General features: G+C 53.2%; 98 protein-coding genes and 3 pseudogenes (2 of these 101 only partly in view). 48 read left to right on the top strand and 53 right to left on the bottom strand.

What is annotated here, in order from left to right; all coding sequences use genetic code 11:
* Positions 1-112: pseudogene (gene mpaA, locus HP572_RS09940) on the bottom strand (murein tripeptide amidase MpaA) (it extends 609 nt beyond the left edge of the window).
* A 165-nt stretch (positions 113-277) separates the two neighbouring features.
* Between mpaA and HP572_RS09935 the strand changes: the two are divergent.
* The 3 genes from HP572_RS09935 (at position 278) to HP572_RS09925 (ending at position 3671) form a co-directional block, all read left to right on the top strand.
* Positions 278-1894, top strand: a complete 1617-nt coding sequence (locus HP572_RS09935) for an ABC transporter substrate-binding protein (RefSeq protein ID WP_305852625.1) — start codon at positions 278-280, stop codon at positions 1892-1894.
* Between the two features lie 123 nt (positions 1895-2017).
* Positions 2018-3001, top strand: coding sequence for a zinc transporter ZntB (gene zntB / locus HP572_RS09930; RefSeq protein WP_240585511.1), 984 nt, complete (start codon positions 2018-2020; stop codon positions 2999-3001).
* 493 nt (positions 3002-3494) lie between these two features.
* Positions 3495-3671 (top strand): hypothetical protein, encoded by a 177-nt coding sequence (locus HP572_RS09925; RefSeq protein ID WP_205555096.1) that lies wholly within the window; start codon positions 3495-3497, stop codon positions 3669-3671.
* 71 nt (positions 3672-3742) lie between these two features.
* Here the strand turns inward: HP572_RS09925 and HP572_RS09920 are convergent, their stop codons facing one another.
* The 4 genes and pseudogenes from HP572_RS09920 to ttcA form a co-directional block, all read right to left on the bottom strand.
* Positions 3743-4087 carry an antibiotic biosynthesis monooxygenase gene (locus tag HP572_RS09920; RefSeq protein ID WP_240585510.1) on the bottom strand — a complete coding sequence of 115 codons (345 nt, stop codon included), beginning with the start codon at positions 4085-4087 and terminating at the stop codon, positions 3743-3745.
* Positions 4084-4674: a GNAT family N-acetyltransferase gene (locus HP572_RS09915; protein WP_240585509.1), complete on the bottom strand. Its 591-nt coding sequence runs from the start codon at positions 4672-4674 to the stop codon at positions 4084-4086. The genes HP572_RS09920 and HP572_RS09915 overlap by 4 nt, the downstream gene beginning before the upstream one ends.
* Positions 4675-4798: 124 nt before the next feature.
* A pseudogene (locus tag HP572_RS09910) lies at positions 4799-4953 on the bottom strand (integrase); the annotation flags it as partial.
* Positions 4954-5222: 269 nt separating this feature from the next.
* Complete coding sequence (ttcA, locus tag HP572_RS09905; RefSeq protein ID WP_240585508.1) at positions 5223-6158, bottom strand: tRNA 2-thiocytidine(32) synthetase TtcA; 936 nt, start codon at positions 6156-6158, stop codon at positions 5223-5225.
* Positions 6159-6531: 373 nt separating this feature from the next.
* Between ttcA and HP572_RS09895 the strand changes: the two genes are divergently transcribed.
* Both HP572_RS09895 and HP572_RS09890 read left to right on the top strand, forming a co-directional pair.
* Positions 6532-6801, top strand: coding sequence for a hypothetical protein (locus HP572_RS09895; protein WP_205555092.1), 270 nt, complete (start codon positions 6532-6534; stop codon positions 6799-6801).
* Between the two features lie 410 nt (positions 6802-7211).
* Positions 7212-7502, top strand: coding sequence for a DUF333 domain-containing protein (locus HP572_RS09890; RefSeq protein WP_240585507.1), 291 nt, complete (start codon positions 7212-7214; stop codon positions 7500-7502).
* 159 nt (positions 7503-7661) lie between these two features.
* On the opposite strand, the gene HP572_RS09885 is transcribed toward HP572_RS09890, so the two are convergent.
* The 3 genes from HP572_RS09885 to HP572_RS09875 all read right to left on the bottom strand — a co-directional run bounded on the left by HP572_RS09885 (position 7662) and on the right by HP572_RS09875 (position 12245).
* Positions 7662-8654: a 2-hydroxyacid dehydrogenase gene (locus tag HP572_RS09885; protein ID WP_205555090.1), complete on the bottom strand. Its 993-nt coding sequence runs from the start codon at positions 8652-8654 to the stop codon at positions 7662-7664.
* Positions 8655-8773: 119 nt separating this feature from the next.
* Positions 8774-10327 carry a PAS domain-containing methyl-accepting chemotaxis protein gene (locus tag HP572_RS09880; protein WP_240585506.1) on the bottom strand — a complete coding sequence of 518 codons (1554 nt, stop codon included), beginning with the start codon at positions 10325-10327 and terminating at the stop codon, positions 8774-8776.
* A 364-nt stretch (positions 10328-10691) separates the two neighbouring features.
* Entirely contained in the window at positions 10692-12245 is a 1554-nt protein-coding gene (locus tag HP572_RS09875) for a PAS domain-containing methyl-accepting chemotaxis protein (RefSeq protein ID WP_240585505.1), read from the bottom strand.
* Positions 12246-12617: 372 nt separating this feature from the next.
* Between HP572_RS09875 and HP572_RS09870 the strand changes: the two genes are divergently transcribed.
* Together HP572_RS09870 and HP572_RS09865 are read left to right on the top strand one after the other, a co-directional pair.
* Positions 12618-15209, top strand: a complete 2592-nt coding sequence (locus tag HP572_RS09870) for a YdbH family protein (protein ID WP_240585504.1) — start codon at positions 12618-12620, stop codon at positions 15207-15209.
* A gap of 15 nt (positions 15210-15224) precedes the next feature.
* The gene (locus HP572_RS09865) at positions 15225-15458 is read left to right on the top strand and encodes a YnbE family lipoprotein (protein ID WP_240585503.1); all 234 of its coding nucleotides are present in this window, start codon (positions 15225-15227) and stop codon (positions 15456-15458) included.
* Positions 15459-15517: 59 nt separating this feature from the next.
* On the opposite strand, the gene HP572_RS09860 is transcribed toward HP572_RS09865, so the two are convergent.
* Positions 15518-16123 carry an FMN-dependent NADH-azoreductase gene (locus HP572_RS09860; RefSeq protein WP_039480832.1) on the bottom strand — a complete coding sequence of 202 codons (606 nt, stop codon included), beginning with the start codon at positions 16121-16123 and terminating at the stop codon, positions 15518-15520.
* Positions 16124-16412: 289 nt separating this feature from the next.
* On the opposite strand from HP572_RS09860, the gene hrpA reads away from it, so the two are divergent.
* Positions 16413-20300 (top strand): ATP-dependent RNA helicase HrpA, encoded by a 3888-nt coding sequence (hrpA, locus tag HP572_RS09855; protein ID WP_240585502.1) that lies wholly within the window; start codon positions 16413-16415, stop codon positions 20298-20300.
* Between the two features lie 16 nt (positions 20301-20316).
* Here the strand turns inward: hrpA and HP572_RS09850 are convergent, their stop codons facing one another.
* The 4 genes and pseudogenes from HP572_RS09850 to HP572_RS09830 form a co-directional block, all read right to left on the bottom strand.
* Positions 20317-21156, bottom strand: coding sequence for an EcsC family protein (locus tag HP572_RS09850; protein WP_240585501.1), 840 nt, complete (start codon positions 21154-21156; stop codon positions 20317-20319).
* 45 nt (positions 21157-21201) lie between these two features.
* Positions 21202-22981 (bottom strand): annotated as a pseudogene (locus HP572_RS09845) (EAL domain-containing protein).
* 472 nt (positions 22982-23453) lie between these two features.
* On the bottom strand, positions 23454-24299 hold the full coding sequence (locus HP572_RS09835) for a serine protease (RefSeq protein WP_240585498.1): 846 nt from the start codon (positions 24297-24299) through the stop codon (positions 23454-23456).
* Positions 24300-24611: 312 nt separating this feature from the next.
* Entirely contained in the window at positions 24612-24914 is a 303-nt protein-coding gene (locus HP572_RS09830; protein ID WP_205555081.1) for a type 1 fimbrial protein, read from the bottom strand.
* A gap of 734 nt (positions 24915-25648) precedes the next feature.
* Between HP572_RS09830 and fimA the strand changes: the two genes are divergently transcribed.
* The 5 genes from fimA (at position 25649) to HP572_RS09805 (ending at position 31355) form a co-directional block, all read left to right on the top strand.
* Complete coding sequence (gene fimA / locus HP572_RS09825) at positions 25649-26200, top strand: type 1 fimbrial major subunit FimA (RefSeq protein WP_205555080.1); 552 nt, start codon at positions 25649-25651, stop codon at positions 26198-26200.
* Positions 26201-26288: 88 nt separating this feature from the next.
* On the top strand, positions 26289-26993 hold the full coding sequence (locus tag HP572_RS09820) for a fimbria/pilus periplasmic chaperone (RefSeq protein ID WP_371745311.1): 705 nt from the start codon (positions 26289-26291) through the stop codon (positions 26991-26993).
* An 80-nt stretch (positions 26994-27073) separates the two neighbouring features.
* The gene (locus HP572_RS09815) at positions 27074-29704 is read left to right on the top strand and encodes a fimbrial biogenesis usher protein (RefSeq protein ID WP_240585497.1); all 2631 of its coding nucleotides are present in this window, start codon (positions 27074-27076) and stop codon (positions 29702-29704) included.
* Between the two features lie 8 nt (positions 29705-29712).
* Complete coding sequence (locus tag HP572_RS09810) at positions 29713-30750, top strand: fimbrial protein (protein WP_240585496.1); 1038 nt, start codon at positions 29713-29715, stop codon at positions 30748-30750.
* A gap of 26 nt (positions 30751-30776) precedes the next feature.
* Entirely contained in the window at positions 30777-31355 is a 579-nt protein-coding gene (locus HP572_RS09805) for a fimbrial protein (RefSeq protein WP_240585495.1), read from the top strand.
* A 60-nt stretch (positions 31356-31415) separates the two neighbouring features.
* On the opposite strand, the gene HP572_RS09800 is transcribed toward HP572_RS09805, so the two are convergent.
* The 4 genes from HP572_RS09800 to rstA all read right to left on the bottom strand — a co-directional run bounded on the left by HP572_RS09800 (position 31416) and on the right by rstA (position 35486).
* Positions 31416-32027 (bottom strand): helix-turn-helix domain-containing protein, encoded by a 612-nt coding sequence (locus HP572_RS09800; RefSeq protein WP_205555075.1) that lies wholly within the window; start codon positions 32025-32027, stop codon positions 31416-31418.
* An 822-nt stretch (positions 32028-32849) separates the two neighbouring features.
* On the bottom strand, positions 32850-33260 hold the full coding sequence (gene asr / locus HP572_RS09795) for an acid resistance repetitive basic protein Asr (protein ID WP_205555074.1): 411 nt from the start codon (positions 33258-33260) through the stop codon (positions 32850-32852).
* Between the two features lie 178 nt (positions 33261-33438).
* Positions 33439-34752: a two-component system sensor histidine kinase RstB gene (rstB, locus tag HP572_RS09790; RefSeq protein ID WP_226300707.1), complete on the bottom strand. Its 1314-nt coding sequence runs from the start codon at positions 34750-34752 to the stop codon at positions 33439-33441.
* Entirely contained in the window at positions 34749-35486 is a 738-nt protein-coding gene (gene rstA / locus HP572_RS09785) for a two-component system response regulator RstA (protein ID WP_010276861.1), read from the bottom strand. Before rstA ends, rstB begins: the two co-directional genes overlap by 4 nt.
* A 221-nt stretch (positions 35487-35707) precedes the next feature.
* Between rstA and HP572_RS09780 the strand changes: the two genes are divergently transcribed.
* The 3 genes from HP572_RS09780 to HP572_RS09770 all read left to right on the top strand — a co-directional run bounded on the left by HP572_RS09780 (position 35708) and on the right by HP572_RS09770 (position 39603).
* Positions 35708-36910 (top strand): immunity 26/phosphotriesterase HocA family protein, encoded by a 1203-nt coding sequence (locus tag HP572_RS09780; RefSeq protein ID WP_240585494.1) that lies wholly within the window; start codon positions 35708-35710, stop codon positions 36908-36910.
* Between the two features lie 326 nt (positions 36911-37236).
* Positions 37237-38793 carry an EAL domain-containing protein gene (locus HP572_RS09775; RefSeq protein ID WP_240585493.1) on the top strand — a complete coding sequence of 519 codons (1557 nt, stop codon included), beginning with the start codon at positions 37237-37239 and terminating at the stop codon, positions 38791-38793.
* Positions 38794-39027: 234 nt separating this feature from the next.
* On the top strand, positions 39028-39603 hold the full coding sequence (locus tag HP572_RS09770; RefSeq protein ID WP_240585492.1) for a YceI family protein: 576 nt from the start codon (positions 39028-39030) through the stop codon (positions 39601-39603).
* A 49-nt stretch (positions 39604-39652) separates the two neighbouring features.
* On the opposite strand, the gene HP572_RS09765 is transcribed toward HP572_RS09770, so the two are convergent.
* From HP572_RS09765 to folM, 3 genes are all read right to left on the bottom strand, one after another.
* Positions 39653-40456, bottom strand: a complete 804-nt coding sequence (locus HP572_RS09765) for an anti-sigma factor (protein WP_240585491.1) — start codon at positions 40454-40456, stop codon at positions 39653-39655.
* Positions 40453-40929, bottom strand: coding sequence for a sigma-70 family RNA polymerase sigma factor (locus HP572_RS09760; RefSeq protein ID WP_240585490.1), 477 nt, complete (start codon positions 40927-40929; stop codon positions 40453-40455). The genes HP572_RS09765 and HP572_RS09760 overlap by 4 nt, the downstream gene beginning before the upstream one ends.
* Positions 40930-40998: 69 nt before the next feature.
* Entirely contained in the window at positions 40999-41721 is a 723-nt protein-coding gene (folM, locus tag HP572_RS09755; RefSeq protein ID WP_240585489.1) for a dihydromonapterin reductase, read from the bottom strand.
* Positions 41722-41859: 138 nt separating this feature from the next.
* Between folM and HP572_RS09750 the strand changes: the two genes are divergently transcribed.
* Positions 41860-42276 carry a hypothetical protein gene (locus HP572_RS09750; RefSeq protein WP_240585488.1) on the top strand — a complete coding sequence of 139 codons (417 nt, stop codon included), beginning with the start codon at positions 41860-41862 and terminating at the stop codon, positions 42274-42276.
* A gap of 38 nt (positions 42277-42314) precedes the next feature.
* Here HP572_RS09750 and dauA read toward each other — a convergent pair whose 3' ends face one another.
* The 3 genes from dauA to HP572_RS09735 form a co-directional block, all read right to left on the bottom strand.
* Positions 42315-44018 (bottom strand): C4-dicarboxylic acid transporter DauA, encoded by a 1704-nt coding sequence (gene dauA, locus HP572_RS09745; protein WP_205555066.1) that lies wholly within the window; start codon positions 44016-44018, stop codon positions 42315-42317.
* A 163-nt stretch (positions 44019-44181) separates the two neighbouring features.
* Positions 44182-45282, bottom strand: coding sequence for a sodium-potassium/proton antiporter ChaA (gene chaA, locus HP572_RS09740; protein WP_014915604.1), 1101 nt, complete (start codon positions 45280-45282; stop codon positions 44182-44184).
* A gap of 349 nt (positions 45283-45631) precedes the next feature.
* Positions 45632-46435, bottom strand: coding sequence for a siderophore-interacting protein (locus tag HP572_RS09735; RefSeq protein WP_240585487.1), 804 nt, complete (start codon positions 46433-46435; stop codon positions 45632-45634).
* A gap of 422 nt (positions 46436-46857) precedes the next feature.
* Here HP572_RS09735 and HP572_RS09730 point away from each other — a divergent pair, with 422 nt between their 5' ends.
* A complete protein-coding gene (locus HP572_RS09730) occupies positions 46858-47541 on the top strand; it encodes a gamma-glutamylcyclotransferase (protein ID WP_205555063.1) in 684 nt (227 codons plus the stop codon).
* An 80-nt stretch (positions 47542-47621) separates the two neighbouring features.
* Here HP572_RS09730 and HP572_RS09725 read toward each other — a convergent pair whose 3' ends face one another.
* From HP572_RS09725 to narX, 4 genes are all read right to left on the bottom strand, one after another.
* Positions 47622-48662 (bottom strand): DUF481 domain-containing protein, encoded by a 1041-nt coding sequence (locus tag HP572_RS09725; protein WP_205555062.1) that lies wholly within the window; start codon positions 48660-48662, stop codon positions 47622-47624.
* Positions 48663-48964: 302 nt separating this feature from the next.
* On the bottom strand, positions 48965-50242 hold the full coding sequence (locus HP572_RS09720; protein ID WP_205555061.1) for an acyltransferase: 1278 nt from the start codon (positions 50240-50242) through the stop codon (positions 48965-48967).
* Between the two features lie 304 nt (positions 50243-50546).
* A complete protein-coding gene (gene narL / locus HP572_RS09715) occupies positions 50547-51197 on the bottom strand; it encodes a two-component system response regulator NarL (protein WP_010276892.1) in 651 nt (216 codons plus the stop codon).
* Positions 51190-52998, bottom strand: coding sequence for a nitrate/nitrite two-component system sensor histidine kinase NarX (gene narX, locus HP572_RS09710; protein WP_240585732.1), 1809 nt, complete (start codon positions 52996-52998; stop codon positions 51190-51192). Before narX ends, narL begins: the two co-directional genes overlap by 8 nt.
* Positions 52999-53334: 336 nt before the next feature.
* On the opposite strand from narX, the gene HP572_RS09705 reads away from it, so the two are divergent.
* From HP572_RS09705 to narI, 5 genes are all read left to right on the top strand, one after another.
* Entirely contained in the window at positions 53335-54723 is a 1389-nt protein-coding gene (locus HP572_RS09705) for a NarK family nitrate/nitrite MFS transporter (protein WP_240585486.1), read from the top strand.
* A 463-nt stretch (positions 54724-55186) separates the two neighbouring features.
* Entirely contained in the window at positions 55187-58948 is a 3762-nt protein-coding gene (locus HP572_RS09700) for a nitrate reductase subunit alpha (protein WP_240585485.1), read from the top strand.
* Positions 58948-60513 (top strand): nitrate reductase subunit beta, encoded by a 1566-nt coding sequence (gene narH / locus HP572_RS09695; RefSeq protein ID WP_240585484.1) that lies wholly within the window; start codon positions 58948-58950, stop codon positions 60511-60513. Before HP572_RS09700 ends, narH begins: the two co-directional genes overlap by 1 nt.
* A complete protein-coding gene (narJ, locus tag HP572_RS09690; RefSeq protein WP_205542613.1) occupies positions 60506-61225 on the top strand; it encodes a nitrate reductase molybdenum cofactor assembly chaperone in 720 nt (239 codons plus the stop codon). The genes narH and narJ overlap by 8 nt, the downstream gene beginning before the upstream one ends.
* Positions 61225-61914: a respiratory nitrate reductase subunit gamma gene (narI, locus tag HP572_RS09685; protein ID WP_010276906.1), complete on the top strand. Its 690-nt coding sequence runs from the start codon at positions 61225-61227 to the stop codon at positions 61912-61914. The genes narJ and narI overlap by 1 nt, the downstream gene beginning before the upstream one ends.
* A 101-nt stretch (positions 61915-62015) precedes the next feature.
* Here narI and HP572_RS09680 read toward each other — a convergent pair whose 3' ends face one another.
* Positions 62016-62888: an EamA family transporter gene (locus HP572_RS09680; RefSeq protein WP_240585483.1), complete on the bottom strand. Its 873-nt coding sequence runs from the start codon at positions 62886-62888 to the stop codon at positions 62016-62018.
* A 62-nt stretch (positions 62889-62950) separates the two neighbouring features.
* Between HP572_RS09680 and HP572_RS09675 the strand changes: the two genes are divergently transcribed.
* Both HP572_RS09675 and HP572_RS09670 read left to right on the top strand, forming a co-directional pair.
* Positions 62951-63511: a MarR family winged helix-turn-helix transcriptional regulator gene (locus HP572_RS09675; protein ID WP_240585482.1), complete on the top strand. Its 561-nt coding sequence runs from the start codon at positions 62951-62953 to the stop codon at positions 63509-63511.
* 45 nt (positions 63512-63556) lie between these two features.
* Positions 63557-64033: an OsmC family protein gene (locus tag HP572_RS09670; RefSeq protein WP_240585481.1), complete on the top strand. Its 477-nt coding sequence runs from the start codon at positions 63557-63559 to the stop codon at positions 64031-64033.
* A 103-nt stretch (positions 64034-64136) separates the two neighbouring features.
* Here the strand turns inward: HP572_RS09670 and HP572_RS09665 are convergent, their stop codons facing one another.
* From HP572_RS09665 to HP572_RS09655, 3 genes are read right to left on the bottom strand one after another with little or no spacing between them, the layout of a single operon-like run.
* A complete protein-coding gene (locus HP572_RS09665; RefSeq protein WP_240585480.1) occupies positions 64137-65279 on the bottom strand; it encodes a DSD1 family PLP-dependent enzyme in 1143 nt (380 codons plus the stop codon).
* The gene (locus HP572_RS09660) at positions 65276-66217 is read right to left on the bottom strand and encodes an ornithine cyclodeaminase family protein (RefSeq protein ID WP_240585479.1); all 942 of its coding nucleotides are present in this window, start codon (positions 66215-66217) and stop codon (positions 65276-65278) included. The genes HP572_RS09665 and HP572_RS09660 overlap by 4 nt, the downstream gene beginning before the upstream one ends.
* Positions 66218-66226: 9 nt before the next feature.
* Positions 66227-67201, bottom strand: coding sequence for a threo-3-hydroxy-L-aspartate ammonia-lyase (locus HP572_RS09655; protein WP_240585478.1), 975 nt, complete (start codon positions 67199-67201; stop codon positions 66227-66229).
* 300 nt (positions 67202-67501) lie between these two features.
* Here HP572_RS09655 and HP572_RS09650 point away from each other — a divergent pair, with 300 nt between their 5' ends.
* The 5 genes from HP572_RS09650 to HP572_RS09630 all read left to right on the top strand — a co-directional run bounded on the left by HP572_RS09650 (position 67502) and on the right by HP572_RS09630 (position 71209).
* On the top strand, positions 67502-68125 hold the full coding sequence (locus HP572_RS09650) for a transcriptional regulator (RefSeq protein WP_240585477.1): 624 nt from the start codon (positions 67502-67504) through the stop codon (positions 68123-68125).
* 172 nt (positions 68126-68297) lie between these two features.
* Positions 68298-68717 (top strand): translesion error-prone DNA polymerase V autoproteolytic subunit, encoded by a 420-nt coding sequence (gene umuD / locus HP572_RS09645; protein ID WP_240585476.1) that lies wholly within the window; start codon positions 68298-68300, stop codon positions 68715-68717.
* Positions 68717-69982, top strand: coding sequence for a translesion error-prone DNA polymerase V subunit UmuC (gene umuC / locus HP572_RS09640; protein ID WP_240585475.1), 1266 nt, complete (start codon positions 68717-68719; stop codon positions 69980-69982). The genes umuD and umuC overlap by 1 nt, the downstream gene beginning before the upstream one ends.
* On the top strand, positions 69979-70824 hold the full coding sequence (gene cho, locus HP572_RS09635; RefSeq protein WP_240585474.1) for an excinuclease Cho: 846 nt from the start codon (positions 69979-69981) through the stop codon (positions 70822-70824). Before umuC ends, cho begins: the two co-directional genes overlap by 4 nt.
* 136 nt (positions 70825-70960) lie before the next feature.
* Entirely contained in the window at positions 70961-71209 is a 249-nt protein-coding gene (locus HP572_RS09630) for a GlsB/YeaQ/YmgE family stress response membrane protein (protein ID WP_005972245.1), read from the top strand.
* Between the two features lie 47 nt (positions 71210-71256).
* On the opposite strand, the gene HP572_RS09625 is transcribed toward HP572_RS09630, so the two are convergent.
* The 8 genes from HP572_RS09625 to HP572_RS09590 all read right to left on the bottom strand — a co-directional run bounded on the left by HP572_RS09625 (position 71257) and on the right by HP572_RS09590 (position 79862).
* Positions 71257-71799, bottom strand: a complete 543-nt coding sequence (locus tag HP572_RS09625; protein ID WP_240585473.1) for an AAA family ATPase — start codon at positions 71797-71799, stop codon at positions 71257-71259.
* Complete coding sequence (locus HP572_RS09620) at positions 71796-72449, bottom strand: 2OG-Fe(II) oxygenase (RefSeq protein ID WP_240585472.1); 654 nt, start codon at positions 72447-72449, stop codon at positions 71796-71798. The genes HP572_RS09625 and HP572_RS09620 overlap by 4 nt, the downstream gene beginning before the upstream one ends.
* A gap of 95 nt (positions 72450-72544) precedes the next feature.
* The gene (locus HP572_RS09615; RefSeq protein ID WP_240585471.1) at positions 72545-73789 is read right to left on the bottom strand and encodes an aspartate aminotransferase family protein; all 1245 of its coding nucleotides are present in this window, start codon (positions 73787-73789) and stop codon (positions 72545-72547) included.
* Positions 73773-74822 carry a sulfotransferase gene (locus HP572_RS09610; RefSeq protein WP_240585470.1) on the bottom strand — a complete coding sequence of 350 codons (1050 nt, stop codon included), beginning with the start codon at positions 74820-74822 and terminating at the stop codon, positions 73773-73775. Before HP572_RS09610 ends, HP572_RS09615 begins: the two co-directional genes overlap by 17 nt.
* 13 nt (positions 74823-74835) lie before the next feature.
* On the bottom strand, positions 74836-75651 hold the full coding sequence (locus HP572_RS09605; protein WP_205555044.1) for a TauD/TfdA family dioxygenase: 816 nt from the start codon (positions 75649-75651) through the stop codon (positions 74836-74838).
* A 154-nt stretch (positions 75652-75805) separates the two neighbouring features.
* Positions 75806-76585, bottom strand: a complete 780-nt coding sequence (locus HP572_RS09600; protein WP_240585469.1) for an SDR family oxidoreductase — start codon at positions 76583-76585, stop codon at positions 75806-75808.
* 498 nt (positions 76586-77083) lie between these two features.
* Positions 77084-78178 carry an ABC transporter ATP-binding protein gene (locus tag HP572_RS09595; RefSeq protein ID WP_010276935.1) on the bottom strand — a complete coding sequence of 365 codons (1095 nt, stop codon included), beginning with the start codon at positions 78176-78178 and terminating at the stop codon, positions 77084-77086.
* A gap of 190 nt (positions 78179-78368) precedes the next feature.
* On the bottom strand, positions 78369-79862 hold the full coding sequence (locus HP572_RS09590; protein ID WP_240585468.1) for a PLP-dependent aminotransferase family protein: 1494 nt from the start codon (positions 79860-79862) through the stop codon (positions 78369-78371).
* A gap of 153 nt (positions 79863-80015) precedes the next feature.
* On the opposite strand from HP572_RS09590, the gene HP572_RS09585 reads away from it, so the two are divergent.
* From HP572_RS09585 to HP572_RS09550, 8 genes are all read left to right on the top strand, one after another.
* Positions 80016-81281, top strand: coding sequence for a 4-aminobutyrate--2-oxoglutarate transaminase (locus tag HP572_RS09585; RefSeq protein WP_240585467.1), 1266 nt, complete (start codon positions 80016-80018; stop codon positions 81279-81281).
* Between the two features lie 10 nt (positions 81282-81291).
* Complete coding sequence (locus HP572_RS09580) at positions 81292-82758, top strand: NAD-dependent succinate-semialdehyde dehydrogenase (RefSeq protein WP_240585466.1); 1467 nt, start codon at positions 81292-81294, stop codon at positions 82756-82758.
* 341 nt (positions 82759-83099) lie between these two features.
* Positions 83100-84179 carry an ABC transporter substrate-binding protein gene (locus HP572_RS09575; protein ID WP_240585465.1) on the top strand — a complete coding sequence of 360 codons (1080 nt, stop codon included), beginning with the start codon at positions 83100-83102 and terminating at the stop codon, positions 84177-84179.
* Between the two features lie 42 nt (positions 84180-84221).
* On the top strand, positions 84222-85490 hold the full coding sequence (locus HP572_RS09570) for an ABC transporter permease (protein ID WP_240585464.1): 1269 nt from the start codon (positions 84222-84224) through the stop codon (positions 85488-85490).
* Positions 85491-85515: 25 nt separating this feature from the next.
* Positions 85516-86334 (top strand): ABC transporter permease, encoded by an 819-nt coding sequence (locus tag HP572_RS09565; protein WP_039509570.1) that lies wholly within the window; start codon positions 85516-85518, stop codon positions 86332-86334.
* Between the two features lie 506 nt (positions 86335-86840).
* Entirely contained in the window at positions 86841-87575 is a 735-nt protein-coding gene (locus tag HP572_RS09560; protein ID WP_205555035.1) for an SDR family NAD(P)-dependent oxidoreductase, read from the top strand.
* On the top strand, positions 87568-88692 hold the full coding sequence (locus tag HP572_RS09555) for a phosphotransferase (protein WP_240585463.1): 1125 nt from the start codon (positions 87568-87570) through the stop codon (positions 88690-88692). Before HP572_RS09560 ends, HP572_RS09555 begins: the two co-directional genes overlap by 8 nt.
* Positions 88689-89984 (top strand): aspartate aminotransferase family protein, encoded by a 1296-nt coding sequence (locus HP572_RS09550; RefSeq protein ID WP_240585462.1) that lies wholly within the window; start codon positions 88689-88691, stop codon positions 89982-89984. The genes HP572_RS09555 and HP572_RS09550 overlap by 4 nt, the downstream gene beginning before the upstream one ends.
* Before the next feature lie 36 nt (positions 89985-90020).
* On the opposite strand, the gene HP572_RS09545 is transcribed toward HP572_RS09550, so the two are convergent.
* Together HP572_RS09545 and HP572_RS09540 are read right to left on the bottom strand one after the other, a co-directional pair.
* On the bottom strand, positions 90021-91508 hold the full coding sequence (locus HP572_RS09545) for a methyl-accepting chemotaxis protein (RefSeq protein WP_240585461.1): 1488 nt from the start codon (positions 91506-91508) through the stop codon (positions 90021-90023).
* A 478-nt stretch (positions 91509-91986) separates the two neighbouring features.
* Positions 91987-93366, bottom strand: coding sequence for a phosphatase PAP2 family protein (locus HP572_RS09540; RefSeq protein WP_240585460.1), 1380 nt, complete (start codon positions 93364-93366; stop codon positions 91987-91989).
* A gap of 630 nt (positions 93367-93996) precedes the next feature.
* Here HP572_RS09540 and HP572_RS09535 point away from each other — a divergent pair.
* The 5 genes from HP572_RS09535 to HP572_RS09515 all read left to right on the top strand — a co-directional run bounded on the left by HP572_RS09535 (position 93997) and on the right by HP572_RS09515 (position 98423).
* Positions 93997-95019, top strand: a complete 1023-nt coding sequence (locus tag HP572_RS09535; RefSeq protein WP_240585459.1) for a methionine ABC transporter ATP-binding protein — start codon at positions 93997-93999, stop codon at positions 95017-95019.
* Entirely contained in the window at positions 95012-95671 is a 660-nt protein-coding gene (locus HP572_RS09530) for a methionine ABC transporter permease (protein WP_039288793.1), read from the top strand. The genes HP572_RS09535 and HP572_RS09530 overlap by 8 nt, the downstream gene beginning before the upstream one ends.
* 41 nt (positions 95672-95712) lie before the next feature.
* Positions 95713-96825: an o-succinylbenzoate synthase gene (gene menC, locus HP572_RS09525; RefSeq protein WP_240585458.1), complete on the top strand. Its 1113-nt coding sequence runs from the start codon at positions 95713-95715 to the stop codon at positions 96823-96825.
* Between the two features lie 302 nt (positions 96826-97127).
* Entirely contained in the window at positions 97128-97937 is an 810-nt protein-coding gene (locus HP572_RS09520; RefSeq protein WP_010681677.1) for a MetQ/NlpA family ABC transporter substrate-binding protein, read from the top strand.
* Between the two features lie 195 nt (positions 97938-98132).
* Complete coding sequence (locus HP572_RS09515; protein WP_095994688.1) at positions 98133-98423, top strand: Bor/Iss family lipoprotein; 291 nt, start codon at positions 98133-98135, stop codon at positions 98421-98423.
* 218 nt (positions 98424-98641) lie between these two features.
* Here HP572_RS09515 and HP572_RS09510 read toward each other — a convergent pair whose 3' ends face one another.
* Entirely contained in the window at positions 98642-100042 is a 1401-nt protein-coding gene (locus HP572_RS09510; protein WP_240585457.1) for a M20 family metallopeptidase, read from the bottom strand.
* 143 nt (positions 100043-100185) lie between these two features.
* Between HP572_RS09510 and HP572_RS09505 the strand changes: the two genes are divergently transcribed.
* Positions 100186-101112: a LysR family transcriptional regulator gene (locus HP572_RS09505; protein ID WP_240585456.1), complete on the top strand. Its 927-nt coding sequence runs from the start codon at positions 100186-100188 to the stop codon at positions 101110-101112.
* 10 nt (positions 101113-101122) lie between these two features.
* On the opposite strand, the gene sctU is transcribed toward HP572_RS09505, so the two are convergent.
* Genes sctU through sctW form a run of 11 tightly spaced genes read right to left on the bottom strand, consistent with a single transcriptional unit; the run spans position 101123 to position 111697 of the window.
* Positions 101123-102202: a type III secretion system export apparatus subunit SctU gene (gene sctU, locus HP572_RS09500; protein ID WP_240585455.1), complete on the bottom strand. Its 1080-nt coding sequence runs from the start codon at positions 102200-102202 to the stop codon at positions 101123-101125.
* A gap of 11 nt (positions 102203-102213) precedes the next feature.
* Complete coding sequence (gene sctT, locus HP572_RS09495) at positions 102214-103014, bottom strand: type III secretion system export apparatus subunit SctT (RefSeq protein ID WP_226292855.1); 801 nt, start codon at positions 103012-103014, stop codon at positions 102214-102216.
* 7 nt (positions 103015-103021) lie between these two features.
* On the bottom strand, positions 103022-103282 hold the full coding sequence (gene sctS, locus HP572_RS09490; protein ID WP_011093640.1) for a type III secretion system export apparatus subunit SctS: 261 nt from the start codon (positions 103280-103282) through the stop codon (positions 103022-103024).
* Between the two features lie 7 nt (positions 103283-103289).
* Positions 103290-103943, bottom strand: coding sequence for a type III secretion system export apparatus subunit SctR (sctR, locus tag HP572_RS09485; protein ID WP_095994683.1), 654 nt, complete (start codon positions 103941-103943; stop codon positions 103290-103292).
* The gene (gene sctQ, locus HP572_RS09480) at positions 103940-105112 is read right to left on the bottom strand and encodes a type III secretion system cytoplasmic ring protein SctQ (protein WP_240585454.1); all 1173 of its coding nucleotides are present in this window, start codon (positions 105110-105112) and stop codon (positions 103940-103942) included. Before sctQ ends, sctR begins: the two co-directional genes overlap by 4 nt.
* A complete protein-coding gene (locus HP572_RS09475; protein WP_240585453.1) occupies positions 105109-105654 on the bottom strand; it encodes a type III secretion system HrpP C-terminal domain-containing protein in 546 nt (181 codons plus the stop codon). The genes sctQ and HP572_RS09475 overlap by 4 nt, the downstream gene beginning before the upstream one ends.
* Complete coding sequence (locus tag HP572_RS09470; RefSeq protein ID WP_240585452.1) at positions 105651-106088, bottom strand: type III secretion protein; 438 nt, start codon at positions 106086-106088, stop codon at positions 105651-105653. The genes HP572_RS09475 and HP572_RS09470 overlap by 4 nt, the downstream gene beginning before the upstream one ends.
* Positions 106078-107445: a type III secretion system ATPase SctN gene (sctN, locus tag HP572_RS09465; protein WP_240585451.1), complete on the bottom strand. Its 1368-nt coding sequence runs from the start codon at positions 107443-107445 to the stop codon at positions 106078-106080. Before sctN ends, HP572_RS09470 begins: the two co-directional genes overlap by 11 nt.
* Entirely contained in the window at positions 107445-108380 is a 936-nt protein-coding gene (locus tag HP572_RS09460; RefSeq protein ID WP_240585450.1) for an FHA domain-containing protein, read from the bottom strand. Before HP572_RS09460 ends, sctN begins: the two co-directional genes overlap by 1 nt.
* 9 nt (positions 108381-108389) lie before the next feature.
* A complete protein-coding gene (gene sctV / locus HP572_RS09455; protein WP_240585449.1) occupies positions 108390-110492 on the bottom strand; it encodes a type III secretion system export apparatus subunit SctV in 2103 nt (700 codons plus the stop codon).
* Complete coding sequence (gene sctW, locus HP572_RS09450; protein ID WP_240585448.1) at positions 110489-111697, bottom strand: type III secretion system gatekeeper subunit SctW; 1209 nt, start codon at positions 111695-111697, stop codon at positions 110489-110491. The genes sctV and sctW overlap by 4 nt, the downstream gene beginning before the upstream one ends.
* Positions 111698-112024: 327 nt before the next feature.
* Here sctW and HP572_RS09445 point away from each other — a divergent pair, with 327 nt between their 5' ends.
* The 4 genes from HP572_RS09445 to HP572_RS09430 all read left to right on the top strand — a co-directional run.
* Positions 112025-112570, top strand: a complete 546-nt coding sequence (locus tag HP572_RS09445) for an RNA polymerase sigma factor (protein WP_014915551.1) — start codon at positions 112025-112027, stop codon at positions 112568-112570.
* Positions 112571-112810: 240 nt separating this feature from the next.
* A complete protein-coding gene (locus HP572_RS09440) occupies positions 112811-114280 on the top strand; it encodes a PAS domain S-box protein (protein WP_205555018.1) in 1470 nt (489 codons plus the stop codon).
* Between the two features lie 36 nt (positions 114281-114316).
* The gene (locus HP572_RS09435; protein ID WP_240585447.1) at positions 114317-114958 is read left to right on the top strand and encodes a response regulator transcription factor; all 642 of its coding nucleotides are present in this window, start codon (positions 114317-114319) and stop codon (positions 114956-114958) included.
* A 369-nt stretch (positions 114959-115327) separates the two neighbouring features.
* Positions 115328-115343, top strand: the 5' end (the start) of a protein-coding gene (locus tag HP572_RS09430; RefSeq protein WP_240585446.1) for a sigma 54-interacting transcriptional regulator. 1070 nt of this gene lie beyond the right edge of the window; the window shows 16 of its 1086 coding nt (coding positions 1-16); it begins with the start codon at positions 115328-115330; the stop codon falls past the right edge of the window.

The raw sequence follows: 115343 nt of genomic DNA, 5'->3' as shown, positions 1-115343 counted from the left end.
CTGGGAAATACAGCAGCGGTGCGCCCAGCAACGATTTCCCATACGGTTCGCCCAGCGACGGTAAATTGCCTCGTTGCTGGCGAGCCTGAAGAGGAATGATCGGGTTTTCCATGTTGTCGCCCTGTGGTTACCTATGCGTTTCATCATAAAAAAATCGGCCCAGAGACGCAAACGGCGATGCGGGCTGACAAATTGCGGGGGTATCGCTGGATGATAGCGCTGATTTCTGACTATTATATTCTTCAATCAATTCATTACGCTTTCAGGTCAAATCATCATGCACTATGGATATTCTGCATTTTATGCCGCGTTGATGGCGGCCATGACGGGCAATGCCGTCGCGGCGCAGGTTCCGGCGGGAACGGTTCTGGCTGAGAAGCAAGAAATTGTCCGCCACATTAAAGATGAACCGGCTTCCCTCGATCCAATCAAAGCGGTGGGGCTGATGGAAGCACAAGTGGCACGCGATCTGTTTGAAGGGCTGGTCAATCAGGACGCGCAGGGGAACATCGTCCCAGGCGTAGCGCTGCGTTGGCAGACGACTGATAACCGTACGTTTATTTTTACCCTGCGTGATAATGCCCGCTGGTCTAACGGTGAACCCGTTACGGCAAAGGATTTTGTCTACAGCTGGCGTCGTCTGGTCACTCCTGAAAACAGCTCATCATTCGCCTGGTTTGCTCGACTGGCGGGGATCCAGAACGCCGAGCAGATTCTCGCGGGCAAGCTGCCCGCCGATCAGCTTGGCGTGACGGCCGTCAATGATCACACGCTGAAAGTGCAGCTCAGCAAACCTGTGCCTTACTTTGTCAGCCTGACGGCGAATTTCAGCCTGTTTCCAGTGCATCAGGCCACGATAGAGAAATTCGGGAACGACTGGACGAAGCCGGGCAATCTGATTGGCAATGGTGCGTTTAAGCTGGATCAGCGCGTGGTTAATGAGAAGCTGGTGCTCACGCAGAATCCATATTATTGGGATAACGCTAACACGCGCCTGACAAAGGTGACCTTTGTTCCGATCAATCAGGAATCGAACGCGACGAAGCGCTATCTCTCTGGGGATATTGATATCACCGAGTCGTTTCCTAAAAACCTGTACCAAAAGCTGCTGAAAGACTTGCCAGGCCAGGTTTATACGCCGGATCAGCTTGGCACCTATTATTACGCGTTTAACACGCAGCGTGCGCCGACCAATGACGTACGAGTGCGAAAAGCGCTGTCTTACGCCATCGATCGCAAAGTGATTGCGGAAAAAGTATTGGGCACGGGGGAAAAGCCAGCCTGGCACTTTACGCCAGATGTCACTGCGGGCTTTAAACCGACGGAAAGCCTGTTGCAGCAGTATTCTCAGGATGAGCTGGATGCGCAGGCAAAAGCGCTGATGGCCGCGGCGGGCTATGGTCCAAACAATCCGCTGAAATTATCGCTGCTGTACAACACGTCGGAAAGCCACCAGAAGATCGCGATTGCCGTGGCTTCCATGTGGAAGAAAACGCTGGGCGTAGACGTGCGTCTGTCTAATCAAGAGTGGCAAACCTATATCGACAGCCGTAATAGCGGTAATTTTGACGTCGTGCGAGCGTCCTGGGTCGGTGACTACAACGAGCCGTCAACATTCCTCTCACTGCTGGCTTCGCACCACAGCGGGAATATCGCGCGCTTTAAAAACGCGAATTACGATCGCGTTCTAGATGAAGCGGGGAATCAGACTAACCCGCAGGCGCTGAATGCGGACTACAACCGAGCAGAGCAAATCTTGATGGATGAAGCACCAATTGCGCCGATCTATCAATACACCAACGGACGCTTGATCAAACCGTGGGTGAAGGGCTACCCGATTACTAACCCTGAAGACGTGGCATACAGCCACATGCTTTACATCGAAAAGCATTAAGTACCGTATTCAGGCATCGAATGATGTGGCGATAAAGCCGGAGCGATCGTGATGGCCGCTCCGGCTGGCAGAGCGCAACACTGATAGCAAAAAAGCTGATAGCAAAACCGTTGGAGGCAAGACGTGGAATCCCTGGCAGGAAAAGAGTTGCAACACAGCGGTGCGGTTCATGCGTATCAGTTGGATGGAAAGGGGGGCGTGACCCCGATTGGCGAGCAGGATGTGGTTAACAGCGAGAAACCCTGCTGGCTACACCTGGATTCTACCTTGCCTGCCAGCGTACGCTGGTTGAATAAAACGACACTGGTGCCGGATAGCGTACGCAATGCGCTGGCGGGGGAAAGCGCTCGTCCCAGAGTCACGCGTTTGGGTGAAGGTACACTGATCACGCTGCGCAGCATTAACCTGAATGCTAATGCGCGACCGGATCAACTGGTGGCCGTTCGGGTATTTATTACCGACAAGCTGATTATTTCTACCCGACGCCGTAAAGTTCTGGCTATCGACGAGATTCTTACCGATCTGAAGGAAGGCAATGGCCCTACGGACAGCGGAAGCTGGCTGGTTTCTATTGCGGAATCGTTGACCGATCATACCAGCGAGTTTATTGATGATTTGCATGAGAAAATCATCGATCTGGAAGAGGATTTGCTGGAGCAAAAAATTCCGCCGCGCGGCGAGCTGGCGCTGATTCGCAAACAACTTATCGTGTTACGCCGCTATATGACGCCACAGCGCGATGTATTCTCGCGTATTTCCGGCGAGAAACTGCCCTGGATGCAGGATGACGATCGCCGCAGAATGCAGGAAATAGCCGATCGATTAGGGCGTGGGCTGGAGGATTTGGATGCCAGTATTGCGCGCACCACGGTACTGTCGGATGAAATCACTGCGTTGATGACCGAAGCGATGAACCGCCGTACTTATACGATGTCGCTTTTGGCGATGGTTTTCCTGCCGACGACGTTCTTAACTGGCTTATTTGGCGTCAACTTAGGGGGAATTCCCGGCGGCGATGCACCGTTTGGTTTTGTCACGTTCTGCCTGATGTTGGTGATATTGGTGGGCGGCGTTGCATGGTGGTTAAAACGCAGTAAATGGCTATAACGACTTGTGGCGAGTGGGTGCGCAGATAATCACAAACTGTCGCGAATGGCTAAAAAACCACGCGTAAATTGAGCAATATCAACATTTTTTACCCTGTTGTGCGGCACTATCATTCTCGCAGGTGAATGCAACGTCAAGCGATGGGCGTTGCGCTCCATATTGTCTTACTTCCTTTTTTGAATTACTGCATAGCACAATTGATTCACACCATGCCGACAGTTTTGTCGGCTTTTTTTTGCCCCTCGATCCTGACTTTTTCCTATTCCATCCCAAACGATGCTGCCAAATGCCTTTGGCATTTTATTATGGTGGGCTATGCGCCACACCCTTCGGGCCGTCGCAAGCGACGTTGTAAAATGCCTTTGGCATTTTATTCATTAGCTTACTATGCTTAAAGGGAAGGGTTGGCGCTAACCGACCAGCCGTAACGCATGTCTGTACTGCTTCAGTAGCTGGATTTGCCTTAACATTATCCAACACCGAGGAGGAAAATATGCTCACTCAAGACGCGACGGATTATCTGCAAGCTGACACGGTTCCGGTTGAACCGATTCCCATTATACCGAACGATCCGACACCTCGTCCGCTTCCCGATCCACCGCCCATTCCTGATCCACCGCCGACAGGGCCGGAACACGAACCTGTCACTGAACCACCGCAAAATCGATAGCGGCGCGCTACGCGGCAGAAAATGGCACTAAAAAAGCTCCGAAAGGGGCTTTTTACTTTCTGGCTCGACTATTAATCATGAACTACGAGACTGTCTTTCGGGGCCTGGTCTCGTTCGTTCAAGCCATAATCACGCATGATTGACCCGACACGCAAACGGTAGTTAGCGAATACTCCATGACGCCCCTCGCTTTGAGCATGGCGATGTTCTTCCTTATTTCGCCATGCACGGACAGCATCCTCATCGCGCCAGAACGACAGTGACAGATACTTCCCTTTCGTCGTAAGACTTTCAAATCGCTCGATGGAAATGAAACCGTCGACTAGATCTAATTCGGGTCGTAGTGAAGCCGCGATATCGAAATAGCTACTTGCCTTGTCTTGCACCGGCCAAACCTCGAAAATCACCGCAATCATTTTTCTTCTCCGTGACTAGAGATGCGACGCTCCAGATTGGAACGAACCTCGGGCCATTCATCATCAATGATGCTGTATCGTACGGAGTTACGTTTTCTGCCATTGGGCATAATTCGTTCATTTCGGACTATGCCCTCCTGAACCGCGCCAATACGAAGAATTGCGGCTTGAGAACGCTCGTTCAGCACGTCGGTAGTGAACTGAACGCGAACACATTGAAGCTGCTCAAAGGCGTATCGCAGTAGTAGGAGCTTGCTTTCTGTATTGGCGGCAGTTCTTTGCCAACTCTGCGAATACCACGTGTGGCCGATTTCGAGTTTGCGATTCTGTCGGTCAACTTTCCAGAAGCGCGTCGAACCAATGACGCTTTGGTCAGCGGTGAGGGTAATAGCAAACGGCATGACGGTGCCTTCGGCTTGCCCCGCTAAGGCTTTGTTGATATAGGCATCAACAGTATCAGCAGAAGGTACAACGGTGAATGGCAGCGACCAAAGTTCCCCATCCGCCGCAGCATCAACAAGTGACTGAGCATCAATGTGAAGTAGTGGGCGCAGCGTAACGAGAGAGCCTTGCAGGGTGGGAGTCATATTTGTGGCCTTACAGTTGCTTTAATGTTGGTGAATGACTACGACGATCATGCAGAGAATTACCTATTTTGCGCCATTTTCACTTCAAGGTCGTCTTGTTTGTTGTCAACTATTAACTAAATCCCCCGGTGTTCGTCTGATACTGGAGCATGAACACCTTGCGGCCCGCAGGGGTAATCTTGCACAAGAGGCCGTGCACAACGGTATCCCGTAGTTCGACGGCCTGCGCCTGGGTTGCGCCGCATCAACGGTGGTCTTGGTGGGCTTGATCTTAGCCATGCTGACTCCTCGAAAAGACTCGTTTCTAAGATCCACATAGGGGGCCAAGAGGACGGAAGCCGGGGTAGATTTCAGAAAGCACCATTATATGTTGGACTTATATAACTAATTGATAAAATTGCTTTATCTGGTTTCGGCGTAGTCCAGCGAAATTCGGTGCCGGAGTCATCGTGAAATAAAAAACACGGTGGTGAAACAGCAACCGCTGCTTCTTGCCACCGTGTCTCTATTCTTTATGGTAATGCCATTCCCTCACAGGAATATCGCGCTTATTTTATTTCCAGCACGTCAAGGCGGGTCACTGATGGTGCGTCATCGTCATCTTCCGGCAGCCAGCCAACGGGCTGCAACGGCAGTTCCTCACGGTCAAAAGCCAGATCGCCACCATCCACCACGTCGCTACCGTGACGAATGCCTTTAAAATCGAACAGTGCATGATCGGCAAGATGAGAAGGCACAACGTTCTGCATGGCGCTGAACATGGTTTCAATACGGCCAGGATAGCGTTTGTCCCAGTCGCGCAGCATGTCTTTAATCACCTGACGTTGCAGGTTCGGCTGCGACCCGCACAGGTTGCACGGAATAATCGGATATTGACGGGCTTCAGCAAAGCGCTCGATATCTTTTTCGCGGCAGTAGGCGAGAGGACGGATGACGATATGCTTACCGTCGTCGCTCATTAGCTTCGGCGGCATGCCTTTCAGTTTCCCGCCGTAGAACATGTTCAGGAATAGCGTTTGCAGGATATCGTCGCGGTGGTGACCAAGGGCGATTTTTGTTGCGCCGAGCTCTGTCGCGGTACGATACAAAATCCCGCGGCGCAGGCGTGAACACAGTGAGCAGGTGGTTTTCCCTTCTGGAATTTTGTCTTTCACAATCCCGTAGGTATTTTCCTCGACGATCTTGTATTCCACGCCGATGCTATCAAGGTACTGTGGCAGAACGTGCTCTGGGAACCCCGGCTGCTTCTGATCCAGATTCACCGCGACCAGAGAAAAGTTAATCGGCGCGCTCTGTTGCAGATTGCGCAGAATTTCCAGCATGGTGAAGCTATCTTTCCCGCCGGACAGGCACACCATAATGCGGTCGCCTTCTTCGATCATATTGAAATCAGCGATAGCTTCGCCGACGTTACGCCGCAGGCGCTTTTGCAATTTGTTCAAATTGTATTGGGTTTTTGGGTTAATATCTTGTTTTTCTGACATTTTTATCTGTGCTCGTTGCAAAAGGCGTTGCGGATGGAAAACGGTTCAGCGCAGACGCTAACACGGTCTGCACGATCATGGCGTGTATGGTACGGATTACGGCGACGAATGCCAGATCGTTTTACAGCGGTGTTCCAGAATTACCCTATGGGTGAGGGGCGTTGCTGCTTTTTGTTCGTCTTAGAGGGACGTTATCCCGTAACGTCAGCGATGGTATGATGCTTAGGCTGTGGAAACTGGGAGGGGGTTACTTCACTCATCTCACGATTAGGTTGAATTCTACGATCTCTACCTAACCCTAATGGCTACAAGCTGAAGTGGCACTTTGCAGTGCCTGTGGATTGATGTCATAACAAGTAATAAGGGAATAACTATGATTGATCTTAAGGCAATAATTGAGAAAGAAAGTGTTAGCGATGTAGTGTCTTTCTTTGCCGGTTCAACGAAAGGAATTAGTTACCCGCGCTTAGATAATTTTTTTGTTCGTTATCGGTTTGATGTTATTAGTGATGGGGAATTATTAAAAGTATTTGATGATCTCCTTAAAGCTGGCGTGGTCGAGTGGGGAGAAAAAATGCTCGTTAAAAAAGGCCCCAATTGGAAAGAACCTAAGTTTGTAATCGAGAAAAAGTACGGTTTCTAATCGAAAGTCTGTTACTTTCGCTCTTAATTAATACTCGCTAAATTCTCGAAAGATACCGGAATATGCCTTAAAAAGTTGCTCCGGTTTTTTATACCATAAAATCAGTATCGGCCGCCTTCGGTGGTTTTTTGTTTGTGAAAATAAGCGTGTTGTGTGACTACAGAGTCTAAAAGCAAATATCTGGGAGGCCACCAGAAATGAATAAAGCTGGGTTTTACTTGTGGTGCTGGCTCTTTGTCGCCTCTTTTATGATGCGGATGTTAGATGAGTAACTTACCGTTTGCCCCACGATCGCGGTTGCCGAAGTGCGGTGTGGTAGATATAGTCCTTGTCTGAAAAGTCTATTTGCTGGGTGTTGATGCCAAACGTGGTGTCAGAACCTTCGCTCTACCCCGATCCGAGGCCAAAACATGAAATTATTGCCATGGCTATGTACTGCCGCTGTGCTTCTGCTGGCGGGATGCAGTAATCATAGTGAGAACGCTGCCGCTACCCAGCAAAACACCACGCAAAATGATGACACAAGCACCGTGGTGTTGCTGAAAAGCAGTTCGCCGATTGACGTTAACTGTACGTTGATTGGTGGAACGATGGCGATCTCCCGACAGCTTGATGGTGCGAGTGTGGGAGCCTGTCAGTTAGCTAATGGTAAGCGTTGTAGCGAACAGTCGCTGATGAATGGAAGCTGCCCGGCAGGGTGAGGATTGCGGCAGTCAGCACTGCCGCAATATACCCGTCATACTTCAAGTTGCATATGCGTTGGCTGCGCTTACTCACCCGAATCACTTACCTGAGTAAGCTCATCGGGACTCCCTCGCTTGCCGCCTGCCTGAAACTCGAATTATTTAGGGTATAGAAGGTCAAGATGTAACCAGATTTGCGCAAGGCGCGTTCTGGCTGATGTCTTTCAGGTTTTGTAGCGTGGTTTGGGAAATGCTGATTAGCGCTTCTTCCGTCAGGAACGCCTGATGCCCGGTAAACAGTACGTTGTGGCACGCGGATAAGCGGCGGAAAATATCGTCCTGAATCACATCGTTGGATTTATCGGCAAAGAAGAGATCGCGCTCGTTTTCATAAACGTCCATACCCAGTGCGCCAATTTTCTGTTGCTTCAACGCGTCGATAGCGGCCTGTGAGTCGATCAGTCCGCCACGGCTGGTATTGACGATCATGACGCCGTTTTTCATTTGCGCAAAGGCCGCCTGATTCAGCAGATGATGATTCTCTGGCGTCAGCGGGCAGTGCAGAGAGATGACGTCTGCATTGGCATACAGCGTTTTGAGATCGACGTACTCCGCCCCTAATTCCAGGGCCTGCGGGTTCGGGTAGGGATCGAAGGCCAGCAGCCGCATGCCAAAGCCTTTCAGGATGCGCATCGTGGCGATGCCGATTTTTCCGGTGCCGATAATGCCCGCCGTCCGGTTGTGCATATTGAAGCCAATCAACCCTTCCAGAGAGAAGTTCGCGTCGCGAGTACGCTGATAGGCACGGTGAATGCGGCGGTTAAGCGTCAGCATCAGGCCGACGGCGTGTTCGGCGACGGCTTCGGGGGAATACGCAGGAACGCGTACCACGTTGATACCGAGTTCCTTCGCGGCTTCCAAGTCGACATTGTTAAAGCCTGCACAGCGCAGCGCCAGCGTTTTAATGCCCAACGCAGCCAGTTCGGTCAACACTTCGCGCCCACCGTCATCGTTCACAAAGATGCAGACGGCCTGACAGCCCGCGGCGGTTTTCGCGGTGCGCGATGTCAGCATGAAATCAAAAAACTCCAGCTCATAGCCAAACTGCTGATTGACCTGCTCCAGATATTTACGGTCATACTGCTTCGTGCTGTAAATTGCCAGTTTCATTGATAGTTTCTCCGAAAAATCCTTAGGTTAAGCTATCAGAAAATCGGGCGGTGACAAACCGTTACCTGACTGACAGTAACGGTTTGAAATTGAGAGGCAATAATAGCGTAAGAACGATTTTAGCGAGACGTGCTGAAAACTGACACGGCTTCGGACATTGTGGAGATCTGCTGTTCCAGACTGTTAATAGCAGAACTGGAATGTGTTGCCAAAATGGTGTTCTGGCGCGTCAATTCATCAATGTTGTTCACCGCCGAGTTAATCTGCCCCAGCCCTTGCGATTGCTCTTGTGTTGCCAGACTGATTTGATTCACAAGCTGCGTCACCTGCTGCACCTGAGTCAATATATTATGCATCGACTGGCTGGTGTGGTTGACCAATTTATCGCTGGTGTGAATGTTCGCGATTGTGGTGTCGATAATCGCCGCGATGTCTTTGGCTGCAGCGGCGCTACGCTGTGCCAGAATACGGACTTCCCCCGCGACCACGGCGAAGCTCTTGCCCTGTTCTCCGGCGTGAGCGGCTTCTACTGCCGCATTGAGCGCCAGAATGTTGGTCTGGAACGCCAGATTATCCAGCACGCTGATGATGTCGGTGATCTCTTTGCTGGAACGGGTCATGACTGCCATGGTATCCGTGACCTGATTAACCGCTTTCTCACCCGCATCGACGGCCTGATTGGCATCGTTCGCACAGCGTGTTGCCAGCTGCGAAGCCGAGGCGTTACTTTGGATCGTTGCTGTCAGTTCTTCCATTGATGACGCGGTGGATTGCAAACTTTGCGCGGTATCTTCACAGCGCTGGCTTAGCGTGTAATTTCCAGAGGCAATCTCACCGCAGGCGTGGCGCAGCTCGGCCAGCTTGCCGTTGACATCATCGACAAACGTGCGGAAATTCATGCCGGATTGATTGACGGCGCGTAATAACATGCCAACTTCATCCACGCGATTAAGTTGAAACGAGTTATCCGCCTGCCCAGATGCGGAATTAATAGCTTGGCGTAGGATTTTTTCTAGTGGTTTTGCCAGATGTTGAACTAATAATTCACTGGTTATTACCGCGCCAGCGAGTAGCGCCAAAACAAAAACTAATAGCGGTGTGGTGAGTGGGAGGGTAGCCAGTAGGAAAAGTAGTGCAAATAGCATGAAAAAGAATACGTAGCTTCTTATCCGCCAACGTACGGGAATAACGTTAAATAAGCTAAGAAGTTTTAGCGGTCCTTTATAAATCAGCAGTCCCTGAAAGAGTCGGCGGTTCTTTAATTTATTCTCATTCATTTGATGGTAAAGTGCTTCAGTTTGCCGAATTTCTTCCTGTGAAACTCGGGTTCGTACCGACATATATCCTGTTATTTTTCCTTCTTTCATTAGTGGCGTCGTACTGGCTTTTACCCAGTAATAATCACCATTCTTGCGGCGGTTCTTGACGACGGCCGTCCAGATTTTACCTGCTTTCAGCGTCGCCCACATGTCGGCAAACGCCTGTGGGGGCATGTCTGGGTGGCGCACGATATTGTGAGGTTGGTGGAGGATTTCCTCAAAGTCGTAACCACTGGCATCAATAAAATCGTCATTGGCATAAGTGATATGGCTATCGGTGGTGGTAACCGACATCAGCTTGGCTTTTTCATCTAATAAATACTGAATATCACTGACCGGAAAATTCTTACGCATTTATTGATCCTTTTAGTATAAGCAAGCATAAACGTAATGTTTTTAGATCCATTAACTAACGGAAAGCGATGAGTGCTATTTAATTAACGGCAATCTTCACGAAATACTTAGCGAATAGACTTATATATTCTTACTAGTTTCGTCCGTTATTTTTTCTTTAGGAAATCTTTATTTTTTGAGAAAAATAGTTGCCTAACCCACTCGCTGCCAGAGTACGCGCCGATGATCAAAAACATCCATTTGTTAAGTATATTATGACTCTGCGAATTTGCACTGTGGGCAACGGATGTTGAAGAAAGGGAAGAATGATGAGGAAACAGGGCGATGGACGCCCTGTTAGGGGCGCCCGTGAAGAGGAGATTCGCTAGCGGGAAAGGCTGAAGACAGAGGCGGCCTGTACCATGCTTGATATCTGCTGTTGCAGGTGATCGGTTGCTGAATGCGACTGGCTGGCTAACGCGGTGTTCTGATGCGTGAGTTCATCGATGCGGTTTACCGCTTCATTAATTTGATCTAGCCCCTGAGATTGTTCCTGTGTTGCGAGGCTGATCTCATTCATCAAATTGGTGACGTGCTGAACCTGCAGCAGAATATTGCTCATGGATTTATGCGTGTGCGAAACCTGCTGTTCGCCGGTACGAATACTATTCAGCGTTTCGTCAATAATGGTCGAGATATCGCTGGAAGAAGAGGCGCTGCGCTGTGCCAACGAACGTACTTCACTGGCTACCACCGCAAAGCTCTTACCCTGTTCTCCGGCATGGGCAGCTTCAACAGCGGCGTTCACGGCCAGAATATTGGTCTGGAACGCGAGATTATCCATCACGCTGACGATATCCGTAATCCGTTCGCTGGAACGGGTGATCGTCTCCATCGTATCAGAGACCTGGCTGACAGCCTGCTCACCAGAGTTCACCGCCTGATTCACATCCTGCGTATAGAGTGAGGCCTGAAGCGAGGCTTCCGCATTACTTTTTATTGTTGCAGTCAGCTGTTCCACGGAGGCGGCGGTTTGTTGCAGACTTTCTTCCGTCTGCTCGCAGCACTGTGCCAAGGTATGGTTGCCTTGCGCGATTTCATTACAGGCGTTTTTCAGCTCGCTCAAATTGGTATTCACATCGTCCACGAAGGTACGGAAATTCATACCGGACTGGTTTACCGCCCGCATTAACATACCTATTTCATCCACGCGATTAAGCTGCGTCAGGTTGTCCGCCTGTCCGGCGGCGGAACGCATGGCCTGAGCCAGAATTTGTTCGATAGGACGGGCAACATGGTGCACCAGAAGCTCACCACTGACAAAACAGCAGGCGATAAGCAGCGGGAAGAGGACGGAAGCCAGTGCGGTTCCCGCCAGCAGAGAATAGGCGGCGATGAGCGGAAGCAGGCTAAAGAGCAGAAAATAGCTGCGGATACGCCAGCGTAACGGCATGGTTTTAAAAAGACTCAGGATGCGCAATGGCCCAGTATAAATAAGCAGGCCATGATGGAAGGTACGATATTTCAATTTACCTTCGTTTGCACTGGCATAGAGCGCCTCAGCCTGGTGAATTTCTTCGGGTGAGGCGGCGGTCCGCACGGACATATAACCGGCAATTTCACCGCCTTTTCTCAGCGGCGTGGTGCTGGATTTTACCCAGTAATGGTCGCCATTTTTGCACCGATTTTTCACAATCCCCGTCCAGATATTGCCCGCGCGCAGTGTTTTCCACATATCCGCGAAGGCGGCTGGTGGCATATCCGGGTGTCGGATAAGATTATGGGGCTGCCCCATCAGCTCATCGGTGGTGTAGCCGCTGACATCAATAAAATCTTTGTTCGCGTAGGTAATATGACTTTCTGGCGTGGTGACCGACATGAGTCTGGTTTTTTCAGAAAGAGGGAGTTGGCGGTCGGTTACAGGGGTGTTATTACGCATAAAGCAGTCCTTGATATGCTGTGTCCGAATACTGATTTAACATGAGGCATACCCACGACAATAAATCAGCGGATAGCGGTAATGGTTCAGGTCGCTCATTGCTTTTTTTAAGGCGGTCGGGCAGAAGGAGATAATCCTGATATCCACCCGTAAACGCTTTGTTCATGATGAGATAACGTGATTCATTACAAAATATAACCTCAATTAAACATTTTACCACGAAAGGGTAATGAGTACGTATGCACAATAGTAGTAAATGTGAGTTGGGTGGGATTGTTTGTTAACAAAAAGAGCGATTTGTGAATGAATAATCGACAGAGTCATACAGGACGAATTTTTGCCGCTATTGAACAGGATGATTAACTCACGCTAATGATTAAAAAACGTGCACTTTCAATTGCTTTCCTGTTCGTCGCATTGCTGTTTCTTTCCTGGCGAGCATTGCCGCAGTGGCTGCCGCGCCTTGCAAACATCTGGCTCCCGGCGGAGATGTCTTTGACCGTGAATGGGACGCCTGGCTGGCAGGATGGTGGGCTGCATAGCGCGGAGTTCAGTCTTACGGCCGGGGAGTGCACGCTCGTTGACGTACGGAATATGACGCTACGCTGGCAGAGTTGGCGATGGCATGTCGATATTGATGCCGTGACGTTAAACAGCGACTGCCTCCAGTATGTGCCAGCAAGCAGCGGCACCGAGCCAGCGGCGCAATTGGCGCAATGGCAGCAGCGATTGCCTGCTGCCGATATTCAGGTGAAGACGTTTACGCTACAGCCCTGGCAGGATTACGCCGGACAGGTGCGACTCAGCAGCGATGGCAAGCGACAACAAACGCTGGACTATCAGGGCGATCAACTGGCGTTTAAGGCAGAACTGAACGAGAAACGTCTGACCCTGCATGAGAGCATGCTCGCAACGCCGGCGGGGTTCGTGCGTCTGCAAGTCATTGGTGAGATTGAACTGGCCGATACGCTGGATGCTGCGCCGGTGCGGGGGCGACTCACCGGAAAACTGGATTCAGGGCAAACGCCGGATCCGCTTTCGCTCCTGTTGGACTGGCATCATCAAGCGGGTGAGCTGGTACTGAATGCGGCGAATGATGAGACGCCGCTGATATCGCTGCCGTGGCAACTGACGGATGAGGTGATTCAGGTGACTAACGGCGTCTGGCGCTGGCCTTATGCCGATCAGCCGCTCTCCGGGCAGGTTGCCATAACATTGCAGCACTGGCGACAAGGGCTGGATGCCACCACGATTAACGCGCGGTTGAACATGCTGACGCAAGGGCATAATGGCAAGGCGAACGCCGTGTTGGTGCTGGGGCCGGGCAATATCGGCCTGCTCAGCAGCGAATTGCGCTTTCAGCTTACTGGGCAGGCAAACTTACCCGCACTCTCCTTGACGGCGACGCTGCCGGGAGTGTTGCAGGGCTCGATTCTCAATCCCGAACTTTCTCTTTTACCCGGGGCGCTGCTGCGTGCCTGGGGAACGCCTGCGCCGCACATTTATCTTGAAGAAGCACGCTGGCCGCTGGCGGGCGTCCGAGTCAGTGCGACGGGCGTGAATGGGCGACTACAGGCGATTGTGAAGGCGCGGGAAGCATACTGGGGGCGTTTCAGCCTGCACCTTGACGGTCAGGCCCAGGATTTCTGGCCGGATCAAGGGCTGTGGCAATGGCGTTATTGGGGCAATGGTCAGCTACCGCCGCTGAAAGGCCAGTGGGACGTAGCCGGTCGAGGCCAGTGGCAGGATACCCTGATTGAAGTCACCCAACTGTCGAGCGGTTTGGATCAGTTGGGTTATGGCATTGTGACGGTACACCAGCCCCGCCTGACGATCACTGAGCCGATCCGTTGGCAGCGTGCCCGTTCAGGCGAACACTTTCAGGGGGCGCTGCAACTGGCCTCAGAGCGGACGCATTTTAGCAATGGGGGCTACTTGCCGCCTTCGTTGCTAACGTTGGCTATGCAGGGGCGTAGCCCGGACGATTTCCAGCTACAAGGACAGCTACAGGCGGAAGATATCGGACCGGTCAGGCTGCGTGGCCGCTGGGATGGGGAACGACTGCGTGGTGGTGCGTGGTGGCCGACACAGCCGCTTAAGGTGTTTCAGCCTCTGCTTTCTCCGCTACTAAAAATGAACATTCGTGCCGGACAGTTTTATGCACAGGCGGAATTCTCTGCAGCACGTAAAGAAGGATTCAGCGCGGGCGGGCACTGGGTCGTGAAAAATGGCGGGCTGTGGCTACAGGATGGTGAAGTTAGCGGCGTCAACTTTGTTCTGCCTTATCGTCTGAAAGATCAGCGTTGGCAATTGGGCGTCAAACAGCCTGTCGCGCTACGAATTGATGTGCTGGATAACCTGTTTCGGATGAGTAATATCCGCGTCGATCTCCAGGGATTTTACCCGTACAGTGAGCGACAGCCACTGGTTATGTCTCAGGCCGATATGGATGTATTAGATGGGCATATCAGCCTGTCCACGCTGCGCTGGCCGCAGCGGGAACCCGCGTTGTTCACCGTGAAGAGCGTGGATCTCAGCGAGCTAATAACGGTGCTGAAGCAAAAGCAGTTTGCTCTGTCCGGGCGCGTGAGCGGCACGCTTCCGCTGAATTTTAATCACCCGACCACGCTGATTGAAGGTGGGCGTATTACCAATGATGGCTTCCTGACACTGCGGCTGGATAACCAACTGGCCGATGAGCTAGCGAGTAAAAATCTGGCCGGCGGGGCGGCGATTGGCTGGCTGCGTTATCTGGAGATTGGGCGTTCCTATGCCACGCTTGACCTGACTAATCAGGGCGAATTGACATTAACGTCGCAGGTGCAGGGGAAAAACCCGCAGCTCAGCGCGAAACGCCAGGTGATTCTTAACTATCGCCATCAGGAGAATCTCTTCCAGCTATGGCGTAGCTTGCGTTTTGGCGATAACTTGCGGGATACGCTGGAGCAGCAGGCCAATGAATAAATTCAAGGTAGAACAATGAACAAGAGCGAGACATTGCTGGCGGTAGGTTGCACGGTCGCTTTCCTGACGGGATGTGTACCGCGTATTGAAGTGGCTGCGCCCAAAGAGCCGATCACCATCAATATGAACGTGAAGATCGAACATGAGATTCACATCAAAGCGGATAAAGAGGCGACGCAACTGCTGCAAAGGTCGGACAATGCGGCTGGCGATGAGATAAAGAAAAGCGCGCCGGAAGGCGCGCAATAGTCAAGCCAAGTAAACCAATGGCAAGGTCGGTAACACTTATTCGTATGAACAAGGATGCTTTATGCGGTGACCAGTTGGGACAGCTGAGTTTTTGCCGCGTCGGTGGCTTTCTGTGCCACATCCGGGCCGTAGCCGTAACCTTCAGCGAACACAAACTCAAGGTCGGTCAGGCCGAGGAAGCCCAGGAAGACGCGCAGGTACGGTTCCAGCAGATCGGTTGGTGTGCCTTTATGGATGCCGCCACGGCTGGTTAATACGATAGCGCGTTTACCTTTCACCAGACCTTCCGGGCCTTGCTCGGTATAGCGGAACGTCACACCAGCACGGGCAACCAGGTCGAAGTAGTTCTTCAACTGAGTCGGAATGTTGAAGTTATACATTGGTGCAGCGATCACGATAATGTCATGCGCCTGCAATTCCGCGATCAGTTCGTCGGACAGTGTCAGGGCTTCTTGTTGACGCGGGGTCAGGGCAGCATCGGAAGGACGCAGTGCGCCGACTAATTCGCCATCAAGAACCGGAATCGGTTGAGCTGCCAGGTCGCGGACGGTGATACTGTCGCTTGGATGTGCAGACTGCCACTCGGCGGTGAAGTGATCGGCCAGTTGGTTTGACTGAGAATAACCTGCCAGAATGCTTGATTTCAGAACCAATACTTTGCTCATTGCCAATTCCTTTAGTGATTAGAAGTGGGCGACAACATAACGCCCCTTGATGCGTCACATCTTATGCGGTGACCTGCAAAGAGAAAAGTGCAAATATTCGAGGTCTTTATTCGATTTTCTTGAATAAGACAAAGTGGTGCTATTAGAGCCGTTTATGACAATGTGCTACTATCCACGGCTTAAAAATTTCGTGCCTTGAAAGTAGATTAGGCTCCATCGAGCCAGATTCGGCGGCGAGCATCGCCCCGGCAGAGACAAGAATTAGAGAAAACGATTAAGGAAGAGCAACGTGAAATCACCTCTCAGTGCATTATCTACGCAGTTAAGTGAGCTAATGCTTCGCGATCGGCAACGTCTGCGCCGCCGTTTACAGGGCGCGGCGAAGGTCAGCAGCCCGCAGGCTCAGGCGGCGATCGCTCAGGAAATTGAGGGGGAAATCGCTGCTGCGCGCCAGAAAGTCGAGAACCGGCGGGCAAGTTGTCCGGCGATTCACTATCCCGAACAGCTGCCCGTTAGCCAGAAAAAAGACGAGATACTGGATGCACTGCGTCATCATCAGGTGATTATTGTCGCGGGTGAAACGGGATCGGGTAAAACCACGCAGCTGCCGAAAATTTGTCTCGAACTGGGGCGCGGGGTGCATGGCCTGATCGGCCACACGCAGCCGCGCCGTCTGGCTGCCAGAACCGTCGCCGATCGTATTGCCGCCGAGCTGGAAACGCCGCTGGGCGGGAGCGTCGGTTATAAAGTTCGTTTTAACGATCAGGTGGGTGACAATACGCTGGTCAAACTGATGACCGACGGTATTCTGCTGGCTGAAATTCAGCAGGATCGCCTGTTGATGCAGTATGACACGCTGATCATCGATGAAGCGCACGAACGCAGCCTGAATATCGATTTCATCATGGGCTATTTGCGCCAACTGTTGCCAAAGCGCCCTGATTTAAAAGTGATTATTACGTCGGCGACCATCGATCCGCAGCGCTTCTCTCGTCATTTTAATAATGCGCCAATCATTGAAGTGTCCGGCCGGACCTATCCGGTGGACGTGCGCTATCGTCCCGTGGTGGAAGACGCCGACGACAGCGAGCGCGATCAGCTACAGGCGATTTTTGATGCGGTCGACGAACTGACGCGTGAAGGGCCGGGGGACATTCTGGTCTTCATGAGCGGTGAACGTGAAATTCGCGATACGGCAGAGGCGCTGACGCGTCTGGACTTGCCGCATACCGAGATCCTCCCGCTGTACGCGCGCCTGTCGAATCAGGAACAGAACCGCGTCTTTCAGTCACATCACGGCCGCCGCATCGTGCTGGCGACCAACGTGGCGGAAACCTCGCTCACCGTGCCGGGGATTCGCTATGTCATCGATCCGGGCACTGCGCGCATCAGCCGCTACAGCTTCCGCACCAAGGTACAGCGCCTGCCGATTGAACCTGTCTCGCAGGCGTCGGCGAATCAGCGTAAAGGACGCTGTGGCCGTGTCGCCGCTGGGGTGTGTATTCGTCTCTATTCCGAGCAAGATTTCCTGTCGCGGCCTGAGTTTACCGATCCCGAAATTCTTCGCACCAATCTGGCTTCCGTTATTCTGCAAATGACGTCGCTGGGGCTAGGCGATATCGCCGCATTCCCGTTTGTTGAAGCGCCGGATAAACGCAATATTCAGGACGGCGTGCGGCTGCTGGAGGAATTAGGCGCGATTAATCTGGCGGAGAACGGGCATTACCGCCTGACGCCACAGGGGCAGCAGCTGGCGCAGTTACCGATCGATCCGCGTTTGGCGCGAATGGTGCTGGAAGCGCGTAAAACCGGCTGTGTGCGTGAAGTGATGATCATCACCGCGGCGCTGTCGATTCAGGATCCGCGCGAAAGACCGATGGATAAGAAGCAGGCATCGGATGAGAAACACCGCCGTTTTGCCGATAAAGACTCCGATTTTCTGGCTTTCGTCAATCTGTGGGATTATCTGCGCGACCAGCAAAAAGCGCTGTCTTCCAGCCAGTTCCGCCGCCAGTGCCGCACAGATTTCCTTAACTACCTGCGCGTGCGCGAATGGCAGGATATTTATACGCAGCTGCGTCAGGTCGTGAAAGAACTGGGGCTGCCGGTCAATAGCGAACCGGCCGATTACCTGAGTATTCACTGCGCGCTGCTCACCGGCTTGTTGTCGCATATCGGGCAGAAAGATATTGAGAAACAGGAGTTCAGCGGCGCGCGTAACGCGCGATTTGCGATTTTTCCTGGCTCCGGGTTATTCAAAAAGCCGCCTAAGTGGACGATGGTGGCTGAGCTGGTAGAAACCAGCCGCCTGTGGGGGCGCATTGCCGCACGTATTGAACCCGAGTGGATCGAGCCGCTGGCCCAGCATCTGATTAAACGGAGCTACAGCGATCCTCACTGGGAGAAAGCGCAGGGCACGGTGATGGCGCAGGAGAAGGTGACACTCTTCGGGCTGCCGATTGTCGCGGCGCGCAAGGTGAACTACAGCCAAATCGATCCGACGCTGGCGCGTGAAATGTTCATCCGCCACGCGCTGGTGGAAGGCGACTGGCAAACGCACCACGCCTTTTTCCGCGCCAACCTCAAATTGCTGGCGGAAGTGGAAGATCTCGAACATAAATCGCGCCGCCGCGACATTCTGGTGGATGACGAAACGCTGTTTGCTTTCTATGACCAGCGGTTGCCGCACGATGTGGTGTCGTCACGCCATTTTGATAAATGGTGGAAAGCCGCCAGCCGGGATAATGCCGACCTGCTTAATTTTGAAAAGAGCATGTTGATAAAAGACGGTGCGGAGAAGGTGAGCGCGCTGGATTATCCGAATTTCTGGCATCAGGGCAGCCTGAAATTACGCTTGTCTTATCAGTTTGAACCGGGCGCGGATGCGGATGGCGTCACGGTACATATTCCTTTGCCTATTCTCAATCAGGTGCGTGAAGAAGGTTTTGAGTGGCAGATTCCCGGCGTGCGCCGCGAACTGACGATTGCGCTGATTAAGTCATTGCCTAAGCCGTTACGTCGTAACTTCGTGCCCGCGCCGAACTATGCCGAAGCGTTTCTGGCCCGTACCACGCCATTAGAGAAAGGACTCTTGGATGCGCTGGAACGTGAATTGAGGCTGATGACGGGCGTCACGGTGCCACGCGAGGCGTGGCAGTGGGATCAGGTGCCCGATCATCTGAAAATCACGTTCCGCGTTATCGATGAGAAGAATCGGACGCAGCGTGAAGGCAAAGACCTGAATGCGCTGAAAGATCAGCTCAAGGATAAAGTGCAGCAAACGCTGTCATCCGTAGTGGATGACGGGCTGGAACAGCGCGGTCTGCACGTCTGGAGTTTCGGTTCGCTGCCGGATTGCTATGAGCAGAAGCGTGGCGGCTACTCGGTTAAAGCCTATCCGGCATTGGTGGATGAAAAGGATAGCGTGGCGATTCGCCTGTTCGACACGCCGCACCAGCAACAGCAGGTGATGCGGCAGGGGCTGCGCCGTCTGTTATTGCTGAACATTCCGTCGCCGATTAAATATCTGCATGAAAAGCTGCCGAACAAGGCGAAACTCGGCCTCTATTTCAACCCGTACGGCAAAGTGTTGGATCTCATCGATGACTGCATCGCCTGCGCGGTGGACAAGCTGATTGAATCATCCGGTGGTCCGGTCTGGCAGGAAGAAGCCTTCCAGCAACTGCATGAAAAAGTGCGTGCGGAGCTGAATGATACGGTGGTGGATATCGCTAAGCAGGTTGAGCAAATCCTGACGGCGGTCTTCACCATTAACAAGCGCCTGAAAGGGCGTGTCGATATGGCGATGGCGCTGGCGTTAAGCGATATCAAGAGCCAGATGACCGGTCTGGTGTTCCGCGGCTTTGTGACCGAAAACGGCTGGCAGCGTCTGCCGGACGTGCTGCGTTATCTGCAAGCGATAGAGCGCCGTCTGGAGAAACTGGCGCAGGATGTTCACCGCGACCGGGCGCAGATGCTGAAAGTGGAGCATGTTCAACAGGCGTGGCAGCAGTGGTGGAATAAGCTGCCTGCGGAGCGACGTGACGACGACGATGTGAAGGCGGTGCGCTGGATGCTTGAAGAGCTGCGCGTTAGCTACTTTGCTCAGCAGCTAGGAACGCCGTTCCCGATCTCGGATAAGCGCGTATTGCAGGCGATGGAGCAGGTAGAAGGGTAATTCTCTCGGTATCACATCAGGTCGGCAAGGGCTGCTTTTTGATCTCAAGGTAAGCCGACCTGATCGCTTCTTCACCGTACTGCTGTTCCAGACGTTTTATGATGAAATGACCTTTCGCCATGTTCTGGTAGTGGTGAATAAACAGCGTATTAATGGCTGCACCGCTGGCGGCACCAATCACCGGGACAATCTGCGCGGCCATTTTTTCCGTCATGGTTACGCCCAGTCTGGTCGCGACCGCATCAATCAATTTTGCCAGCGTTTTCCCTGCCTGTGAGGTGCTCATTCTGGCAGACGCTTTCCCGGCGCTTTTCTTGCCAGCAATGCCGATTAATTCTCGGCTGGCATGTCGGGTGATATCGGCCAGAACGGCGCGTGACGTGTAATAGGCAGAATCGGCAGCGTCGTCGCTTTCTTGTGTCCCGCCGAGCGCAAAAACCTCCACACAGGCGGCTTTGACGGAAAAATCAGTGAGGGAGAAACCTTCGCTGCGGGCAATATCCGCCACGGAACGCATCATGATCGTGGTGCTAATAGGCAGTTCGACCAGCAAACCCGCCGCGCCAAAAAAACCACTGACGGCACCGGAAGCGGCAACAACCAGCTTGTGTGTCTTTGGCGATGCCACGCGATCAGGCGCATCGTCTAACGTATAGAGTGCGGCGTCTACCGCTTTGTAGAGTGCGGAATGAACCACATCCTGTATTTTATTTCTCACCAGGGCGGGTAGCTTCGACAAACTCCATTCAATCGGTTTTCCAACCAGATTCGCCGCCTGTATGGTGAAAGAGGGGGCTTCCAGCAGCGCGATGGTCTGTCTGATGGCGAGCGCATCCTGTTGAGTAAGAAGAGTCATAGGCGTTCTCCGTACCGTTGGTTGAATAGCCCGCCTGACGGGGGGTTATGCTGACGTTTGTGACGAGCGCGTTGTTAACCAGGTGGTGAACGCATCTGGAGGGATGGGCCGGGAAAAATAGTAGCCCTGTACTTCATCACATCCAAAATGAGCCAGGTATTCGAGCGTTTCCTTATTTTCTACGCCTTCCGCCAGCACAATGTAATTCAGTTTGTGCAGCATGCTGATAATGGATTGCACAATGACGCGGCTTTTGCGGTCAGTTTTTATATCTTTAATCAGCGATTTATCCAGCTTTATCACCGTAGAGGGAATATTGCGCAGATAGCTTAAGTTGCTATATCCCGTACCGAAATCATCAAGCGCGATAGTAAATCCAAGCTGTTGCAGCGTTTGGATGGTGGCAAGCGTTTCCGTACTTTCGATGATTTTCTGCGTCTCGACACACTCGATGTCAATGTCCTGAGGGGTGAGGCCGTGGTTCTCCAGAATGGTGATGAGACGTGGGATAAAGTCATTCTCGGAAAAATTTCGGGCAGAAACGTTAATCGACACGGGGAACGTTAGCCCCTCCTGACGCCACTGCTTCACCTGGCATGCCGCTTCTCGGGTAACCCAGTCCGTTAACGGACGCATCAGCGTTGTGCCTTCCGCGAGCGGAATAAATTGATCGGGATAAATCTCACCTAACTCAGGGTGTCGCCAGCGAATCAGCGCTTCGGCACCAATCACGGTGTTGGTCTTGATACTTAATTTCGGCTGATAAACTAAATAGAGACCAGACTTATTGTTTTGCAGCACATCGGCCAGCTCGTTGAGTAAGGTAAAAGCGATTTGCTGTGCCTGATCGGCCTCAGGGTCATAAGCTAACTGGCGGATATTTCTGGTGATGGCGGCGCGCAGTGCGCTCATCGATTCACGCAAGATTTGCTGCGGGTCTTTGGCCGGAATCTGGAATTCGGTGTAGCCAACAAAAAGTTCCAGTTTGAGCGGAATATGGCTGGCGATACTTTCATGGATCCGCTCAGCACAGGTGTCAAGTTCCGCCAGAACATGCTCTTTCTTATCGGCCTTCACCAGCAGGGCGAAACGGCCTACGGCAGCAGAGTACAGATTGTCTGATGAATTTAAGCTAAGACGCAAAAAGACCCCGATATCTTTCAGCAGGCCTTCTACGGTCGGCATACCCAGCGCACATCCCATTTCATAGGCGTAAGAAATGTCGATAGTATCAATCAGAATAAGCAGGTAGGGCTCGTGAATGTCGGTAATGTGACTAATGTCGTCAATCAGACGCTGCCGATTGGGTAACAGTGTGACTGCATCAATCAGCCCAATCGCGTTGCGGTATTCCATTAACACCATCGCAATGGTCGCTAAGTCATGCAGTAGTCGTAGTTGGAACTTGCTGAAGGTGCGTGGAATATAATCGATAACGCTAAACGTACCGATGGAATAGCCATCTTTGGTTTTCAGCGGTACACCAGCGTAAAAACGGATAAAAGGTTCGCTGGTTACGTAAGGGCTGTCTTTAAAACGGTCGTCCTGAGTGGCATCGGGGCAGATAAAGGATTGGCCCGTTTGTACGGTAAAATGGTCGAAGGAACCGATTTTATCCATGTCATCCAGAGGAAAATGGGTTTTCGCGTTTAACATGAAGAGATTTGGAGCCAGTTAGCGTCACGAGAGCCGTCGGGGTGTTAAGGAGTTGGCAGGCCATTTTCGTGAGTTTGTGAAGAATATCGTCTTGAGATATATCGGTTTTTTGTAATTCGTCGAGAGTCTGCATGCGTTTTTTTTCGTCATGGCTCAAATGTTTTAACATGTAGACTCTTCCTTTCCGCAATAATAATCGCGACAACATCAATTTAATTTAACGGCGACACAATAACATAGAGGCTAAAAATTGAGGTAACTTATTATATCGACTTTATCTTTCCGTTAAGGTTCAGGCGTTTTTTTGTCTTAAATCATGTTTTCGATTTTCAGTGTGTTGTATGGATTTATGATATTTTCCCGTAAGTTACAAGTAGAGATAAACGGTCTGATTGAGAAAAGGCTCTGTAAATAAAAGAGCAGTCTAATTATAAAAAATGACCGTTTCCAGAAGATAAAAATAGCAACCTGATAATTGTTATACTCATTGTGGGGTGACAATATGGATGATTAACCTATCTCTCTGATAAGAATAGAACAGATATTTTTTTATACCATGAAATCGGCGGAAAACGGTGGTGCCAGGCGGTATCCTGAATAACGATTTCCGCCTGACGGTCTGTTGCTGCGGGGCGTTAGCGTTATTTGGGTGAGCTTGGTTTTGGTAAACTTAGTTTTGCTAACGTTTCTAACTGCTGACGAATGGCGGTAACGGAAACGGCGCGATTGTCGGCTCTCTCGCGTTCACTGGCATCGGGTGCGGAGCTTTGGATGCCCATGAGCACCCAGCCTGCTGCTGAATTCAGCATCAGCGGGGAACCGCTATCGCCAGGCAGCGTGTCGCACTGGTGCGACATCACGGCGGTGTGAACCCAGCCGGTGATCAAACAGTTTTGATGGCGATAAAGCGTTTCCTGATGATCTTCTGGGTAACCTGCCTGCGTGACGCGCTGACCGTTGTCCTTCAGGGCCTGCATCAATTCCTGGCGGCTGCCTTGCCAGAGCGGGAGCGGGCGAATGCCAGGCGGCGTTTGCTTTAGCCGAATCAGCGCATAATCCAGTGGTGCTGCTGACGGGGGAACGATCCACCCTTCGCCGTCGGCTTTCAGTTTTTTAGCGAGCGTTTTATTCGCCAGCGCTTCAATTTCCGTTGTTTCATACCGCCAGCCATTTTCTGTCGCCAGAAAGCGCAGCGCGACGGGCTTATCTATCTCACCTTTCGGTGGCGTAACCACGCAATGCCCGGCCGTCAGCGCCAGATGCGGGGAAATCAACGTCGCGGTACAGAGGTTGCCGCTGGCGGTTTCCAACTGTCCAATGGCTTGCCACGGCCAGACCGCCGTGTCGGGAACGATATCCCGATCGTCATGGTTAAAAAATAAGATTTGCTGCTGCTTCTGCGCGGCGGTGTCTGTTGGTGAGGATTCAGCCCAACTGAGCGGGGCGATAAATGATAATGAACATAACAACCAGGCTGATATGCGCATGCAGTAAATAAACCTTATGAGAAAAGTCATCTTGAAGTGCTAAATATAGCGCGTTGAATTAACTATAGATGTATTTGTTGGTGAGGGGCGGAAATTAAAATGTTATCGAGTGTAAAAGGTATCGCATGACATCACCGCGCTGTGACTGGGGGATTATCAATCGTCAAAATGGTTTTCTAAGATACTCGATTATTTACGACAAACCGTTCTGTGGCTGTTTCACCATGTCCCCATGTGTTAAACGCTACGCCGCAGTTTTACGTGGCGTAGCGTTTTCGCATTAGTAAATGACATCTCGCAGTACCATCAACCTTATTCGTAGCTGACGGTCACGATACGTACATTTGAACTCAAGGTTTTCGCGCTCACAGAACCGATGTTTTGTGGTAAAGCCGCATAGTGTGAGCTGTTTTTCATTTGTAGCGTTTGTACTCTTCCTTGCCGTTCGCAACTGACAGTCACATTGCTTGACTGTGTCGTAATATCGCAAACGGGCTCGACGATGGCACCGACAAAGCGAATGATGCCTGTCGACGAAGAAGATGAGGCGAAGGTATACGGTGTTGCAGCCATAATGCAGAGCAAGATGGCTGTTTTTTGCAGGATTTTTTTCATTATAGTGCTCTCGGTATTGCCTGGTGTGTAATGGTATAAACGGCATCAAATGATAAAACTTTATTACACCTAAACCTTTGTTGAGTGATGTTCGTCCAGTTTGAATAATCATTTTTTAAATCAGTTAATTACATCACTCTAAGGCTGCGCGCTTTTGCCACGCTTGATTGGGTATTTCAGCGCAATGTCTATCGTTTCTCCATTAGCTACTTACCCCCAATACCATCGTTTTTTCTTTCTCCTGTGTGATCCGCTTTTTTATTTCCTATCTCTCGATGACGCCCTCGCATTTTTATCGCAGTGGTTCGCTTTACGTTGTGAAATCAACCATGAAACATCATAAAAAATAAACATACGGGCTCATTTGGCCCATTTCATGCGTTCGTATTTTTTATACGAGGATTCACTGCTGAATAAAAAACAAACGTATATCCCTGATTGTTTTTGTTCTGTGATTTTAAATTTCAATATTTTTGTTTTGTTGGTTTTTAATTCTGGTTTCTTACTTTTTCTATCAGGCAGCAACCAACTTTTACAAATTAACAATCATGAAAAATATTTATTAACGCATCGCGACGGAACGTGCCCAAGCATTTTTCTGCGTCTAAGGGCGTCAGAAGAGACCCTGACTGATGCACTGAGGAAAAAGATCGAGATGTCGCTTTAGCGACAGAGCCACGATTGTTTTGTTAATGCGATCGTTAACTTTTATCTGTTATCAGGAAATATAAGTTATGCATAAATCTCTACTCAATACCTTGATTGGCGCCTCATTATTGTCATCCAGTGTGACCGTTTTTGCGGCCACCGTTGCGGGTGGAACGGTTCATTTTAAAGGTGAGATCGTTAACGCTGCTTGTGCGGTCAGTACCAATACGGCCGATCAGATTGTGAATCTGGGCCAATACCGTACCGCGCGTTTTACGGGGGTGGGAACCTACTCTGGCAAAGTGCCGTTTACCATCAACCTCGAAGATTGTGATTCCAGTGTTTCTACTACGGCAGCTGTCGCTTTTACCGGTACCGCTGATACGACTGACAACACCGTTTTGGCCGTCAGTAACATTGGTGGCGGAGCATCCGGTGCGGCAGGCGGCGTGGGTATTGAAATCTCCGATCGTACTGGGGCGGTTCTGACGCCAAATGGCGCTGTTTATTCAGCCCCGCAAACGCTGAACGATGGCAGCAACGTACTGGCGTTTAATGCTCGCTATAAAGCGACACAGGCAACCACGACGCCGGGCGCGGCAGATGCCGATGCCACGTTTACCATCGATTATCAATAAAGATGCCTTAGGGAGGAAATAAAGCCAGGGACTGGCTTTCGCTGTGTCTTTAGATCCAATTCAACAACACTTTATTGTGAGGTTGCGTGTGCAGAACTCATCTCTCTTATTTCAATCTTTCACCTTTGGTCTGGTACTTTTTGCTTTATTGATTGTTCATCAGGCACAGGCGGGGGGGATTGCGCTGGGCGCTACGCGGGTGATCTATCCCGCAGAGGCCAATCAGGCTTCACTTTCGATTATTAACAGTGATGAAAATAACCGCTTTTTGATTCAATCCTGGGTAGAAGATAACGACGGGAATAAAACCAAAGATTTTCTGGCGACACCTCCGCTTTTTGTGGTGAAACCCAAAGGTGAGAACACATTGCGACTGATGCATGTTGGCACACCTTTGCCTACCGATCGCGAATCCGTTTATTGGGTCAATGTCAAAGCGATTCCGGCGGTTGAGAAACGATCGCTGGAGGATAAGAACGCGCTGCAATTGGCGGTGTTATCCCGCATTAAACTTTTTGTTAGACCCGCGAATCTTCCAACGGGGGCCGATAGCGCACCCGCGACGCTACGCTTCCAGCAGTCAGGCTCGGCGCTCACGATCACCAACCCCTCTCCCTATTTTATTACGTTGGTCAACCTCCAGTCTGGTAGCCAGAAACTTCCCAACACGATGGTGCCGCCAAAAAGTTCGACATCACTGACGCTGTCTGGGCAAGCATCAGGTGCAGTGAGCTTCCAGACCATTAACGATTACGGAGCCATGACGCCGCGCGTCACAGGTAAAGGGCTATGAAACAGTGAGGTACAGGCTGGCGTCAAGCTGCATTACAGCGATTGCCTGCGCTTTTCACTATCATAGATGAGGAATTTTGTATGCGTTCAGAACCGATGAAACCGCAGCGTTCCGCCGCCCCTTATCGCGCAGTCCGTCCATGCCTGCGCTGGTGCCCGGCCGTGATGCTGTACATGGCATTCCCACTCGCTGGCGATGCTGAAACCTTCTTTAATCCGACATTTTTATCGGACGATCCTTCAGCTATTGCCGATCTTTCTCGCTTTGATAAAGGTGAAGGGCAACCGCCGGGCACCTATCGGGTAGAGATTTATGTTAATGCAGACTATGCGGTTTCTCGTGATATTGCGTTTCAACTACGCACGCCATCCGATAAACCGGCCAGTGACGATACGGGTCTTGAGCCTTGCCTGACGATAGCGTTGCTGGAACAGCTTAATGTCAATCTGCAATCGTTTTCTTCCTTGCGTGATGAACCCGCTTCCGCGTGCATCAACGTGCCTCAGGCGATTCCCGATGCCAGCGTGCGCTTTGACTTTGAACTCCAGAGATTGAATATCAGCTTGCCGCAAATCGCGCTGAAAAATGCCGGACGGGGATACATTTCGCCGGAGGAGTGGGATGAGGGCATCACGTCAGCGTTATTTAATTACCAGTTCACGGGAAGTAATACGCACGGCGATGCTCGCAGTGACAGCTATTTTCTCAATCTTGATAGCGGAGTGAACTGGAACGGTTGGCGACTGCGCGATTACTCTACCTGGCGTTATTCCCGCTATGCAAACCAGCGTTATAACGAATTCCAGCACGTCAGCACCTATTTACAGCGAGCCATTATTCCCTGGCGCAGCGAATTGACTCTCGGCGACAGTAATACAGTCGGCGAGGTTTTCGATAGTTTGGGATTTCGTGGCGTACAGATTGCGTCCGATGATGCGATGCTGCCGGACAGCCTGAGAGGGTTTGCACCAACGATCAGGGGGATTGCCAAAAGCAACGCCCGCGTCACCATCCGACAGAATAGCTATGTGATTTATCAGGCTTATGTTGCGCCTGGTGCGTTCGAAATTACCGACCTTTACCCAACGTCATCCAGCGGCGATTTACAGGTAACCATCACTGAGAGCGATAACTCGACGAACAGCTTTGTCGTGCCGTATTCCGCTGTGCCGCTGCTCCAGCGTGAGAACCGGATGAAATATTCCGCGATGGTCGGTAAATACCGTAGCAACAATCCGCAACAGGAGCAGCCCTTATTTGGTCAAGGTACGTTGATTTGGGGGCTTTCGGCCGGGGTGACGTTGTATGGCGGCACTCAACTGGCTGAAGATTATCAGGCGCTGACGTTAGGTTCGGGGAAGAACCTTGGCGACTGGGGCGCATTTTCAGCCGATCTCACGCAGGCTTATAGCACGTTGTCGGATGGTAGCAATCATAAAGGGCAGTCACTGCGCTTCCTGTATGCCAAATCGCTGAATGATCTGGGGACGAATTTTCAGATTCTGGGTTATCGCTATTCGACCAAAGGTTTTTTTACGCTGGATGAAGCCAGCTATAAAAACATGAGTGGTTATACGGTCGACTTTACTGATGTTCAACCTGTGGTACGCGACTACTACAACCTGAATAACGCGAAAAAAAGCAGGATGCAGATGAATATCACCCAACAGTTAGGAAAGGGAATGGGGTCGTTATTTTTAACGGGAAGCCGGCAGGATTATTGGCATACCGATGGTACGAACGATCTGCTGCAAATCGGCTACAGCAATGTGTACCGCGGTGTGAGCTATAACCTGAGTTACAGCTATAACAAAAATCAAGGGCTGGAAGAACGGAACCAGCTGTTTGCTTTTAACCTCTCTGTTCCACTGAGTCAGTGGCTCAGTGGACATCGTGAAGGAATTAACCTGCGGCGTTCACAGAATATGGCTTACGGCACCTACAACATGACGTCGGACAATCAGGGACGCACGTTACAGCAGGTGGGGCTCAGTGGCACGATGCTATCGGATGGCAATCTTAACTACAACGTCTCCCAAGGGTATGGTAATCGCGGTATTGGGAATAGTGGGAACGCGGGGCTTGGCTATCAGGGCACCTATGGCAACAGCAACGCCAACTACAACTATACGCGCAACACCCGTCAGCTTAACTATGGGGTGAGCGGCGGTGTGGTGGCACATGCCGATGGAGTCACGTTTAGTCAGCCGTTGGGCGATACCAATGTATTGATCAAAGTTCCCGGTACCAGCCGTATCAAAGTGGAGAATACCACCGGTATCCAGACTGACCGGCGTGGCTATGCCGTTATTCCTTACGCCAGCGTTTATCGCAACAACCGCATCGCCCTCGACGTCAACTCGTTAAATCAAAACACTGAGATCAACAATACTGTCGCCAACCTTGTACCGACGCGAGGGGCGATGGTTCGTGCCAGCTTTACCGCCTATCAAGGCGGGCGGGCGCTAATTTCGCTACAGCAGCGTAATGGCCGACCGATTCCTTTTGGTGCGCTTGTCTCCCGTGTAGACAGCGATAGCACCGGTATTGTTGGTGATGATGGGCAGGTCTTTCTGTCTGGGCTAACCCCTGAAGGCGAGCTGAAGGTTGCATGGGGAAGTGGTTCACAGCAGCAATGCACGCTTCGCTACGCTCTTCCAGACGGCAGTGAAAACCAACCGATATCCTATGCGAAGGCGGTATGTCAATGAAATTATTAATGAAAAAGAACAGTGGCGCAGCGCGAAGCGCTATGTGGTGGCGCGGCGTTAGCGTGGCGGGTTTGTTGGGGATTGCCAGCCAGGCCAGTGCGATACAATGCACGACCTCAAGCGGTTCACCTTTAATGTATGACTACACTTACGCGCTAGCTTCCAGTCAGAACAATGTCGGGTATGTTACGGGGTGGAATGAAAAAAACGATGCCGGTTCCTACGCGATAAGTGGTCCATGTAATAACCGGGATACGGTCTACTATTCTGCCCAACCCGGTCCATCGTTGGTTTTGGCGTCAACGGAAAGCGGCGTGAACTGGTTTGATATTACCGGCAATGATTATCTCCAGGTGGCATCGCGTATTTTTGTTTATAACCGAACCTCGGCGGGTATCTTTCATAATGTGCCGTTTACCGATGTGAACAACAACTGTGCAGGACTGTGCGGCGGGAATGCGACAACGGGCAGTCGGGTTCAGGTCAATTTCCGCATCAAACGCAAGTTTGTCGGGATTTCCAACATCCCGATGACACCCATTTTTTATCTCTATGGCAATCAGGGTGGTAGCGGGCAAAGCGTGGGGTCACCGCTGGTGGTTGGCTATATGAGCGGTTCGGTCACGGTTCCTCAAAGTTGTGTTTTGAATGCGGGTCAAATCATCAGCATTGACTTTGGCGGGATTTCATCAGGGCTGTTTAAAACGGCGGGTGAAAAACCGGAAGGGGTTTCACCGGTGACGCGGACGATTGGTATCGCCTGCAACGGTATTGATGCGCAGGCGAGCATGTCGATGCGTCTTCAGGCTGATAAATCGTCTGGCAATATGGTGGTTTCTGATAATCCTGACGTCGGCTTTATTGTCACGGACAATGGAAGTAACCCATTGACGCCCAATGATATTGCGAGCGTGATTCCTTTTACGCTGGATGAGGCTGCAAGTGCTAATGTGGCGATTACTGCGTATCCGGTCAGCGTGACGGGAACTAAGCCTCAGGAAGGCGTCGCGACAGCAAATGCCTATCTGCGCGTCGATTTTTACTAGTCGGTTTTTACTAAAAGGGGGAATCGATGAACCGATCTCAGGGTGTGATGGCTGGCGCGGTGCGTACGCGAGTAACATGGGCCGCGTATTTCGTCTGGGTTTCTCTGTTCTTTATAACGTGTGCCGTGCATCCCGTCCGTGCCGATCTCGGGCTGACCAATATGCGGCTCACCGCGACGTTGTTGGCGAACAGCTGTAGCGTCAGCACAGGGACGCAGGAACAAACGGTTGACCTCGGTACCTGGCCAAGTAAGCAGTTTGCGGTGGGATCGCAAAGCCCCAATCCTACACGTTTCGAGATTGTACTGGAGAACTGCGGTGTCGCGGCATCTGGCGTCGAGATCACGTTTTATGGCAGCGCTCCAGCGGGGGATCGTACGCTGCTTGCGCTTAACGCCAGTAGCAGTGCGACTAATGTTGCCGTGGCGATACTGGATAGCGAACGCCGGCGGTTGGCGCTTGGTCAACCGACACCCGTTTATGCGCTGTCGGCAAACGCTGCGCGCGTGCCGCTAGTGTTTTATGGGCAGTATGTTGCGATTGGTACGCCCGTCACGGTCGGTTCTGCAAATGCGGATGCAACATTTACCTTAACCTATCAGTAAACGTTGGAAGACGGTATTGAAGAGACGTGACGGGTCAGGCGACCCGTCGTAAGTGATTATTTAATTATATTCTGTGAGGTGGCGTAATTTACCGCGTTCCAACGTGAGTAAACCTTGTTGTTGCAGTTGTTTCAGCCCCCGTTTTATCGTGCTTTTTGATAGTGATGTCCGTTGAGAAATATAGGACAGCGCAGAAAAGCGGAGTTTGACATCGGGGGGAAGCTGATTCAGCGAACGTAGCATTTTATGCACGATAGAAAGTGAATCGCCATGATTCCCAATACAGTGATCGATCAGTGCATGAAAGCCGGTGTTAACGATCGTTAAGACATCATCGAAACGTTCATAAGCCGTAATGATGCGCATGGCGGTATTGAAAGGAATACTACGAATTTTCCCATAATCGACCCTTTCCAGATAGAGTTCGCCACCATCAAGTGTCACCATGGACCAGCCAATGATAGCCGGTGATAAGATAACAGAAATAACCTTATCATCGATGGATTGCTTCATTAAGAATGTTCCTTCATCCAGGAAGTAAATAACTTGCTCCCCTGATGGATAAAAGAAATAGAGCCGTTTCCCTTTAATAACCTTGGTTGGGGTTGCGATATTGCTGTGTGGAGAAAGTATTTTTGTGATGCGAAAAATAGATGTATTTAATTCTTTCATTTAAAACCTGTACATGATGGAGTTATAACGCGTCCATTTCGTCTTATGATGAATGTCAGTTCCTTAAAGGTATGTAATTAATTGTGCGGTTTTGAAAGTCAATCCACATTCGACTAAATATATTATTGTCTTTTTATCAATAAAGGCCTCATTAGTTTAAATGGCTATATAGTTAATGTTTCATTAGTACCATGAAATGACAGGCAACACCGGAATACAGCGTTGTTTTTTATGTCATGATATCTTAGGGAATTAAACCTTGTAGTTAGTGTGCTTTATTTTTAATAATAAATTTAAGTTGAGATTTAATGTTAATTATTATTGATTTCGAAATTGTAGTTTAAGATTTAGATAATTCAATTGTTATTGGATTATTTGTCATTGCAGGTCAGGTGTGTATTTATAAGGTATTGATATTATTCGTTTTGGATGGTTGTTTTATCTGGTTTGACCTGTCAAACAGGAACGAAAGCTATTAAATTATACCAAGAAATAACACTGTTAATGAGACTTGTTATCAAAGCGGCGTGAGGCTGTCTCTACGTATGGTTTCGATATTGAAAATACGGGGATAGTCGGGTGAGAGAGGAATACTGAGGATTAGAGAAAAAAACTCAGGGTGATAATGCCACAGAGCAGAACGAGGGATAACATAATTTCAAATGAGTAACGACGCATCATTTTCCTGTCCCCCGATGAAATAAACACCCGGTAAACCGGGTGTTTGATGATTGTTCTACGGCAAGCCCTTAGAGATAGGATTCAAATAGGGCTAACTGAAAGTGACGCCTTCCCCGTGGGGAAGGCGTGGGTGCTTACCGATTACGCTGCTGGCGTAGTGGTCGCTGGTTTTGCCGTTTTCGCTTTTTTCACGTGTTTCTTGGCAGCTTGCGCTTTCTGAGCAGGGGCTGGTTTAGCTTTCTTCACGTGTTTCTTAGCGGCCTGTGCTTTCTGAGCAGGGGCTGGCTTGGCTTTCTTCACGTGTTTTTTAGCGGCCTGTGCTTTCTGCGCAGGGGCTGGCTTGGCTTTCTTCACGTGTTTTTTAGCAGCCTGCGCTTTCTGGGCAGGAGCTGGTTGAGCTTTCTTCACCGGTTTTTTATGGTGAGCGGCTTTAGCCGGAGCAGACGTGGTCGCTGTAGGCTGAGCTGGTGCGCTGGTTACGGTATCCGCGGCAAACGCTACAGAGGACAGACCCAGTGCCGCACCTGCGATCATAACTAATACTTTATTCATCTTCATTTCCTCGTTATCTCATTCACGTTTCGTAGCCCTCAGCTGGGCCGGTAGAGAGAGAATAGGAGAAACAGCGGGCGGCTTCAGTGAGTGATTGGTTTCGGCGTGTAACCTAATGTACAAGCCAGAAAAAGTGGGAAAGGCAGGGAAAAACGGCGGGGTTACCGCCGTCTCGGTGCTAGTGCTGAACGGCGATTGCGGCCTGCGTTGTTGCGGTTTTTACTGGCCAGCAAAAACGGAAACGGGCTCCGCCGAGCGGGCTGTCATCCACGGTAATACTGCCGTCGTAAGCCCGGGCGATAGCATGAACAATCGCCAGGCCCAGTCCACATCCGCCGCTGCTGTTCTCGATACCCGCTTCCAGACGGACAAACGGTTCAAACACGCTTTCCCGGCTGTCGGGCGGAATACCGGGGCCGTCATCTTCGACTTGCAGACACGCGATATGCTCGGCGTCGGATGTCAGGCTGATATGCAATCGGCTGTGGCAGAAGCGCAGCCCATTGCCGATCAGATTATTCAGCACCCGTTCCATCAGGCGTAGATCGAGCGCCCCAATCCGTGCCGAATGGGGCATGTCCAGCGAGATGTGTTTGTCAGGGTGGATCAGGCGGAAATCGTCAACTTTTGCCTGTAGCCACGAAGGAATATCGATATCGGCAAGATGCAGCGTCACCTGCGGGCGGTCGAGTCTGGCATATGTCAGTAGCTCGTCAATCAGCGCTTCGAGTTGACCAATATCCCGGTTTAACGCCTGCTGCTCGTCTTCTGTCAGGTTGTCGCTCATGGCCAGCCGATAGCGCAGCCTGACCAGCGGCGTACGCAGTTCGTGCGCAATATTGTCAATCAGCTGCTTTTTGCTGTTGATGAGCTGATTCAGGTTATCCGCCATGCGGTTGAAGGCGACGCCAAGCCGATACAGGCTTGAGGTGCTATCGAAATGAATACGCTCCTCCAGATGACCGTCCCCGAGGCGCTGCGCGGCATTCTCCAGTTTTAGCATGGCCTGCCAGTGCGGCCGCATCCAGAGGAAAACCGGCAGTGCCAGCGATAGCCCGATGAGCATCACCAACAGTAAATCCAGCAGCCGCATTTCGTGCAGGAAGAACAAATAAGGAATAGGGCCGACGGCAAGAACGTAGTGGCTGCGGGGAATGCGTTGGATAAACGTGTATTCATCATCCAGCGCGATAATTTCTCCCTGATTCAGACGCTGCCGATTCTTGGGGCTCAGCGCATATTTGCTCACCGGTTCGATGTGCAGTTTGAATGACAGGTTTAAATCAAGCTGGCTGATGGTTTTATGCCAGTCGCGAGGCGGAATCGCGCGCAGCTCATTACGAATGAGATACAGCGAGCTTTTCATCAGGTCATCCATGGACTGACGTCCGGCGCGTTCGGCCGTGACTTTATAGACCAGCCCGACCAGAAGTGTCATGACGACAAAGCAGGCGAACAGTAATAGAAAAAACTGGACGAACAGCTTTCTCATAGCGTGACGCTCTCCCAGGTATTGGGGGCAAACAGATAACCTTTGTTGCGCACCGTTTTTATACGGAACGGCTCCAGCGGGTTGTCGTACAGTTTCTTACGAAGGCGGGAGATCGCGACGTCAATGCTGCGATCCATGCCGTCGTAGGTCACGCCGCGCAGATTTTTCAGCAGCGCATCCCGGTCCATGATGTGGCCTGCATGGGTCGCCAATTGCCAGAGCAGATCGAAATCCGCGGTGGATAACACGATGTGCTCTTGCCCTAATGTCACTTCCCGATTGACCGGATCGATACAGAGCAGGCCGAAGTGCAGGGATTTGTGCACCTGCAACGCGGCGGGCGCGGCGTTTTCCGTCACGGCCTGTGGTGCCGCTGCGTATTGCCGCAAATGCAGGCGCAGGCGGGCGAGCAACACGGCGGGGGGTGTGGTTTTCAGAATGTAATCATCGGCACCCATTTCCAACGCCAGAATATGATTCATGTCGCTGTCCAGCGAGGTCAGCAGCACAATCGGGCCGCTGTACTGTGGCCGCAATTCCCGACAGATCGTCATGCCGTCTTTGCCGGGCAGCATGATGTCCAGCAGTACAAGGTCGGGCTGCTGCTGTTCAATAAAGGCCAATGCCTGATCGCCCCGCGCTTCAACCTGAACATCAATGTCATGCTTGCCGAGGTAAGCGGCGATCAATTTTCCCACCTCGGTATCATCTTCTATAAAAACAATCTTATGCATGGTATCTACGTTATCCCCAACTCACTGTTGATAGCATAGCCTGATGATAGGCGATAAACGAGAAATGAAGCGTAAATGGGTGTTAAGTGTTTGTTTACTTACCCAAATTAGATAAGCTGCCGGGCGTGCTTTTTTTAGGCGATATCGCACCTGACCCTCGGCGTTTACCGAGAGCAGTCACGACATAATGACCGATTATTCCACTGGGAACCGCGCTGAAGATGAAACCGATTGATCAGATAAATAGCTGGATGCAGGAAGCCTTACGTCCTTATTTCGGGCTGGAACCGCTCTCGTCTGAATGGGATATTTTAACCGTACGTGACGGCTATTTTATCTGCTTCGATGGCGACACGATCCGTAAGCGCATTACCGCCACCGAGTTAACTTATCAGGAAGAAGACGTCATTATTCACACGCGCGGACGTGACGTTATTCTGCCGAGAACCGCGCGCGGTAAAGAAAAGAAGCTGACGTACACCAGCGTTTCCAGCGTGATGGCCGATGGCATTGTGTTTTCCGCAGGCGTCAGAACGCTGAATTCGGGAAGCTACGGTTATATCAGCGCCAGCAATTACCGCAATTCCATCGGACTACCGTTGCCGGAATGCCGTCATTTGACCAGCAAAGCAGAGATTGTCGACTGGCTGCACACTTATCGCGAACGGTTACCGTCTGATTATGCGCACAAGCTGGAACGGCTGATGAGGATGAAAAATCAGCAGCATAAAACGGTTCCGGGCGACATCTTTCGGGTCGAAATAGACTTACATACCGATGGGTATGTTTTGGTTATTGGTAACCTGCGTCAGATGCAAAAGGATGAGCTGTTTGCGGAACACAGCATCTGGAATGATGTGATGACGATGCCGCTGTTTGTCCGACCTTATCTTCTTCGCACAACCGAGCGTAATCTCCCTCTGTCGGAGATTGTGGCATCGTCCTTGTCTGAGAAGTGCTGGATTGTTATGGATAACTCGTTTCTGCGCGGTAACTATGAGTATGTGGGATCGAAAACGTTGTCGGAAGGTGACATTCTGTTCCCCGTTGGCTATGGCCCAAGCATTAGCGCACAGAAAAGCGACTATCGTCTATCGTGGGGGCCTTGCTCGATCAATAAGGCCAGTCAGGATACCGCTTTTAAAGCCGGACGTAGCTATATGAATAATGGAGCCTATAGCGGCGTATCCGCCGAATGCTTCGCTGATAAAGGCTTCCCTGGCTATGATAAAACGCTGCACAACCCGGAACATCGTGAAGCATGGGAGCAGGCACTGGCCGAGTTTGGTTTTCCACCGGATACGACCTACGATGCCTTTGCCCAGCGTACTGGCGGGCTGACGCGTGCGGCCTATCTGGCGTATGTCGCCGATAATAAAGCGTACCAGCGTAAGACGCGAGTGAAGAAAAAAGAGACGAAATAATACCTGCTATCTCGGTGCACGTGCTTTCGGGCGCGTGCATGCCAGTGGGCTGCGGTGGTGCAATAATTATCGCTATTAATGTATATAAAATACATTAATGTGTCACTGGTGGTTATTTCTTTATGTAATCAAATGGTTACTTACATGGTTTTTTAATCGACATTGCTTAATAAAATGGAGCTGATTTATTAACCGCAGTGAATTATAAAAACGTGCTAATTTTAACTGTGTGTTTTTGAAAGAACTGGACACGAAAATTTCATCTGGTTACTATCGCTGGCCTGGATTTAAATGCTCTTTTGAGCATTAACTGACATTGGATTGCGATGCGTTTTTCAGGATTTAAAAAGATAACAACAACCATTTTTATGATGGCTTTTATCTCATCGTCTTTTTTATTTTCATTAAATGAATTATTGGTTAACCATCAGGAAAGCAAATTAACATTGCGCTCTGAAAAGTTACGCTTTCAGGCTGAAATGTTAGCGGAGCAGGCACTGTCTGCTTTGGGTGATATTAACGCTATTGATGATGATATTTGTTCGCCAAACTATATTGAACAATTAAGAATGATAAGATGGCGTCATCTCAACATTGAAGATGTTGCTTCTTTAAAAGAAAATCGTATTTATTGCAGTGCCTTTTGGGGGGAAGTGAATCCTCCTCTGCATATTACTGTGAAAAATGAAACGAAAAACAATCAACCAGCATTAATTGAAGTGAAAAACAATAGCAAAACGCTGTATAACAATATCGGCCTCTATCAAGGTCATGCTGCGGTATTTGTCGCGCGGGGAACTTATGAAGGTATATTGAATACGGTCACTGATGGATATTTCGTTATGACATCAGTGGATAAATCGCAAAAGTATTTTGAATCGAACTCGAAGGAATATGTTGCTTCGGGTAATCCGTTACTGAGTAAAATATTTACCGCCAACGCCAGCTTGTGTAGTCCCCAGTGGCTGTTTTGCGTGATGGCTCAAAATGCGCGCAGCGGGCTGCTGTCGCTTACACCTGGCCTCCTGTCTTTTGCTATGATGGCTGCATTGATGCTGGGTGGGTTTCTGACTTTCTTCTGTTTAAATATTGTCGATAAAAGACAATCGCTGAAATCCCGCTTGAAGAAATCCATCAAGAGAGGGGATGTTTTTCTTGAATATCAACCGATGGTGAATGCCATTGATGGGAAAATAGCGGGTCTTGAGGCGCTAGTCAGATGGCGTGATAGCGTACATGGCTTTGTTTCTCCTGAGGTCTTTATAAAGGTTTCGGAAAAAATCGGGTTTTACTCAAAGATATCTGATTTTGTAATAAAAACTTCAGTGAAAGAAATGGCTGCTGTTCTCAATGAAAACAGAGAACTGACGCTGTCTATAAATATAACCGATCATGAAATTAACGAACCAAATTTCATAAGCCGATTGATTGAGATATGTGCTTCACATGGTGTTGAGCCTGCTCAAATAAAATTGGAAATATCAGAACGCTGCCAGCTATCGCAAAAGGAAATCCAGCTTTTTGCTGAACATGTCGCAAAAATGAACATCAAACTGGCGATTGATGATTTTGGCGTGGCGAATTCCAACTTAGCATGGCTTACCGGTTTCAGATTTGATGAAGTTAAGCTTGACGGTTCGTTAATGAAAAACCTGGACAACAAGAATAAAGAAAAGATATTGCATGCAATTTGCTCGCTCATTAAAGATATGGGGAAGAACATCGTTTTTGAAGGCGTTGAAGATGCTGAGCAATTAGCGATTGCCAGAGAAATTGATGCAAACTGCTTAATTCAGGGGTGGTTTTTTTATCGCTCACTGTCAGCAAAAAATATTGAAAGCCTGTTAATCACTCAGGGGAAAAGTCACGTAGTGTGTCCCTGATTTTTATGCTTGTCCTCCTCACGTTAAGAGCATTAACTTAACGGCCGCACAAGATGTAAGAGAAGACATGGCGAGAAATATCCGGCCATGTCTTTGTAGCGGGGCTTTAACGCAAAGCCTACCCACCATCAATGCTAGGTGTTTTCTCAGCATCGAGAAAAATAATGAAAATTGGCCGAATAAATTCGTTCGTTGGTGCGTTTACACGTTGTCTACTTTTAGGAGAACCCTGTTATGACGCGCATCGTTCCCGTTTTGGCCGCCGGGCTGCTCATCAGCCCACTGTTGCACGCTATGCCTCTCAACTACACCATTGCCACGGATAAAACCGCCATCGCGCTTTCATGGCAAGCATTTGGTCATCTTTCACAGGCTTCTCTCGACGGCGTGACGGGCAACATCACACTGGATGCGGAAAAGGAAATAAATGACCGTATTGATGTGAAAATCCCCATCACGACGCTACAGGCTTCCAACGGCCTGCTGACTTACCAGTTAAAAAGCAGCCTGTTTTTTGATGCTGAGCACTATCCCGATATCACGTTCACCAGCAGCAGGGTGGTCGCACTCGGTCATGGTCATTTTCGGGTTTTTGGTTCACTGTCGGTAAAAAATATTCAACGCCCAGTTATTCTGGACGCCACGCTCGAAGAACATGACGGAAACGCATCTGGCGAAGACGCGTTGTCTCTCCATGCCACCACGGCGATTTCTCGATCGGCTTTTAATATGGATCGCTTTACCGGGGTAGTTGATGATCGCGTGGCAATCAGTATTGATATCCAGGCGAAAGCACGACACACCGCATAAACATTTCCCGCTACTCAAGGGGATCAGCGAGTGGCGGGAGCATCAATGACTAGGCCAGAGAAGTTTGCAGCCTGAGCGCGCTTTCAGTCAGTTGCGGTACAGGGTTACGGCCAATTAAAACGAACTGATAGCCGCGATTGTGCCACCAGACGACATGCATATCATGGCGTTGTTCATTGTTAAGTGCAGAAGCAGTTGCTCCCCGATCGGGAGAAATGCACAACGCCATGGGGCCATATTCGGCGTGCATCCAGGCAATCTGTGCAATGGCGGTGCTGTCGTAGCGCAGCATACGCACTATTTTCAGCTCCGCGCTTTGAAGCGTCAGTTGCCGTTCATTGAGTGGCAGCCCAATCTCTTGAGCGGCACGAGACAGTCCACGCTGTAAGGTAGGTAAGGAACTGTCCGCATCAAGCAGGGTTTCGGGGCTGTACAGTGACATGTACTGCGCTTCAAGATCGCGAATTTTCTCACTGTCGTTGCGAACAATCGAAACAGGACGGGCAAGGTAGCCTAATCCTGAGCCAATCACCAAGAAACTGAGTGAGGCCGCAATGAGCGAGCGGCGACTGACACCGACATGCGATGGCGGTTTTACGGACGCCGGATCCGTCGTCAGCAGTTCCTCAAGTCGGGCTTGCATTTTCGCCTTAGGCGCTTTGTTGAGTAACGGCGCGAAGGCCTCTTCAAGATCGAGATGGCTTTTCATCAGCTCGGCGGTGCGCTCGGCAAGTTGTTCGTCTTTTTCCAACTGTGTCGCGAATTGTTGTGCATCGTCGTCATCCATCTCACCATCCAACCAGGCAACGATGGCTTCATCACCGTAGGGGGGCGTAAAACGCATGGGTTTCAAGACCGTTTCTCCTTTGCAGCAGGCAGAGCATCAGCTGGTTTTGCCAGCGTACTTCGTGCGGTGGCCAGTCGGCTCATAATGGTGCCGATGGGTACCGATAGCGTGTCCGCTGCCTCCTGATAGGTAAATCCTTCGACATAAACTAAAAAGACGGTATTGCGCTGCGCTTCTGGAAGCGCGCTGACGCGCTGCATGATTTTCTGGTAATGCCGACAGTCATCATTCTGCTCTTGGGTATCCGGGGCCAATAGGGCTTCGCTTTCGACAAACCCTTGCCCCAGACGTACGCGATGAGCGCGCAGTTCGGAAATCCATATCGAATGGAGAATGGAGAACAGCCATCTGTCGATACGTGTGCCGGGGGTAAATTGCCCGCTTTTTTCAAGTGCGCGCACACAGGTGGACTGGACGAGCTCTTCTGCCACCTCATGGCTGCGCGACAGCACCAGTCCATAGCGCCACAGGCGCGTCAAATGAGCAGTAAGCTGCTGGCGAACGTCGCTGGTGGTGATTGGCTTATCCTCACATTGATACTCAGGGAATTAACGCAAAGCCCGTCCACCATCAACGCCTAGCGTTTTCCCAGTGACGTAACGGCTGCTGAGCAGGTAATCCACCAGCCGGACAATTTCTTCTTCACCGGGGGCAATTTTCATCAATGACTTTTCCAGCGCCTGCTGACGATAGGATTCGTCATCCGTTTCATTAAACAGGATGAGGCCGGGGGCGATCGCGTTGACTTTCACCTCGGGTGCCAGCTTGCGGGCAAACGACCGCGTCATGTTATCCAGCGCCGCTTTGCTGGCGGCATAGGCAATGTGCTTATCGCTGCCTTTTTCTACCACGTAATCCGTCAGATGAATGATATCTGCACCCGCGATGCCTTGCCCACGCAGGCAGGTTTCCAGCAGTTGGTTGAGTAAATAGGGCGTATAGACATGAATTTGCAGCATATCGGCCAGCGTTTTTTCTGGCGGTGTGGTGGGGCTTTCAGGCTCCCAGCGGCTGGCATTGTGAATAATGGCGCGCAACCGCGGTGTGAGCGCCTGGATTTGCCCCGCAAACGCATAGATGTTTTCCGTGGTGGAAAAATCGGCGGTCAGACAAACGGCACCATCTTGCTGTAGCGTCTCCAGTTCAGGATAAGGCGTGCGATAGCTGATGATGACCGGAATCGACTGGGCCAGAAACGAACGCGCCAGCGCCAGGCCAATACGCCGTGCGCCGCCGGTAATTAACACGGGAGCAGAAGAAAAAGTTGTCACAATTAGGTCTCCTCAACACGCTAGTCAAAAGGGGGCAAAGCGTGACAATATACCTGAATTAACCACCATATTGTTTACGGTTTTATACCCGTCAGGGTAGTGTGCGGCAAACCACTGGCGAAGAGGAGAAAAGGGAATATGGAAAAGTCCCCTGAGTCTACAAGTTCCAGTGAGCCACTCTGTCTGGACTATACGGATTATTTAGCAGCATTGTGCAAGAAACGTTGGCGTTTCGTGGATGCGATGTACGGCGTGATGCCGATTTTTGGCATGGTAACCAAGATGGCTCCGGCTCGGCAGAGTGCGCCAACCGAGCGGCTGAAGGGACTGGCGCTACAGGTGCTTTCTACGCAGGTGAGTGACGAAACTAACATCATCAGGCTGATTACGCTGGCACGCCAGCAAGGTCTGACCGCGTTTGATATCCAACTGCCTTATTCGCTGACGAACGAGCAACTGAGCGCCATTAGCTGCGAATGTGACGTAGCGCTCGATTTAACGCTGCGGGACGAACGCTTGTCCGTCCGATTCAAGATGCCAGCCGTGCAGCATTAGCACGGCGTGGCCCGCACACTATTTCTATTCTGTTTCCGCTACGCTGAGCGCACCGTCGTCGCCTCAATCGCCTGTGCGAGTGAACCGTAGAAGCTGAGCCGCCCTTCAATCGGATGAACCTTTGCCCGTGCCAGCGTTTTTAACGGCTGGAAGGGAATATCGGTGATGATGAGCTGTTTACCTTCAGGCAGCGTTTCACTAAAGCGCAGGAACGCATTGAGTCCGCCAGCATCCAGCACCGGCACCGCATCCCACTGTAAGATGATATTTTGATAGCCTTCGCTGCGCACGGTTAGATCGTTGAAGATGCGTTCCGCCGCAGCAAAGAACAGCGGGCCGTTAACGCGCAGTACCAGATGATCCGGGATTTTAGTGTCCGGTAGTTCGCTCAGACGGGTCATCTGCGCGATGCGTCGCATGAACAGCAGGGATGCCAGTACGATACCGACGGTAATCGCGATCACCATGTCGAACAGCACGGTCAGCGACATACAGAGCAGCATCACGATAATGTCGTCTTTCGGTCCGTGGCGTAGCAAATCCACCACTTTGTGCGCTTCGCTCATGTTCCAGGCGACGATCAGCAGCAGCGATGCCATTGCCGCCAGCGGCAGATAAGACAGCCACGGCGCAAGGATCAGCAGCGCCAGTAACACCAGCAGCGCATGGATCACGGCGGAGATCGGCGAGTTTGCCCCCGCGCGCACGTTAGCGGCGGAGCGGGCAATCGCTGCGGTCGCGGTAATGCCGCCAAAGAAAGGCGCGATGATGTTACCGAAGCCCTGACCCATCAGCTCCGCATTAGAATTGTGTTTTTTGCCCGTCATCCCGTCCAGCACAACGGCACACAGCAGCGACTCAATCGCCCCCAGCATCGCCATAGAGAACGCCGCAGGCAGCAGCGCGGAAATACTTTGCCAGTCCAGCGTCATCGTTTTCCCATCCGGCGACGGAATATCCCACGGCAGAATGAGCTGCGGCAGGATAGGTGGAATCCCTTGCCCCTGCGAACCGTCCGCTAGCATATAGCTGAATCGGGAACCGATGGTGGCCACATTTTCACCAAACAGTGACATGATCCCCATCACCGCGACGCCTGCCAGCAGCGCAGGCAAATGACCGGGCAGGCGAATACCGAGTCTGGGCCAGACGATGAGAACCAGCAGCGTTGTTGCGCCAATCAGCGTATCAGCAAGGTGCAGGGTCGGCAGCGATTGCGCCAGCGCCGCTACTTTTTCGACGTAATGCTCGGGGACTACCGCCATCTGCAAGCCGAAAAAATCCTTGATTTGCATAGTACCGATGGTGATAGCGATCCCGGAGGTGAACCCCAGCGTCACGGAAAGCGGAATGTATTCAATCAGACGGCCAAAGCGGCATAGCCCCATCAGCAGCAGAAATACGCCGGATAGCAAGGTGGCAACCAGCAGGCCGGATAGCCCAAACTGTTGCGACACCGGATATAAAATGACGACGAAGGCGGCCGTCGGGCCAGAGACGCTGTAGCGTGAGCCGCCGCTGACGGCGATGACAATCCCCGCAATGGCTGATGTATATAGCCCGTACTGCGGAGGAACGCCGCTGGCAATCGCCAGTGCCATCGCCAGCGGTATGGCGATGATGCCGACGGTCACGCCAGCGATAATGTCATGGATAAAACGTTGTAGCGTATATTTTTCGCGCCAGCACGCATCGATCAGTGCGCTGAACGGCCTGACGCCGTTAATTCCGTGCGTTTTCATCTAAGCAGAAACCAAAGTAAGGAGGTAAATCAATATGGCGGGCCTGCCGGTCCGTCGACGACAGCCTTACGATACGCCGGACGCACTCAGAAGATCCAGATATACATCAAGAGAAGTGGTTTTTGGCGAGGCCGACGCGGCGAAAACCGCGTCGGCAGGGGAATTACAGCGTGATGGTGATCAGATAGGCGGCAAAAAGTGCCAGATGCGCGCTGCCGCTCAACACGTTGGTTCTGCCGGTGGAGAACGTAATGTGGCACAGCACCAGTACCGACAGCATCACGACAATGTGCGGCATATCCAGACCGAAGTTCAGCGTGCGGCCGGTCAGCATGGCGATGATCGTAACGGTAGGGACCGTCAGTGAAATGGTTGCCAGCACGGAACCGAAAAACAGGTTCATGGCACGCTGTACCTGATTTTTCAGGACGGCGCGGATTGCTCCCAGCCCTTCAGGAGAGAGAATTAATAGCGCGACCAGGAAGCCGGTAAACTGCGTCGGTGCGTTCATTTCGGTCAGCAGCGTTTCCAGTGGCATCGAGTTTGTTTTAGTTACCGCGATAACGGCAATCAGGTGAACCAGCAGCCAGGCAGTGTGCCACAGTGAGCTGTGCGCGGACGGTTTACCATGGTGCGGATCGTCGCCATCGCCTTCGTCTTCATGCTCATACACAAATAGGCTTTGGTGCGTACGCGTTTGAATCAGCAGGAAAACGCCGTACATCGCTGCAGAAATAGCGGCAATAATCAGCGATTGCGCTACGCTGAAATTACCACCAGGTAGGGCGCTGGGAAAAACCAGCACGATCACGGCTAATGGGAAAATCGCCATCAGGTACTGCTTGATGCCGCTGAGGTTGACGTACTGTGTGGCGAATTTACGGCCGCCGAGTAAGAGGGCAAAACCGACCAGACCACCGGTGACAATGACGATGATAGAATAGAGAGTGTCACGCATCAGGTCCGGGCCAGCGTCACCGGTTGCCATCAGTGCTGAAATCAGGCTGACTTCAAGAATGACGACGGATAGGCTGAGGATCAATGAACCGTAGGGTTCACCCAGACGGTGTGCGAGCACGTCGGCGTGACGTACCACGCTGAAGGCGCTGAACAGTATCCCGGCTAGCGCGATGGCGTTGATGCCGAGAATGGCGACAAAATTTTGTGAAGTGCCCCACATGTAGAGCACGGCCAGCGCAATAACAGGAAAAATGAGTGAGTATTCATGATGGCGAGTTTTGACCACCTCAGCATGAGACTTCATTGCGGGAGTTCTCCTTATCCAGAGGAATGATACGGCAAAATATCCCCGTTATATTTCAAGCCAGCATACTGGCAGCTCAAACTATTTAGGGCATAAAGCCATTTATTGTGGTCGTAAAATCCTTTATTCAGGTCGTAAGCCCTTTATTAAGGGGGTAGAACAACAATAAACAGCAAAAGGTTACTAGAAAGTAGTTATAACGTAATAAAACGAACAATATGATAACAGATTGTCATGCTGATGCGGGAAGTTTTACGGATTTTTACGCTTTGATATGAAATTCAAATGAAAAGGGAGAATCTGCGTGTCTTCTCCCTATCATGATAATATCAAATGTATTTTTTTGTGGTTATTCGTCAGGATTGTCCATAATATCGTGACGTTTATGATGATAATCCTCTTCATTTAGCCCTTCTCGCCAATAAGGGACGGCATACATCTGATTTCGTTCACACCCGCGTTCACGGCGCACGTGGCGACGGAGCTGAACCACGATGCGATCTTCACCCGCTAACCAGTAAAATGCATTTTCAGCCGTCGGAAGTGCCTGAAACTGCTGCAACAGTGCATCAGTCACGTCCGTTCCGCCGATAATCCAATGCAGCTGAAGCTGTGCTGGTTTAGCGATATCAAGTTTATCCGCCTCGCTGTCGACACGGATGACCGCATGCCCCGTTGCGTCATCAGGCAGATTCTCCAGCAGCGCCATGAGCGCGGGGAACGATGACGGGTCAGCAGCCAGATAATAAGCGGCCGCTGGCGGCAACATCGGGAGCGGGCCACCGGGTTGCGAAATGCCGACCCAGTCGCCGGGCTTGGCCTGACGGGCAAAAGTGACGGCAGGCCCAGCGTGTTCATGCAGCGCGAAAACCATATCCAGCTCCGCATCCTCCGGGCGCACCGTACGGACGCTATAGGTGCGAACGATGGGGCGGGCTTCGCCCTCTGGCCAGATCGGGCCGCGTTCGCCAATCGCGGGCAGAGCCGGTTTTTGCTGTCCAGCCTGAGGCAGAAAGAGTTTGATGTGTGCACCGTATCGCTCGGTCGGATAATCGCGCAGCGCGTCGTGATGGAAAGTAATGCAGCGTAAATGAGGTGAAATATCGTGGATGTGTTTAACCTGAACTAAAACAGGCTGACGCGGCGTTGCCATTCAGTGTCTCCGTAGATAGTCGATTCCAAATTAAGGACGATAATAACATGAGATGATAATTATTATCATTTGATGTCTGCCCGTTATTATTCTTGTCGCCGCCGATACTTTTTATTGGCGTTGAGCGCTTTCTCGTCGAGCATACGGCAGGCTCCTGACGTCACAAAAATGAGGTTTGTATCAGGAATGCGTCAAGTCTGGCGGTGAGTTGCCGATTAGTTGATATAGAGCGTGAGTGAAACATTATCACGAACTTTTTCAGTCTTTGTGACCAGTATCAAACTTGATCGCAAAGCCATAAATGAATAACCTCAATATAGATAGTGTTGTAAAATTAAGCAGATGAAGCAGTTAGGTTTTTACACGCAGGGCGAGAGCCGATCTGACGAGCAGTAAAAGAGTAAGGTTGGGGGTAGTAAGTAGTGTTAACACGCGATTTTTTGCAGAAAGCAGATTGTAGAACGTCTTTTGGTTGTATTGAAGAAACCTTACTTCTCACTCCGCAACAGCGGGCTGACTCGTTGGACAGGACGCTGGCGCTCCGGCCAAATAGCTGTCCTGTCTGGGTGTTTGGCTATGGTTCGCTCATGTGGAATCCGGTTTTTGACGCCGAAGAAACCTGTCTGGCTACGTTGGCGGGGTGGCAGCGAGCCTTTTGTCTGCGCCTGACCATCGGTCGCGGCACGGTAACGCAGCCGGGGCGGATGCTGGCGCTGAAACCCGGTGGGCAAACGACGGGGTTGGCTTTCCGACTGCCAGAAACCTCATTGCGTGAAGACCTCGAGCTGCTGTGGAAGCGTGAAATGCTGACGGGCTGCTATCGTCCGCTCTGGTGCGAACTGCATCGCAAGAACGGCGCACCGCTGACGGCGCTGGTGTTTGTCTCCGAGCCGGAGCATCCCCTCAACGAAAATGATACCTGCATTCAGAGCGTTGCCCCGCTGATTGCGCGCGCGAGCGGTCCGCTTGGCACCAATGCGCAATATCTGTTTGCACTCGAACAAGAGTTGAAGCATCACGGAACGGAAGACGAAAGCGTGAGCGAATTGGCACAGCGGGTGCGCATCCTGCAACAGTCGTGTTCTGCGGCAGCAGGGAACGGTTAATAACGAAACCGCGATGAGTGGAAGCATTGAGGTGAACGACGAGCTCGCCGTTCACCTTGAGACAATGTGAAGCGACTGACTTACCAGCCGACGCCAACACCCATGGTGTACAGCGTGTCGTCAACATTCCCCTGATTACTTTCGATACGGGTACGTGACACCTTCATGCTCATAGAAGACCAGTCGGTCAGCTTGAAGCGCAGGCCTGCATCCGCTTTCAGATAGATTGGCGCAGTGCCATCAAATGAACGACCCAATTCACCGTTGGTGAAGGCTTCAACCGACTTGCTGAACAGGTAGCGGTTGTACGCCCACTTAATCGCACCGGAGTAGAAGTCATCATCGCCCTGATCGCGGTAGACGAAGGTTTGGGAGTTGACCAGCGATGTCAGTGAGAACGCGCCTAAATCGTTATCCCAGAACTGATAACCGGGACCGAGACCGAACGAGCGGTTGATTTTAATGCTTTCAATCCAGTCGCGTTTGTACTGATAACGACCCTGCCAGAACCAGTTCTCATCCACGAACTTATCCAGTGCATATTCGCCAGCCGCATTCTTGGTGCTCTCGACTTTATCCTCTTTTGCCAAATGGTAGCTGGCATCAAGGTTGTGTCGCCACGTATCGTGACGCGCTTTGGTGTTCAGCGTCACATCGTAGTTGTCGGTTTCTGTCGAACTTTTCTTGTGCGACATGCCAGCGTCAATGTTGCCTTTCCAGGCGAAATCGGTCACCAGCGGCTTCTGCGCGACAATGGACGTGATTTCAGAAAGTGGCAATGTCTGCGGACCGGCGGCTTCGTTAGCCAGCGACGGGTTCGCGACGATGGCGCGGTTTTCGCTCGCTTTGATCGTCGGATACAGAACGCCTTTCTCGTAGCGTTCGCCTTGAATCACCAGGCCATGGTCGGATTCAAAGGTTTTCACCTTATCCCAGGCTACAGAAATAGAGCCAGCATAGTCGGTGTTGATAAAGAGTTTTCCGCCGTCAAGCAGCGTGATTTTCCCTGTAAGCTTGTCGCCGTTGTTCAGCCAAATGGTGTCAGCGCGGCTCTGTGTAATGCCAGCAGAGAGGGCGATAACCAGGCTGAGGGAAGAGAGTGCGTGTTTGGATAGTGTCATTATTGCCAAGTAAACAGTGGTGACAGGTAGTGAGATGTCCGTCAAAGACAAAGACGTACAGCCGATGATAACGAACCGGTTTAGTCCGGAACGGCAAACATTAACAGGAATCGTAGTGATGCTCTACCCGAAAACGAAAATTGATTAGAATGTAAATAGTTATAAAAGTGGCTATTGATGATTAACAGCTATAACGCGATATCTGTCACATTTTTGGCTGGCGGAAAGGGGATGAGTCGTGTGGGGATGATGCTCTCTGACCCCGCTTGTTTTAGGTCAGAGAGCGTGTGCGATAGATGACGCTATGCGGTGCGCTGCGTGCGGGAAGTGTTGTTGTTGCTCAGGAAACGCGCGGTCAGGAACGTCCTTACGCGGAACACGATCCGTTCCTGGAAGAGAACACAGAGCGTCACGGTGCTGAGCAGGAAAATGATATAGCCCGTCATGGACAGCTGCACCTGACCTGCCGCGGTAATGCATTGATCCCAATCGCTGAAGCAGGCCATCGGGTTACCGCGCACCAGCTGTTCCAGCGTACGGAACAGATTAAAGAGCGGAACGTGTAGCGCAAAGATAGACAGCGAGGCAGCTCCCAGTCGGGGCGACCAGTGCCGCAGCCATTCACTGTTAGGTTCACGCGCCAGCGCGCTGAGACAAACCAGACCGACCTGAGCCGGCAGGAGCAAGCCGTTGTGCAGCAAGAAGTACCAGTAGGCTTCGCCTTTTGTGAACAGCCAGGTAGCGACAAGGAAATTCACACCGATGAAAAGGGCGAGTGCGTAGCGCTGGCCTTTGGTCAACGGTAAGCGATCTTTCTGACGATAATGACGGAACAGCGCATAACCCAATATCCCGGCCAGGAATTCCGGCAGACGGAAGATCGGCCCACGCTGCAACAGCCCGGTGTACGGCATACCGAACTGCTGTTGCCAGATCACCCAAATCGGCGGCAGCAGATATAGCAGGCAGACGATCCCCATCCAAAGCCACGGATGGCGGCTATTCAACAGACGCGGTGCCAACAGCGGAAACGCCAGATAGAAAAAGAACAGCGTGGAAAGCGACCATAACGGGGCATTGAAGGTCAGGAAGTAAGGATTCCATGCCTGCAACATCAGTACCTGCAATAACCCGTTGAACGCTAACTGTGCATTCGTCATGTAATGGCGCAGCGTTTCGGGGTCGGCTGCGGGATCGTTGGTGTCATAAATCACGAAACGCGCGCTGGCGACTTGTCCCTCCGGCGGCACGGCCAGCCACTGCATGAGCGTGACAACGGCAATCGAAGACAGCAGGGCAATGATATGGATGGGATAAAGATTAAAGAAGCGTTTGGCCCAGAACTGGCGAACAGGTTCGCGCAGACGTCCGTCCTTAATGTAGACATGGGCTAGCAAGAAGCCAGACAGGACAAAGAACGTGCTGGTCGCGAAGAATCCCATGCTGGTGAGCTCGCTCAAGAAGGGAATGCGCTCACGCTGGGGATAAACGTGTACCGTGTGATAAATCATGACGTAGCAGCCGAGCAAAAATCGTAACCATTCCAGGCCGATAAACCGCTCCTTACTGACCTTTTTCATGTTGTTCCTCAACGTTAAACTCGGTGTAAAAGCCGAAAAATGCGATTACTAACTAGTTTAGACGAGAGCAACGTCACATTAATTAGGATAATGGCTATAAATGCCGGTGCCGTTTAGCAACCGTTTAGATTGGGCGGGGTGTTGATGGTATTTCCAACAGTTATTTTCATCAACCCTGTTGTCATCAACTTTGTTTCATCAACTACGGCTGCATCCTCGCTCACGCGAGGATAATCGCGGACGGAAGGGCGCCAGAGCGCCTTATCCGTACCGCTGACAATAGCGGTATCTTGTGACGATTTGATTAAATCACTTTTTCTTGTAATACCCAAACAGCCGCTTCGACCCGTGATTTTAGTTTCATTTTTTTCAACAGGTGTTTGACGTGAACCTTAACGGTACTTTCGGTAATCGTGAGCTTGCGGGCAATCACTTTATTGGATAATCCCTGAGCCAGCAGCTTCAGAATATCGCGTTCGCGCGGCGTGAGTTGTTGAATGTCCCGGTCGCTGCTGTGGCGGCTTTCGCGCAGGCTGGCGGCCAGAATCGGCGTCAACGTTTCACTCAGTACCATTTTTCCTGACGCCGCCTGATGCAGCGCAGCCAGCAAATCTTCCGGCTCCATATCTTTCAGCAGGTAACCATCGGCACCATTTTTCAGGGCATTGACAACATCGTCTTCATGGTTGGAAACGCTAAAGACGACAATGCGGCCAGACAGCGATTTTTCCCGCAGACGATTCAGCGTTTCCAGACCATTCATGCCGGGCATGTTCAAATCGAGCAGAATCAAATCCGGGTCCAGCTGTTCCGCTAGCTCGACACCCTGTTCGCCGTGACTGGCTTCACCTGCCACCTGCAATTCTGGGTCCATGCTGATGAGTTGCTTAACGCCATTCCGCAACATGGGATGGTCATCAATCAGCAGTAGGGTGGCGGCATCTTCGTTAATCATGAGTTTCTCCTGTTAATGGCAGCCGGTGACGGTATTCGGAGAGGAAGTTGACATTGACTTCAGTGCCCCCCGACGGCCGGCGTCGAACAATGCATTCGCCGTGCAAACCCCGTGCACGGTCGCGCATGATAATAAGTCCATAGTGGTTGGCGCGGCTGGCATCATCCGGAATACCGATGCCATTGTCGGCTACGCTGAGTTCGATGTAACCCTGACGCAGTTGCAGGGTGATATCGACCTGTGTGGCCTGCGCGTGTTTATAAATATTGCTCAGCGCTTCACGCACAATTTGCAGGACGTGAATACCTTGATGCGCGGAAACCGACTGCGGCGGCAGGCGGTAATGTAATTCGATAGGATAGCCCAGTCGCTTACTGAATTCATCGACCGACGCGCGCAGCGCGGCAAGTAAGCCGGATTCCGACAGCTTCAGCCGGAACGTCGTCAGCAGCTCACGCAGTTGGCGATAGGCGGTGTTCAACTCTTCCCGCATTTCCGTCAGCAGCTGCTGCGACGCGGGTGGTAAATCGCCGCCCTGCATTTGCAGGCAGCTCACCTGAATTTTCAGGCAGGAGAGGGACTGGGCGATAGAATCGTGCAGCTCACGGGCAATCGTGGCGCGTTCCTCCATCAGCATCAACTGCTGTTGATGGTTCGATTGACGCTCCAGCGCCAGCGTGCTGGTTAACTGTTCCAGTAAGGTATTCAGTAACTGATTTTGATCGCGGCTCAGAACGGTGTTGCCCGGCAGCGTGGCTAACACGACGCCATATTGTCCGTGCTTGTCGTGCAGATCCCAGCAGTGAGGCTCACCCGGCAGTTCTTCCCGTTTTGCCTGCATCCCGCAACTCTGACAGCTGTTATCCGGGCAGTGGTCCGGCTGCGACTGGCTGCAATCGCTAAACTGGTGAAACTGTTCCTGATTGTTATCTTCATACAGCCGCAGTTGAATATTGCGCAGCGGCGTCAGCGTCGGTAGTTCGTTCAGGATCGGCATCAGGCGGCTACACAGCGGCGCACCAGTATGCAAGCGTCGACTGGCGCGATAGAGGAAAGAAAGCAGATCGTTTTTCTGTTGCAGGTCGGCTGTTTTCTCGGCGACGCGCAGTTCCAGACTGTGGTACATGGCGGAAAGTTCATCCGACATGCTGTTCAGCACCCGTCCCAGTGTGCTCATTTCGTCATGGCCGTTGATGGCGACGCGCTGGGTGAAATCACCTTGCCCGATAGCTTGTCCCATCGCAACCAGACGTCGCCACGGCGTCAGCAGTCGACGGCGCAGGTAAAAGAACGTCGTGACCAGCAGAATAAACATGATGCCGATGAAGATGCGCTGCACCAGCGTGACCATCCTCAACCGCTGTTCGGTTTTATGATCGATGGCGGAAACCAAATCGTCGAGCTGTTTCACGAAGCGGGCGACATCCGCCGAGGCATCCGCAGAATTTGTTGCCTGCCGCAGATGCGGTTGCAGGTTTTCCAGCCAGAAAACGCGTAGCGCAGTGAATTGTTCACTAAGCCCTTCCCGACGTACTGCCTGCTGTAGGTCGCTGCTGATTTCGTCTTCTTCCAGTTCTTGCAGGTAAATTTCATTCTCGGCAGAGAGCGGCACCATCGAGAGCAGGCGGTAACTCTGCATACGCAGCGAGCCCGCTTTATTAATGGCGTGCGCGTTCCCTTGAATGCTTTGAGACATCCAACTGGAAACCGACATACCTGCAATACCCAGCAAACCGAGTAGCAGCATCAATAAGGCAACCTGATTGACGAGCGACAGCGGCAGCAGGAAACGTTTCAACATAATAAAGCGACCTCTGCTGGAGGAGTAGAAAACCAGTACCGAGAAGGATAACCCTTTTGGCATTTTTCCCGATCCTACATGATAACCCCATACCTACTAATGAGTACCACCGAATATCCACGCCTTGAAAGGGGATATGACAGTACGAAAAAATAGAGATATAACAGCTTGAATTATCGTTGCTTATTTTTCTATTTTTATTACTCATTAAGGAGTGTGGTTATTTTTACACGGTTTTTTTACCTGACAGCGCGTTGATTTGCATCAACTTTACCTGCGGTGTAATCCCTAATGTTGCGCCTTAATTCTACCGCGTTTTTATTTATTGAGGTTTTTATGACGCAGCCTTCATCACCCGAGAAAGTATCGCAAAGCACGCTGATAAGGGAATGGAATCCTGAAGATACAAAATTCTGGCAATCTGGCGGACAACGGATAGCACAGCGTAATCTTTGGATCTCTGTACCGTGCCTGCTGTTGTCGTTTTGTGTCTGGATGATTTTCAGCACCGTGGCCGTTAACCTAAACAAGGTTGGATTTAGTTTTAGCACAGACCAGTTATTTTTACTTGCCGCGCTGCCTTCCGTCTCCGGCGCGCTGTTGCGCGTTCCTTACTCCTTCGTTATCCCCATGGTTGGCGGTCGCCGTTGGACGACGTTAAGTACCATCATTCTGGTTATCCCGTGTATCTGGCTTGGGTTTGCCGTACAAAACCCGCAGACGCCTTACAGCATTTTCGTCACGATTTCTCTGATGTGTGGCTTCGCTGGTGCTAACTTTGCGTCCAGCATGGCGAACATCAGTTTCTTCTTCCCAAAATCACGTCAGGGTAGTGCGCTAGGCATTAACGGTGGATTGGGCAACCTCGGCGTGAGTGTGATGCAACTGTTGGTGCCGGTGGTGATTTTCCTGCCGATGCTGGGATTTTCTGACAACGGCGTGGTGCAATCTGACGGCACACAGATCTGGCTGCACCATGCTGCCTGGATGTGGGTGCCGTTGCTGGTGATTGCCGCAACCGCTGCCTGGTTTGGCATGAACGATCTGCCTATGGCTAATGCGTCGATACGTAAGCAACTGCCCGTTTTGAAGCAAATGCACCTGTGGATACTCAGCTTCCTGTATCTGTCCACGTTTGGCTCATTTATCGGTTTCTCTGCAGGCTTCGGCATGTTGTCCAGAACGCAGTTCCCAGACATCGTGATTCTGTACTACGCGTTCTTCGGGCCGCTGCTGGGCGCGCTGGCGCGTCCGGTTGGTGGCATGCTGTCTGACCGCTTTGGCGGTGTAAAAGTGACGCTGATTAACTTCATCCTGATGACGATTTTCTCGGTGCTGTTGTTCCTGTCTCTGCCGAGTGCGGACTCTGCGGGCTCATTCGGGATGTTCTTTGGCATCTTCATGATGTTGTTCCTGACGGCCGGTCTGGGTAGTGGGTCCACATTCCAGATGATCGCCGTGATTTTCCGTAAATTAACGGCAGATCGCGTGAAAACACAAGGTGGAAGCGATGCGGATGCACAGCGTGCGGCAGCCACGGATACCGCAGCGGCGCTGGGCTTTATCTCAGCCATTGGCGCTATCGGCGGTTTCTTCATTCCTCAGGCCTTCGGAATGTCGCTTGAGTTAACCGGTTCACCCACCGGAGCGATGAAGGTGTTTGTGGTGTGCTACGTCGTCTGCGTATTAGTGACCTGGCTGTTCTATGCCAGAAAGAAAAACTGATTCGCCAGAAAGAAAAGCTGATTCCTCTCGATAACGTTCGGGGACTAACAGTCAGAAAGATCGGTGTCCGTTTCCCAATGCCTCCTCCTTTTCGGGGAGGCGTTTTTTTGCGCTGCATTCAGCTACCCCCTTTACTGAATCTGCACGATTTTTCGTCGCCTTCCGACTACTACCTCTAAATAGTCGTGTGTATGAATTCAGTATAAACACAAAACGAATGGTTTTATTTTTATCCTTTAAAATCAATTAATTATGTATTTTTTCTGTAATAATTCTTTAGTGGTAGTTGGCGATATACTCCGTTTTTCACAGGGTGACACTCTTGATCGTTATCAAGTTTGGCAACGCGGTTGCTGGATACCCTAGCGCCAACTTGAGCGATGTGTCGTAAGCAAAAACAGATGTCTGCTACGAGCATTTCATAACGACAGGGGCCAGCAGGCTTCGCAGCAGGAGAGTCCGGATGAGCAAATTCCTTGACCGGTTACGTTACTTCAAACAACTGGCCGAACCGTTTTCTGATGGTCATGGCCAGACCCTCAATACCAATCGTGACTGGGAAGACGGCTATCGCAGTCGCTGGCAGCATGACAAAATCGTACGTTCTACCCACGGGGTAAACTGTACCGGTTCATGTAGCTGGAAGATTTATGTGAAAAACGGTCTGGTGACGTGGGAAACGCAGCAGACTGACTATCCGCGTACCCGCCCGGACCTGCCTAACCATGAACCTCGCGGCTGCCCGCGTGGTGCCAGCTATTCCTGGTATCTCTACAGCGCTAACCGCCTGAAATACCCGATGATGCGTAAGCGCCTGCTGAAACTGTGGCGTGAAGCGAAACTGACGCACAGCGATCCGGTTGATGCCTGGGCATCCATCGTCAACGACCCCGAGAAGACCAAATACTACAAACAAATTCGTGGCCGTGGTGGTTTCGTTCGTTCTGACTGGAATGAAGTCAACGAGCTGATCGCTGCCTCTAACGTTTACACCACCAAGACTTTCGGCCCAGACCGCGTGATCGGTTTCTCACCGATTCCTGCGATGTCGATGGTGTCCTACGCCGCGGGTGCCCGTTACCTTTCTCTGCTCGGCGGCGTGTGCCTGAGCTTCTACGACTGGTACTGTGACTTGCCTCCAGCGTCACCCATGACCTGGGGTGAGCAGACTGACGTACCGGAGTCTGCTGACTGGTATAACTCCTCTTACATCATTGCCTGGGGCTCTAACGTTCCGCAAACCCGTACGCCGGATGCCCACTTCTTTACGGAAGTTCGCTACAAAGGCACCAAAACCGTTGCGGTCACACCGGACTACGCTGAAATCGCCAAGCTGTGCGACCACTGGCTGAACCCGAAACAAGGTACCGACAGCGCGATGGCGCTGGCAATGGGCCACGTTATTCTGAAAGAGTTCCACCTCGACAAACCGAGCCAGTATTTCAGCGAGTACGTTCGTCAATACACGGACTTACCGATGCTGGTGCTGCTGGAACCACGTGAAGACGGTTACTATGCAGCGGGTCGTATGCTGCGTGCTTCCGATCTGGTGGACAACCTCGGCCAGGACAACAACCCGCAGTGGAAAACCATCGCGATTGACGATGAAAGCGGCAATCTGACGGCTCCGCAAGGGTCGATCGGTTACCGTTGGGGCGATCAGGGTAAATGGAACCTGGAACAGCGCGACGGCGTGAGCGGCGAAGAAGTGAAGCTGCGCTTGAGCCTGCTGGGGTCGCACGACGATGTCGTTGATGTCGGCTTCCCGTATTTTGGCGGCGCGGTCAGCGAGCATTTCAACAACGTTGCGCTAGAAGAAATCCTGCTGCACAAACTGCCGGTTAAGCGTCTGACGCTGGCTGACGGTAGCGAAGCGCTGGTTGCCTGCGTGTATGACCTGACAATGGCGAACTACGGTCTGGATCGCGGTCTGGGCGACGACAACTGCGCGCGTGATTACGACGATGTGAAAGCGTACAGCCCAGCCTGGGCCGAAGAGATTACTGGCGTTTCTCGTCAGAACATCATCCGCATTGCGCGTGAATTCGCGGATAACGCTGATAAAACGCACGGTCGTTCCATGATTATTGTTGGTGCCGGTATCAACCACTGGTACCACATGGACATGAACTACCGCGGCATCATCAACATGCTGATTTTCTGCGGCTGTGTCGGTCAGAGCGGTGGCGGTTGGGCGCACTACGTCGGGCAAGAAAAACTGCGTCCGCAAACCGGTTGGACGCCGCTGGCGTTTGGTCTGGACTGGCAGCGTCCGCCTCGTCACATGAACAGTACGTCGTTCTTCTATAACCACTCTAGCCAGTGGCGTTATGAAACCGTCGCGCCGCAGGAACTGCTGTCACCACTGGCAGATAAATCCCGCTTCACCGGCAGCATGATTGACTTCAACGTGCGCGCCGAGCGTATGGGCTGGCTGCCGTCTGCACCACAGCTGAACGTTAACCCGCTGGATATCGCAGAAAAAGCGCGTGCCGCTGGTATCACGCCGCAGGAATATACCGTTGCTGCGTTGAAATCAGGTGAAATCAAATTTGCCGCTGAACAGCCGGATAGTCCGCAAAACTACCCGCGCAACCTGTTCATCTGGCGTTCTAACCTACTGGGTTCTTCCGGTAAAGGCCACGAATACATGCTGAAGTACCTGCTGGGTACGGAGCACGGTATTCAAGGGCAAGATCTGGGTACCGCGGGCAGCGTGAAGCCGGAAGAAGTGGAATGGCGCGACCAAGGCGTTGAAGGCAAACTGGATCTGGTGGTGACGCTTGATTTCCGTATGTCCAGCACCTGCCTGTACTCCGATATCGTCCTGCCAACGGCAACCTGGTACGAAAAAGACGACATGAATACCTCGGATATGCATCCGTTTATTCACCCGCTGTCTGCGGCTGTCGATCCGGCGTGGGATTCCAAAAGCGACTGGGAAATCTACAAAGGCATCGCGAAAGCCTTCTCTCGCGTCTGTCAGGGACACCTTGGCCAAGAAACCGATCTGGTTACCTTGCCAATTCAACACGATTCCCCGGCAGAAATGGCGCAGCCTTTCGGCGTGGATGACTGGAAAAAAGGCGAATGCGACCTGATTCCGGGCAAAACTGCACCGCACCTGATGATGGTGGAGCGCGACTACCCGAATCTGTACGAACGTTTCACCTCGCTCGGTCCGTTGATGGACAAGCTGGGCAACGGTGGTAAAGGCATTGGCTGGAACACGCAGACCGAAGTCGATTTCCTGAAAAAGCTGAACTACACCAAGGCTGACGGTGCGGCGGCAGGTCGTCCGAAGATTGAAACGGCGATCGATGCGGCAGAAGTAATTCTGTCTCTGGCCCCGGAAACCAACGGTCAGGTAGCCGTGAAGGCGTGGGAAGCGCTGAGCAAATTCACGGGTCGTGACCATACGCATCTGGCACTGAATAAAGAAGACGAGAAAATTCGCTTCCGCGATATTCAGGCGCAGCCGCGCAAGATTATCTCCAGCCCGACCTGGTCTGGTTTGGAAGATGAACACGTTTCCTATAACGCCTGTTATACCAACGTTCATGAGCTGATTCCGTGGCGTACGCTGTCCGGCCGCCAACAGCTGTATCAAGACCATGAGTGGATGCGTGCCTTCGGTGAAAGCCTGCTGGTATACCGTCCGCCGGTCGACACCCGTGCGGCTGAACCGGTGATGAATAAGAAGCCTAACGGCAACCCGGAAAAACCGCTGAACTTCCTGACGCCGCACCAAAAATGGGGTATTCACTCCACGTACAGCGACAACCTGTTGATGCTGACGCTGGGTCGCGGTGGCCCGATTATCTGGCTGAGCGAAGACGATGCCCGCGATTTGGGTATTGCGGATAACGACTGGGTAGAAGCGTTTAACGCCAACGGTGCGCTGACGGCGCGTGCGGTGGTTAGCCAGCGTGTGCCAGCGGGAATGACCATGATGTACCACGCGCAGGAACGCATTATTAACCTGCCGGGATCGGAAATTACCCAGCAGCGCGGCGGTATTCACAACTCGGTAACCCGTATCACGCCGAAACCGACCCATATGATCGGCGGCTATGCCCAACTGGCTTATGGCTTTAACTACTACGGCACCGTTGGGTCAAACCGCGATGAGTTCGTCGTAGTTCGTAAAATGAAACGCATCGACTGGCTGGATGATGAAGGCCAGGACTATGTACAAAAAGCGGTACAGCAGGAGAAAGCCTGATGAAAATTCGTTCACAAGTGGGCATGGTGCTGAATCTGGACAAATGCATCGGCTGTCACACCTGCTCCGTCAGCTGTAAAAACGTCTGGACCAGTCGTGAAGGGATGGAATACGCCTGGTTCAACAACGTCGAAACCAAACCGGGCGTGGGCTATCCCCATGCCTGGGAAGATCAGGAAAAATGGAAGGGCGGCTGGATCCGTAAAATCAGCGGTAAGCTCGAGCCGCGTATGGGTAACCGCATCAGCGTGTTGTCCAAAATCTTCGCTAACCCGGATGTACCGGAAATCGACGACTACTATGAGCCGTTCGACTACGACTATCAGAACCTGCGTAAAGCGCCGGAAGGCAAGCATCAGCCTGTCGCCCGTCCGCGCTCGCTGATTACCGGTCAGCGGATGAAGAAAATCGAGAACGGCCCGAACTGGGAAGACGATCTGGGTGGTGAATTCAGCGTACGCTCTAAGGATAAAAACTTTGAGAATATGCAGAAAGAGATGTACGGCCAGTTCGAAAACACGTTCATGATGTATTTGCCGCGTCTGTGTGAACACTGCCTGAATCCAGCGTGTGTGGCGACCTGTCCGAGCGGCGCGATCTACAAACGTGGCGAAGACGGTATCGTCCTGATCGATCAGGATAAATGCCGCGGCTGGCGTATGTGCCTGACCGGTTGCCCGTACAAGAAAATCTACTTCAACTGGAAGAGCGGCAAATCAGAAAAATGTATTTTCTGCTACCCGCGTATTGAAAGTGGTCAACCGACGCTCTGCTCAGAAACCTGCGTCGGACGTATCCGCTACCTAGGCGTGCTGCTCTATGATGCTGACCGCATCGAGCAAGCGGCTTCTGTGGAAAACGAGAAAGATCTGTACCAGAGCCAACTGGATGTGTTCCTTGACCCGCACGACCCGAAAGTCATTGAACAAGCACTGAAAGACGGCATTCCAAACAGCGTCATTGAAGCGGCACAGCAGTCGCCGGTGTACAAAATGGCGATGGATTGGAAGCTGGCGCTGCCGTTGCACCCAGAATACCGCACGCTGCCGATGGTATGGTACGTGCCGCCGTTGTCACCGATTCAGTCTGCCGCGGATGCGGGCCAATTGGCGCACACCGGCGTACTGCCGGACGTCGAAAGTCTGCGTATTCCAGTGCAATATCTGGCGAACCTGCTGACCGCAGGGGATACCGAGCCCGTATTGCTGGCGCTGAAACGTATGCTGGCGATGCGTCACTACAAACGCGCAGAAACCGTGGAAGGCAAAATCGATACCAGCGCGCTGGAGCAGGTTGGGCTGACGGAAGCGCAGGCGCAGGAAATGTACCGCTATCTGGCGATTGCGAACTACGAAGATCGTTTCGTGATTCCATCAAGCCATCGTGAACTGGCACGTGAAGCCTTCCCAGAAAGCAAAGGCTGCGGCTTCAGCTTTGGCGATGGTTGCCACGGCAGCGATACCAAATTCAACCTGTTCAACAGCAAGCGTATTGATGCGATTGATGTCAGCAGCAAAACGCGTGATATGAACAGCAAAGTCATGCGGGAGACGAACCATGATTAGCCTGCGGATTATTGCCCGCCTGCTGGACTATCCCGATAGCGAGCTGTGGGAAAACCGGGCTGAGTTGATCGAAGCGGTAGAGCAGGCTGATGCTTTACCGCTGCGTGAGAGCCATCAGCTCATGCAGTTCATCAACACGCTGTGCGCGCAGGATCTGTTGGACAAACAGGCGGAGTATAGCGGCCTGTTTGACCGCGGTCGGGCGACCTCGCTGCTGCTGTTCGAACACGTTCACGGTGAGTCTCGCGACCGTGGTCAGGCGATGGTCGATCTCATGCAGCAATATCAGGATGCCGGTCTGGCGCTGGATTGCCGTGAGCTGCCGGACTACCTGCCGCTGTATCTTGAGTACCTTTCTCGTCTGGAACCCGCGCAGGGTCGTGCGGGTTTACTCGACATCGCGCCGATTCTGGCGCTGATTGGTGCGCGTTTGCAGCAGCGTGACAGCAGCTATGCCGCGCTGTTTGATCTGCTGTTGGCGTTGTCCGGTAGTGACCTGAAAAGTGACGATGTCACACATCAGGTGGCTGACGAAGCGCGCGACGACACGCCGCAGGCGCTGGATGCCGTGTGGGAAGAGGAACAGGTTAAGTTCCTCGGCGAAGAAGGCTGCGCATCGGCCCAACAAACGCAACACCAACGCCGCTTCGCTGGCGCGGTGGTGCCGCAATATCTGAATCTTGACGCGACATCGGCGGGAGGGCAACGCTAATGAGTGCAATCACGAATTATTTCAATGTGTTCTTTTTTGACATCTATCCCTATCTGGCGATGGCTATTTTCCTGATTGGCAGCTGGTTGCGCTATGACTACGGCCAGTACAGTTGGCGTGCCGGTTCGAGCCAAATGCTGGATAAGAAAGGGATGCGTCTGGCGTCTAACCTGTTCCATCTGGGGATTCTGGGCGTATTTGCCGGGCACTTCCTCGGTATGCTGACGCCGCACTGGATGTATGAAGCCTTCTTGCCAATGGATGTAAAACAGAAAATGGCGATGTTCGGTGGTGGTGCGGCAGGTCTGCTGACGTTTGTCGGTGGCGTGCTGTTGTTAAAACGCCGTCTGACCAACCCGCGTATTCGTGCCACCTCTAGCGTTGGTGACATTCTCATTCTGTCTCTGCTGGTGATTCAGGCTGGTTTGGGGCTGCTGACCATCCCGTTCTCTGCACAGCATATGGACGGCAGTGAAATGCTGAAGCTGGTCGGTTGGGCGCAGAGCGTGGCGTTCTTCCAGGGCGGAGCGTCTGAGCATTTGGCGGGTGTTGCGCTGATCTTCAAACTGCATATTGTGTTGGGGCTGACGCTGTTTGTTCTGTTCCCGTTCTGCCGTCTGGTTCACATCTGGAGCGCACCGGTCGAGTACCTGACGCGTCGCTACCAGTTAGTGCGTAACCGTCGCTAAGTATGATAAAAACGGCAGCGTTGTCATAACGCTGCCGTTTTAACGCCTTCCTTTTCATCTTTCCCCGCCAACAACGCTCGTCATCAGCAGTTCTTCGCTAATTACTTACCTCGCGCCGTCGTCCATTGCACGGCGAAGACGCTGGCTAATACGATGGCCAAACCCAGAAACGCTGTACCGCTCATTGACTGTGAAAGCAACGCCCAGCCTAGCACCACTGCGGTCAGCGGGCTCAGCAGCCCCAATGAAGCAACGGCAACCGTCGGGAGGCGAGATACGCCACGAAACCAAAGTCCATAAGCGAGTACGGCACCCGCAAGACAGAGATAGGAATAGGCGGCCCACTGCGGCAGGGTTAAAGCAGGCAGCGGCGCATCAGCGATCCATGCAACGGGTGCCAGCATCAATCCGCCAAGGAAGAGCTGCCAGCCAGTGAGCGGTAGCACGGGCAAATCAAGTTGCCAGCGACGCGTTAACCAAACGCCGGTCGCCATACAGACCGCCCCCAGCAGCGCGGCGGCGATGCCCACGGGCTCAAATGTCGTCTGCGGAGACAGCAGCAAAATAGCCATGCCCGCTACACCGATGATCGCCGACCACAGCGTCGCCAGTCTGGGCGCACGATGATCCACAGCCCAGACCAACACCATCACCAGCAGCGGTTGGATCGCGCCAAGGACTGCTGCGAGTCCGCCAGGCAAGCGATAAGCCGCGACGAACAGCAGCGCTTGAAAGACGCCGATATTCAGGGCGCTGAGCACGAGCACGCGCCACCAGTCTCGCCGGGCGGGGAAGCGGCGCGTGAATAAGAGCAGCAGCAGACCTGCAGGCAGCACGCGGATAAGCGCCGCCGTGAAGGGGCGGTCCGGTGGCAGGATTTCTGATGTCACGATGTAGGTCGACCCCCAAATCGCGGGAGCCAGCGCCGTGAGTATGACGTCACGCCAATAGTGTGGTGAGGATGTAGTGTTCATGACTTTACCTTCAATTCAAGATATCATGATAGTGTTGATTAATTACCTTGAAGTCAAGATAAATGAAAAATCAAACCAGCGAACGCGAATATGATGCGGTAGATGCCATTCTTGAACAGTGGCGGCGCGAGCGGCCCGATCTGGATGCCAGCCCTATGGGACCAATTGGACGCCTCAGACGATGTGCCGCGTTCATCGAACTGCGTCTGGAAGCCTGTTTCTCCCGATTTGAACTGAGCAGTTGGGAGTTTGATATGCTGGCTACGCTGCGGCGTGCAGGTGCGCCGCATTGCCTTAGCCCGACGGAACTGTTCTCCGCGCTGATGGTGACGTCAGGCACCATGACTCACCGACTCAAGCGCCTTGAAACCCGAGGATTTATCGAACGTGTGCAGAACGAACAGGATGCGCGCAGCATGCTCGTGCAACTCACCGGCACGGGACTGGAGCTGATTAACCGCGCGGTTGAGGCACACATCGAGAATGAACGTCAGGTGCTATCGGTGCTGCCTGCCGAGGTGCTGGCCTCTCTTGATGCTAACCTTGCTGCGCTACTGCGGGGGCTGGAGAGTCACGCCGGGCGTGCTGCGCCTAAAGAGACGAAGTCGTTAGAGACAAAGTAATTCGCCGGACGAAACCTCAATACGTTATTACACAAGGAACTGGGCATGTCTGAATACCGTGCGTCAATCTGCTGGCAGCGCAATGGGCAAGATTTTATTGATAATCGCTATAGTCGACTGCATCAGTGGCAGTTTGACGGTGGTATTACGCTGCGCGCCTCGTCATCACCTCATGTCGTGCCGCTGCCTTTTTCGCTGGAAGATGCGGTCGATCCTGAAGAGGCGCTGGTGGCCTCGCTGTCCAGCTGTCATATGCTGTGGTTTCTTTCCATTGCGGCCAAAAAGCGCTTCTGTGTCGATGACTATCAGGATCAGGCGGTGGGAACGATGGGCGTGAATGCAGCAGGAAAAATGGCGATGCTGGACGTCACGTTGCGCCCACAGGTGACATTCAGCGGCGAAAAACAGCCTACTGTCGAGGAATATGCCACGTTGCACGAATTGGCGCATGATGCCTGCTATATCGCCCATTCGGTGAATTTCCCGGTGAACTGCGAGCCGACGTTGGGAGCGAAAGACTAAACTGAATAGGGTGACGACGCGCCGATATCATCGCGAGTCATACGAAAAGTACCGCCCGACGCGTTCAGATCGGACGGTGTGACCGATTACGGCCAGCCGAGCATCACCATCCGGTAATACGCTGCCAGGTTTCCTGCTCATTCCTGTGTGATTTCAGTACCTGATAGTGTTGATGCATCGCAGCCGTCGCACAGGCGTGGTTAGGCAGTATCCGCAGCCGTGTGCCGACGGGGAAATTGTCGATTGAAAGTCCACTGTCGGCGGGTAGTGCGATAATGCCGTGTTCCTGATTGGTGATCGTCACGCAGAGGTCGTTGTAAGGGCTGCCATAAAGATCACACACCAGCCCGTAACCGTAATCTTTTGCCTGAGATGCGGTGCCGCGATCGCGGGAGAGCGCCATCCAGCCCGCATCGATAAACACCCAGCCTTTCTCGCGGTTGTGCCCAATCACGGTGCTGACGACCGACAGCGCGATATCATCCAGCGAACAGACCCCAACGTTTTTCATCACCAGATCGAACGTGGTGAAAACGCCTGCTCTGACTTCGGTAATGCCGGTTAAATCCTCGGCAAAGTGCGCCGTCGGCGTGGCACCGACGCTGAGCACAGGGCAGGCAATTCCCAGCGCTCGTACACGTTGTCCGGCGGTATTGATGGCTTTGCACTCGGCGCGTGCGGCCGCTCTGATCGCTTCGTCCGTACGGCAGGCGTAAGATTCTCCCGCGTGCGCCAGAAGGCCAGTGAGCGTTGCGCCGTTGCCGTCGATCTGCTTCGCCAGCTCAAGTAATGCGTCGCTTTCCGGTGGGATCCCGCCGCGATGTCCGTCACAGTCGATCTCAATAAAGACCGAAAACGTCACGCCATGGGCGCGTGCATAGTCAGTCACCGCGCGCGCCTGTTCTGGGCTATCCAGCAGGATATGAATATTCACGCCTTTACGAATTAAGTTGGCGATACGCGGCAGCTTGTGCGGAGCGATCCCCACGGCGTAGAGCAGGTTGGTATAACCTGCGGCGGCAAAGGCTTCCGCTTCTGCCAGCGTCGAAACCGTCGCGGGTGACGCAGCATCTTTGAGAAGATAGCGACCGGCTTCAATCGAGCGTAGCGTTTTGAGATGCGGCCGAACCTGGCTGCCCAGTTTTTCCGTACGCTGATAAAGCCTGTCGATATTGCGTTGAAAGCGGAACTCATCAATCAGCAAAAAGGGCGTTTCCAGCGCGTTAAGCCATTCAATATTGTTCATTGTGCACCTTCACTTTGTTTAGCCTGCTGCCAGGCAGCAAGAATGCGCTGGCCGATATATAAGTCCTGAATGGATAAACCGGAGCTGTCAAACACGGTGATATCATCCAGAGTCTGTCGTCCTGCTGCTTTTGCGCTAATCACGTCGCCGATGGCGGTCAGCGTTACCTGAGCTGGCGCGTGCTGGAAGTCGCCGATCATTCGGGACTGGGAAGGCAGATCGCAAAACAGGCGGCCTGCGGTAAACAGCTCTGGCGGCAGTTCCTGCTTGCCGACGGCGTCCGATCCCATGCTGACAACGTGCGTACCTGCGTTAACCCACTCGGCGTTAAAAAGCGGCGCGCGTGATGGCGTTGCGGTTACGATGATATCCGCCGCGCGACACGCACTTTCGGCATCGCTGACTTGCGCATCCAGTCCGGCTGCCTTGAATTCTTGCGCCATCGCTGCGGATTTGCTGCTATCGCGCCCGACAATCAGCACGGTACGAATTGACCGTATTCTTGCCAGCGCGGCGCACTCGTAGCGGGCCTGATGACCGGTTCCAAATACGGCGAGAACCGAGGAATCGGGTCTTGCCAGTAAATCGGCTGCAACGGCGTTGGCGGCCGCGGTACGGAAGGCGTTCACTTTTCCGGCTTCAATCGCGACCTCTATTTTCCCGATTTGCTGATCGAACAGCAGAATCAGGGAATTATGGCGGGGCAGCCCATTAGCGGGGTTTCCCGGCCAGAACGAACCGACTTTTAGTCCCGCGAGTTCATGGGTTGCCGAGGCCTTGATGCTGAAGGTGTTGACCGGATCGGAACCTTGCCCATGCACCACCGGGAAACTACGTGCTTCCGGTTCGCTGGCGGCGAGCAGGGCTTCACGAACGGCATCATAAGCCAGCTCATGGCTGATGAGCGCCTTGGATTCTGCTTCAGAAATAAAGATCATGGTTTTTCCTTAGGCATTGCCGGTCAGAAATGCGCCGTAGCGGCTGATATCGACGTTCCCGCCGCTGATAATAATGCCGATGCGTTTACCGCGTAGCGATTCCCTGAGATTACGTGCCGCCGCAAAGCCGAGGCACCCTGTCGGCTCAACGACGATCTTCATGCGTTCGGCGTAAAACCGCATCGCCTCAATCAGATCGTCATCCGTCACGGTCAGAATATCGTCGACGTTCTGGCGAATCAGAGGGAAGGTATAGTTGCCCAGATGCTGGGTCTGTGCGCCATCGGCGATGGTTTTGGGCGTATCTATATGCACAATGTTGCCGCTGCGAAAGGATTGCTGCCCGTCGTTGCCCGCGAGAGGCTCGACGCCATAAATTTTGCAGTGTGGGGACAGCTGGCGGGCAGAAAGTGCGGACCCTGCTAGCAGCCCGCCGCCGCCCAGACTGACGAACAGGGCATCCAACTCACCGGTTTCTTCCAGCAACTCTTTTGCGGCGGTGCCTTGCCCGGCAATAACGTGCGGATGGTCGTAAGGGGGAATCAGCGTCAGCCCATGCTTTTGCGCCAGATCTCTACCGATTTGCTCACGATCTTCGGTATATCGGTTGTATTCCACCACGTTCCCGCCGTAGCCGCGCGTTGCGGCGACCTTTGCTGCCGGGGCATCGTGCGGCATGATAATCGTTGCAGGAATGCCGAGTAATTTGGCAGACAGGGCAATCGCCTGCGCATGGTTGCCAGAAGAAAAGGTGACGACGCCGGCGGCTTTCTGCTCGTCAGAGAACTGCAACAGTGCATTCATGGCACCGCGAAACTTAAATGCGCCCATGCGCTGGAAGTTTTCACACTTGAAGAAAACCTCTGCGCCGAACGTGTTATTGACCGTGCGCGACGTCATCACCGGCGTTTTATTGGCATAGCCATCAATACGTTCTGCTGCGGCTACCACATCGTCGAAAGTGGGGAAGCGTAAGTCGCTCATAGTTGGATAACCCGATGTTAGTGATTATGAACACCGGAACCGTTGGTCCGATGCTGTCGAATACCTTATAAACAAAATATATAAAATTAGATAAATTGTCTAATGTGATTTATCTTTAGCTTCTCAGTCGACGTGAGGTGCATCGCGTGCCGCTGAAAAACATCGGAACGAGTACGTATCACGGAATCAGGAGCGACCGCTGACGACACCGCGTGTGATACTAAATCAGGTGTACTTACAGTACACTCAGCGCCAGAAAACGCGCTTGCGCGAGCATGGGTAGAGGAATGGGAGAGGAATATGTCTGCATCTGGAGAAGGTCTGCTGCTGACGCAGTTAGATGCGATAGCCAAAGGGTTAAGCGAAACGTTCGCGCCATTCTGTGAGGTGGTTGTGCACGATCTGAAAAACCCGGACCACGCGATACTTTCCATTCACAATAACCTCTCCGGCAGGGAGGTGGGTGCGCCCGCGACGGAACTGGGTCTTGCCCGCATCGCATCGCCCGAATTTCCTAACATTCTGGCGAACTACGCCAACCAGTTTGCAGACGGACGCCCGGTAAAAAGTACCTCGGTCGGAATCAAAAATGCGCAAGGCGAATACGTCGCCGCGCTGTGCCTGAACGTCGATATGACGCTATTTCGCGGTATGCAAAATGCGCTGGCGCAGTTCACCCAGCTCGCTTCGGACTCCGTAACGGAGCATCTGGAGCCAAACGGCGCGGCAGCGATCAGGCAGCACATCGATCACTTCGCCGCCCGGCTTGCCACCACGCCACGGGCGCTAAAAGCGCAGGACAGAAAAATCCTGCTTCAGGAACTGAAAGACAACGGCCTGCTGGAAGTCAAAAAATCGATGGAAACCATCGCCCAGCACCTCGGCGTATCAAGGGCGTCGGTGTATTTGTATGCCAAGGAGTAACGGAATATTTTTATGCCACCTTGTGTAATGCGTAAGTCACTGATGTGATATGGATCGGCTTTTTTACCCAAGATGAAAGGCTGGCGATCCAGGTCGGTCAGGGAATGTTGCGCATTGCATTGTCAAACGTCGCTTCCTATACTGTATAAAAACACAGTTACCTTGCTGAGCGATGAAACGATATCTTCCCGAATCCTGTCCCGATAAGCAGGAATTAAATCTTTATGCCGATACGGTGCCCGCCGGGTTTCCCAGTCCGGCGAATGATTATGTTGAACAGCGCATCGACCTCAATACGCTGTGCGTTCGCCATCCCTCAGCAACCTACTTCGTTCGCGTGTCCGGTCAGTCCATGGTAGATGGGGGGATTCATGATGGCGATCTGGTGGTGGTTGATAGCGCAGTACAGGCGCGTCATGGCGATATCATTATTGCTGCGCTCGACGGCGAGTTCACTATCAAGCAATTGCAACTGACACCGACCCGCGCATTGGTTCCTATGAATGTTGTCTATGCCCCGATTCCGATTAATGAGTGCGACAGTCTTGATATTTTTGGTGTCGTGACTTATGTCATACATGCGACACGCTGATGTACGCCTTGGTGGATGTGAACACGTTTTATGCTAGCTGTGAAAAGATTTTTCGCCCTGATTTAGCAGACAAGCCAGTCATTGTGCTTAGCAACAATGACGGCTGTGTCATTGCTCGCTCTCATGAAGCAAAACGGCTGGGAGTAAAGATGGCCGCTCCGTTATTTCAGCTCGGTGAGCTCATTCAAAAACACGACATCGCCGTTTTCTCCTCCAATTACGCGCTGTACGCTGACATGTCGGCTCGGGTCATGAGTATTTTAGAAGAGATGGCACCTGCGGTGGAAATCTACAGTATTGATGAAGCATTTTTGAATTTGTCCGGCGTGGATCGCTGCACGTCGCTGGCGTGTTTTGGCCATCAGGTCAAAGAAAGAATAAAGCGCGAAGCGCATTTGACTGTCGGTGTCGGTATTGCGCCGACCAAAACGCTGGCCAAGTTGGCTAACCATGCGGCCAAAATCTGGCATAAAACACAGGGCGTGGTAGATTTGTCCAGCCCGATCCGTCAGGAGAAACTGCTGGCAATTACGCCCGTCGGTGATGTTTGGGGGATCGGGCGGCGACTGGCACGCAGACTGGAATCAATGGGCATCGAGAGTGCCTTGGCGCTGGCTCGCAGCGATCTCGCCTATATTCGGCGAAATTTTAGCGTTGTTGTAGAAAGAACGGTACGCGAATTGCGCGGACAATCCTGTCTGGAAGTGGAAGAACCCTCGACGGCCAAGCAGCAAATACTGTGTTCCCGTTCATTCAGCTCGCGGATTACCGAGTATGCTCACCTGCATCAGGCAGTGTGCCGTTATGCCGAGCGCGCGGCAGAGAAATTACGCCATGAGAAGCAATATTGCTGTCAGGTTTCGGTGTTTATCCGTACCAGCCCCCATGTCCCACGGGGGGACTATTATGGCGAGCAGGCTACCCGCGTGACACACGTCCCGACTCACGATACGCGAGACATTATTGCGCTAGCGATTGAAGCACTGAACTGCATCTGGAAACAGGGATACCGTTACTGTAAAGCCGGAGTAGTGTTGTCCGATTTCTATCAGCACGGTGTGGCACAACTGGATATGTTTGACGCGCGTAAACCCCATGCAAATAGCGCCAGTTTAATGGCGGCTATCGATCGCATTAATCAGTCTGGCAAGGGGAAAATTTGGTTTGCGGGTCAGGGAATTAACCCCAACTGGTCAATGAAACGAGAGCGGCTTTCGCCCGCTTATACTACGCGAGCGGAAGATTTGAAGGTCGTTAAATCATGATATTGCCTGAGAAAATACCTGATATTTATCAATATCCAGAACATCTGCGTACTGAATTGGATGGGCTGCCTACGGCTCCGGGAGTGTATGTTTTTCACGGTGACAGCGAAACGCTGCCGCTGTATATCGGCAAAAGTATCAACATCCGTGCTCGGGTGTTGTCGCATATGCGTACACGTAAAGAAGCAAAGCTGCTGAGGCAGACCCGCCGCATTACATTTATTGAAACGGCGGGGGAAATCGGTGCGCTGTTATTGGAAGCGCAGATGATTAAGCAGCAGGTGCCGCTTTTTAACAAGCGGCTGCGGCGTTCACGTCAATTGTGCTCGTTCCATTTTGATGGAAGATTTATTGAAGTGGTCTACGCCAAAAATGTCGATTTCTCCACGACATCCTGCCTTTATGGGCTGTTCAGCCACCGCCTTGCAGCGGTGAATGCATTGAAAATGATCGCTGATGAAGAAAAACTGTGCCTGGGGGTTCTGGGTTTTGAGCATCTTCCCGCGGGCAGAGCCTGTTTTCGCCATGCATTGAAAAAATGCATCGGTGCCTGCTGTGGCAAAGAGTCCATTTCGGAACATCAACGCCGGCTGTCAATCCGGCTTGAAGCGATGAAGCTGAGCTGCTGGCCTTACCCAGGCCGTATCGCTATCAAAGAAAGCCGTCAGGGAAAGACGGATTATCACATTATTCATAACTGGTTTTATTTGGGAACGGTTGCACGATTATCAGAGGTCGCAGCGCTAAAACGCGTTGCGGCAAATTTTGATAGCGATGGCTACAAAATTTTATGCAAGCCTATTGTCAGTAACGGTGTGGATATTATTTTGCTGGATGAATGAGATAGGTATGGGGTGCCAGCATTTTTATTCACCGTCTGGCGCACGTTGATAGAATCCTTGTCTATACTTGGATTCGCGTCTTATCTGTCAAGGATTGGCGTTTATATGGGTATGATGAAATAAAGGTGAGGTGGTTATGGGTATTCTGTCCTGGATTATTTTTGGCTTGATTGCGGGGATTCTGGCTAAGTGGATTATGCCCGGTAAAGACGGCGGCGGTTTTATCCTGACGGTGTTGCTCGGGATTGTCGGTGCGGTCGTGGGTGGTTATATCAGCGTTTTCTTTGGATTCGGCCGGGTCGATGGCTTTAACTTCGGCAGCTTTGTGGTGGCGATTGTCGGCGCGATTGTCGTGCTGTGGGTGTACCGCAAGATTCGAGACTAGTGTTAGATCCGTTGCCCCTGAGCAGGGGCAACGGGCTTTTTGTTGCTTCAATATGAATAAAACCAGTCGATGAGCTGTTCTGCGGCTTCATAAGGTGCCAGCGCAGAGGTGTGCAGCGAACGATGATGGGCTGCCTCAATCGCGTCGGCGTAGTCGTAATTCCTCAGAATGGCTTTCAGCTTATCCTGCGAATTTACCTTACCGAACTGGTGTCGGTCAGCGTTTTCCACCCGGTTTAACAGGTGCGTTTCGTCGCTACAGAGTTGAACAAAAAATGGCGTAACGCCATGTTCCGCGCACCGTGTCTTTATCGCCTCAATGTACCCGTCGTCTTTACTTCCCTCATAGCAGAAGGTCGTGATCAGATCGCGCTCATCTTCTGCAAAAAGCAGCGAAATGGCATAGAGTCTTAGCTCAAAGGCGAAGCGCCTGAGTGTGCTAAATGCACTGTCAGGCGGGAGCACCGCCATCGCTAAATCATACGTCAGATGATTATGAAATAGCGTTGCCCCCATTTTCTCCGCCAGCAGGCGACCGATCGTGAGTTTCCCCACCGCAGGCGGCCCGTAGAGAAAAATAAGCTTCTTCACTGCGCCGTACTCGTCGTGCCGGGTTCGTAATAGGTGATATTCAGCGCATTGCGTGTTTTGACGGAAACGCCAGTTAACGGCACGACCGCATGCCAGGTTTCATAATACCCGTTGCGGATGATAACGCTGGCGTTGCCCATGAGCGGGAGGACGGAATGGCAGACGTCAGCATGATTCTCAGGGTTGAGAATCTGAAAGGCACCACCCCAGCTTTCTTCCCATTCGTCGTTGAAATAGATAATCATGCGAAATCCGCGTGTCAGCGACGCGTCGACATGGGGAAGGTAGTGTGTGTCCCGGCCGCCGCGAAAGGCTACTGCTTCCATTTTGAATTCGGAAAGATCAGCCCCGCAGAAGGCGGACAGGGCGGCAGTAAAGTCGTCAGAAACCAACTCGTTGCACATTCCCTGCCAGGCGTCGGACAGCGTCGTGGTGTCGCTGACTTTGCCGGAGGCTAAAGGAATAAGGGTGCGACGATAAAAGTAACCGCCATTACGTTCACGATAGTTAAACCCGTCGGTCGGGAACTCGTGGGCAAGCGTTGACGCGATATCACGGTTACGCCATATCTGAGTTAATTCTCCCCACTGGAAAGGGGTTTCATGCCGTTTGCCGTGGATGATGCGTTCAAGATCAAAGTAGTGGAACATCTTTTCACTCCCTGTTGTTAATTACCTCTGATGGATGTGAATGACATCTGATGGGTGTTAATCACACCTGACGGATAGTGGCGGTTAACGCCCCATCAGAGGCTTCCTAGTGCGGTAGACATGCGTTGAATCAGTTCCTCTGTTTCGTTGGCTGAAATCGTGAAGGCCGGTGCCAGTTTTAAGTACGGACCTGCTGCACCAACGATGACGCCCTGTTCGCGTATCGCCGCCTGCGCACGTCCAGACTGTTCGAGGGACTCAAACGTCATCGATAGCATCAGCCCTTTGCCTTGTACGCTGATCAGCCCCTCGGTTGGCGGGAGGTGTTGTTTGGCGAGCTGGAGGAGCGTCCTGCCTTTTGCCGTGACAGCATCGTAAAGGTGATGTGTATCCAGATAATCCATGACAAACAGCGCGGCGCGACAGCCCAGCAGGTTGCCGGATTGCGTGTGGCCGTGGCGGAAAAACGGTGGCGTTTGCCCTGTGAAGCTATCGGTAATGGCCTCTGTGGCAAGCACGGCGGTAATGGGAATGCCACCACCCAGACACTTGCTGAAAATGACAATATCAGGCTGTGCGCCTTGTGAGACCGATTCACAGAACGTCCCTGCGCGGCCAACGCCGCAGTAAACTTCGTCACAGATCAGCGGAATGTCGTGCTTTTTGGTCAGCAGCGAGAGCTGTTGCAGGAAGCCATCAGGCAGCAGTCGTGTGCCTTCCATTGCCATAATCGGTTCAATAATGACTGCGGCGATAGTCGATTCCTGTTCTGCCAGCAGCGTTTCCCAGGCACTGATATCGCTGAGGTGTTCAGGTGAGGGCATTGTGATCGTATTGCTGGCGAGCAGAGACGGTAAAATGCCCTCGTTGATAAAGGGGCGTCTTGTTGCCATCATCGCACCGAGCGTACAGCCGTGGTAGGCGCCGCTAATCGCCACGATTTTCGTTCGCGCTGGACGAGAACGGTTGACCTGATATTGCCAGGCCATTTTTAGTGCGCTTTCAACGCCTTCGCTGCCGCTCCCAACGATGAACGTCTTGCTCAAGCCTGTACCGAGTAGCTTAGCGGCGAGTTTTTCGGCCAGCTCGCCGGGGAGTTGGGTGTTTGAATAGATATTGCAGGCATGAATCAGCGTGGATAATTGCTGTTGCAGGGCGGAAATGAATTCAGGGTGAGAGTGCCCCAGACAGTGGTTATAACAGCCGGACATGCCGTCAAAGTAGCGTTGGCCACGTTCATCATAAAGATAAACCCCTTCGCCACGCTGAATCAGCGGACGTTCGTCTTTCTCCGCGAGAGCGGTGTAAGGCGGCCAGTATGGGTTAGAGGTAGGATTCATATTGTGTCCCTGTCAGCGTGGTTCTGATGTCGTCAACGTTACTCACGATCGAATCAATCGTTCGGGTCTCTTTTTTCCCTGTGCCGGCACAGAGCCTGAAATCGGAAATTCCCAGAAAGGACAGCACCGTGCTGGCAACGATATCGGGTGCGGACATCACCTCTTCGTAATCAAGGGTGAGGATGTCATGGTGCTGAAAAGCCTGATAAAACGCGGCCTGATTTTCCAGATTGCTATCGATGAATGCCGTTAGTTCATCGACCGGCACCGCCATTTTTTCGTGCGAAATTGGGCGGCTATCATGCTTGCCGACGTACCAGATGCGATCGCGCAGGCTTTTCTTCAACGACACAAATTGCTGTAGCCGGCTTCTTCTTTCCAACAGGATCAGTTTCAGGTCGGGGATCGCCTGTAAGGCGGGCCAGATGGAGGCATCCCCCCACTGGCTATCAAGATCCCGAAACAGCACAAAACCGACCGCTTCGACGTATTCAAAATAGGGTCTGAACAGATGGCGATGCAGGATCGTCTCTATCGCGGTGTCTTTAACGGAATAGGGCAGCAAATGTTGACCAAAGCGGTTGAAGGCCTCGCCGTGCATTTCAATATTCGGGTGGGAACCTAACAGCGTGCGAAGCAAGTGGGTGCCTGCTCTGGGCGTAGAGACGATGGCAAACTTCTGATAGCGGGTTTGTGCGGCCAGAATGTCCGCATCCACGCTGCCGCCGACCCATTTGTATTTTTCAGCAAGGGCGATTTTCTCGCAAAATAGCGCAAAGTAGCGCGGCGCGTCGTGTTGAAGGTCCTGTAGCGACGCCTGAACTTCGTCTCCGCGTATGCCCTGAGCCCGCCAGTTGACGCCGTTGAGCCGGTATTCATGAACGAAGGCTAACATTGCTGTCAGCGTTTCCTCGCTTATCGGTATCCCGGTTAACTCGTCTCGCATTCGAGCCTGAAGGTGCTCTTGCGGGCACGTCAGCCATCCATCCCAACGTGCCGCTAACGCGGATTCCGTCATTGAACGATCGGTCATGATCTCTCCTTGATTATGCGATCAGGGTGGGGGCGCTGGTGAACATGCCTCGCAGCAGCGTTCTTGGGCTGGCGGGATCGTCCGTATAGGCGTGGCGTCCGTGAGAGATTTTATCGTTACGCATGAGCAGGGCTTGCCCGCGATACAGAGGGAATGTCAGGTGATAGCGACTACCTTCCGCGGCCAGTTGTGACATATACTCGACGGCCTCGACAACGCGCGGATTGATACTGCGTGAATAGTCCCAGTCGGCGGTCACATCCAGCGTAAACCCGCCAATAAACCCGCCGTCTCGATCGGGACGAAACACCGGACCGATATGAGCGTACTGTTTCCCAGACTGGGTACCGGTTGAGCGGCGTCTGAAAATCTGTTCTTCGAGCAGAATATCCGCTAAATCAGGGTGTTCGGCCTGAAGTTGCTGAAAGGCGGAGACGCTATCGAACAGAACGGTTTCGCCGCCCTGGCTCGCATGCTGCTTACAAAGCAGAATCGATGTTTTTATGCTCCCGATCGGGATATAAGAACCATCGGTATGAAGAGAAAGGTGTGAGGTACTATTGAAAACCACATGCGTGCCGTGTGAGAGTCCGCCAATCTGATTCACTCCAGATGTGGATACGCCCTCTTTGTGTTCCTGACGATTAAAGGCGGACTGATAAATGTCGCCCAGTGAATAAAGCGCCGACATTTTTTGGAAGTCAGCATCATCGTATTTCCATTCGCTGGTAACGATAGCAAACCGATATTTTTCGATATGCGCAATAACTGCTGCCTTATCTTCACTATCAATGACTTGTGGTGACCATCCATCAAAGCAACTTTTCATCGCTATTACTCCTGTAATTAGCTCGACTGAAAACGTACATGAATTTATATCCGTCATACTTCAAGTTGCATGTCTATTGGCTATATTACGCGCCTCCTCCATGAGCCTCGTTAATTTGGAATGATTAAATAGCTAATAATGATGTGGGCGGTATTTATATGGCGCTCATGCCTCCGTCAATGGAAAGTATTTGTCCCGTAATATATTTACTGGCGTCGGAGGCAAATAGGATCGCCGCGCCTTTTAAGTCTTGATCATCCCCAATACGCCGCAGCGGGGATTTTTGCGCCAGTGCATCAACGCCAAGCCGATTTAACAAGTTCTGTGTCATGGCGGAAGGGAAAAAACCGGGGGCGAGCGCATTGACGGTGATATTAAATTCTCCCCATTCGCCCGCCAGTGCACGGGTAAAGTTCACTACGGCACCTTTGCTGGTACTGTAAGCGATTCCTTCCAGCCAGCCGGGTAGATTGCCCTGTAAGCCAGCCAGCGACGCCACGTTGATAACTTTTCCATAGCGGCGGGGAATCATGCTGCATTTGCCGATTTTCTGCGTTAATAAAAACAGGCTGCGGATATTCAGGTTCATGACACGATCCCAGTCAGCAATCGCATGGTCTTCCGCTGGAGAACCGAATGCCGTACCGGCATTATTGACGAGAATATCTATCTGGCCCGTCTTGGCGATGGCTTCCTCGGCGAGGTGCTCAATATCGCGATCCTGCGCATTGTCGGCGGCAATCCATTCGGCATGAATTCCCAATGAGGAGAGATGTGACTGTGCTGTCTGCAATTCATCGGCGTGACGCGCCGAGAGGATGATGTGAGCCCCTTGTGCCCCGAGTGCTTCAGCAATTTGTAGCCCTAATCCACGCGATCCTCCGGTGATGAGCGCGGTTTTTCCAGACAGATCAAAGAAGTGCGGCGTATCCATACCGATTCCCTTATATTGAAATCTCTATCCATTAGAATGTGCCCTCAATACTTCAAGTTGCAGAATAAACGATAACGTTCCTTAAACTTGAAATAGAAAGGGATTACGCGAGCAACGGCAATTGAGTTTAAATAGATATCAGGAAAAAATTCCAGCGATATTCTGTTGCCAATAAACAGGATATTTTTGAGTTGTGATTAATCACGCATTAATTACCTAAATAAAATTTATACCCGTTATACTTCAAGTTGCATGTGCGTTGGCTGCGTTCACTCACCCGAATCACTTACTCAAGTAAGCTCATCGGGATTCCCTCGCTTGCCGCCTTCCTGAAACTCGAATTATTTAGGGTATATGCACTATAACGCTAATGATTTTTCCTTTTCTTTATTTTTCCCATTGCGTTAATGGTTTATTCGTTGCCCCTGTTCAGGGGCAACATGCTATTTTTCTGTCATTCGTTTTTCTGTGTCTTTTAGCTCTGTTAACGCGCCACGCTTAATGCGTGATGATGCTATCCAGCGCGCGTAGGTGTTCCGGCTGCCAGGACAGATTAACTTCGGTGCCGGCTTTCCAGTGTGGCTGAATCTCGCTGGCGGGGAGTTTCACCATAAACTGCGGCTGGCCTGCCACTTCCGTCATCATCCTGACGTGATCGCCCAGATAGATGAACTGCTGAATGCGGGCTTTGACGTGCTGCATGCCGTCATCGACGTGAGCTGCGTTGACGTGAATGCGTTCCGGGCGGATGCAGAGCGTAATTTTTCGACCTGGCGAACTCGGTCGGACTTTCAGCGCACGCAGCGAAGTGCCGTCGTCCAGCGTTGCCCGATAGAATGCGCCTTCGGCCTCGGCGCGCGTGGCGAGCAGCGTATTGTTTTCGCCAATAAATTGCGCCACAAAGGCGTTTTCCGGTTTTTCGTAGATATCGCTGGGGCTGTCCATCTGCTGAATCACGCCATCGTTAAACACGGCGACGCGGTTGGACATGGTCATCGCTTCACTCTGGTCGTGAGTCACGTACACCACGGTTAATTCCAGCGACTGATGCAGCTCTTTGATTTCTAGCTGCATATGCTCGCGTAGTTGCTTGTCCAGTGCGCCCAGCGGTTCATCCATCAGCACCAGCTTTGGCTCGAAAACCAGTGCGCGAGCCAGCGCCACGCGCTGCTGCTGGCCACCGGACATCTGTGCAGGGTAGCGATCGGCCAGGCTGGTGAGCTTCACGCGATCCAATACCCGATCCACTTTCTCTTTGATATCGGCACGGTTCAGACGGCGGATGGAGAGCGGAAACGCCAGATTCTCCGCCACGGTCATGTGGGGGAACAGGGCGTAGTTCTGAAACACCATACCGATGTCGCGCTGGTGCGGCGGGAGATGGTGCAGCGGGGCGTCGCGCAGCATAATTTCCCCCTGCGTCGGGGTTTCAAACCCGGCGAGCATCATCAAACTGGTGGTTTTTCCCGAGCCGGATGGCCCAAGCAGGGTCAGAAATTCACCTTCACGGATATCCAGATTGAGGTTTTTGACGATCAGGCGATCGCCGTCATAGGTCTTCTGAACGTTCCTGAAGCTGACATAATTTCTCATTTTTCACTCTCCGGCAGTCACTGTTATTCATAAGAATGCATAAACCATGCCGGATGCTTAGTGAGCAGAAAATACCGTGCTGCATGCATCATAACGCCGCCGTTCATCATAATGGATGCGCCGTAATAGGGCGCACCGCTGGAGGATAGCACCGTAACGGTGCGAAAGTTCGCGTATAAAATGGTTGCTGTCAGGTGTCAGAGTGAGGGGGATTCAGTGCCTGAATACAGGCCACAATTACGGAGAAAGCCTGCGTCATTTGCTCCTCTTCCACGCTGGCATAACCCAGTAATAAACCACGCTGCGGCGTCGGTTGCAGGTAGTAGCTGGAAAGCGGTTTGACCATCACGCCGCGGCGCAGAATCGCGGCGCTCAGCACGACATCATCGATGTGGGAAGGCAGACTGAGCAGCATATGCAGCCCGGCGTTGCTGTTGTCCCCGACGTAATCCGCACCCAGATGTTGTTCAATTAACGACGTCAGTAGCGCGCGGCGCTTGGCATACAGCAGACGCATGCGGCGGATATGCGCGGCGTAGTGGCCTTCGCGGATAAACTGCGCGAGCGTCGCTTGCGTGAGCCAGTGTCCTCCGCGATAGAGCTCAGAATGTGCCGTCTTCAGCGACTGCGCCAGCAGCGGGGGCAGCACCATGTAGCTGACACGCAGGCCGGGATAGAGCGTTTTGCTGAATGTGCCGATGTAGATCACCGGCGATTGCGTCTGTAGCCCTTGCAACGCAGGAATCGGGCTGCCGGAAAAGCGAAACTCGCTGTCGTAATCATCCTCAACGACCCAGCAGCCGTGCTCCTGCGCCAGTGCTAGCAGGCGTTGACGCCGCGCCAGACTCATCACCGCGCCCAGCGGATATTGATGTGACGGTGTCACGCAAATCAGGCGCGGGGCGGCGTCGGGCGAGAGCGTTTCCGGTGGTACCAGCCCCTGTTCATCAACATCGACGGGGGCAACGCGCAGGCCGTTAATCGTCAGGACATTACGAATGCCCCAATAGCAGGGATCTTCAATCCAGGCCAGATCGCCGGGGTTGCATAGCATTTTAGCCAGCAGATCCATCGCCTGATGGGTGCCTTCGGTAATCAGAATCTGCTCTGGCGTACACTCTACAGAACGGGCGACGCGCAGGTAATCCACCAGCGCCAATTGCAGTTCGGGGCAGCCGCCAATCGGCGAATAGGAAAGCTGCTCAGGGCGAACGCGCCGCGTCAGGCGGGTCTGAATACGCCGCCATAAATCGTGAGGGAAACTGGCGATATCCGGGATGCCCGGCATAAATGCGCCCCATTGTCGGGCGGAGGCACCGGCATACCCCAGCAGATGCATACCGCGCCGCGACAGCTCATGCTTAGGCTCACGTATCTCCCCGGCATTGTCGCTGCTCACCGGCTGCATATTGCCATCGGGGAGCTGTTCCGTGACGAAGGTTCCGCTTCCTTTGCGCGCGTCAATATAGCCTTCCGCCAGTAGCTGTTCGTAAGCCGTCAGCACGGTATTGCGCGACAGCGACAGCTGCTGCGCCAGATCGCGCGACGACGGCAGACGCTCGCCAGCGGCGATCGCGCCATCAAGAATCGCCAGCCGAATGCTGTCGTACAAACGCTTGTTCAGTGCGCCGTCTTGCTGGTTGGCTAAACGCTGAAGCAATAAGTCGGTCAGAAGTGAGCGCAAAAGTGGATCCTTCAAATATTCAAAACTGGCACTGGATTATAGGACCATCTCGCGTCTAAATGACATCATCATCTTGCAACTACACTAACAGTGACCGTTCGACTCACCATCGTTCAACGACTAACCGATGTGTTTGGGATACCGGAGCAGACCATGAAGAATAGCGAACTGAATCAACGCCGTCTGGCTGCCACGCCGCGTGGTGTGGGCGTCATGTGTGATTTCTATGCGGAGCGTGCGGAAAACAGCACCCTGTGGGATGTGGAAGGGCGGGAATTTATCGATTTCGCTGCCGGGATTGCGGTACTGAATACGGGCCACCGCCACCCGAAGATTGTCGCGGCGGTACGTGAGCAGTTGGATCGCTTTACCCATACGGCCTACCAGATTGTGCCTTACGGCAGCTATGTCACGTTGGCCGAACGCATCAATGCGCTGGCACCGATTGAGGGCGCAGCAAAAACTACGTTCTTTACCACCGGCGCCGAAGCGGTAGAAAACGCGGTGAAAATTGCCCGCGCGTATACCAAACGCCCCGGCGTGATCGCCTTCAACGCGGCGTTCCACGGCCGTACGCTGCTGACCATGACGTTAACGGGCAAAGTGGCACCGTACTCCACAGGATTTGGGCCGTTCCCCGGCTCCATTTTTCACGCGCTTTATCCGAATAAGAAGCAAGGCATCACCGTTGAGCAGGCGCTGGAAAGCGTCGAGCGTCTGATGCATACCGACATCGCCGCCGATCAGGTTGCCGCCATTCTGCTGGAACCGGTACAGGGCGAAGGCGGTTTCCACGTCGCGCCGCCGGCCTTTATTAGTGGGCTGCGTAAACTGTGCGACGAGCATGGCATCCTGCTGATTGCTGACGAAGTGCAGACCGGTTTTGCCCGTACCGGTAAGCTGTTTGCGATGGAGTATTATGCGGAGAAAGCAGATCTGATCACCATGGCGAAAAGCCTGGGCGGCGGCTTCCCGATCTCTGGCGTCGTTGGTCGCGCTGACGTCATGGACGCCCCCTCGCCGGGCGGACTGGGCGGCACCTATGCGGGTAACCCGCTGTCGGTCGCCTCTGCGCTGGCGGTATTGGATGTGATTGAAGAAGAGAAATTGTGCCAACGAGCACAGCGTCTGGGTGCCGCACTGGTGGAAACGCTGGAGAAGATCAAGGCGCAGTGTCCGGCACTGGTGGCGATTCGTGCACAAGGGTCGATGGTGGCGGTCGAATTTAACGATCCACAAACCGGTAAACCCTCGGCAGAAATTACCCGTCAATTTCAGAAAAGCGCGTTGGAAGCGGGTCTACTGCTCCTGACCTGCGGCGTGCATGGCAACGTGATTCGTTTCCTGTATCCGTTAACGGTGCCTGACGATCAGTTCAGCAAGGCGATGAGCATCCTGACGCGCGTATTAACACGATAGAAGAGAAGCTATGCAACTGGAACAGTTACTGAAACAACAAGCCTTATTCCGTCAACAGTGTCTGATTGACGGCGAGTGGCAAGACAGCCAAAACGGTGAGCGTCTGGACGTCACCAATCCGGCGACGGGCGAGGTACTGGGGAGCGTACCGTTAGTGACGGTGTCACAAACTGAGCAGGCGATTACCGCCGCTGAACAGGCGCTGGTTGAGTGGCGGAAGAAGACGGGAAAAGAACGTGCCGCGCTATTGCAGGCGTGGGCACGCCTGATTATGGACAATCAGGAGGATCTGGCTGCGCTGCTGACGGCGGAGCAGGGAAAACCGCTGGCGGAAGCGCGGGGCGAAATCGCCTACGCGACCAGCTTTATCGACTGGTTTGCGGAAGAAGCCAAGCGCATTGAAGGCAGCGTGCTGCAATCCTCGCAGGGGCAACAGCGTCTGCTGGTCATCAAGCAGCCGATTGGCGTGTGTGCGGCGATTACGCCGTGGAATTTCCCCGCGGCGATGATCACACGTAAGGTCGGCCCCGCGCTGGCGGCCGGCTGCACGATGATTGTTAAACCCGCCGAGCAGACGCCGTTTACCGCACTGGCGCTGGCGGAACTGGCGCAGCAGGCCGGTATTCCGCGCGGCGTCTTGCAGGTCATCGTCGGTGATGCGCAGTCGGTCGGTAAAGTGCTGTGCGATAGCCCGGTGGTGCGCAAACTGAGCTTCACGGGTTCGACGGAAGTGGGTCGCATCCTGATGGCGCAGAGTGCGCCAACGGTGAAAAAGCTGTCGCTGGAGCTGGGCGGCAACGCGCCGTTTATCGTATTCGATGATGCCGATGTGGATCAGGCGGTGAAAGGCATTCTAGCCTCCAAGTTCCGCAACAGCGGGCAGACCTGTGTCTGCGCCAACCGGATCTACGTGCAGAACGGTATTTACCCGACGCTGGTCGAACGGCTGGTTGAGGAAGTGCGCAAGTTGAACGTCGGCGACGGTACGCAGCCGGGCGTGACGCAAGGGCCGTTGATTGATGCCGATGCGGTTAGCAAGGTCGAACAACACATTGCTGATGCGCTATCGCACGGGGCAACATTGCTGCTGGGCGGTAAACGCCACGAACTGGGCGGCACGTTCTTCACGCCAACCATCGTCGGCGGGGTAACGCGCGAGATGCGCTTTGCCCGCGAAGAGACGTTCGGGCCCGTGGCACCGCTGTTCCGCTTCAGTGATGAAGCCGAAGCGATTGCAATGGCGAACGATACCGAGTTTGGGCTGGCAGCCTATGTCTACACGCGTGACGCCGTGCGCCAGTGGACGGTGCCGGAAGCGTTGGACTACGGCATGGTTGGCATTAATACCGGGTTGATCTCGAATGAAGTCGCGCCGTTTGGCGGCGTGAAGCAGTCCGGGCTGGGGCGTGAAGGATCACGTTTCGGTATTGAAGACTATCTGGAAATAAAATATCTCTGCGTCGATCTTTCCCGGTAGATCGTCGGTCAGAAACGCGTGTCGATAGCCCCTATCGGCACGCGAACACCAGACGCGCAATGTGTCTGGGTGGTGCAAGGCAATGCTGGCTTGCACCACAACATGGCAAAAATGGCGAAATGGCATCAGGTGTAAAGGGTGGTTGTGTATCCCTGATGTTTCTCCTCACCGTTCCCGCCGTCGTGGTAGTAAAACATCAATAAAATTTTTGAATTGGCACAATTTATGCTCATATTTTTTTGCATGATTATCATGATACATGATGCATCAAAAATGCAGCGCACAAAATTGTGGTTCGTATTTGACCTTATTACGTTGGCTAACACTCCAGGAGCGAAAAGATGTCCAAACTCAATAACACATCCAAAGCGAAAGGCCTCTTCAACCGTCCGGTACTGAAGAAAATAGCGGCCACGGCTTTTCTGGTGACGATGGCCTGTCAGGCGCAGGCAGAATCCGTCACGGTGATCTCATTCGGCGGGTTAAACAAGGATGCGCAGGATAAGGCCTTTTACAAACCGTTCGCCGCGGCGGGCAAAGGCACGGTAGAAGCCGGTGAGTATAACGGTGAAATGGCGCGTATCCGGGCGATGGTGGAAACCGGACAGGTAGGCTGGGACGTCGTGGAAGTCGAAGGTCCTGAACTGATGCGCGGCTGTAACGAAGGGCTGTTTGAGCCGCTGGACTGGTCAAAATTGGGCGATCAATCCCAGTTTGTTAAAGGCGCCGTCAGCGAATGCGGCGCGGGGATCTTCCTGTGGTCTACCGTACTGACCTATAACGCGCAGAAGCTGAAACAGTCACCGAAAAGCTGGGCTGATTTCTGGAATGTGAAAGATTACCCCGGCAAACATGCGCTGCGTAAAAGCGCCAAATTTACGCTGGAAATCGCGCTGCTGGCCGATGGCGTGAAGCGCGAAGATCTCTACACGGTGTTGGCGACGCCAGAAGGTGTCGAGCGTGCCTTCAAGAAACTGAATCAGATCAAATCGAATATCCAGTGGTGGGAATCCGGCGCACAGCCGCTGCAATGGCTGGTGTCGGGCGATGTGGTGATGACCTCCGCGTATAACGGCCGCGTCGCGGCAGCGCAGAAAGAAGGGCATGACTTCAAGATTGTCTGGGCTGACAGCATTTACGATCTGGATAGTTGGGCGATCGTCAAAGGCTCCAAGCACAAGGCATTGGCGGAGCAGTTTATTGCGTTTGCCAACCAGCCGGAAAACCAGAAGGTATTCGCCGAAAACATCCCGTATGGCCCGACGCACGTCAAAACCACCAGCCTGCTGGCACCGGCCGTCGCGGCTAATCTGCCGACCGCACCGGATAATCTGGCACAGGCCTTGCAGGTTGATACGGAATTTTGGATCGATCACGGCGAAGAGCTGGAGCAACGTTTTAATGCCTGGGCCGCGCAGTAAAGCCGCAGTGAGTGACCGTACGTGATGATGGAGAAAGAGCCTATGTCCCAGAGCGATGTCGTCGCCGCTGTAGCGTCTGGCGGAAACGAAGAAAATTCAACCTTGAAGCAGCAACTGTGGCTCGCGCAGAAGGCCTATAAGAAACGCTCTCTGCTGCTGATTGCGCCGCTGTTTCTGTTTATCGTGGTGAGTTTTCTCTTCCCGATCACCTCGATTTTGGGGAAAAGCGTCTCCAACCCGGAATTGCGTGACAATATGCCACAGACCATTGCCGCGATGCGGCTTTGGTCTGGCAACGATGTACCGGATGAAGCCGTTTTTCGGGCGCTGGTTAGCGATCTGCGCGATGCCCGCAGCAGCGGTAAGCTGAGCACGATCACCAAACGGTTAGGGTATGAAGGATCGGAATACCGTACGCTGATTACCCGCACACTGCGTAAGCTGCCCGCCGAGGGCAGCAGCGACATACGCGCTCAATTGATACGCGAACAGCCGATGTGGGGCGAGTTGGCGACCTGGCAAACGTTCGATCGCGCGGCGCGGCCTTTCACCAGCTATTACCTATTGGCGGTGTTTGACCACAAAGTCCATACCACCACGCAGCAGATTGTCCCGCAGCCTGCCGATCAGGCGCTGTATGTCGATGTGCTGCTGCGTACGCTGCTAATGGCGGGCGTGGTGACGCTACTGTGCGTAGGGCTGGGATATCCACTGGCCTATTGGCTGGCGAAACAACCGTCTAACCGCGCCAATCTGCTGCTGATTCTGGTGCTGCTGCCGTTCTGGACATCGCTGATCGTGCGGACGGCGAGCTGGATTGTGCTGTTGCAGTCCGGCGGGCTGATTAACCGTTCGCTGATGCACATCGGCATTATCGACGAGCCGCTGGTACTGGTGTTCAACCGCATCGGTGTCTACATCTCAATGACTCACATCCTGCTGCCGTTCTTCATTTTGCCGCTGTACGCGGTGATGAAAGGCATTTCCCCGAACTATGTCCGCGCGGCGATTTCGCTGGGGGCGCATCCGTTTATCGCCTTCTGGCGGGTTTACGTGCCGCAAACCTACGCGGGCGTGACGGCGGGAGCGCTGCTGGTCTTTATGATGGCGATTGGCTACTACATTACGCCTGCGCTGCTGGGTGGACCGAGCGACCAGATGCTGAGCTACTTTGTCGCGTTCTTCACCAATAGCACGATGAACTGGGGAATGGCGGCCGCGCTGGGGACGCAGTTGCTGATTATCGTGACGCTGCTGTACGTCGTGTACATCCGTGTCACGCGTACCAATGCGGAAGCCGCGGCGCACTAAGCACACTTAATTGGGGAGATAACACATGAGACAGCAGGGTGAAGTGGTGATCCGTCTGTGGAACACATTCTTTAATTTCTACGGGGCGGCGATGCTGTTGTTTTTAATCGTGCCCGTGCTGGTGATTGTTCCGCTCTCATTTAATGCCGGTTCGTTTCTGAGCTATCCGCTGACGGGATTTTCCCTGCGCTGGTATCGCGAGTTTTTCAACTCCAGCGAATGGCTGGGGGCGCTGGGCAATAGCCTGCTGATTGCGCCGCTCGCCACGCTGCTGGCGACGGTGCTTGGCGTGCTGGCATCGGTCGGGCTGGTACGCGGTGAATTTCGTGGTAAGTCGCTGGTGATGGCCGTGCTGATTTCACCGATGATTGCGCCAGTGGTGATTGTTGCGGTAGGGATGTTTTTCTTCTTCGCCAAACTGTCGCTGCTGAACAGCTATCTGGGACTAGTATTGGCACATGCGATGCTGGGCGTGCCGTTCGTGGTGATCACGGTCACCGCGGTATTGAAGAACTACGATCATAACCTGACACGCGCCGCCGCCAGCCTGGGTGCTTCGCCGCTGCTGGCTTTTCGCAAGGTCACGTTCCCACTGATTGCACCCGGTGTGTTTTCCGGTGCGCTCTTTGCCTTCGCGACCTCGTTTGATGAGGTGATCGTCACGCTGTTCCTCGCCAGCCCGCGCCAGCGCACGCTGCCGTTACAGATGTTTGCCGGCATCCGCGAAAACCTCGACCCGACGATAGCCGCCGCCGCCACCATGATGGTCGGTGCCGCACTCGTCCTGCTAATCGTGATGGAGATTTTACGCCGCCGCTCGGAGCGGCTACGGAGTGGGGGTTAAGGTGGGGAATCGAAATGTGTCCAGCACGAGAATATTTCGTGCGCGTTGATATCTTATTTCTGCTTTTGTATGTGGTGTCTTATGTGTCGTTAGCGTAATGCGCAAGTGGGGCAGTTGTTATCCGGCGTAAGAAATTATGCTGAGGAGATAGCAGGCTTAGGATGAGCGGCATGGACGCCGCGAAAGCTTGCGCCACGTCGGGAGCGTGTCGCAAGCGGTCCGTTAAGCCTGATACCGACGAAGGCATCGCGCAGCGACATAATTAGCGCCGAAAAGCCAGGGTTCGCAGGGCGACGGCGAGTGAGCCGCCCTGCGTCGGGCGTGTGATGAAGTCGCAGAGAAATACCGCTACTAATACGCACGAAACTTTCACACTAGGTGCATACAGTGGTGAAAGGACAACGCCAAATTTTGCTGAAATTTTCTTCAGCTTTTTTTAAAACTCAATTTATGATGCATCAAACACCATTTTGATAAATCACCTACAAAGGCTCAGGAGATTCGGTATGACAGTGCAAAAAACACTCTTGCTGACCGGTGCCAGCCGGGGAATCGGGCATGCCACCGTTAAGCATTTTCATGCGGCGGGGTGGCGGATCTTTACCGCGTCGCGTCAGAACTGGGCGGAAGAATGCCCGTGGGCGGAAAAGCTGCTTAATCACATTCATCTCGATTTGGAAGATATCGACAGCCTGCAACAGACGCTGCCGCTGATTAAGGAAAAGCTGGGCGGGCGGCTGGATGCGCTGGTCGATAACGCAGGGATTTCGCCAAAGGGTGCCGACGGGCAGCGTCTGGGCGTGCGTGACACGGACTATGCGACCTGGTTGCGGGTCTTCAACGTCAATCTGTTTTCCTGCGCGCTGCTGGCAAACGGCCTGTTCGACGAACTAAAAGCGTCACAGGGCTGCGTGATTAATGTGACCTCGATTGCCGGATCGCGCGTTCATCCCTTTGCCGGCGTGGCCTATGCCACGTCAAAAGCGGCGCTGTCTGCGCTGACGCGGGAAATGGCCTTTGATTTTGGCCCACACGGTGTTCGTGTGAATGCGATTGCGCCGGGGGAAATTGAAACCTCGATTCTGTCACCTGGGACGGGCGACCTCATTGAACGGCAGGTGCCGATGCAGCGTTTAGGCAAGCCCGAAGAGGTGGCAAGCCTGATCTATTTTCTCTGCACCTCCGGGGCTTCTTATGTCAACGGCGCAGAAATCCACGTTAACGGAGGGCAGCATGTCTGACGGACAACACACGGCACGTTTTCCCACGTTTCCCTCCGAGGCGTCCAATCAGCCAGTTTTTGCCGACGTTGCATCGCACGGCGACGAGCTGATGACGCAGGCTGTCCCGCAGGTTTCCTGTCAGCAGGCATTGGCTATCGCGCAGCAAGAATATGGCTTGTCTGGGGAGATGGCGCTGCTTCAGGGTGAGCGTGATATGAATTTCTGCCTGACGGTCACGCCCGATGAACGCTACATGCTGAAAGTCATCAACGCGGCGGAGCCCGCCGACGTCAGTGATTTTCAGACTGCGCTGCTGCTGCATCTTGCTCAGCAAGCGCCCGAACTGCCCGTACCGCGCATCAAACCGACAAATGCGGGTCTGCCAGAAACGTGCGTTGAAATTGATGGCGTGCTGCTGCGCGTGCGGCTGGTGAGCTATCTCGCAGGGATGCCGCACTATCTGGCTGCGCCTTCAACGGCACTGATGCCGCAACTGGGCGGCGCGCTGGCGCAGTTGGACAATGCGCTTCACGGCTTTACGCATCCGGCGGCGAATCGTTCGCTGCTGTGGGATATCAGCCGCGCAGAGCAGGTGCGTCCTTATCTCGATTTCGTTAATGAGCGACAGCAGCATCAGCATCTTCAGCGCACTTTTGATCGTTATGACAGCCATGTCGCGCCTGAATTGACGACGCTACGCCGTCAGGTCATTCATAACGATCTGAATCCGCATAACGTACTGGTAGACGGTTCGTCGCCGACGCGGGTCACTGGCATTATCGATTTTGGCGATGCCGTATTTGCCCCGTTAATCTGCGAAGTGGCGACGGCGCTGGCGTACCAGATTGGCGATGGGGCGGATCTGCTGGAACAGGTGGTGCCGTTTGTTGCCGCATATCACCAGCACAGGCCGCTGACACCGGCAGAGATCGCGCTGTTACCGGATTTGATTGCGACCCGCATGGCGCTGACTTTGACCATCGCGCAGTGGCGGGCATCACGTTACCCCGACAATCGGGCGTATCTGCTGCGCAATGTGCCGCGCTGCTGGCACAGTTTGCAGCGCATCGCGACCTATTCCCATACGCAGTTTGTGACTCGCCTACAGCAAGTTTGCCCGGAGAACGCGCGATGAATCAGAGAGAAATCACGCCTGAAATGACCACGACAGAGGCGTTGCTGGCGCGTCGTCAGAAAGTATTGGGTAGCGGCTATCGTCTGTTTTATGAAGAGCCGCTGCACGTCGTGCGCGGCGAGGGCGTGTGGCTGGTCGATCATCAGGGGAAACGCTATCTGGATGTCTATAACAATGTGGCCTCGGTCGGGCACTGTCATCCGGCGGTGGTGGAGGCGATGGCACGACAGAGCGCACAGCTCAACACCCACACGCGATACCTGCATCATGCGATTGTTGATTTTGCAGAAGATCTGCTGAGTGAATTTCCTGCCGAGTTGAACAACGTGATGCTGACTTGTACCGGCAGTGAAGCCAACGATCTGGCATTGCGCATTGCCCGACATGCGACGGGAGGGACGGGCGTGTTGGTGACGCGCTGGGCGTATCACGGCGTGACCAGTGCGCTGGCAGAACTATCGCCGTCGCTGGGGGATGGCGTGGCACGCGGCAGTCATGTGAAGCTCATCGAACCGCCGTATACCTATCGCCAGCCTGGCGCATTTCTTCTCAGTATTCGTGATGCGCTGGCGCAGATGCAGCAGGAAGGCATTCGTCCTGCCGCACTGTTGATCGATACGATTTTTTCCAGCGATGGCGTGTTCTGCGCACCGAAAGGCGAGATGGCGCAGGCGGCGGCGCTGATTCGTCAGGCGGGCGGACTGTTTATTGCGGATGAAGTGCAGCCGGGCTTTGGGCGTACCGGGGAATCAATGTGGGGCTTTGCGCGTCACGGTGTTGTTCCGGATCTGGTGAGTTTAGGGAAACCGATGGGTAACGGGCATCCCATTGCTGGATTGGTTGGGCGTTCCGCGCTGTTCGATGCATTCGGGCGAGAGGTGCGCTATTTCAATACGTTCGGCGGCAATCCGGTGTCCTGTCAGGCGGCGCACGCGGTGCTGCGAGTGATTCGGGAAGAACAGTTGCAGCAGAATGCCCAGCGGGTTGGTGATTATCTGCGGCAAGGATTGCAGCAGTTAGCGCAGGATTTTCCGCTGATTGGCGATATTCGGGCTTACGGTCTGTTTATCGGCGTAGATCTGGTTAGCGATCGCGAAATCAAAGCGCCGGCAACTGAATCGGCGTTGCAGGTGGTGAATGCCATGCGTCAGCGCGGCGTGCTGATCAGCGCGACGGGGCCAGCGGCAAACGTGCTGAAAATTCGCCCGCCGCTGGTGTTTCAGGAAGAACACGCCGATGTGTTTTTAACCACGTTGAGCGACGTGTTAACGCTCATCGACACCCGCACGTGAGAATAATCCATCGTGCGGGTGCCGTGAAGCCAGTGATTAAATGCGGAACGCCGCAACGGCATGGCTGAGTTCACCCGCACGTTCGGACAGCGAACTGGCGGCCGCGGCGGCTTCGTTCACCAGCGCGGCGTTTTGCTGCGTGACCGTTTCCATTTGTGAAATCGCGGTATTAATCTGCCCGATGCCCAGACTTTGTTCATTGCTGGCGGTGGAGATTTCGGTCACGATCGAGGCCACGCGTTTGATGTCTTCCACCACGCTTTGAATCGTGGTGCCCGCGTCGATGACGGCATGGTGTCCATGGTTTGCCTGTTCGACGGACGTCCCGATCAGTTCTTTGATCTCTTTAGCCGCGTTGGCACTGCGCTGTGCCAGCGTGCGCACTTCGCCTGCGACCACCGCAAAGCCTCGGCCCTGTTCGCCCGCTCGGGCGGCTTCCACGGCGGCGTTCAGCGCGAGGATGTTGGTCTGGAACGCGATCCCATCGATCACGCTGATAATGTTGGTGATTTTCTCTGCGGATGACACCATCTGCTGCATCACTGATGTCACATCGCCCATCATCTTGCCGCCGTCAACCGCGCGCTGTGAGGCGGTGGTTGCCAACTGACTGGCGTGAGCGGCATGGGTGGCATTCTGTTTGACCGAGGAGGTCATCTGTTCCATTGATGCTGCCGTTTCTTCCAGTGAACTGGCCTGCTGCTCGGTACGAGAGGAGAGATCGATATTGCCGCTGCTGATCTGGCTGGATGCGGTCGCAATAATATCGGCGTTACCGTGTACACGCTCTACGATATCGGTCAGATTCAGCACCATTTCCCGCAGTGCGGTTTGCAGCTGTCCCATTTCATCGTTCGACGTAATGTCGATGCGATGCGTTAGATCGCCATCTGCCACTTTTCTGGCTAAATCCACAGCATTTTTTATCGGTACGGCAATCGATATAATCAAGCGCCAGCCGGATAAGGCAACGATAACTATCCCGACCAGAAGGGTAATCACCACGGAAAATAATATATTACTGAAACTACTTTGTGATTCAGAATAGAGTTCCTGGCCTACATCAGATTGTAATTTAATCAACTGATCGGCAGTCTTTTGCAGCGGTGCGTATTCGCTTTTTAAGGTGTGATTAATAATATATTCTAATGCGTCTTTATCATTCTTTTTAATTGCATTAATAGCGGGAGTAACGACTTTATCGTTGTACTGCTTGTATAACATTGCAAACTGTTCTTCTAATAATTTCTCATCGCCCGTTAAATACGTCTTGCTGTATAAGTCCCATTGCGCATCATAAATTTTTTGTGCTTCTGCAATGTGCTCCAGTCCGGTCTTAACATCGCTTGGCTGAGAGAGATCAACGCTGGCAACTTCAAACATCACGGTGTTCACCTGTCTGGTGATGTTGTCCAGATAACCCAGTGCTATCAGCCGATCTTGGTACAGCGTTTTCATCGATTGGTTGGTGTTGTTGATGCCAAACAACCCGATAAGAGAGACCACCAAAAGCAATAATGCCATTAACACCATAACCGAAATTAATTTAAGTTTAATGCTCATAAGTACCTCTAAATTACTCCCAGATAAGGAGCGGTATTCCTATATCGACGGAAGAAAGAGAATATTTATGTTGGACCTAACTAAAATTAAAAAATGGCATCAGGGGACTTGCGACAGCGCCGATTTACATTGATTTACAAACCAATTGGCATTCTATGCTGCGTGGGAAATAGTCATTAAAATATTATCCTGCACGGAAAGTTACCGTTACAGCTAACTGACGAAGATAATATTTAAGGCAACGCCTTAATTATCGATTTTTAAAAAACCAGAGGCGTTAATTTTTAAAAAAAATGAAACAAAACCACGATGAGGGTAATCATTCGGATAATAAATTTCCGTTACTAATTTTCCGTTATTAACTTTCCCGTTATTAAATAGTATCCCCGTGTGACGTCCTTCTTCCCCGCGCAGGAAAAGACGGGGAAGAGGAGAGCCGTTACCGATGCTGAGCTAACTGCACGGCGTCATGTAGATTGAGGCGCTGCCAGAAATTCTGCGGGCCTTTATCGCCCGGTGCGCCAGAGAGCGGGTACCCGTCAGCCAGCGCGGTTTTCACCATCAGGTTTCTGCGCTCGGTAACGGAGAGATGCGGAAGTACGGGGTCGAGCAGGACTTCTGCACCTTCGGGAATGCTAACCGGAGACGCCGCGCCAGGTTGCGCAGGCAGACCGTACGTCATCGTGTAGCGATAAAACGTCTTCATTTCCGGCGCGGCATAGGGATCGTCCTGTGGCGCATTCTGAGCACAGGCGCTCAGCGTTGTGCCACAGGTTTTCTCTAACGCGCTGCGCAACTCCGTCTTCGCCTGTTCAAACAGCCGACGATACTGTGGATCGTTGAGGTAGTGCGCCACATTGCGCTCGGCCATCATCCGCGAACCGATCACATCTAATGGATAATGCACGCCCAGCACGATGCGCGAATAGCCATAGCGTGCGCCGCGATCGATCAACGGCACGAAGCGCTCGGGGATCATTTCTGCTAACAGCAGCGCATCAGTGTAACCCGCGTTGGTATGCCCACTTGGAAATGCGCCGCCGGAGGCGGTGTAGGGTTTGTTATCGCCAATCACAGCGGTATCCGGCACTAAGTGAATGGTGTTATTCGGCTGTAAGAAAGGGCGAGGGTAGTCGAAATGCTGTTTAGCGGCGGACGTACTGACTTCAGAAGTCTTGATTAAGGCTGCGGCTTTGCGCAGTTCACCGCGATTATAAGCGCTGATAAATGCATGACCGAGCTTTGGGCCCAATGCATCAGCCAGATAGTAGAGATATCCCTGGCCTTCTGCGTCCACCAGTGCCTGTTCGCGTTGCCCCTTGGTCGCTTCGCGATTAATGCGCGTCACGATAGCCATATTTTGCTGCAACACAGCGGTAGAAAGGTGTGAGAAGGAATCCAGCAAAGCAATGCCGGCCTGCTGGTTGGCCTTCACGGCGAAGTCATAACCGCTGGCGTTTAACCACTCGGTATCTGCCATCAGTGACGTCTGTTTCGCCTGTTCTAGCTGCGCGCGGGTCAGCTTCGGTGCATTGCCCTGGATTGCCTTGCGCAGCGCAGCCTGAATGGATTGTTCCAGTTCAACAACGCGAGGACTGCTACTGGCCTGCGTGGTGGAGTGCACAATGGCGCGGAGACTGGCGCTATCCGGCTCAGGCGCTGCTGCAAACCCAGAAAACGGTAACAGGAAAAGACTGACTACAGGCAGCAGCTTGAGCGCGGGTAACACATGAGTTTTCGATAACACATTGGTTTCCGATAACACATTGGTTTCTGACAACAATGTGGCCGCTGGTCGCAGCATAGGGCGATAGCGCATAGTGGCATCCTTAATTGGGAGGATAAACGTTTGTCGGTGCGGGGATCAGGCTAGGCGCTGATTGTGATGGTAATGTTTCAGGATATATTTTGAGATGCTTATCAACGCATTATCATGATTTGTTATGTTTGGTGACGTCGTGAACCTCACGCGGTAACCGGGGGCAACAGTTTCTTATCGGGTTGCTTATATAGAAGAAAAAGACATAAAAAAGGTTCTAAAAAACAGAAAGGTGATTTGCTTTTTTTATCATTGACGCAAAGCTCATTTCTCTCTACTTTAAACAGACGATTATTTTTTAATATTCCATTGATTTATAAGTAATTAATCTAATTATAACAAAAATGGCAGACATAAATAGCCCGGTTATTCCTCAACGCAAAAAGGCGATGGCGAGCCTCTCCCTGTTAAAAATGGCAAGTGAAAAAGTCCTATGGGATAGGTTCAACGTCAACTAATGCGAAATGATTTTACCCACGAGCCAATGTTTACCTACAAGCAATGTTTACCTACGAACAATGTTTACTTACGAACAATGGTTTTCCCAAGAACAGTGGTTTCCCTACATCAAACAGGCATACGTTTGCGTATGTCGATAAATAGTCTGTAACAGCAGGAGTGAGTCAGGTAATGATTCGGTTAGAAAACGTGAGCGTTGATTTCCCCGCCGGTAAAGCAGCACAGTCCAGGGCGGTAAACAACGTCAACCTGACCATTCAACAGGGTGAAGTTTTTGGGATTGTCGGCACCAGCGGCGCAGGAAAAAGTACGCTGCTGCGGACGATCAATTTATTGCAGCGTCCAACTGAAGGGCGCGTGTTTCTGGGCGATACGCTGATTAGCGATGCGTCTGGCCGCGAGCTGCGTCAGCATCGGCAGCGTATCGGGATGATATTCCAGCATTTTAATCTGATGCATACCCGCAATGTGTATGACAACGTGGCGTTCAGCCTGCGTGCTGCGGGGAAGAGTAAAGAAGAAATCGCCTCGCGCGTGCCGGAAATTCTGGCGCTGGTCGGGTTGCAGGACAAAGGTACAGCCTATCCGGCACAGCTGAGCGGCGGGCAGAAACAGCGTGTGGGCATTGCTCGCGCCATCGCCAACCATCCCGAAGTGTTGCTGTGTGATGAACCGACCTCGGCGCTGGATTTGGAAACGTCGGCGTCTATTCTGGCGCTCTTGAAAAGTATCAATGTCCGGTTAGGCATCACGATCGTGCTGATTTCCCACGAAATGAGCGTGATTAAAAGTATTTGTCAGCGCATGGCGGTGATGACGGGCGGAAATATTGTGGAAGAAGGCGACGTCTTTACGATCTTCTCCTCACCGCAGCATGCTTACACCAAACAGTTGGTTAGCCATACCAGCCCGGTCGAATTACCTGAACGCTTTAAGCAGAATAATAAAGGCGTCTTGCTGAAAATACTCTTCGCCGATGATTCGGTAGAACAACCGATATTATCGGATGTGGCGCAGCAGTTTCAGGTATCGGTCAATATTCTGCACGGCAATATTGAATACATTAACGATCGCGCGCTGGGGCATATTATCGCTCAGATTTCATACCGTGACGATCCGACAGCGGATAATTTAACCGCTGCTATTGCTTATATTCGACAGAATACCTTTGGGGTGGAGGTCATCAATGACTGAGTTATTCGGTGAATTAATCTTCGCCTTCGGTGAAACCTTCACGATGGTGTGTATTTCAACGCTCTGTGCGGTGATATTCGGCCTGCCGTTAGGTATCGCGATTTATGTGACCGATCGTCATTTATTCTGGCAGAACCGTTTTATCTATCTGGTTTCGACCATTCTGGTGAATATCATCCGCTCGATCCCGTTTGTGATCCTGCTGGTGCTGCTGTTGCCATTAACACAGCTGCTGCTGGGGAACACGATAGGGCCAGTTGCGGCGGCGGTGCCGATGTCCGTGGCGGCGATTGCGTTTTATGCGCGTCTGGTGGATTCCGCGCTGCGTGAAGTCGATCCGGGCATTGTGGAAGCGGCGGAGGCCTTTGGCGCCAGCCCAACGCGTATCATCGGGACAGTGCTGTTGCCGGAAGCGCTGGCTGGATTGTTACGCGGCCTGACGATCACGCTGGTCAGCCTGATTGGTTACTCGGCAATGGCCGGGATTGTTGGCGGCGGTGGTGTGGGCGATCTGGCGATCCGCTTCGGCTATTACCGTTATGAAACCGAAGTGATGGTGGTGACCGTGATTGCGCTGGTGGTGTTGGTGCAGGTCGTGCAAACGCTGGGCGATATGTTATCGCGTCGGGCAAATAAGCGCGAACGCCGCTAAACCACGACAGAATAGGGTATTCAGGGCAGCAGAGAGATGTCATGAAAATAGACAAAATTGTATTAAGAAAAATGAAAATGGCGCTGAAAACGCCATTTACGACCAGCTTTGCGACGCAGACGGAGAAACACTTCTCCATCGCGGAAGTCCACGCTGGCGGACACATTGGTTATGGTGATTGCTCGGCAATTTCGCTGCCGTTTTATAACGAAGAAACCAACGTCACCGCCTGGCATATTATGCGTGACTTCCTGATCCCGATGATTAAGCAGGCTGGGGATATTGAACATCCTTCACAGGTGCGCGATATTTTCGCCCCGGTAAAGCGTAATAACTGTGCTAAAGCGGCAATCGAAGGCGGTATTTGGGATGCTTACGCGAAGATAAAAGGCGTACCGCTGCATCAATTACTGGGCGGCGTGCGGAATAACGTCGAAGCGGGTGTGAGTATTGGTATTCAGGAAACGCCCGATAAATTAGTCAGCGTGGTCGATAATTTCCTGAATGAAGGCTACAAGCGCATCAAAATAAAGATCAAGCCGGGAAAAGATTACGACTATATTCTGGCGCTGCGTCAGGCGTTTGGTGATATCACGCTGATGGTGGATGCCAATTCTGCCTACACGCTGGACGATATCGATTTCTTTAAGCGCATCGATCAATTCAACTTGCTGATGATCGAACAACCGCTGGCGCACGACGACATTATCGACCACCGCAAACTTCAGGCGGCGGTGAATACGCCTATCTGCCTGGATGAAAGCATTGCGTCGGTAGAGGATGCGCGTAAGGCGATCGAGCTGGGTAGCGCCAAAATCATCAATATTAAAGTCGCACGCGTGGGCGGCATCACCGAAACCAAGCTGATTCATGACTATTGTCAGGCCCACAATATTCCGGTGTGGTGCGGCGGCATGCTGGATACAGCGGTCGGTAAAGCGCACAACATCGCGGTATCTACGCTGCCGAATTTTATCTACGCGCACGATATCCCGCCGTCTTCCCGTTACTGGCATGAAGACTTCATGCTGCCGTTTGTCGAACTGGACAAAGACAGCTGCGTCGCAGTGCCAAATAAACCGGGAATCGGCTTCGAGATTAACCCTGAACTGTACGACAAATATTGCTACGGACAGGAAACCTTTTTGTTTTAACTGATTATTGAGTAAGCCTTTTTTAGTAACCTTTTTTTAGTAAAACATGTGAGCAGTAAAGCGTTATCCAACACCAGGGAATAACGTTATAAAAATAGAGAAAAATAATGAGCGATGTTGCATCGCGCGTAAGGGGATGGATTTAGGGAGAAACACGGTGATGAGGTTCCCGCAGGGATGCCTCGCACCGTGGTCGCTCCCGGTATCTCGATCTTAACCGTGGCGACAGACGCCCAACATAACGAGAATGCCGTTAGCAAAACGGCGAAGACTGACTAAATCGGACAGACAGGAACGCGACGATGCGATTGAAAAAACTCATTCCACTCATGCTGGCGCTGGGTATCTCTCAGGCTTACGCAGCAGATTCAGGCAAAGAAATCACCATCGGCGTCTCGCCGGGGCCGTATGGCGATATGGTCACGAAAGCGATCAAGCCAGAAATGGTGAAAAAAGGCTACGAGGTAAAAGTGCGCGAATTCAGCGACTACATCCAGCCGAATCTGGCGCTGTCGAACAAGAGTATCGACGCCAACCTGTTCCAAAACCGCCGCTATCTTGACCGTTTCAGCGCGGATAAAGGGTTGAAACTGGCGGAAGTGATCACCGTGCCGACGGCCAGCATGGGCTTTTACTCCAATAAAGTGCGCTCGTTGGATGAGCTGAAAGCGGGCGATATCGTGACGCTGCCAAACGATCCATCAAACCTGGCTCGTTCGCTGGATTTCCTGCAAAAATACGGCCTGATCAAGATCAATCCAGACATTACGCCGACCAAAGCCTCGCTGCGTGATATCACGGAAAACCCGAAAGGGCTGGTCTTTAAACCGCTGGAAGCCGCACAACTGCCACGCGCACTGGGTGGCGTAACCGGCTCCCTGATTAACGCCAACTTCGCGATTTCTGCTGGTCTGAATCTGTCTGACGCGATTCAACTGGATGTGCTGCCGGAAGACTTGAAAAACATGATCGTTGTGCGTGCGGAAGATGCCGACAAACCGTTCGCTCAGGATCTGAAAGCCGCCGTTCAATCCCCGGAATTCGCCGCGTTCTTTGAGGATAAAAACTCCATGTTCCACGCGTTCCAGAAGCCGGAGTGGATGAAGAAGTAATTCCCCTTTCAAGCTGCCAGTGACCTATGTGCAATAGGTCACTGGCTTCTCCGCTGCAAACGTGTATTAACCCGCAAATCCCCTCTCAGGCAACATACCGTGTTAATTCAAAGATAAGAGAATTTAAAACATTGTAATTTTTTGTATAAATGCCATTCTTTGTAAGATTTATTGACATAACACAACGAGGGTTCGATGAAAAAAATACTTTCTACTGCCGTATTGGCGCTGGTACTGACGGGATGTGCTCAACAAACCTTTACAGTAAAGAATGAGTCTGTTGCCACACCTAAACAGGTGACCACGCATCACTTCTTCGTTTCTGGTATTGGTCAGAAGAAAACCATTGATGCTGCGGCGGTATGTGGCGGTTCTGATAAAGTTGTTCGCACCGAAACACAGCAGACCTTTGTTAATGGCCTGCTTGGGGTGGTAACGTTCGGTATTTATACACCTAGAGAAGCCCGCGTTTATTGCTCGCTCTAAGCTAAAGCCTGTATTCAATAGAATATAAGGCTGCCTTACGATAAAGCCATCTCTTATCGAGATGGCTTTTTCATGTCGTGTATACCCGTCATACTTCAAGTTGCATGTGCGTTGGCTGCGTTCACTCACCCGAATCACTTACCAGTGTAAGCTCATCGGGATTCCTTCTCTTGCCGCCTGCCTGAAACTCGAATTATTTAGGGTATTGTCACGAAGCGTTACTGTTGCCGTACCAACAGAGGGCTGCCTTGCTCCCCCAGTTCCCAGAACAGGCCGGTCATGATCGCTAACCCTTCTCGGGCGACGGATTTCAGCAGGTGTTCGTTGACCGCGTGCTGGCCGCATGCCGGATAAGAATGAGGGATCCACAGCGTCGGCAGACCGAGGATATCGGCGAAAACGTCATTAGGCAGTGATCCGCCCAAATTCGGTAACAACGCGGGCTGTTTACCACTGATGTGCTGCATCAGTGCCAGCGTCCAGTTCACCAGCGGATCTTCCGGGTTAAAGCGCGTCGCCGGAGACGTGTTAAGCACTTCAACGTCCACCTGCGTAAAGCCGTGTTGGTCGAGGTGTTGACGCACATGTTGCGCCAGATGCTGCCAGTCGGTGCCGACCACAAAGCGCAGTTGGCAAATCGCCGTCGCGTCGGCGGGAATCGCGTTCACTGGTTTGCTCGGGTTGCCGGTAATGAACGACAGCACTTCCAGCGTGTTCCAGCCAAATAGCCGTTCGGCAGGCGTGAGACCGTCTTCGCCCCAGTTTTCATCAATCGCCGGATCGTCCTCGCCACCAGCGGGGTCAATTGTGCTGAGGATTTCGCGCAGCGCAGGCGTTAGCTGAGGTGGCAGCAGGGCGTCGATCTTCATCCGTCCTTGTCCATCAACCAGACTCGCCACGGCGTTCGCCAGTTGGGTGCCTGGATTGCTCAGCAGACCGCCCCAGTTGCCAGAGTGATAGGCCTGATCGCGTGCCTGGATGCGTAAGCGGAAATTGATGCAGCCGCGAGAGCCGAGGAACAGCGTCGGACGCTCTGCGCTGAGGCGGGGCCCGTCGGAGGCGATAAAGATATCGGCCGCCAGCGCCTGCTTGTGCTGTTGGCACAGCTCGGCCAGCCCCGGTGAGCCAATTTCTTCCCCCATCTCGAACAGCAGTTTGCAGTTGAAGCCTAAACGCTGTCCGCGAGCCTGAAACACCTGCTCCAGCGCCATCAGGTTGATGCTGTGCTGGCCTTTGTTATCGGCACTGCCGCGTCCGTACCAGTGGTCGTCTTCTTCCACCAATTCCCACGGTTTGAGTCCGTCGCGCCAGTTTTCTTCATCACCAAAAACCACGTCGCCGTGGCCATAAGACAGCACGGTCGGCAGGCTGGGATCTTCAATGCGTTCGGCCAGCAGAAAAGGGGGGTGACGTTCATCTGGCGAGGCAATCAGCCTTACGCTGAATCCCATCGCCTGCAAGGCGGGCTGGATTTCGTCGGTCAGATAGCGGTTCAGCGCGGGATGGTTACCGGCTTTCTGGCTCTCGCTGGCGTGGGCAATACGCCGGGCCAGCATCTGTTTAAATTCTCCGCGATCGAAACGTTCACAGGCGATACGAATAAGGTCTGCGCTGGTCATGCCTTTCCTTGCTGGATAATGTGCCGAAGTTACCGATATTTAAAGAAAAAACGAGCTTTGCAACAATAATAAAAATTGCAATTAAGCTTTGCTTTTAATATAAACCTGCGAATCCCCCCGCGATGTCTGAAAGGAACACCGCCATGCACAGCTCCGAGATTCGTTATTTTCTGGTGGTTGCCACCACCGGTTCGCTCAGCGCCGCCAGTCAGCACCTGTTTGTTGCCGTTTCTGCGATCAGTCGCCAAATCCAGCGGCTGGAAGAACGCATCGGCGTGCCGCTGTTCGAGCGTCATGCGCGCGGTATGGTGTTAAACGATGCGGGACGCATTCTGGAAAACCATGTGCGCAAGAGCATGATGGACATGGATGCTGCCGTGGCGGAGATTCAGGGGCTGAAAGCCAGTCGGCGGGCGCTGCTGCGTATCGGTTGCACGGAAGGGATGGCGTTTGATCTGCTGCCGACGCTATTTGCGCGTTTTCGCCGGCACGATCCGGATACCACCTTTGCGCTGAAAGTGGACTCGGCGATGCAGGTGTCCCAGATGATCCGCAATGGTGAAGTGGATATCGCACTCCAGTTTGCGCTAGCGCCCGAGCAGGGTGTGAATGTGGAACTGTCGCTGCCCGCGCCGCTGATGCTGCTGATGTCTGACGATCACCCGCTGGCGCAGCAGTCTATTCAACTGGCGGATTTGCATCCTTTCCCGCTGGCCTTGCCGGAATCCTCGACCACGCTACGGCAGCTGTTTGACCTCTCATGCCGCATGAACGGCACCTTTCTGGAACCGACGCTGTGCTGCAACAACTTCACCACGCTTTATTACTATGCGATGAGCACGCCGGGGGCGGTTACCGCCTGTAGTTTCTATTCCGTGATGTACAAGTGCTTACAGCAACCGATGCGCCTGAAACCGCTGAATATTAAGCAGCTTGACCAGCGCTCGCTTCAAATCCAAACGCTGGCAGGCAAAGCGCACGCGCCGCAGCAACAGGCTTTCCTTGATTTCATGATGGCGGAGCTGCGTCAGGGAGAAGCGTATTACCTGAGTCAGATTGCGGAAAGCTAAATATCCGCCTTTATTCCATCTCAATAATGTCGTGCTTTTGCTCGTCTTCGAGCTGACGCAGAACGCGATACACCTGTGCTACCGCCTGAAGCGTTTCGCGCGGAATGTAATGGCCTTCCGGCGTGGTGCGATACAGCGTGCGGGTCAGCCAGATGAAGCGAATCACCGGAATATCCGCTTTTTGCGCCTGCGCGATAAGCTCCCGCGCCGCGCCGTCTTCCCCCTTAAACAAGATGCGCGGTAACGGCGTTTTGCCGGGGCGATAGTAAAGCCCCACCGCATAGTGCGTTGGGTTAACCAACAGCATATCGGCATCTTCGACTTTAGCTTTGGGGCGCGGCGCGGCGGGTTCGTTCATCAGTTCGTGCGCCAGTGATTTACGGTGGCCTTTCATGTGCGGATCGCCTTCGGAATCCTTGTGCTCGTTGCGTAAATCCTCATGGCTCATGCGCTGCTGCTTGAGGAAGAAATACTTTTGCAGGCCGAAATCCAGTGCGGACAACACCAGCAGCGCCGTCAGCGTGGTACGGGCAATGCGCATCAGCAGCGCTTTCACGCCTTGCCAGAAGCCATGCAGATCGCCATAGGCCAATTCGACCAGCGCTTCCAGCTCCGGCACCACCACTTTATAAAAGACCGTCCCGATCACCACGGCTTTCAGGATATTGGTCAGCATTTCTACCAGCTTACGCATCGAAAACATCTGCTTGAACTGGTTGATCGGGTTCAGGCGGTTGAGATCGAGCTTCAGCGCTTCGGGCGCAAACAGCGGACCATACTGGAGCCAGCCGCCCACCACGCGCAGCAGCACGGCAATCGCGGCAGCTAACAGGCAGAGCGTGCCCGCCAGCACGGCGGCATCGTGGAATACCTCTTTCGCCACCTGCGCAAACGGGGCATCCAGCCGTTGCAGCGGCAGTTGCACCAGCGTTTGCAGCTTGCCCATCGTGCTGTCTGCTAATGCCAATACACACTCCAGCAGGCCGACGCAGATCAGCAGCTTGGGCACATCCTGACTTTGCCCGACTTCCCCTTTACGGCGCGCGTCTTCGAGTTTTTTCTCTGTGGGTTCTTCCGTTTTTTCGCTCATCGGTTCCGCCTTTAGTTATTCGATGCGGTAAAAAGCAGCGGGAGCAGGTGCTTGAGGTCCGGTAGCCCCTGAAGTTTATGGTCACCTAAATATTGCAGCACCGGCAGGTAAACGATGAAAAATGCCATCCCCACCAGACACTTGGCTGGAATGGACAGGACAAATACCTGAAGCTGCGGGCTATACAGACTGAGTAGCGCAATGCTGAATTCCAACAGCAGCAGTAGCGCCACCAGCGGCCCGGCGTACACCACCAGATGAGTGAAGGTGTCGGCCAGCAGGCTGAGATACACCTCAAACCCTTGTTCCCCCGGCGCGGGTAGCCACGACAGCACCGGCCAGATCTGGTAGCTGTCCCAAATCAGCTGCGTCAGCCCTTTCAGGCCGATACCGATAATCAACAGCAGAATCAGCGTCTGTTTCAGCAGATGGCCGAGCGGCGTGGCGTCCGACCCCAGCGCGGGGTTGAGCTGTCCGCCCATCAACGCGCCACGCTGGTTATCAAACAGGGCGCCGACGGATTCAAACAGCCAGAACGGCATTGCCAAAATCAACGCGATGAGGAGCCCGACAATAACCTCTTTCAGCAACAGGCCGGGCAGCATCGGCCAGGATAGCGGCGTCAGCAGAAGCTGCTGCTGCACTATGGGGGCGGGCAGCAGCGTCAGGGAAATCACCACGGCGTTGCGCGTCATGCCTTTCAGCACGTTGAGTGAAAAAACCGGCACCAGAATGAAACAGGGATACAGTCGGGCGATGCCGAGTGTAATGGCGATGATAAAGTCATAAACGTGCTGAATGGTGGCGATCATGCGGGATTTATACTCCGGTGTGCGCAATCATATTGAATGCGGTGATAGCCAGCTGCATCAGCTCTACGCCAATCCAGCGCCCGCAAAGCGCCAGCGTCAGCCCGACGGAAATCAGTTTGACGGCAAAAGGCAGCGTCTGGTCCTGCAACTGCATTACCGCCTGTAGCAGTGAAATCAGCACACCGACGATCACTGCAACCAGCAGCGGCGGCGCAGAGAGCAGCACGACCATCACCATGGCCTGACGGAAAAGCGTGATTATTTCCATCGTGGCCTCACAGGTAGCTGTAGAACAGGCCGTCCAGCAGTCGCGTCCAGCCGTTGACCAGCACGAACAGCAGCAACTTTAACGGCAGCGAGAGCGTCATCGGCGCGACCATCTGCATCCCCAGCGCCAGCAGCACGTTTGAGACGATGAGGTCGATGACGATAAACGGGATATAGATCAGGAAGCCGATTTTGAATCCAGCCTGTAGCTCCGACAGCACAAAAGCCGGGATCACCAACAGCAGATTCTGCGTGTTCACCTTTTCGGATAGCGACGCAGGCCACATTTGCAGGCTGTTCTCATGCAGGTGGGTGAGGATATCGGGGTCAACGTTGCGCGACATAAAGGCTTGCAGCGGCTCCAGCCCGTAGGTCACGCTGGCCTGAAGCGACGTGATGTCGGTCATATCCAGCGGCTTTTCCTGCACGCGTTTGCTGATGTCCTGAAAGACGGGTGCCATCACAAATAGCGTCGCCGCAAGTGCGATGCCGTACAGCGCCATGTTGGGCGGCACCTGCTGCACCCCGATGGCGTTGCGGGTGATCAGCAGCACAATCGCAATCTTTAGAAAGCAGGTGCAGACAATCATCATCAACGGAATCAGGGAGAGTGCGCCCAGAAAGAGCGCAAACATCAATGGATCGAACGCACCGGAGGTCATGGTGCCAGCTCCGGTTCGGCGGTGTGTTCTTCACCCGCTATCGGTAAAGGCTGTGTTGGTGCGGAAAAACGCTGGGTAATCTGTAGCCCCAGTCGGCCTTCTACATCGACCAGATCGCCGCTCGCCAGTGCGATATCGCCGTGATACAGCCAGGCTTGCCCCGGCACCACGTCGCGCAGCGTCAGCACGCTACCGCTGGCAAGGTGCTGCAATTCTGTCAGCGTCATCGTCAGGTTGCCGCAGCGAATATGTAAGGTGACTGGCAGCGGTGGTAAACTTTTAGTGACGTTGTCACTTAATGGTGTAAGTTCAAGCACTGAGGCCTCTGAGTGGGGATCGGTTAGCATCGTGTCAGTCGCGGACGGGGGCATTGAGACAGTCTCCATGTCAGTAACGGTAAAGGTGTAGGGGGCGAGCTCCGTGAGCTGTAGCGTGCCGCGCAGGCGCAACGTGCTGGCTGACAGCGTTCCCTCGCCAGAGGGGGCAAACCACGGGCGATTGGGCAAAATAAGATCGCCCGTACGCAAACGGCATAACGCGGACAGCGGCAGCACGGCCTCAGCCAGCGTGAGCGGAATCGCGATAGCCATTCCCGCAGGTAGCGTGCGGCGCTGGCGGTGCCAGTCAGCACGGGAAAACAGCGCCAGCCAGACGGCGTCAGCGGCCTGCATCCGGCTGCGTACGGTCATGCCGTTCCAGCTCACGCTGAGCCAGGCGCAGAGCGCAGCGCCTTTGCCGTGTTGTTCTGCTGAATCCTGTTCTTTCTGAGAACGCTCCAGTGGATAGATTTCCCCGACCAGCGCCCGCAGCACGGGGTTAAGCGACTGGTTGTAGAGCGTCCAGTACCATTCCTGTGCCGCGTCATCGTCTTCTGTGAGAGGCAACAGCGGGCAGTCCGACAGCAGGCTGAGCACAGGAAACGGATCGGTCAGTGAGATATCGCCGATATCGCTACGCCAACTGCTGGCCTGCGCGATGGATGATTCCTCTGCCTGCTCATGTGCATTCACCAGTTGAAGATGCAGGCGGCCAGCCAGCCCGTCGCGGGTAAACGGCAGCGCGAGCCCAATGGCCAGCGTTGATCGGATACGAGCGTGCTGCGCGCGCAAGGTTGGCAGCGTTAGCGGTCTGACGTGCAGTGAATGAACGTCGGGTAAATTCGGGCTCATCGCTCATACTCTCTGGCGTCAAAACGCAGGTTTATCGGGCAGTCCAGCGCGCTAGAGAGCGAATGACGGCAGGCTTCACGCCGATCTTTTAACTGGTGGTAGCTTTCCCGGCTGAAACGCAGCGAAATATCCCAGCCCCGCGGCACCAGCGCGGCTAACCGCGCATCGATATCGCCCAACTGCGGCAGTTGCAGGCTGAAGGCAAACGGCGGGGCGCAGATGTTGTCCATCGCCTCAATCAGCTCACATTGCAGCGGTTGCCATTGTGACGGTGTCACATGTTGTGGGCTGTCCGGTGCCTCACTCTGCAACGGCAGCGGGGCATTGACGGGGCCGCCCGGCGCTAAGGCGGCAGGCGACTCCTGATAGAACGCGTCTTCAAAGCCGTCCGAAAACGTGAAGGCTTCCCAGAAATTCCTATGTTGTGGGTCGGGTTGTAGATTGTGTTGCGAATCGTCTGCGCGCGAGGACTTGCCGTGCAGCACCGCCTGCGCGTTCTGCGTCGCCTTAGATTCGGATGACGCAATCTGTCGGTTATTCATACGTGCTCCTGAGGTAACGTAAGCAGATATTCCAGTTTCTCCACCGCCTTCTGACACTGGCGGGTGGTATCTCGGGCGTGATCAACCTGACGCTGCTGGTCGTGGTGTTGCTGCTGCGTGGCCTGCACCTGCTGAGTTTCTGTCGCGATCTCGCCGAGTAAGCGCTGTTCGGCGGCAAGATTTTTTTTCAGGTTTTCCAGCGTTTGGCATTGCCCCTGAGTTTCTCGGGCAAACTGGTCGCGCTGCGTCTGACTGGCCTGTCGCAGCGCCTCGACCTGCTGCTGATGATGGCGTTGTTGCTCCGCAATTCGGATCAGCTGCTGTTCTTCCTGCCGCTGCTGACGCTCGCTGCGGCTTAAGCGCTGGCGGCGTATCGGCATCAGCAGGTTCAACACGGTCTGTAACTCGGCATCGCGTTCGGTGTTATGGGGCATAGCGGCTGACTCCGGCGAGCTGTTGTTGAATCACGCCATACGGCATCGGTTCACGCATCGACTGGCGCAGAAACTGGGTGATTTCTGCCTGAGCGTTGACCGCAGAGTCGGTTAGCACGTCATGGCCAGGCTGGTATTCGCCCAGACGGATCAGCATCTCGACCTGCTTGTAAGCCGCCATCAGACGCCGTACGCCGCCCGCGTTGCGGATGTGATCGGTATCCACGACGTTACTCATGGTGCGGCTCAGGCTGGCCAGCACGTCGATAGCCGGATAGTGCCCCTGTTCCGCCAGCCGTCGAGCGAGCACGATGTGCCCGTCAATCAGCGAACGCACTTCATCGGCGACCGGATCGTTCATGGAATCCTGCTCGATCAGCACGGAATAGAGCGCGGTGATGGCGCCGTCTTCCGTTTGCCCGGCGCGTTCGACCAAGCGCGGTAGCAGCGTATAGACCGACGGTGGCAGCCCGCCACGCCCCTGTGGCTCCCCGAGCGCCAGGCCGATTTCACGCTGGGCGCGGGCGAAACGCGTCAGGGAATCAATAATCAGCAGCACCTGACGGCCTTCGGCACGGTAAGCCTCGGCGATGGCGGTGGCGGTGAACGCCGCGCGGGCGCGTTCCATGCTGCTGCGGTCGGAGGTGGAACAGATCAGCACGGTGCGGCTGCGCAGTTCATCGTCCAGTTCGTGATCGAGAAACTCGCGCAGTTCGCGGCCGCGTTCGCCAATCAGCCCGAAAACGATGGCGTCGCACGGCGTATTACGCGCCAGTTCGGCCAGTAGCGTGGTTTTGCCGCAGCCCGCACCGGCGAAAATGCCGACGCGCTGCCCCTGACCGATGGTCAGCAGGCCATCGACGGCGCGTAGCCCGGTGGGGAGCGGCTGGCTGATGCGTGGTCGGGAGGTCGGCGGTGGGGCATCGCCCAGCACTGGCTGCGTGCGGCCGGCAGCATGACCCGGTTCGACAAACGCGCTCTCGCCGCCGTCCTCCAGCGCACGACCAAATCCGTCCAGCACGCTACCCAGTAAACGTTCCGACACCTGAATGCAGTGCGGCTGATACAGCGGCGTCACGGTGGCACCCTGTGCGATGCCGTCCAGCGCCCCGAGCGCGGAGAGAAAGGTGTTGTCTGGGCTAAATCCCACGACTTCGGCCATCATCTGGCTGTCATCCTGACGGGCCACCCAGCACAGATCGCCTATACGCGCCTGCGGCAGGCTGCACTCCAGCAGGATGCCGCTGACGGCCATGACGCGGCCTTTTTTCTCCACGGGCGCATAGGCTGCCAGATGTTGGCGCTGCTGCGTGACCCACTGGTCCAGCAGCGGAAAAGAAGAAGGTTGTGTCTGCATTACCAGTTCACCGTTATCTGTTGTCTGCCGCTGAATTCAATCTGGTGCTCGTCAATTCTCACCAGACGCAGGTTGTCGATCTCATCGCCGATGAAAAAGCGCTGACCGTCCGCCGTGACGACGTTGGCGCGCGACCCGCTGGTTACCTGAACAATCTGAAACGGCAGTTGCTCCGTTTTCAGCTGCGTGCGGTTATCCACGGATAGCGCGGTTCTATAACGTTGGTGGAGTTGGGCGAGCATCCGTTCCAGCTTTTTTTGATCGTCCGGCGATAATTGTCCGGTGAGCGTGACGCGATCCTGATAAGCCGCCACTTTCACGGCCGTGCTCAGTTCCCGCTCCTGCAACATAATGCGCAGCGTGCTTTCCAACTGTGGCAGGGTGCCGAGCGGTTTGCGGGTATCTTGTGGCGACGGGGCGGCAGGCATCGCGACGCTCTCCTGTAGCTGCCAACTGCCCACCATTACCAGCAGCAACGCGCCGAGCAGCAGGTAACTGGCTTTGGCCCACAGCGGCAGGCGCGGTGCGGGGGCAGGCGCAGGAATCGGTGCAGCGGTATGGACTGGTGATTCATCGGCGGTCATATCAGCAGGAGGAACGTCCTCTTCCGCCGTTGGAGGCGTTTCGCTGTCGTCAGGCCAGGGGGTATCGGCGGCCACAATGCAGAGCCAAATCTGCCCCAGTGCAAACGGCGTGCCGGGCGGCAGAGCGTCAATCTGCTCGACGGTATGGCCTTCTGCATTGCACAACGCGCCATCCTGTGCGTTGAGCGCCCAGCCGTCAGCGGTCTTCTCCAACTGGCCGTGATACGGCGCAATGCCGGGATCGTAAAGCACGAGATCGGCATCATCGGCCGCACCGATGCGCCAGGCGTTTCCGCAGAGCGGCAGCGCCGCACCGCGATGTAAACCAGTCAGCACGCGTAATTCAAACATGGTGTGTTCCTATGCGCTAAAGGGGTCGGGGGAGTCGTAAAGATCGAGACGTCCAATGACGTTGATCGACAGCGTGGATTCCAGTTCGGTGAAGGACAGCACCGGAACGTGGTGAAATTCGTCCTGCAACAACGTGCGCAGCGGGCTGCGTAAATCCTGTGCCACCAGCACCAGACTGCGTTGTGACGAGAGCGGCGGAAACGCCTGCCGTAGCTGACTGAGCAGTGTTGAAGCGTAGTCCTGCGTCAGGGCGAAGAAGGTTTCGTTCTGCGTCTGACGCAGCGCATCACGCAGCAGCTCTTCGCTTTCCGGCGTCAGCAGCCAGACGGCGAGGTTGTTTTCGTCGCTGTACTGGTGGCAGATTTGTGATTTGAGTGCCAGACGCACGTAGTCGGTCAGCGCCAGCGTGTCCCGTTCGTGCTGGCCGACTTCAATCAGCGCTTCGGCGATGGGGCGCACCGACCGCAGCGGCACGCGTTCGGAAGCCAGCCGTTGCAGCACGCTGGCGAAACGCGAGAGCGGCATGATGCGCTGAAGTTCCTGCGCTAACTCCGGCTGCTCGCTCTCCAGCCAGGCCAGAATGGATTTGGTTTCCTGCAAGCCGATGAACTGTGAGCCGGTGCGGTGGATGGCCTGTTCCATGCGTGCCAGAATCAGCTCATCCGCACTCCAGCGCGGCACGTCGTCCGGCTGTTGCGCGACATGTGCGAGCGGCAGCCAGAGCCACTGGCTTTCATCCCGCAGCGTCGGGCCGGGTGTGGCAAGATCAACATCCGTCGGTTCGATTGCACCGCTGGCAACGGCCAGCCGATCGGTGACAAACGTGGCTTTCACGTAGGGAATTTCGTAGACGCAAAACTGAAATTCATCCTCTGCCAGCCGATCGCTAAATTCGATATCAAAGGACGGCAGCGTAAAGCCGAAGCGGTAGACCAGTTTGTTACGCAGGCGGCGAATATTCTGTACCAGCGCCGTCGCCGTTGGCTGCCCTTGCCAGACCGGATGAAACAGCAGCAAATAAGCGCGCGTGGGATTAAAACGCCGCAGATCCTGATAGCCGTTCTGTTCCGCGGGCATATTGTCCGCTTCCAACTGGCTGGCATCTAACTGACCCTGTTGTTTGATGCGCCAGAGCTGAAACAGACCGCTGCCGAGCGATGCCAGGCTGATAGTGACAAACACCAGCGTCGGCATCCCCGGCAGCAGCGCAAAACCAAACATGCCGATGGAAGAGATGATCCACGCTTTGGGCTGGCTGGTGAGCTGTTCGGCAATTTCGCGGCCAATATTGGCATCCACTTTTTGCCCGTCGGCTGAGACGCGCGTGATGATCATCCCGGCGGTCAGCGAGATCAGCAGGGCGGGAATCTGGGCGATCAGCCCGTCGCCGATGGTCAATACCGAGTAAACGTGCATCGCATCGGAGGCGGCCATGTTGTGCTGCAACACACCGATGGCGAAACCACCGATCATGTTGATGAACACGATCACCAGCGACGCAATGGCGTCGCCTTTAACGAACTTCATCGCGCCGTCCATCGCCCCGAACAGCTGACTTTCTTTCGCCAGATTTTCCCGCCGCTGCCGTGCCTGATGGGCTTCGATTAATCCGGCACGCAGATCGCTGTCGATGGACATCTGTTTACCGGGCATCGCATCGAGCGTGAAGCGTGCCGCTACCTCGGCCACGCGTTCGGAGCCTTTGGTGATCACCAGAAAGTTCACCACCGTCAGAATCAGGAAGATAACCAGACCAACCGCCAGATTCCCGCCCACCACGTAGTTACCGAAGGCTTCAACGATATGGCCACCGTCCTGCTGAAGCAGAATCTGGCGCGTGGTGGAAATGGAGATCGCCAATCGAAACATGGTGGTCAGCAGTAGCACCGCCGGAAACGTCGAAAAGGCCAGCGGTTTGGGCAGATACATCGCCAGCACGATCAGCAGAGAAGAGACGCAGATATTGAGCGCGATCAGCACATCGATCAGCCCGGTGGGCAGCGGAATGATCATCATGAAGACGATGGACATCACGATGACTGCGCCAACCACCTCCGAGCGCTGCATCGCGCTCAGCGCAATACGGTTCAGCCAGATAATCAACAGATTCATGGCTGCCCCTTATCCGAGTCGCGCGCATCCTGCTTTTGCCGCGATGCGGGATCACGCTGCGTCAGGTCATCATGCTGCGTGCTTTTGGCCTGCTGTTTCTCATATTGGGCGATATCGCCAATCATGCCGCGTATCAGTTGGAGCGCCGTTTGTCGGTTTTTACTGTCTCGCCACAGCGGATGCGGCAGGTCGCTAACGAGCGGCAGCAGGGCGCTGAAAAACATCGCCTGATGCTGTACCTGCGTACCAGCGACTTCCCGCCCGAGATTATGCAGATCGCGGGCATAGGCGCCGTTGGCGCTCAGACCAATCAGGCGGCGGGTTAGCTCCACGGCACCGAGCGTAAAGGCAGGCACTTTGTTCGCTAACCGAGTAAGCAGCGTCTGGCTGGATGACAGCGTATGGCTCAGGTGGCGAGAGTCATTGAGGTTGCTCAGCATCTTGCTGAGCACGGCTTTCGAAATCGACGGCGTCAGCGAGGCGATATCCGCCGCCAGCGCCCGCTGCAACGTGCGCAACCCAATGGAAAACGTCGCGGCGTCAAAGCGTTCCAGCAGGGAATCCAGCAGCGCGCTGGCCGACTGCTGATGCACGATCTTCTGGTAGTACAGCTCGCGCATCGCCTGCTTTTGTTCCGGCTGGGTGCTGAACAGGGCAATGGCCGTTGCCGTGTTCAGACCAGCCCGGACTTCTGGCCCTTTCTCCTTGTGCAACTGCTGTAACGCACTTTCCGCCGCCGCGGTCAGCTCAGGCTGTTGGGGAGATTGCTGCTGGATGTGGCGCAGCAGGATATCGCCGCGCGCCGGATCGTTGCCCGCGGCTTCCAGCACCGCCTCAAGAGACGGCGAGCCTTGCTGCATCAGCAGGTCGCGCATCCGACTCAATTGCTGATCGAGCGTACTTTGCGACGGGTTTTCCAGCATCCTGAACAGTTCGGTCAGTTTCTCAATCCGTTCGACATTGGCGGTGGCGCGCGCGTCCGGCTGCTGGGCGATGTGGCGTCGGTTCAGCGATTTGCTCCTACGCTCGGCCTGCTCGCCAAACGCCATTGCCACTTCCTCCATCGAGGTGGAGAGCGGCGAACCGGGAGGTGCGTGGTGCGAACTCGTCTGCTGCACCGCAGCCTGCGGCGTGGGATCGTCATCCACCACGACAGGACGCGGCAGGGCGCTGCTAGAGGGAAGAACCGTCGGCATTTTGATCATGATGTCATCCTGAATAAATCGGCTACGTGTCGTGGTGCGAACGTGCAGCGGTATGAATGTATTGCTGTGTGGACGCAGAAAAGAATGGGTTCCCCGACGTGAAGTCATCGGAGCAGGCCGAATTTGATGGCGGATTGGATTAAATGCCGTTCTACTGATTGCAATAACTTGCAATTTCACGCCGCTGGCGTTGGCAATAAGTGGCGTGATAAAAAGCAAAGTGAAAAATAACTGATTTAAAATCAGTGTGATAAAAAACTTTTCGGGCTGGCACAAGGCTTGCTCTTCCGTTTTTGCCAATGAGGCACAACAACGGAGAGTCAGCTAATGGAAATGTCTACCCTGAAACACATCGAACAGACCCCTTCGCTTTACCCAGCGTTATCTGTCGATTGGGAACAGGTGTTTCGTCAACACGGAAAGAAATTGCATAACTTTATCCGCAAGCGCGTCAGCAACCATGACGACGTGGAGGATTTACAGCAAATGACCTATCTGGAAGTGCTCAAACATCAGGATAAATTTGCGGGAGCATCGCGGCCGGAGACGTGGGTATTCGGTATTGCCCTCAACCTGGTTCGCAATTATTTCAAGCAGGCACGCCAGCGCGCTCAGGAAATGGGCGATGAGATGCTGGAACATATCGCGATAGAACTCGATCCCGGTGCTATCACCGAAAGTCAGCGGTCCTTGAAACGCGCGATGGATGCCATCGTCTCACTGCCTGAAGATACCCGTCAGATGCTGATGCAATTGCTGGATACCGATGCCAGCTATCAGGATCTCGCGTTGCAGTTGGAGATCCCGATCGGTACGGTGCGGTCGCGGCTGTCTCGTGCCCGAGGTGTGATCCGTCAGGCTGTTGAATCCTGACGGCATTTCACGGGACGAAAGGACGCGCCTGCACCCGCCGTTTTTCACTGACTGAGTTGGTAACCGCGTTATTTCTTATGGCGGTTGCCGTTCAGTTCGTGGTCGCACGCCGTGATATTAGGTCGCATTGATGCCGTTGCAGGGTTCCCTGTCCATCTTCTGGAATGTTGAGACGCCGTATTGCGCTACCTGCACGGCGGGTGGCTGCACAATAGTCTTAATTCAAATAAGGAGATGGCAATGATGTTCACCCAACCTTTTCGTTCTGATGAGAAAACCAAAGCCCCCGAGCTTGAACTGGTGGATTTTGCATTTGGCCGCATCAAGGACGCGATTTATATCGTCAACGAAGACCAGCGTTTTTGTTACGTCAATGAAGCCGCCAGCCAGACGCTGGGCTACAGCATTACGGAATTCATGCATTTGAGCGTTGCCGATATCGATCCCGACTGGGTCGCAGAGCATAGCTCGCCCGACTGGTTTCATGAATATGCATTGGGCGGCGGCACCACGTTTGAAACCAAGCACCTCACCCGCAATGGCATGACGATTCCGGTCGAGGTCAATCTCACGCATTTCCAACACAGAGGACGTAGCTACAACATGTGTGTAGTCAGAGATATCAGGGAACGTAAACATATCGAGCAGTTGGCTTACGCGCGAGAGCAGGAATTTCGCGCGCTGGTGGAGAACACGCCGGATTTGATTATCCGCTTTGATGCCAACCTGAACTGCCTGTACGCCAACCCCGCCAGTCTGAAACATCTGGATTTCACCGTAGAGCAACTTCAGGGCCGTATGATTACGGAATTGATGCCCGGCGTGGGCTGTGCGATCCGCATAGAGCAGCTGGTGCGGCTGGTTGTCGATACCCGCAGCAGTGCAGAAGGTGAAGTCATGGAAGAGTTGGGGAGAGGTGAGCAGCGTCACCATCATATTCACCATATTCGCTGTGTGCCTGAGTTCGATCAGCACGGCGCGCTGGTGTCCATTCTGACCGTCGGACGGGACATTACGGCGATTCGCTATGCGGAGAAGAAACTGGCCGATTCGCATATGCAACTGCGTTTATTGGCGCGTCAGCGTGAGATTTCACGCGAAGAAGAGCGTAAGCATATCGCACAGGAAATTCACGATGAGCTGGGGCAACACCTGACCACGATGCGCATGAGCCTGTCGCTCATGCGCATGTGCTTTGCCAAGGAAAACCCAGATATGCAGACGCATTTGCAAAAGCTGATGCAGCTGACTGACCAAACGATCCAGGTGGTGCGTAACGTTTCGACCCGGCTCAGGCCGAATGTACTGAATATGGGGCTGACGCCTGCGCTGGAATGGCTGTGTGACGAATTTAACCGGCACTACAGCGCAACCTGTCTTCTGCGAACGTTGGGAGAACCGCTGGTGCTCAATGACGAGAGCACCACAGCGGCCTTCCGCGTCGTGCAGGAGTCGTTGACTAACGTGGCGCGCTACGCCGCTGCCACGCAGGTAATCATTACGCTGGATAACCAGCAGGACTGCGTGGTGCTGTGCACCAAGGACAACGGTAAAGGTTTTGATTCCCGCGCTAAAAATAAAAATGCTTTCGGACTCATGAGCATGAAAGAACGCGGACGGATGCTGGGAGGCGAAGTGGTTATAGACAGCGCGCCCGGCAAAGGCACGTTGGTGCAGCTAACGTTTCCTAAAAATGGCTATACCCGTTAACCGCGGGATAAGAATAACGAAAGGAAGAAATGAGCGATGGGCAAACCAATACGTTTAATGATCGCCGACGATCACGTCATCATGCGTGAAGGTCTCAAGCAGATCTTTGCGCTGGATGACTCGCTGAGCGTCGTCGCCGAAGCGGGAAATGGTGCACAGGTACTGGCGCAGCTGCGCAGCGTGATCCCTGACTTGCTGCTGCTGGATATGTCAATGCCTGGCATCAGCGGTGAAGCGCTGATTTCACGCGTGGTGGCGCAATATCCACGTCTGCCGATTCTGGTGCTCAGCATGTATAGCGAAGCGCAAATTGCGCAGCATGCGTTGAAGAGTGGCGCCAGAGGTTACATCACCAAAGATAAAGACCCGGAAGCGCTGCTGTCGGCGATCCGACGCGTGGCGCAGGGCGCTCGCTATATCGACCATACGATTGCCGAGCAGTTGGTGTTTTCCCATTACACGGAGGGTGACCGAGCCGCGCACGATGTGCTGACGGCCAGAGAGCACCAAATCATGATTATGTTTGCGCAGGGGATGGGCATTAACGCCATCGCCAATGAGCTGGCTATCAGCAACAAAACGGTCAGCACCCATAAAGCGCGTCTGATGGAGAAAATGCAGTTCAGCACCAATGTGGAAATTGTGAAGTATGTCGTGAGTAAGAAGCTCATTCCCTAGCGGTGGGAATGCGCTGTGCGAAAAATAACAGATAAAAGGGATTCAACAGTCGGTGAGTCCCTTTTGCTGAAACTTACATTTTCCTGACGATATCTTTTCGTTTTCCTGCTAATTGTTCAGGAAAGTAACAGACTGTTTTTGCTTATATTGGCCGTTTTTTGTAGGCATTTCCCTACAAATTCCTCTGGAATTCCTACCTGATGTTCAGCGATGCCTGATGGTTTCATTATTCAATGGCAGTAATGCTTATCATCGTTCTACTGGAGAGGTATTGGTCGACGTTATGCGGAGAAACGCGACAGATGCACGGTAGAGCACCACGTTATGGAAGGCAGTCAGTTAGCCCCGTCTGGGCTTCAGGAGTAGTTAATGAGTTATTATTACC

The organism is Pectobacterium sp. PL64, from assembly GCF_022477975.1.
Taxonomy (GTDB): domain Bacteria; phylum Pseudomonadota; class Gammaproteobacteria; order Enterobacterales; family Enterobacteriaceae; genus Pectobacterium; species Pectobacterium jejuense.
Note: the sequence above shows the minus strand (reverse complement) of the source record. Positions and strands in the feature narration are given on the sequence as shown.

Excerpts from the sequence above, each read along its gene's own strand:
- HP572_RS09935 (WP_305852625.1), top strand. The coding sequence starts at position 278 with ATGCACTATGGATATTCTGCATTTTATGCCGCGTTGATGGCGGCCATG.
- HP572_RS09925 (WP_205555096.1), top strand. The coding sequence starts at position 3,495 with ATGCTCACTCAAGACGCGACGGATTATCTGCAAGCTGACACGGTTCCG.
- HP572_RS09920 (WP_240585510.1), bottom strand. The coding sequence starts at position 4,087 with ATGATTGCGGTGATTTTCGAGGTTTGGCCGGTGCAAGACAAGGCAAGT.
- HP572_RS09915 (WP_240585509.1), bottom strand. The coding sequence starts at position 4,674 with ATGACTCCCACCCTGCAAGGCTCTCTCGTTACGCTGCGCCCACTACTT.
- ttcA (WP_240585508.1), bottom strand. The coding sequence starts at position 6,158 with ATGTCAGAAAAACAAGATATTAACCCAAAAACCCAATACAATTTGAAC.
- HP572_RS09895 (WP_205555092.1), top strand. The coding sequence starts at position 6,532 with ATGATTGATCTTAAGGCAATAATTGAGAAAGAAAGTGTTAGCGATGTA.
- HP572_RS09890 (WP_240585507.1), top strand. The coding sequence starts at position 7,212 with ATGAAATTATTGCCATGGCTATGTACTGCCGCTGTGCTTCTGCTGGCG.
- HP572_RS09885 (WP_205555090.1), bottom strand. The coding sequence starts at position 8,654 with ATGAAACTGGCAATTTACAGCACGAAGCAGTATGACCGTAAATATCTG.
- HP572_RS09880 (WP_240585506.1), bottom strand. The coding sequence starts at position 10,327 with ATGCGTAAGAATTTTCCGGTCAGTGATATTCAGTATTTATTAGATGAA.
- HP572_RS09875 (WP_240585505.1), bottom strand. The coding sequence starts at position 12,245 with ATGCGTAATAACACCCCTGTAACCGACCGCCAACTCCCTCTTTCTGAA.
- HP572_RS09870 (WP_240585504.1), top strand. The coding sequence starts at position 12,618 with ATGATTAAAAAACGTGCACTTTCAATTGCTTTCCTGTTCGTCGCATTG.
- HP572_RS09865 (WP_240585503.1), top strand. The coding sequence starts at position 15,225 with ATGAACAAGAGCGAGACATTGCTGGCGGTAGGTTGCACGGTCGCTTTC.
- HP572_RS09860 (WP_039480832.1), bottom strand. The coding sequence starts at position 16,123 with ATGAGCAAAGTATTGGTTCTGAAATCAAGCATTCTGGCAGGTTATTCT.
- HP572_RS09850 (WP_240585501.1), bottom strand. The coding sequence starts at position 21,156 with ATGACTCTTCTTACTCAACAGGATGCGCTCGCCATCAGACAGACCATC.
- HP572_RS09835 (WP_240585498.1), bottom strand. The coding sequence starts at position 24,299 with ATGCGCATATCAGCCTGGTTGTTATGTTCATTATCATTTATCGCCCCG.
- HP572_RS09830 (WP_205555081.1), bottom strand. The coding sequence starts at position 24,914 with ATGAAAAAAATCCTGCAAAAAACAGCCATCTTGCTCTGCATTATGGCT.
- fimA (WP_205555080.1), top strand. The coding sequence starts at position 25,649 with ATGCATAAATCTCTACTCAATACCTTGATTGGCGCCTCATTATTGTCA.
- HP572_RS09815 (WP_240585497.1), top strand. The coding sequence starts at position 27,074 with ATGCGTTCAGAACCGATGAAACCGCAGCGTTCCGCCGCCCCTTATCGC.
- HP572_RS09810 (WP_240585496.1), top strand. The coding sequence starts at position 29,713 with ATGAAAAAGAACAGTGGCGCAGCGCGAAGCGCTATGTGGTGGCGCGGC.
- HP572_RS09805 (WP_240585495.1), top strand. The coding sequence starts at position 30,777 with ATGAACCGATCTCAGGGTGTGATGGCTGGCGCGGTGCGTACGCGAGTA.
- HP572_RS09800 (WP_205555075.1), bottom strand. The coding sequence starts at position 32,027 with ATGAAAGAATTAAATACATCTATTTTTCGCATCACAAAAATACTTTCT.
- asr (WP_205555074.1), bottom strand. The coding sequence starts at position 33,260 with ATGAATAAAGTATTAGTTATGATCGCAGGTGCGGCACTGGGTCTGTCC.
- rstB (WP_226300707.1), bottom strand. The coding sequence starts at position 34,752 with ATGAGAAAGCTGTTCGTCCAGTTTTTTCTATTACTGTTCGCCTGCTTT.
- rstA (WP_010276861.1), bottom strand. The coding sequence starts at position 35,486 with ATGCATAAGATTGTTTTTATAGAAGATGATACCGAGGTGGGAAAATTG.
- HP572_RS09780 (WP_240585494.1), top strand. The coding sequence starts at position 35,708 with ATGAAACCGATTGATCAGATAAATAGCTGGATGCAGGAAGCCTTACGT.
- HP572_RS09775 (WP_240585493.1), top strand. The coding sequence starts at position 37,237 with ATGCGTTTTTCAGGATTTAAAAAGATAACAACAACCATTTTTATGATG.
- HP572_RS09770 (WP_240585492.1), top strand. The coding sequence starts at position 39,028 with ATGACGCGCATCGTTCCCGTTTTGGCCGCCGGGCTGCTCATCAGCCCA.
- HP572_RS09750 (WP_240585488.1), top strand. The coding sequence starts at position 41,860 with ATGGAAAAGTCCCCTGAGTCTACAAGTTCCAGTGAGCCACTCTGTCTG.
- dauA (WP_205555066.1), bottom strand. The coding sequence starts at position 44,018 with ATGAAAACGCACGGAATTAACGGCGTCAGGCCGTTCAGCGCACTGATC.
- chaA (WP_014915604.1), bottom strand. The coding sequence starts at position 45,282 with ATGAAGTCTCATGCTGAGGTGGTCAAAACTCGCCATCATGAATACTCA.
- HP572_RS09735 (WP_240585487.1), bottom strand. The coding sequence starts at position 46,435 with ATGGCAACGCCGCGTCAGCCTGTTTTAGTTCAGGTTAAACACATCCAC.
- HP572_RS09725 (WP_205555062.1), bottom strand. The coding sequence starts at position 48,662 with ATGACACTATCCAAACACGCACTCTCTTCCCTCAGCCTGGTTATCGCC.
- HP572_RS09720 (WP_205555061.1), bottom strand. The coding sequence starts at position 50,242 with ATGAAAAAGGTCAGTAAGGAGCGGTTTATCGGCCTGGAATGGTTACGA.
- narL (WP_010276892.1), bottom strand. The coding sequence starts at position 51,197 with ATGATTAACGAAGATGCCGCCACCCTACTGCTGATTGATGACCATCCC.
- narX (WP_240585732.1), bottom strand. The coding sequence starts at position 52,998 with ATGTTGAAACGTTTCCTGCTGCCGCTGTCGCTCGTCAATCAGGTTGCC.
- HP572_RS09705 (WP_240585486.1), top strand. The coding sequence starts at position 53,335 with ATGACGCAGCCTTCATCACCCGAGAAAGTATCGCAAAGCACGCTGATA.
- HP572_RS09700 (WP_240585485.1), top strand. The coding sequence starts at position 55,187 with ATGAGCAAATTCCTTGACCGGTTACGTTACTTCAAACAACTGGCCGAA.
- narH (WP_240585484.1), top strand. The coding sequence starts at position 58,948 with ATGAAAATTCGTTCACAAGTGGGCATGGTGCTGAATCTGGACAAATGC.
- narJ (WP_205542613.1), top strand. The coding sequence starts at position 60,506 with ATGATTAGCCTGCGGATTATTGCCCGCCTGCTGGACTATCCCGATAGC.
- narI (WP_010276906.1), top strand. The coding sequence starts at position 61,225 with ATGAGTGCAATCACGAATTATTTCAATGTGTTCTTTTTTGACATCTAT.
- HP572_RS09680 (WP_240585483.1), bottom strand. The coding sequence starts at position 62,888 with ATGAACACTACATCCTCACCACACTATTGGCGTGACGTCATACTCACG.
- HP572_RS09675 (WP_240585482.1), top strand. The coding sequence starts at position 62,951 with ATGAAAAATCAAACCAGCGAACGCGAATATGATGCGGTAGATGCCATT.
- HP572_RS09670 (WP_240585481.1), top strand. The coding sequence starts at position 63,557 with ATGTCTGAATACCGTGCGTCAATCTGCTGGCAGCGCAATGGGCAAGAT.
- HP572_RS09665 (WP_240585480.1), bottom strand. The coding sequence starts at position 65,279 with ATGAACAATATTGAATGGCTTAACGCGCTGGAAACGCCCTTTTTGCTG.
- HP572_RS09660 (WP_240585479.1), bottom strand. The coding sequence starts at position 66,217 with ATGATCTTTATTTCTGAAGCAGAATCCAAGGCGCTCATCAGCCATGAG.
- HP572_RS09655 (WP_240585478.1), bottom strand. The coding sequence starts at position 67,201 with ATGAGCGACTTACGCTTCCCCACTTTCGACGATGTGGTAGCCGCAGCA.
- HP572_RS09650 (WP_240585477.1), top strand. The coding sequence starts at position 67,502 with ATGTCTGCATCTGGAGAAGGTCTGCTGCTGACGCAGTTAGATGCGATA.
- umuD (WP_240585476.1), top strand. The coding sequence starts at position 68,298 with ATGAAACGATATCTTCCCGAATCCTGTCCCGATAAGCAGGAATTAAAT.
- umuC (WP_240585475.1), top strand. The coding sequence starts at position 68,717 with ATGTACGCCTTGGTGGATGTGAACACGTTTTATGCTAGCTGTGAAAAG.
- cho (WP_240585474.1), top strand. The coding sequence starts at position 69,979 with ATGATATTGCCTGAGAAAATACCTGATATTTATCAATATCCAGAACAT.
- HP572_RS09630 (WP_005972245.1), top strand. The coding sequence starts at position 70,961 with ATGGGTATTCTGTCCTGGATTATTTTTGGCTTGATTGCGGGGATTCTG.
- HP572_RS09620 (WP_240585472.1), bottom strand. The coding sequence starts at position 72,449 with ATGTTCCACTACTTTGATCTTGAACGCATCATCCACGGCAAACGGCAT.
- HP572_RS09615 (WP_240585471.1), bottom strand. The coding sequence starts at position 73,789 with ATGAATCCTACCTCTAACCCATACTGGCCGCCTTACACCGCTCTCGCG.
- HP572_RS09610 (WP_240585470.1), bottom strand. The coding sequence starts at position 74,822 with ATGACCGATCGTTCAATGACGGAATCCGCGTTAGCGGCACGTTGGGAT.
- HP572_RS09605 (WP_205555044.1), bottom strand. The coding sequence starts at position 75,651 with ATGAAAAGTTGCTTTGATGGATGGTCACCACAAGTCATTGATAGTGAA.
- HP572_RS09600 (WP_240585469.1), bottom strand. The coding sequence starts at position 76,585 with ATGGATACGCCGCACTTCTTTGATCTGTCTGGAAAAACCGCGCTCATC.
- HP572_RS09595 (WP_010276935.1), bottom strand. The coding sequence starts at position 78,178 with ATGAGAAATTATGTCAGCTTCAGGAACGTTCAGAAGACCTATGACGGC.
- HP572_RS09585 (WP_240585467.1), top strand. The coding sequence starts at position 80,016 with ATGAAGAATAGCGAACTGAATCAACGCCGTCTGGCTGCCACGCCGCGT.
- HP572_RS09580 (WP_240585466.1), top strand. The coding sequence starts at position 81,292 with ATGCAACTGGAACAGTTACTGAAACAACAAGCCTTATTCCGTCAACAG.
- HP572_RS09575 (WP_240585465.1), top strand. The coding sequence starts at position 83,100 with ATGTCCAAACTCAATAACACATCCAAAGCGAAAGGCCTCTTCAACCGT.
- HP572_RS09570 (WP_240585464.1), top strand. The coding sequence starts at position 84,222 with ATGTCCCAGAGCGATGTCGTCGCCGCTGTAGCGTCTGGCGGAAACGAA.
- HP572_RS09565 (WP_039509570.1), top strand. The coding sequence starts at position 85,516 with ATGAGACAGCAGGGTGAAGTGGTGATCCGTCTGTGGAACACATTCTTT.
- HP572_RS09560 (WP_205555035.1), top strand. The coding sequence starts at position 86,841 with ATGACAGTGCAAAAAACACTCTTGCTGACCGGTGCCAGCCGGGGAATC.
- HP572_RS09555 (WP_240585463.1), top strand. The coding sequence starts at position 87,568 with ATGTCTGACGGACAACACACGGCACGTTTTCCCACGTTTCCCTCCGAG.
- HP572_RS09550 (WP_240585462.1), top strand. The coding sequence starts at position 88,689 with ATGAATCAGAGAGAAATCACGCCTGAAATGACCACGACAGAGGCGTTG.
- HP572_RS09545 (WP_240585461.1), bottom strand. The coding sequence starts at position 91,508 with ATGGCATTATTGCTTTTGGTGGTCTCTCTTATCGGGTTGTTTGGCATC.
- HP572_RS09540 (WP_240585460.1), bottom strand. The coding sequence starts at position 93,366 with ATGCGCTATCGCCCTATGCTGCGACCAGCGGCCACATTGTTGTCAGAA.
- HP572_RS09535 (WP_240585459.1), top strand. The coding sequence starts at position 93,997 with ATGATTCGGTTAGAAAACGTGAGCGTTGATTTCCCCGCCGGTAAAGCA.
- HP572_RS09530 (WP_039288793.1), top strand. The coding sequence starts at position 95,012 with ATGACTGAGTTATTCGGTGAATTAATCTTCGCCTTCGGTGAAACCTTC.
- menC (WP_240585458.1), top strand. The coding sequence starts at position 95,713 with ATGAAAATAGACAAAATTGTATTAAGAAAAATGAAAATGGCGCTGAAA.
- HP572_RS09520 (WP_010681677.1), top strand. The coding sequence starts at position 97,128 with ATGCGATTGAAAAAACTCATTCCACTCATGCTGGCGCTGGGTATCTCT.
- HP572_RS09515 (WP_095994688.1), top strand. The coding sequence starts at position 98,133 with ATGAAAAAAATACTTTCTACTGCCGTATTGGCGCTGGTACTGACGGGA.
- HP572_RS09510 (WP_240585457.1), bottom strand. The coding sequence starts at position 100,042 with ATGACCAGCGCAGACCTTATTCGTATCGCCTGTGAACGTTTCGATCGC.
- HP572_RS09505 (WP_240585456.1), top strand. The coding sequence starts at position 100,186 with ATGCACAGCTCCGAGATTCGTTATTTTCTGGTGGTTGCCACCACCGGT.
- sctU (WP_240585455.1), bottom strand. The coding sequence starts at position 102,202 with ATGAGCGAAAAAACGGAAGAACCCACAGAGAAAAAACTCGAAGACGCG.
- sctT (WP_226292855.1), bottom strand. The coding sequence starts at position 103,014 with ATGATCGCCACCATTCAGCACGTTTATGACTTTATCATCGCCATTACA.
- sctS (WP_011093640.1), bottom strand. The coding sequence starts at position 103,282 with ATGGAAATAATCACGCTTTTCCGTCAGGCCATGGTGATGGTCGTGCTG.
- sctR (WP_095994683.1), bottom strand. The coding sequence starts at position 103,943 with ATGACCTCCGGTGCGTTCGATCCATTGATGTTTGCGCTCTTTCTGGGC.
- sctQ (WP_240585454.1), bottom strand. The coding sequence starts at position 105,112 with ATGAGCCCGAATTTACCCGACGTTCATTCACTGCACGTCAGACCGCTA.
- HP572_RS09475 (WP_240585453.1), bottom strand. The coding sequence starts at position 105,654 with ATGAATAACCGACAGATTGCGTCATCCGAATCTAAGGCGACGCAGAAC.
- HP572_RS09470 (WP_240585452.1), bottom strand. The coding sequence starts at position 106,088 with ATGCCCCATAACACCGAACGCGATGCCGAGTTACAGACCGTGTTGAAC.
- sctN (WP_240585451.1), bottom strand. The coding sequence starts at position 107,445 with ATGCAGACACAACCTTCTTCTTTTCCGCTGCTGGACCAGTGGGTCACG.
- HP572_RS09460 (WP_240585450.1), bottom strand. The coding sequence starts at position 108,380 with ATGTTTGAATTACGCGTGCTGACTGGTTTACATCGCGGTGCGGCGCTG.
- sctV (WP_240585449.1), bottom strand. The coding sequence starts at position 110,492 with ATGAATCTGTTGATTATCTGGCTGAACCGTATTGCGCTGAGCGCGATG.
- sctW (WP_240585448.1), bottom strand. The coding sequence starts at position 111,697 with ATGATCAAAATGCCGACGGTTCTTCCCTCTAGCAGCGCCCTGCCGCGT.
- HP572_RS09445 (WP_014915551.1), top strand. The coding sequence starts at position 112,025 with ATGGAAATGTCTACCCTGAAACACATCGAACAGACCCCTTCGCTTTAC.
- HP572_RS09440 (WP_205555018.1), top strand. The coding sequence starts at position 112,811 with ATGATGTTCACCCAACCTTTTCGTTCTGATGAGAAAACCAAAGCCCCC.
- HP572_RS09435 (WP_240585447.1), top strand. The coding sequence starts at position 114,317 with ATGGGCAAACCAATACGTTTAATGATCGCCGACGATCACGTCATCATG.